General features: G+C 67.2%; 96 protein-coding genes and 1 pseudogene (2 of these 97 cut by a window edge). 59 read left to right on the top strand and 38 right to left on the bottom strand.

From position 1 onward, the window contains the following. Both ROV93_RS15320 and folE read right to left on the bottom strand, forming a co-directional pair. Window positions 1-772: the 5' portion of a DUF3375 domain-containing protein gene (locus tag ROV93_RS15320; RefSeq protein ID WP_072168749.1), read on the bottom strand. 698 nt of this gene lie to the left of the window's left edge; the window shows 772 of its 1,470 coding nt (coding positions 1-772); its start codon is at window positions 770-772; the stop codon falls past the left edge of the window. A gap of 112 nt (window positions 773-884) precedes the next feature. Then, window positions 885-1,496, bottom strand: a complete 612-nt coding sequence (gene folE, locus ROV93_RS15315) for a GTP cyclohydrolase I FolE (protein WP_004141296.1) — start codon at window positions 1,494-1,496, stop codon at window positions 885-887. A 769-nt stretch (window positions 1,497-2,265) separates the two neighbouring features. Between folE and ROV93_RS15310 the strand changes: the two genes are divergently transcribed. The 6 genes from ROV93_RS15310 to ROV93_RS15285 all read left to right on the top strand — a co-directional run bounded on the left by ROV93_RS15310 (window position 2,266) and on the right by ROV93_RS15285 (window position 7,951). After that, entirely contained in the window at window positions 2,266-2,721 is a 456-nt protein-coding gene (locus tag ROV93_RS15310; RefSeq protein WP_005421298.1) for a MarR family transcriptional regulator, read from the top strand. Between the two features lie 107 nt (window positions 2,722-2,828). Then, a complete protein-coding gene (locus ROV93_RS15305; RefSeq protein ID WP_072168750.1) occupies window positions 2,829-3,038 on the top strand; it encodes a DUF1656 domain-containing protein in 210 nt (69 codons plus the stop codon). Further along, a complete protein-coding gene (locus ROV93_RS15300; protein ID WP_072168751.1) occupies window positions 3,035-3,952 on the top strand; it encodes an HlyD family secretion protein in 918 nt (305 codons plus the stop codon). Before ROV93_RS15305 ends, ROV93_RS15300 begins: the two co-directional genes overlap by 4 nt. Then, window positions 3,949-5,418: an efflux transporter outer membrane subunit gene (locus ROV93_RS15295; protein ID WP_072168752.1), complete on the top strand. Its 1,470-nt coding sequence runs from the start codon at window positions 3,949-3,951 to the stop codon at window positions 5,416-5,418. Before ROV93_RS15300 ends, ROV93_RS15295 begins: the two co-directional genes overlap by 4 nt. Before the next feature lie 3 nt (window positions 5,419-5,421). Beyond that, window positions 5,422-7,461 (top strand): FUSC family protein, encoded by a 2,040-nt coding sequence (locus ROV93_RS15290; protein WP_072168753.1) that lies wholly within the window; start codon window positions 5,422-5,424, stop codon window positions 7,459-7,461. Between the two features lie 94 nt (window positions 7,462-7,555). Continuing rightward, the gene (locus ROV93_RS15285; RefSeq protein WP_072168754.1) at window positions 7,556-7,951 is read left to right on the top strand and encodes a hypothetical protein; all 396 of its coding nucleotides are present in this window, start codon (window positions 7,556-7,558) and stop codon (window positions 7,949-7,951) included. Window positions 7,952-8,078: 127 nt separating this feature from the next. Here ROV93_RS15285 and recD read toward each other — a convergent pair whose 3' ends face one another. Genes recD through recC form a run of 3 tightly spaced genes read right to left on the bottom strand, consistent with a single transcriptional unit; the run spans window position 8,079 to window position 16,980 of the window. Further along, a complete protein-coding gene (gene recD, locus ROV93_RS15280) occupies window positions 8,079-9,959 on the bottom strand; it encodes an exodeoxyribonuclease V subunit alpha (protein WP_072168755.1) in 1,881 nt (626 codons plus the stop codon). Then, window positions 9,956-13,636: an exodeoxyribonuclease V subunit beta gene (gene recB, locus ROV93_RS15275; RefSeq protein ID WP_088496518.1), complete on the bottom strand. Its 3,681-nt coding sequence runs from the start codon at window positions 13,634-13,636 to the stop codon at window positions 9,956-9,958. The genes recD and recB overlap by 4 nt, the downstream gene beginning before the upstream one ends. Then, window positions 13,633-16,980 carry an exodeoxyribonuclease V subunit gamma gene (gene recC / locus ROV93_RS15270; RefSeq protein ID WP_072168785.1) on the bottom strand — a complete coding sequence of 1,116 codons (3,348 nt, stop codon included), beginning with the start codon at window positions 16,978-16,980 and terminating at the stop codon, window positions 13,633-13,635. Before recC ends, recB begins: the two co-directional genes overlap by 4 nt. 194 nt (window positions 16,981-17,174) lie before the next feature. On the opposite strand from recC, the gene ROV93_RS15265 reads away from it, so the two are divergent. The 6 genes and pseudogenes from ROV93_RS15265 (at window position 17,175) to ROV93_RS15240 (ending at window position 21,271) form a co-directional block, all read left to right on the top strand. Continuing rightward, on the top strand, window positions 17,175-17,963 hold the full coding sequence (locus tag ROV93_RS15265; RefSeq protein WP_057500772.1) for an ATP-binding cassette domain-containing protein: 789 nt from the start codon (window positions 17,175-17,177) through the stop codon (window positions 17,961-17,963). Further along, a complete protein-coding gene (locus tag ROV93_RS15260; RefSeq protein ID WP_005414955.1) occupies window positions 17,963-18,712 on the top strand; it encodes an MlaE family lipid ABC transporter permease subunit in 750 nt (249 codons plus the stop codon). Before ROV93_RS15265 ends, ROV93_RS15260 begins: the two co-directional genes overlap by 1 nt. Window positions 18,713-18,771: 59 nt before the next feature. After that, window positions 18,772-19,236 (top strand): annotated as a pseudogene (mlaD, locus tag ROV93_RS15255) (outer membrane lipid asymmetry maintenance protein MlaD); the annotation flags it as partial. A 56-nt stretch (window positions 19,237-19,292) separates the two neighbouring features. Further along, window positions 19,293-19,955 (top strand): ABC transporter substrate-binding protein, encoded by a 663-nt coding sequence (locus ROV93_RS15250; protein WP_061480753.1) that lies wholly within the window; start codon window positions 19,293-19,295, stop codon window positions 19,953-19,955. Then, the gene (locus ROV93_RS15245; RefSeq protein WP_049417176.1) at window positions 19,945-20,256 is read left to right on the top strand and encodes an STAS domain-containing protein; all 312 of its coding nucleotides are present in this window, start codon (window positions 19,945-19,947) and stop codon (window positions 20,254-20,256) included. The genes ROV93_RS15250 and ROV93_RS15245 overlap by 11 nt, the downstream gene beginning before the upstream one ends. Window position 20,257: 1 nt before the next feature. Beyond that, window positions 20,258-21,271: a VacJ family lipoprotein gene (locus ROV93_RS15240; protein ID WP_312540339.1), complete on the top strand. Its 1,014-nt coding sequence runs from the start codon at window positions 20,258-20,260 to the stop codon at window positions 21,269-21,271. Window positions 21,272-21,355: 84 nt separating this feature from the next. On the opposite strand, the gene ROV93_RS15235 is transcribed toward ROV93_RS15240, so the two are convergent. The 3 genes from ROV93_RS15235 to rmuC all read right to left on the bottom strand — a co-directional run bounded on the left by ROV93_RS15235 (window position 21,356) and on the right by rmuC (window position 24,049). Beyond that, window positions 21,356-21,901, bottom strand: a complete 546-nt coding sequence (locus ROV93_RS15235) for a glutathione peroxidase (RefSeq protein ID WP_072168758.1) — start codon at window positions 21,899-21,901, stop codon at window positions 21,356-21,358. A gap of 124 nt (window positions 21,902-22,025) precedes the next feature. Then, window positions 22,026-22,421, bottom strand: coding sequence for a hypothetical protein (locus tag ROV93_RS15230; RefSeq protein WP_072168759.1), 396 nt, complete (start codon window positions 22,419-22,421; stop codon window positions 22,026-22,028). Window positions 22,422-22,492: 71 nt separating this feature from the next. After that, complete coding sequence (gene rmuC / locus ROV93_RS15225) at window positions 22,493-24,049, bottom strand: DNA recombination protein RmuC (RefSeq protein ID WP_072168760.1); 1,557 nt, start codon at window positions 24,047-24,049, stop codon at window positions 22,493-22,495. Window positions 24,050-24,094: 45 nt separating this feature from the next. Here rmuC and ROV93_RS15220 point away from each other — a divergent pair, with 45 nt between their 5' ends. Then, window positions 24,095-24,700, top strand: a complete 606-nt coding sequence (locus tag ROV93_RS15220) for a glutathione S-transferase N-terminal domain-containing protein (protein ID WP_072168761.1) — start codon at window positions 24,095-24,097, stop codon at window positions 24,698-24,700. A gap of 198 nt (window positions 24,701-24,898) precedes the next feature. On the opposite strand, the gene ROV93_RS15215 is transcribed toward ROV93_RS15220, so the two are convergent. Further along, on the bottom strand, window positions 24,899-25,906 hold the full coding sequence (locus ROV93_RS15215; RefSeq protein ID WP_065186609.1) for a zinc-binding alcohol dehydrogenase family protein: 1,008 nt from the start codon (window positions 25,904-25,906) through the stop codon (window positions 24,899-24,901). A gap of 91 nt (window positions 25,907-25,997) precedes the next feature. On the opposite strand from ROV93_RS15215, the gene ROV93_RS15210 reads away from it, so the two are divergent. From ROV93_RS15210 to ROV93_RS15195, 4 genes are all read left to right on the top strand, one after another. After that, window positions 25,998-26,969 (top strand): LysR family transcriptional regulator, encoded by a 972-nt coding sequence (locus tag ROV93_RS15210; RefSeq protein ID WP_080376955.1) that lies wholly within the window; start codon window positions 25,998-26,000, stop codon window positions 26,967-26,969. A gap of 14 nt (window positions 26,970-26,983) precedes the next feature. Next, window positions 26,984-27,613 (top strand): leucine efflux protein LeuE, encoded by a 630-nt coding sequence (leuE, locus tag ROV93_RS15205; RefSeq protein ID WP_005411716.1) that lies wholly within the window; start codon window positions 26,984-26,986, stop codon window positions 27,611-27,613. Further along, the gene (locus ROV93_RS15200) at window positions 27,610-28,029 is read left to right on the top strand and encodes a hypothetical protein (protein WP_065197166.1); all 420 of its coding nucleotides are present in this window, start codon (window positions 27,610-27,612) and stop codon (window positions 28,027-28,029) included. The genes leuE and ROV93_RS15200 overlap by 4 nt, the downstream gene beginning before the upstream one ends. A gap of 205 nt (window positions 28,030-28,234) precedes the next feature. Beyond that, complete coding sequence (locus tag ROV93_RS15195; RefSeq protein ID WP_061480423.1) at window positions 28,235-29,662, top strand: amino acid permease; 1,428 nt, start codon at window positions 28,235-28,237, stop codon at window positions 29,660-29,662. Window positions 29,663-29,755: 93 nt separating this feature from the next. Here the strand turns inward: ROV93_RS15195 and ROV93_RS15190 are convergent, their stop codons facing one another. Both ROV93_RS15190 and ROV93_RS15185 read right to left on the bottom strand, forming a co-directional pair. Beyond that, window positions 29,756-30,997, bottom strand: coding sequence for a dipeptidase (locus ROV93_RS15190; protein ID WP_088496509.1), 1,242 nt, complete (start codon window positions 30,995-30,997; stop codon window positions 29,756-29,758). Window positions 30,998-31,175: 178 nt separating this feature from the next. Next, window positions 31,176-32,345, bottom strand: a complete 1,170-nt coding sequence (locus ROV93_RS15185) for a class I SAM-dependent rRNA methyltransferase (RefSeq protein ID WP_072168763.1) — start codon at window positions 32,343-32,345, stop codon at window positions 31,176-31,178. Between the two features lie 302 nt (window positions 32,346-32,647). Between ROV93_RS15185 and ROV93_RS15180 the strand changes: the two genes are divergently transcribed. Then, on the top strand, window positions 32,648-33,610 hold the full coding sequence (locus ROV93_RS15180) for a TerC family protein (protein WP_010487446.1): 963 nt from the start codon (window positions 32,648-32,650) through the stop codon (window positions 33,608-33,610). 106 nt (window positions 33,611-33,716) lie between these two features. After that, window positions 33,717-34,487 (top strand): rhomboid family intramembrane serine protease, encoded by a 771-nt coding sequence (locus ROV93_RS15175; RefSeq protein ID WP_065179045.1) that lies wholly within the window; start codon window positions 33,717-33,719, stop codon window positions 34,485-34,487. Between the two features lie 93 nt (window positions 34,488-34,580). Here ROV93_RS15175 and ROV93_RS15170 read toward each other — a convergent pair whose 3' ends face one another. After that, window positions 34,581-35,687: a glycerophosphodiester phosphodiesterase gene (locus ROV93_RS15170; RefSeq protein WP_072168764.1), complete on the bottom strand. Its 1,107-nt coding sequence runs from the start codon at window positions 35,685-35,687 to the stop codon at window positions 34,581-34,583. A gap of 207 nt (window positions 35,688-35,894) precedes the next feature. Between ROV93_RS15170 and ROV93_RS15165 the strand changes: the two genes are divergently transcribed. Then, window positions 35,895-36,977 carry a beta family protein gene (locus ROV93_RS15165; protein ID WP_072168765.1) on the top strand — a complete coding sequence of 361 codons (1,083 nt, stop codon included), beginning with the start codon at window positions 35,895-35,897 and terminating at the stop codon, window positions 36,975-36,977. On the opposite strand, the gene ROV93_RS15160 is transcribed toward ROV93_RS15165, so the two are convergent. The 6 genes from ROV93_RS15160 to rpmH all read right to left on the bottom strand — a co-directional run bounded on the left by ROV93_RS15160 (window position 36,925) and on the right by rpmH (window position 44,110). Continuing rightward, window positions 36,925-37,512: a sce7726 family protein gene (locus ROV93_RS15160; RefSeq protein ID WP_072168766.1), complete on the bottom strand. Its 588-nt coding sequence runs from the start codon at window positions 37,510-37,512 to the stop codon at window positions 36,925-36,927. The two genes, ROV93_RS15165 and ROV93_RS15160, sit on opposite strands and share 53 nt — an antisense overlap. Window positions 37,513-37,616: 104 nt before the next feature. Continuing rightward, window positions 37,617-38,966 (bottom strand): tRNA uridine-5-carboxymethylaminomethyl(34) synthesis GTPase MnmE, encoded by a 1,350-nt coding sequence (mnmE, locus tag ROV93_RS15155; protein ID WP_072168767.1) that lies wholly within the window; start codon window positions 38,964-38,966, stop codon window positions 37,617-37,619. A gap of 3 nt (window positions 38,967-38,969) precedes the next feature. Continuing rightward, window positions 38,970-41,639 (bottom strand): polysaccharide deacetylase family protein, encoded by a 2,670-nt coding sequence (locus ROV93_RS15150; protein WP_072168768.1) that lies wholly within the window; start codon window positions 41,637-41,639, stop codon window positions 38,970-38,972. 115 nt (window positions 41,640-41,754) lie between these two features. After that, window positions 41,755-43,470, bottom strand: coding sequence for a membrane protein insertase YidC (gene yidC, locus ROV93_RS15145; protein ID WP_072168769.1), 1,716 nt, complete (start codon window positions 43,468-43,470; stop codon window positions 41,755-41,757). Continuing rightward, complete coding sequence (gene rnpA / locus ROV93_RS15140) at window positions 43,470-43,964, bottom strand: ribonuclease P protein component (protein WP_072168770.1); 495 nt, start codon at window positions 43,962-43,964, stop codon at window positions 43,470-43,472. Before rnpA ends, yidC begins: the two co-directional genes overlap by 1 nt. 5 nt (window positions 43,965-43,969) lie before the next feature. After that, complete coding sequence (gene rpmH / locus ROV93_RS15135; protein ID WP_005411729.1) at window positions 43,970-44,110, bottom strand: 50S ribosomal protein L34; 141 nt, start codon at window positions 44,108-44,110, stop codon at window positions 43,970-43,972. Between the two features lie 256 nt (window positions 44,111-44,366). Between rpmH and dnaA the strand changes: the two genes are divergently transcribed. From dnaA to ROV93_RS15060, 15 genes are all read left to right on the top strand, one after another. Then, window positions 44,367-45,698: a chromosomal replication initiator protein DnaA gene (gene dnaA / locus ROV93_RS15130; RefSeq protein WP_049417185.1), complete on the top strand. Its 1,332-nt coding sequence runs from the start codon at window positions 44,367-44,369 to the stop codon at window positions 45,696-45,698. A 275-nt stretch (window positions 45,699-45,973) separates the two neighbouring features. Then, window positions 45,974-47,074, top strand: a complete 1,101-nt coding sequence (gene dnaN / locus ROV93_RS15125; protein ID WP_005411731.1) for a DNA polymerase III subunit beta — start codon at window positions 45,974-45,976, stop codon at window positions 47,072-47,074. A gap of 990 nt (window positions 47,075-48,064) precedes the next feature. Next, window positions 48,065-49,159 (top strand): DNA replication/repair protein RecF, encoded by a 1,095-nt coding sequence (gene recF, locus ROV93_RS15120; protein WP_072168771.1) that lies wholly within the window; start codon window positions 48,065-48,067, stop codon window positions 49,157-49,159. Between the two features lie 112 nt (window positions 49,160-49,271). Next, entirely contained in the window at window positions 49,272-51,731 is a 2,460-nt protein-coding gene (gene gyrB / locus ROV93_RS15115) for a DNA topoisomerase (ATP-hydrolyzing) subunit B (RefSeq protein WP_072168772.1), read from the top strand. A 67-nt stretch (window positions 51,732-51,798) separates the two neighbouring features. Further along, window positions 51,799-52,647 (top strand): CPBP family intramembrane glutamic endopeptidase, encoded by an 849-nt coding sequence (locus ROV93_RS15110; protein ID WP_049417132.1) that lies wholly within the window; start codon window positions 51,799-51,801, stop codon window positions 52,645-52,647. Window positions 52,648-52,718: 71 nt separating this feature from the next. Further along, window positions 52,719-53,525: a M48 family metallopeptidase gene (locus ROV93_RS15105; RefSeq protein WP_061480435.1), complete on the top strand. Its 807-nt coding sequence runs from the start codon at window positions 52,719-52,721 to the stop codon at window positions 53,523-53,525. Window positions 53,526-53,657: 132 nt separating this feature from the next. Further along, window positions 53,658-54,851 carry a tetratricopeptide repeat protein gene (locus ROV93_RS15100; protein WP_061480436.1) on the top strand — a complete coding sequence of 398 codons (1,194 nt, stop codon included), beginning with the start codon at window positions 53,658-53,660 and terminating at the stop codon, window positions 54,849-54,851. Window positions 54,852-55,105: 254 nt separating this feature from the next. Then, the gene (locus tag ROV93_RS15095) at window positions 55,106-55,663 is read left to right on the top strand and encodes an energy transducer TonB (RefSeq protein ID WP_171956535.1); all 558 of its coding nucleotides are present in this window, start codon (window positions 55,106-55,108) and stop codon (window positions 55,661-55,663) included. 94 nt (window positions 55,664-55,757) lie between these two features. Then, window positions 55,758-56,519: a TonB-system energizer ExbB gene (gene exbB / locus ROV93_RS15090; protein WP_005411738.1), complete on the top strand. Its 762-nt coding sequence runs from the start codon at window positions 55,758-55,760 to the stop codon at window positions 56,517-56,519. A gap of 61 nt (window positions 56,520-56,580) precedes the next feature. Beyond that, window positions 56,581-57,006 carry a biopolymer transporter ExbD gene (locus tag ROV93_RS15085; RefSeq protein WP_005421196.1) on the top strand — a complete coding sequence of 142 codons (426 nt, stop codon included), beginning with the start codon at window positions 56,581-56,583 and terminating at the stop codon, window positions 57,004-57,006. Between the two features lie 3 nt (window positions 57,007-57,009). Next, window positions 57,010-57,423, top strand: a complete 414-nt coding sequence (locus ROV93_RS15080; RefSeq protein ID WP_005411740.1) for a biopolymer transporter ExbD — start codon at window positions 57,010-57,012, stop codon at window positions 57,421-57,423. Between the two features lie 157 nt (window positions 57,424-57,580). Then, window positions 57,581-59,041, top strand: a complete 1,461-nt coding sequence (gene cls, locus ROV93_RS15075) for a cardiolipin synthase (RefSeq protein ID WP_072168774.1) — start codon at window positions 57,581-57,583, stop codon at window positions 59,039-59,041. Window positions 59,042-59,081: 40 nt separating this feature from the next. Further along, window positions 59,082-59,351, top strand: coding sequence for a hypothetical protein (locus ROV93_RS15070; RefSeq protein WP_049438866.1), 270 nt, complete (start codon window positions 59,082-59,084; stop codon window positions 59,349-59,351). Between the two features lie 9 nt (window positions 59,352-59,360). Further along, a complete protein-coding gene (locus ROV93_RS15065) occupies window positions 59,361-60,104 on the top strand; it encodes a pyridoxine 5'-phosphate synthase (protein WP_072168775.1) in 744 nt (247 codons plus the stop codon). Between the two features lie 122 nt (window positions 60,105-60,226). Further along, complete coding sequence (locus ROV93_RS15060; protein ID WP_312540325.1) at window positions 60,227-61,297, top strand: PA0069 family radical SAM protein; 1,071 nt, start codon at window positions 60,227-60,229, stop codon at window positions 61,295-61,297. Between the two features lie 76 nt (window positions 61,298-61,373). Here ROV93_RS15060 and ROV93_RS15055 read toward each other — a convergent pair whose 3' ends face one another. The 3 genes from ROV93_RS15055 to ROV93_RS15045 all read right to left on the bottom strand — a co-directional run bounded on the left by ROV93_RS15055 (window position 61,374) and on the right by ROV93_RS15045 (window position 64,754). Beyond that, window positions 61,374-62,081, bottom strand: coding sequence for a 2OG-Fe(II) oxygenase (locus ROV93_RS15055; RefSeq protein WP_032957940.1), 708 nt, complete (start codon window positions 62,079-62,081; stop codon window positions 61,374-61,376). 108 nt (window positions 62,082-62,189) lie between these two features. Then, on the bottom strand, window positions 62,190-63,206 hold the full coding sequence (locus ROV93_RS15050; RefSeq protein ID WP_312540322.1) for a class 1 fructose-bisphosphatase: 1,017 nt from the start codon (window positions 63,204-63,206) through the stop codon (window positions 62,190-62,192). 345 nt (window positions 63,207-63,551) lie between these two features. After that, a complete protein-coding gene (locus ROV93_RS15045; RefSeq protein ID WP_053496721.1) occupies window positions 63,552-64,754 on the bottom strand; it encodes an amino acid aminotransferase in 1,203 nt (400 codons plus the stop codon). Between the two features lie 171 nt (window positions 64,755-64,925). Between ROV93_RS15045 and ROV93_RS15040 the strand changes: the two genes are divergently transcribed. Beyond that, window positions 64,926-67,019, top strand: coding sequence for a TonB-dependent receptor (locus ROV93_RS15040; protein ID WP_072168778.1), 2,094 nt, complete (start codon window positions 64,926-64,928; stop codon window positions 67,017-67,019). Between the two features lie 155 nt (window positions 67,020-67,174). On the opposite strand, the gene ROV93_RS15035 is transcribed toward ROV93_RS15040, so the two are convergent. Beyond that, the gene (locus ROV93_RS15035; RefSeq protein ID WP_053496719.1) at window positions 67,175-67,519 is read right to left on the bottom strand and encodes a hypothetical protein; all 345 of its coding nucleotides are present in this window, start codon (window positions 67,517-67,519) and stop codon (window positions 67,175-67,177) included. Between the two features lie 146 nt (window positions 67,520-67,665). On the opposite strand from ROV93_RS15035, the gene ROV93_RS15030 reads away from it, so the two are divergent. The 3 genes from ROV93_RS15030 (at window position 67,666) to ligD (ending at window position 71,638) form a co-directional block, all read left to right on the top strand. Further along, on the top strand, window positions 67,666-68,064 hold the full coding sequence (locus ROV93_RS15030; RefSeq protein WP_049413394.1) for a hypothetical protein: 399 nt from the start codon (window positions 67,666-67,668) through the stop codon (window positions 68,062-68,064). A 163-nt stretch (window positions 68,065-68,227) separates the two neighbouring features. After that, window positions 68,228-69,148, top strand: coding sequence for a Ku protein (locus ROV93_RS15025; protein ID WP_072168779.1), 921 nt, complete (start codon window positions 68,228-68,230; stop codon window positions 69,146-69,148). Between the two features lie 3 nt (window positions 69,149-69,151). Continuing rightward, the gene (ligD, locus tag ROV93_RS15020) at window positions 69,152-71,638 is read left to right on the top strand and encodes a DNA ligase D (protein WP_072168780.1); all 2,487 of its coding nucleotides are present in this window, start codon (window positions 69,152-69,154) and stop codon (window positions 71,636-71,638) included. A gap of 75 nt (window positions 71,639-71,713) precedes the next feature. Here the strand turns inward: ligD and ROV93_RS15015 are convergent, their stop codons facing one another. From ROV93_RS15015 to ROV93_RS15000, 4 genes are all read right to left on the bottom strand, one after another. Next, window positions 71,714-72,106 carry a hypothetical protein gene (locus ROV93_RS15015; protein WP_072168781.1) on the bottom strand — a complete coding sequence of 131 codons (393 nt, stop codon included), beginning with the start codon at window positions 72,104-72,106 and terminating at the stop codon, window positions 71,714-71,716. Between the two features lie 127 nt (window positions 72,107-72,233). Then, window positions 72,234-73,262, bottom strand: coding sequence for an alcohol dehydrogenase AdhP (gene adhP / locus ROV93_RS15010; RefSeq protein WP_072168782.1), 1,029 nt, complete (start codon window positions 73,260-73,262; stop codon window positions 72,234-72,236). 96 nt (window positions 73,263-73,358) lie between these two features. Beyond that, window positions 73,359-73,997 carry a bifunctional 4-hydroxy-2-oxoglutarate aldolase/2-dehydro-3-deoxy-phosphogluconate aldolase gene (gene eda / locus ROV93_RS15005; protein WP_065186797.1) on the bottom strand — a complete coding sequence of 213 codons (639 nt, stop codon included), beginning with the start codon at window positions 73,995-73,997 and terminating at the stop codon, window positions 73,359-73,361. 111 nt (window positions 73,998-74,108) lie between these two features. Further along, window positions 74,109-74,699 (bottom strand): cysteine dioxygenase family protein, encoded by a 591-nt coding sequence (locus ROV93_RS15000; RefSeq protein WP_061480460.1) that lies wholly within the window; start codon window positions 74,697-74,699, stop codon window positions 74,109-74,111. 239 nt (window positions 74,700-74,938) lie between these two features. Between ROV93_RS15000 and ROV93_RS14995 the strand changes: the two genes are divergently transcribed. Then, window positions 74,939-75,994: a LacI family DNA-binding transcriptional regulator gene (locus ROV93_RS14995; protein ID WP_072168783.1), complete on the top strand. Its 1,056-nt coding sequence runs from the start codon at window positions 74,939-74,941 to the stop codon at window positions 75,992-75,994. Window positions 75,995-76,099: 105 nt separating this feature from the next. Here the strand turns inward: ROV93_RS14995 and phhA are convergent, their stop codons facing one another. After that, window positions 76,100-76,993, bottom strand: a complete 894-nt coding sequence (phhA, locus tag ROV93_RS14990; RefSeq protein ID WP_053496712.1) for a phenylalanine 4-monooxygenase — start codon at window positions 76,991-76,993, stop codon at window positions 76,100-76,102. A gap of 125 nt (window positions 76,994-77,118) precedes the next feature. Between phhA and ROV93_RS14985 the strand changes: the two genes are divergently transcribed. Then, window positions 77,119-77,604, top strand: coding sequence for an Lrp/AsnC family transcriptional regulator (locus ROV93_RS14985; RefSeq protein ID WP_005411782.1), 486 nt, complete (start codon window positions 77,119-77,121; stop codon window positions 77,602-77,604). Window positions 77,605-77,643: 39 nt separating this feature from the next. On the opposite strand, the gene ROV93_RS14980 is transcribed toward ROV93_RS14985, so the two are convergent. Then, a complete protein-coding gene (locus ROV93_RS14980; RefSeq protein WP_111201599.1) occupies window positions 77,644-78,636 on the bottom strand; it encodes a patatin-like phospholipase family protein in 993 nt (330 codons plus the stop codon). Window positions 78,637-79,028: 392 nt separating this feature from the next. Next, entirely contained in the window at window positions 79,029-80,045 is a 1,017-nt protein-coding gene (locus ROV93_RS14975) for a TIGR00266 family protein (protein ID WP_072167426.1), read from the bottom strand. Between the two features lie 160 nt (window positions 80,046-80,205). Between ROV93_RS14975 and ROV93_RS14970 the strand changes: the two genes are divergently transcribed. Then, window positions 80,206-82,476, top strand: a complete 2,271-nt coding sequence (locus ROV93_RS14970) for a TonB-dependent receptor (RefSeq protein WP_072167425.1) — start codon at window positions 80,206-80,208, stop codon at window positions 82,474-82,476. A gap of 131 nt (window positions 82,477-82,607) precedes the next feature. On the opposite strand, the gene ROV93_RS14965 is transcribed toward ROV93_RS14970, so the two are convergent. After that, a complete protein-coding gene (locus ROV93_RS14965) occupies window positions 82,608-83,447 on the bottom strand; it encodes a phosphatase PAP2 family protein (RefSeq protein ID WP_072167424.1) in 840 nt (279 codons plus the stop codon). A gap of 261 nt (window positions 83,448-83,708) precedes the next feature. On the opposite strand from ROV93_RS14965, the gene ROV93_RS14960 reads away from it, so the two are divergent. Both ROV93_RS14960 and ROV93_RS14955 read left to right on the top strand, forming a co-directional pair. Then, the gene (locus ROV93_RS14960) at window positions 83,709-84,587 is read left to right on the top strand and encodes a hypothetical protein (RefSeq protein ID WP_072167423.1); all 879 of its coding nucleotides are present in this window, start codon (window positions 83,709-83,711) and stop codon (window positions 84,585-84,587) included. An 11-nt stretch (window positions 84,588-84,598) separates the two neighbouring features. Beyond that, window positions 84,599-85,801, top strand: coding sequence for a DUF4785 domain-containing protein (locus tag ROV93_RS14955; RefSeq protein ID WP_072167422.1), 1,203 nt, complete (start codon window positions 84,599-84,601; stop codon window positions 85,799-85,801). Window positions 85,802-85,931: 130 nt separating this feature from the next. Here the strand turns inward: ROV93_RS14955 and ROV93_RS14950 are convergent, their stop codons facing one another. After that, a complete protein-coding gene (locus ROV93_RS14950) occupies window positions 85,932-86,753 on the bottom strand; it encodes an ATP-binding cassette domain-containing protein (protein WP_053496707.1) in 822 nt (273 codons plus the stop codon). A gap of 151 nt (window positions 86,754-86,904) precedes the next feature. Between ROV93_RS14950 and ROV93_RS14945 the strand changes: the two genes are divergently transcribed. The 4 genes from ROV93_RS14945 (at window position 86,905) to ROV93_RS14930 (ending at window position 90,977) form a co-directional block, all read left to right on the top strand. Continuing rightward, window positions 86,905-88,107: a fatty acid desaturase gene (locus ROV93_RS14945; protein ID WP_072167421.1), complete on the top strand. Its 1,203-nt coding sequence runs from the start codon at window positions 86,905-86,907 to the stop codon at window positions 88,105-88,107. Then, window positions 88,104-88,436, top strand: a complete 333-nt coding sequence (locus ROV93_RS14940; protein WP_005421108.1) for a hypothetical protein — start codon at window positions 88,104-88,106, stop codon at window positions 88,434-88,436. Before ROV93_RS14945 ends, ROV93_RS14940 begins: the two co-directional genes overlap by 4 nt. Before the next feature lie 19 nt (window positions 88,437-88,455). Beyond that, on the top strand, window positions 88,456-89,268 hold the full coding sequence (mutM, locus tag ROV93_RS14935; RefSeq protein WP_072167420.1) for a bifunctional DNA-formamidopyrimidine glycosylase/DNA-(apurinic or apyrimidinic site) lyase: 813 nt from the start codon (window positions 88,456-88,458) through the stop codon (window positions 89,266-89,268). A gap of 104 nt (window positions 89,269-89,372) precedes the next feature. Next, window positions 89,373-90,977, top strand: coding sequence for a glucan biosynthesis protein D (locus tag ROV93_RS14930; protein ID WP_072167419.1), 1,605 nt, complete (start codon window positions 89,373-89,375; stop codon window positions 90,975-90,977). A gap of 513 nt (window positions 90,978-91,490) precedes the next feature. Here the strand turns inward: ROV93_RS14930 and ROV93_RS14925 are convergent. Both ROV93_RS14925 and ROV93_RS14920 read right to left on the bottom strand, forming a co-directional pair. Next, window positions 91,491-92,111: a thymidine kinase gene (locus ROV93_RS14925; protein ID WP_072167418.1), complete on the bottom strand. Its 621-nt coding sequence runs from the start codon at window positions 92,109-92,111 to the stop codon at window positions 91,491-91,493. 124 nt (window positions 92,112-92,235) lie between these two features. Further along, window positions 92,236-92,907, bottom strand: a complete 672-nt coding sequence (locus ROV93_RS14920) for an SEL1-like repeat protein (protein ID WP_072167417.1) — start codon at window positions 92,905-92,907, stop codon at window positions 92,236-92,238. 99 nt (window positions 92,908-93,006) lie between these two features. Here ROV93_RS14920 and ROV93_RS14915 point away from each other — a divergent pair, with 99 nt between their 5' ends. Continuing rightward, window positions 93,007-94,983, top strand: coding sequence for a UvrD-helicase domain-containing protein (locus tag ROV93_RS14915; RefSeq protein ID WP_072167416.1), 1,977 nt, complete (start codon window positions 93,007-93,009; stop codon window positions 94,981-94,983). Between the two features lie 200 nt (window positions 94,984-95,183). Continuing rightward, window positions 95,184-95,708 (top strand): GNAT family N-acetyltransferase, encoded by a 525-nt coding sequence (locus ROV93_RS14910; protein WP_072167415.1) that lies wholly within the window; start codon window positions 95,184-95,186, stop codon window positions 95,706-95,708. 88 nt (window positions 95,709-95,796) lie between these two features. Here the strand turns inward: ROV93_RS14910 and ROV93_RS14905 are convergent, their stop codons facing one another. Next, complete coding sequence (locus tag ROV93_RS14905; protein WP_072167414.1) at window positions 95,797-96,450, bottom strand: DUF480 domain-containing protein; 654 nt, start codon at window positions 96,448-96,450, stop codon at window positions 95,797-95,799. A gap of 101 nt (window positions 96,451-96,551) precedes the next feature. Here ROV93_RS14905 and ROV93_RS14900 point away from each other — a divergent pair, with 101 nt between their 5' ends. From ROV93_RS14900 to plsB, 5 genes are all read left to right on the top strand, one after another. After that, complete coding sequence (locus ROV93_RS14900) at window positions 96,552-97,475, top strand: 5'-nucleotidase, lipoprotein e(P4) family (protein WP_072167413.1); 924 nt, start codon at window positions 96,552-96,554, stop codon at window positions 97,473-97,475. Beyond that, on the top strand, window positions 97,472-98,197 hold the full coding sequence (gene pyrF, locus ROV93_RS14895) for an orotidine-5'-phosphate decarboxylase (protein ID WP_005421084.1): 726 nt from the start codon (window positions 97,472-97,474) through the stop codon (window positions 98,195-98,197). The genes ROV93_RS14900 and pyrF overlap by 4 nt, the downstream gene beginning before the upstream one ends. Before the next feature lie 218 nt (window positions 98,198-98,415). Then, window positions 98,416-99,237, top strand: coding sequence for a serine protease (locus ROV93_RS14890; RefSeq protein WP_072167412.1), 822 nt, complete (start codon window positions 98,416-98,418; stop codon window positions 99,235-99,237). 308 nt (window positions 99,238-99,545) lie between these two features. Continuing rightward, complete coding sequence (locus tag ROV93_RS14885; RefSeq protein ID WP_072167411.1) at window positions 99,546-100,499, top strand: hypothetical protein; 954 nt, start codon at window positions 99,546-99,548, stop codon at window positions 100,497-100,499. Then, a complete protein-coding gene (gene plsB / locus ROV93_RS14880; protein ID WP_061479924.1) occupies window positions 100,499-103,135 on the top strand; it encodes a glycerol-3-phosphate 1-O-acyltransferase PlsB in 2,637 nt (878 codons plus the stop codon). The genes ROV93_RS14885 and plsB overlap by 1 nt, the downstream gene beginning before the upstream one ends. Window positions 103,136-103,222: 87 nt before the next feature. Here plsB and ROV93_RS14875 read toward each other — a convergent pair whose 3' ends face one another. Then, entirely contained in the window at window positions 103,223-103,426 is a 204-nt protein-coding gene (locus ROV93_RS14875; protein WP_005421068.1) for a YdcH family protein, read from the bottom strand. 91 nt (window positions 103,427-103,517) lie between these two features. Between ROV93_RS14875 and ttcA the strand changes: the two genes are divergently transcribed. Genes ttcA through ROV93_RS14860 form a run of 3 tightly spaced genes read left to right on the top strand, consistent with a single transcriptional unit; the run spans window position 103,518 to window position 106,219 of the window. Continuing rightward, window positions 103,518-104,438 carry a tRNA 2-thiocytidine(32) synthetase TtcA gene (ttcA, locus tag ROV93_RS14870; protein ID WP_172412120.1) on the top strand — a complete coding sequence of 307 codons (921 nt, stop codon included), beginning with the start codon at window positions 103,518-103,520 and terminating at the stop codon, window positions 104,436-104,438. A 36-nt stretch (window positions 104,439-104,474) separates the two neighbouring features. Next, window positions 104,475-105,380, top strand: coding sequence for a recombination-associated protein RdgC (locus tag ROV93_RS14865; protein WP_005421064.1), 906 nt, complete (start codon window positions 104,475-104,477; stop codon window positions 105,378-105,380). Window positions 105,381-105,439: 59 nt separating this feature from the next. Then, window positions 105,440-106,219 carry a SprT family zinc-dependent metalloprotease gene (locus ROV93_RS14860; protein WP_061479922.1) on the top strand — a complete coding sequence of 260 codons (780 nt, stop codon included), beginning with the start codon at window positions 105,440-105,442 and terminating at the stop codon, window positions 106,217-106,219. 303 nt (window positions 106,220-106,522) lie between these two features. Here ROV93_RS14860 and ROV93_RS14855 read toward each other — a convergent pair whose 3' ends face one another. Beyond that, complete coding sequence (locus ROV93_RS14855; protein WP_072167410.1) at window positions 106,523-107,389, bottom strand: methylglyoxal synthase; 867 nt, start codon at window positions 107,387-107,389, stop codon at window positions 106,523-106,525. Window positions 107,390-107,556: 167 nt separating this feature from the next. Between ROV93_RS14855 and ROV93_RS14850 the strand changes: the two genes are divergently transcribed. Then, window positions 107,557-109,965: an ATP-binding protein gene (locus ROV93_RS14850; protein ID WP_072167409.1), complete on the top strand. Its 2,409-nt coding sequence runs from the start codon at window positions 107,557-107,559 to the stop codon at window positions 109,963-109,965. On the opposite strand, the gene ROV93_RS14845 is transcribed toward ROV93_RS14850, so the two are convergent. After that, window positions 109,951-111,396 (bottom strand): FAD-dependent oxidoreductase, encoded by a 1,446-nt coding sequence (locus ROV93_RS14845; protein WP_072167408.1) that lies wholly within the window; start codon window positions 111,394-111,396, stop codon window positions 109,951-109,953. The genes ROV93_RS14850 and ROV93_RS14845 overlap by 15 nt on opposite strands. Window positions 111,397-111,481: 85 nt before the next feature. Further along, window positions 111,482-114,102 carry the 3' portion of a glutamate synthase large subunit gene (gltB, locus tag ROV93_RS14840; protein WP_072167407.1) on the bottom strand. It continues 1,834 nt past the right edge of the window, so the window shows 2,621 of its 4,455 coding nt (coding positions 1,835-4,455); the start codon falls outside the window, past its right edge; the stop codon is at window positions 111,482-111,484.

The following is a 114,102-nucleotide window of genomic DNA, read 5'->3' as shown; positions in this document are numbered from 1 at the left end:
GCTCGGCGTCGTTGAGCAGGCGCCAGAAGGCCTGGAAGCTGCGCCCGGCGTCACTTTCGCCGATCACGTCCACGCCTTCGAACAGCTGCGACAGCACATCGCCGCGCTCGCCCTCGTCGTCGATGATGCGTTCGCGGAACTCGCGGTTGAGCTGCTCGAAGTCGTCGCGCACGCGGCGGAAGTCCTCGGTCAGCTCGTCGGCCAGGCCGATGATCTGGCGCGCACGTTCCAGCGCGCGCTTGCCGTCCAGCGCGATCACACGGCCGGCGCCGACACGGGCAATCTCGGCGTCGATCCGGTCGCGCTCGTCGCGCAGCGCCGACAGGCGGGCGTCCGGATCGGATTCGGTCTGCGCGGCCAGCTGCGAGAGCTGCTCGATGACCAGCGCCAGGCGGCTTTCGGTGGCGGCCACACGGGCCTGCTCGAGGCCGTCGGCGAATCGGATCGCCTGCAGTGCCGCGGTCGACAGCTCGTACTGCTCCTGGTCGGCACCGTCGGGCAGGCGGCGTTCCAGCCAGCCCTGGGCCAGCCAGTGTGCGATATAGGCCTGCGCGGTACGCGGCAGCTCGCGCGACAGTTCGTCGCCGTTGAGCTGATCCAGCGCACGCTGCAGGCGCTCGTTGAGCACCGACGACGGCAGCGTGCGCTCGCCGTCCATCAGCAGCCCCTGCAGCAGGCCGATGATTTCCGGGGCGTGGTCGGCGGCAAGCAGCTTCCACTGGGGCTGTTCGCGCAGATGGCGGTAACGGGAGATGCGTTCGCGGTGCTTCATGCAGCGAAAGGAGTCATGAGGGCTGGCGGGGACGAGCAGCCGCCCGCGGCGGCCGCGCGGGCAGCCGTGGGCATGCCGGCCCGCAGAGGCCGGCGGAGTGCGGTCAAGCGGCTCAGCGCTTGCCGCCCACTTCGATGAAGCGCAGGAACTCGGCGCGGGTACGCGCGTCGTCGCGGAAGCTGCCCAGCATCTTGGAGGTGACCATGCTGACGCCGCGCTTGTGGATGCCGCGGGTGGTCATGCATTCGTGGGCGCCCTCGACGACCACGCCGACGCCGATCGGCTGCAGCACATCCTGGATGCACTGGGCGATCTGCGCGGTCATCTTCTCCTGCACCTGGAAACGGCGGGCGTAGGCTTCGACGACGCGGGCCAGCTTGCTGATGCCCACCACCTTGCCGGCCGGCAGGTAGCCGACATGCACGCGGCCGATGATCGGCGCCATGTGGTGTTCGCAGTGGCTTTCGTACTCGATGTCGCGCAGGACGATGAGTTCGTCATAGCCGGCCACTTCCTCGAAGGTGCGCTCCATGTAGGCGCGCGGGTCATCGCGGTAACCGCTGAACCAGTCGCCATAGGCTTCGGCGACACGGCGGGGGGTATCCAGCAGGCCTTCGCGGGACGGGTCCTCACCGGCCCAGCGCAGCAGGGTGCGCACGGCATCCTCGGCCTGGTCCTGGGTCACGTCGCCCTGCGGGGCGGCCTTTTCGTTGTTCTTGCTCATTGCGTACAGCGTCCCGAACGGGGGGCGAGCATCGTACCCGACCGGGGGGTGGGTCGTCCTGTTGGGACGGTTCATCGGGGGGTTCTTCCGGCGCGTGCTTGCTATCGGTCTGCCGGGGAAGAGGGGGCTGCGCAGGACACGCCGTAAACCCCGCTCCGCGGTCCGGCCCAGCCGCTGGCGGCTGGGCGTTCGGGCGCTTGCGAAGCAGTGCTTCGCAAGCAAAGCGCCCTCACCCATGGGGGCTCGATGGCGCCATCCATGGCGCCAACGGTCCTGCGCAGCCCCCTCTCCCCCTCCCTGACGGTTTCCTGCGGGCGCGGCCGAACCGCCCGAAAGCGGGGTCAAAAGCTTGGGTTCATGGCTTCGGAAGAGCCGCGCGACTTCGCGACTGCTGTGGTGGGTGCGGACCGTTGGTCCGCACAGCTTTGGCTGCTGCTCCTGCCTTCAAAGAGCCAACCCACCGCGCCCGCGGGGTGATGGGGGGGAAGCGGGGGCCGGGCGGGGCAGGACCGTCCGCGGCATGGATGCCGCGGCCGAGCCCCCAAGGGTGAGGGCGCTTTGCTTGCGAGGCATGCCTCGCAAGCGCCCGAACGCACAGCCGCCAGCGGCTGGGCCGGACCGCGGAGCGGGGTTTACGGCGTGTCCTGCCCCGTCCGGCCCCCGCTGCCCCACCCGACACCAGGCAGGCGCAACGCTTTCCTCAACACATCCACCCATTCAGAAAAACCCATTGATAGGAATGAAATTAGTAGTATCCTATCTATCTCTTATGGACCGACCCCTCGACGAGCGCACCGTGCTGCAGATGCAGCTCAGCTCCGGCCTGCTTTATGCAGGGCGGCAGTGGCAGCGCCTGGCCGACAGCCGGCTCGGCAGCTATGGCATCTCCACCGCCTGCACCATGCCGTTGCTGATGATCGGCCGCTCCGGCGGCGGCATCCGCCAGGTGGCGCTGGCCCAGCAGCTGGGCATGGAGGGTCCTTCCCTGGTACGCCTGCTGGACAAGCTGTGTGCCAGTGGCCTGGTCCGCCGCGAGAGCGACGCCAGCGACCGCCGCGCCAACCTGTTGTGGCTGACCGACGAGGGCCATGCGCTGGTCAGCGAGCTGGAAGATCAGTTGATCGGCCTGCGCCAGGACGTGTTCGGCGAGCTTTCCATGGATGAACTGCACGCCGTGCTGAAGGCATGGCGCCTGCTGGCCGAGGCCGCCGACCGCATCACGTAAGAGCGCTGCCCCCGAACACCGCCGCTGCCGTGCACACGCCAGCGGCTTTTGCCCGTTGCTGTTGTTTCGTTGTCCCTCCCTCCCCCACCTCGTCCCCGCCCCTACCGATGCCCGGTGAATTCAGTCTCCACGGAGTGTTCGTCCCGACCCTGCTTGGGTTGATGGTGTTGGCCTATCTGGTCAACAGCGGCCTGCACGTGCTGCTGCAGCGTGCCGGCGCCTACCGCCATGTATGGCACCCGGCGCTGTTCAACCTGGCGCTGTACGGGATCGTGCTTGGCCTGCTGTTCCACCTCCTGCGTTGGATGCAATCGTGAACAAGATCGTGAAGAAGACCCTGCCGGTGCTGCTCACCAGCGCAGCCGTGATCGTCGCCCTGCTGGTGCTGCGCCAGCTGTGGGTCTACTACATGGATGAACCCTGGACCCGCGACGCCCACGTCGGCGCCGACGTGGTGCAGGTGGCGCCGGACGTGTCCGGGCTGGTGGAAACGGTGAACGTGGCCGACAACCAGGCGGTGAAGAAGGGCGACCTGCTGTTCGTCGTCGATCGCGCCCGCTACCGCATCGCGCTGGAGCAGGCCAAGGCCAGCCTGGCCGAGCGCCAGGCCTCGGTGGCACAGCTGCGCCGCGAGATCGGCCGCGACCGCAGCCTGCAGGACTTGGTCGCCGCCGAGGACGCCGAAGTGCGCCGCGCCAAGCTGCAGGCCGCACAGGCGGCGCTGGCCACCGCACAGGCGGCGGTCGACCTGGCCGAGCTCAACCTGGGCCGCACCGAGGTGCGCGCGCCGGCCGATGGCCGCGTCAACGACCGCACGATGCGCGTGGGCGACTACGTGGTGGCCGGCAAGCCAGTGCTGGCGCTGCTGGATACCGGCTCGTTCCGCATTGATGGCTATTTCGAGGAAACCCGACTGCGCGGCGTGGCGCCGGGGCAGCGCGTGGACATCCGCCTGATGGGCGAATCGGCACCGCTGCACGGCCATGTCGAGAGCATTGCCGCCGGTATCGAGGACCGCTACCGCAGCAACGGCAGCACCCTGCTGCCGAACGTGACCCCGGCCTTCGACTGGGTGCGGCTGGCGCAGCGCATCCCGGTGCGCATCGCCATCGACGAAGTGCCCAAGGGCGTTGAGTTGATTGCCGGCCGTACCGCCACGGTGACCGTGGACACCGGCCGCCATCCGCACAACGACAAGGCCGGCACTTCGCCGACACAGGCGGGCCTGTGAACGCCGCCCTGCCCCGTCTCGGCCTGATCGTCGCACTGGCCAGCCTGGCCGCGTGCAGAACCGTCGGCCCGGACTATGCACTGCCGGAAGGCTCGGCGTTCAAGCGCCCGGAGGCCAATGCGGCCTTCATCGATACGCAGAACCCGCAGGTGGCTGCCAACCAGGCGCTGCCCGACCGCTGGTGGTCGCTGTACAACGACCCGGTGCTGGACGGGCTGATCACCCAGGCACTGCGTGACAACGTGGAACTGAAGGCCGCCGATGCGCACCTGCGCCGCGCCGCCGCCGTGTACGAACAGGCGCTGGACGCGGGCGGATTCGAGTACGAGGCCGAGGCCGGCGTCAGCCGCGCGCAGCTGTCGGCCGAATCGTTCCTGCAGGAGCAGGAGCTGCCGGTGATCAACCTGGCCGATGGCAAGTTCGCGGTCAGCTACCAGTTCGACCTGTTCGGCAAGCTCAAGCGCGGCGCCGAGGCAGCGCGTGCCGACGAGCAGTCCGTCGCTGCGGCGCGCGACCTGGCCCAGGTCAGCGTGGTCGCACAGGTGGCCGACAGCTACCTGGAAATCTGCCACGCCAACCACGAGCTGCACGTGGCCGAGCATTCGCTGCAGCTGCAGCAGCGCAGCCGCAGCGTCATCGAGCGCCTGATCGCGGCCGGCCGCGGCACGCCGCCGGAACTGGCCCGCGCCAATGCGCAGGTGGCACTGCTGGAGGCGGCACTGCCGCCGCTGCGCGCGCAGCGTTCGGCCGCGGCCTATTCGCTGGCCGCACTGCTGGGCCAGACCCCAGGCCAGTTGCCGGCCGGCGTGATCGACTGCGCGCACGCGCCCAGCCTGGCGCAGCCGCTGCCGGTCGGTGATGGCCGTGCGCTGCTGCAGCGCCGCCCGGACGTGCGCCAGGCCGAACGCAAGCTGGCCTCGGCCACCGCGCGCATTGGCGTGGCCACCGCCGAGCTGTATCCGGACATCCGTCTGGGTGCCTCGGTGGGCGCCGCCGGCCTGCTGGAAGACTTCGGCACGCCGATGACCCAGCAGTGGTCGATCGGCCCGCTGATCTCGTGGACACTGCCCTCCTCGGGCACGCATGCCCGCATCCACGCCGCCGAAGCCGGTGCCGACGCGGCCCTGGCCGAGTTCGACCACACCGTGCTGCAGGCACTGCGCGAGACCCAGACTGCGCTGGACCGCTATGCGCAGGACCTGCGCCGACTGCAGTCGCTGCGCGTGGCGCAGGAGCAGGCCGCGCTGGCCGCCGAGCAGAACCGCCGGCTGTACCAGGGCGGCCGCACACCCTACCTGTCCAGCCTGGATGCCGACCGCAGCCTGGCCACCAGCGACGCCACCCTGGCCGCCGCCGAAGCGCAGGTCTCGCGCGACCAGATCCATCTGTTCCTGGTGCTGGGTGGCGGCTGGCAGGCGACGGTTGCCCCGACGGCGCCGGCCACCGCACAGGCCTCGGCGAAGTAAGCCATGAACGCGCTGACCGACCGCCAGGCGTGGCTGTTCTCGATCAAGACCTACCTGGCCGCGGTGGCCGCGCTGTACATCGCCATGGCCGGCAACCTGTCGCGCCCGTACTGGGCGATGGGCACGGTGTACATCGTCAGCCAGCCGCTGCTGGGCCCGACCCGCGCCAAGGGCGTGTACCGGATCGTCGGCACACTGGTGGCCGGGCTGGCCACGCTGCTGGCACTGCCGGCGCTGGTGGAAACCCCGCTGGTGCTGAGTGCGGCAATGTCGATCTGGCTGGCCGGTTGCCTGTTCATGGCCCTGCTCAACCGCGGCCCTCGCGGCTACGCGTTCCTGTTGGCCGGCTACACCACCGCCTTCATCGGCTTCCCGGCAGTCACCTCGCCGGAGACCATCTTCGACACCGTGGTGGCGCGCAGCGAGGAGATCATCCTCGGCACGGTGGTGGCCGTGCTGTTTGCCTCGCTGCTGTTCCCGGCGTCGGTACGCCCGATGCTGCGCGCCCGCATCGGCAACTGGATGGAGGACGCCGCGCAGTGGTGCCGGCAGATCCTTGAGCGTGGCCGCGCACACGCGCCGCGCAACCGGTTGGCCGCCGATCTGGTGCAGTTCGAGGCGCTGATCGAATTCCTGCGCCGCGATGATCCACGCCATGCAGGGTCGGCGGTGTCGATGGAGCGCCTGCGCGAGCGCATGCTGCTGCTGTTGCCGGTGTTGTCGTCAATCGCCGATCGCCTGAGTGCGCTGCGCAGCGATGGCCAGGCCCTGCCGGATGGGCTGCCGGCGCTGGTCGACGACATCCGCGATTGGCTGGATGGCCCGACCAACGCCAGCGAGTACGCCCGCCTGCGCGCGCGCATCAGTGCGCTGAAGCCGCAGGTGGACCGCGACCTGCAGCACCTGCAGCTGGCCAGCCTGCTGCTGCGCCTGGAGGAACTGGTGGACCTGTGGCAGGACTGCCGCACCCTGCAGCACGCGATCGACCACGGCACCGCGCCGTTGGATCGTGCGCACTACCGCATCCGCACCGAACGGGTGGCCGCCGACAAGCATGTCGACTACGGCATGGCGCTGTTCTCCGCGCTCAGTGCCGGCGTGGCGCTGATGGGTTACTGCGTGCTGTGGATCGCGCTGGGCTGGGAAGGCGGCGGCAACGGCGCGATGATGGCGGCGGTGACGGCCGCATTTTTTGCCGCACAGGACGATCCGGCTCCCAGCATGGTGCAGTTCCTGGTGTGGGCGATGGTCGCCTCGGTAGTGGCGGGCGTGTACCTGTTCGGCGTGTTCCCAGCCGTGCACGACTTCGGCCTGCTGGCACTGGTGCTGGCGGTGGCCTTCCTGCCGCTCGGACTGCTGCTGCATCATCCGAAGAGTGCGCTGTTCGCGCTGCCGCTGACAGTCAATCTGGCCGCGCTGCTGAGCCTGCAGAACACCTACAGCGCCAACATCCAGACCTTCCTCAACTCGTCGATCGCGATGTTCATCGGCATTGGCTTTGCAGTGGTGATGACCCGCCTGTTCCGTTCGGTAGGTGCCGAGTGGACCGCGCGCCGGCTGGTGCGGCAGGGCTGGACCACGCTGGCCGAAGCCGCCGAAGGACGTGGCCAGCAGGATCGGCAGCGCTTCGCCGCACGCACGCTCGACCTGCTGGGCCTGCTCGCACCGCGCCTGGCAGCGACGCCGGAGGGCAGCGACATCGCCTCGGTGGACATGCTCAACGAGGCGCGCATCGGCCTGAACATCCTGCAGCTGCGTCGTGCACGGCTGGAACTGCCCGAGCGCAGCCGCGAAGCCGTCGAGCACATCCTGGAAGAGATCGCTGGGCACTACCGGCGGCAGATCGCGGCGCGCAAGCCGATTGCTGCAGACCAGGCGCTGCGCGAGCGGCTGGATACGTCGCTGGGCCGGGTCGGCAGCGTGGCCGCCTGCAAGGCCCGCGACGAAGCGCTGATGGGCCTGATCGGCCTGCGCTTCGCGCTGTTCCCAGAGGCCAAGGCGCTGGCGCCGGGCTTGGCGATGAGTGCAGCCGAACAGCTCTAGCGGGATACCCTGTGCGTCCACAGACCCCGTTGCCAGGGTCGGATCCTTCGCCGCGGGCGAAGGCGCTGACCCCTGCTCTGCACAGGAAGATCCAATGAGTTACGACATGATGGTGTTCGAGGCCAGCACCGCGCCACGCGAGGCGGCGGCTTTCATCGCCTGGTTCGAAAAGCAGACGCAGTGGAACGAGCGCCACGAGTATGACGACCCGGCCGTCAGCAGCCCGGCGCTGCAAGCGTGGTTTGCGGAGATGGCGCAGGAATTCCCGCCGTTGAACGGACCACTGAGCAACGACGATGACGACCGCGCCGAGGTGACCGAGTACAGCATCGGCCGGCAGGTGATCTACGGCGCGTTCGCCTACTCGGTGGCCGAGCGCGCGCACGGGCGGGTGCAGGATCTGGCCGAGAAGCACGGCGTGGGCTTCTTCGACGTGAGTGCGGATGAAGCGGCGATCGTGTTTCCGGATGGGTTGGTGCTGATCGCGTAGATCCACGCCATGCGTGGATGACCACCAGAACGATCGAAGCGCGCTTTTGTAGAGTCGAGCCACGCTCGGCTTCGTGGCCCATCAGCCGAGCATGGCCCGGCTCTACAGGCAGCGCATCACGCCCGCGTCAGAACAACGTGCCCTGCACCGTGGGCTGTTCGATGCGCGCTGGTTGTTCGGCCACATCTTCGGCACCCAACCGCCAGGCCAGGCCGCCCAAGCGGCTGGCGTGCCGTTTCAGTGCGGCCTGCAGCACGTCGGCGCTGCCGGCCACATGCAGTACCTGGCGGGCGCGGGTCAGGCCGGTGTAGACCAGTTCGCGTGACAGCACGCGGCTGTCCTGGCGTGGCAGCTGCAACCACACTTCATCGAACTCCGAGCCCTGTGCCTTGTGCACGGTCATCGCAAAGGCGCTTTCGTGCGCGGGCAACGCAGCCGGGTGGAAGGCGCGCGGGTGGTCGACGCTGTCGCCGGGGAACCAGGCCACCATCGCGCCGCTGCCATCGCGCAGGCAGATGCCGATATCACCATTGAACAGGCGGTGCCGGTAGCTGTTCTCGGTGACCAGCAGCAAGCGGCCCTGGAAGTAGCCCGGGGTGTTGCCAGCCAGCAGCTGTTCGATGCGGCTGTTGAGCCCACGCGCACCTTGCGGGCCTTCGCGCAGCGCGGTCAGCACGCGCAGGCGACCGGCCTGCTGCAGGGCACGTACCGGATCCGCGGCCTCGGCCAGTGCACGCCAGTGGCCCAGCAGGTGCTCGCGCTGACCGCGCAATGGATCGGCTTCGCCTTCGTGGAAGTGCACGCCGGCCAGTTCACCACTGCGCAGCAGCTGCAGCGCGGTGCCGCTGTCGCCTTCACGCACGGCATGCGCCAGCGGTGCCAGGTCCAGCGCATCACTCTGCCGGTAGCCGCGTTGCAGCTGTACGCGACGGCCGGCGAAGGCGCGTGGTGCGGCCTGCGGCTGCAAGGTGGCCGGTGCCAGCAGGCCATGCAGCGCCAGCGCATCGTCGGCGCGGGTGCCGATGCCATCGCCGCTGGCGCGCAGGATCGCGCTGAGCACATCACCGGCTTCGACCGACGGCAACTGATCGGGATCGCCGAGCAGGATCAGGCGGGTGCCGCTGGCAATTGCATCGACCAGCTTGGCCATCATCGGCAGATCGATCATCGACGCTTCGTCGACCACCACCACGTCCACCGCCAGCGGATTGTCGGCGTGGTGGCGGAAGCGTGGTGAGTCGGGAATCACGCCGAGCAGTCGATGCAGGGTGGTGCCGCTGCTGGGCAGTGCCGCGCACAGTGTCGGATCCAGTCCCTGTTCCTGCAAGCGTTGCACGGCCATGCGCAGGCTCTCGGCCATCCGCTCGGCGGCGCGACCGGTGGGCGCGGCCAGCGCCACCTCGGGCAGCGGCTGGCCGGCGTGCCGGGCCTGCGCGGCCAGCAGCAGCAACAGGCGTGCGATGGTGGTGGTCTTGCCTGTGCCGGGGCCGCCGGTGACCAGCGCCAGCGGATGGCGCAGCGTCACGCCGGCTGCGCGTGCCTGGTGATCTTCGCCGCACGATGCGTGCGGGAACAGCTGCGCGAACAACGGCGCCAACGCTGCCATGTCCGGCGCCGGCAGCGGATGCCGGCCGATGCGCTGCAGACCGGTGGCCAACTGGCGCTCGTACTCGCGGTAGCGGCGCAGGTACAGCAGCCCGTTCTCCAGCACCAAGGGGGCATCCCCGGCGATGGCGTCAGCCTGCTCCGGTGTGGCCACCCAGGGCGATGCGCGCAGCTGCGCCAGCCAGGCCTGCGCGGCGGGCCACTCGGGCACGCCTTCCAGCAACCGCTGCGGTTGTGCCGGATCGAACGCGGCGTGGCCCTGCGACACCGCCAGCGAAGCCAGCGCCGCCGCCAGTGCCACATTGTCGGGCGTGTCGTCGCGCAACCGCTGCAGGCTGGTCGCCAATGCGTGGTCGAGGGTGCGCAGCAGGCCCTTCTGGTGCAGTTCCTTCAGCAGGCTCATGCGCTGGCTCCTCGGGCACGCGCGGCGAGCTGGGCCTGGGCCTGCTCGCCGCCGGCGAACAGCGCGTCGAGTGCATCCACCAGCGCGAACGGGAAACGATCCACGTGCACGCCATTGCCCTTGCCATCCAGGCCGCGGCAGAACAGGTAACGGATGCCGCCCATGTCGCGCTCGTAGTCGTAGGCGGCGCCCAGGCGGAAGCGCAGCCAGCGATGCAGGGCCACGGTGTAGATCAGCGCCTGCAGATCGTATTCGCTGTGGCGCATGGCAATGGCCAGCAGGTCCGGGCTGTAGCCGGGCAGGCGGTTGGACTTGTAGTCGAGCACGTACCACCGGCCATCACGCACGTAGGTCAGGTCGATCATGCCGGTCATCAGCCCCTCCAGGCGGCGGCGCTGGCCGAAGCCGCGGCGGCCACTGGAAACACCGTGCGCATGCAGCACCTGCAGCAGCGCCGGCACCGTGGTCGCCTCGATGGCGAAATGGAAGTCGATTTCGGCGCGGCGCTCGCCTTCACCGAGGCTGTACAGCGCACCGCCTTCGGGCAGCGGTTCGGTCAGCGTGTGGCCCACCAGCGGCACCAGCACCGCTACGCCATCGTCCAGATCGACGTCGGCATAGCCCTCATCGTGCAGCGCCTTGCGCAGCACCTCGACCTGGCCCTCGGGAGCTTCCCGGCCTGGTTGCCAGTCAGCCCATGCGGCGAAGTCGACGTTTTCCATTGCCTCGTGCAGCACGTTGCCGAAGCGGCTGCCCATGAAACGCGGGTCGAGCGGCGCGCTGTCCTCGGCCTCCGCGGCGGCTTCCGGCAGTGCCGGTTCCAGCGGCAGCTCCGGGCCGGTGGGTTCGTCGGCTGCCGGCGCCGGCAGCGCGGTGGCAGCGGCTTCGATGTCACTGCCCGCGCCGGCATCGGCGTGGGCCAGCTGGGTGAAGCTGTACACCCACCAGTCGTGCGGAACGCGCCGGGTCAGTGCACGCACCGCCGGAAGATCCCCTTCCACTTCGGCCGCCAGCTGCGGCAGCGCAGCCGGTACCTCACTGTCATCGATGCGCACATCGGCATGCGTGCGCAGCGCCTGCAGGTCACCCAGCAGCGGTGCCAGCCGCGTCCTGCCGAGCCCGGCCAGATCACCCACGGCGATCCACAGCGCGTGCTCGGCGCGGGTCAGGCCGACATACAGCAGGCGCGCATCCTCGGCACGCTGCTCGCGCTCGCGCTGCGCAGTGGCCGCTTCCCAGGCCTCGTCCTTGCCCAGCTTCCAGTGCAGCTGGCGCTGGCCGCCCACATGCACCGTGCAGTGCGAGGCGGTGTTGGGCGCACCGCCGTCGATGCCCACGAAGGGCAGGAACACCAGCGGGTACTCCAGGCCCTTGCTCTTGTGCAGGGTGATGATCTGCACGCGGCGCGCATCCGATTCCAGGCGCAGCAGCTGCTGCTCGTCATCCTGGTCGGCGCTGGCCATCTGGCCCTGCAGCCAGTCCAGCAGGCCGTGCATGCCCAGCGCCTGCGCCGAGGCTTCCTGCAGCAGTTCGCCCAGCTGCAGGTAGTTGGTCAGGCGGCGCTCGCCATCGATCAGCGCTAGCAGGCGTTCGCCCTGCGCGGCGCAGACGTCGGCGATCACCGCGAACGGGCCGCCGCGCTGCCAGCGCTCGCGCCAATGCAGAAGCTGCGCCTGGAACCCGCGTTGCAGGTCGCCCTCGTGCTCCATCGCCGCGATCGCACTGGCGCGCTGGCCGAGCAGCACCGTCGCCAGCGCCGCGCGCAGGCGGCCCTCGTCAGCCGGCTGCAGCAGCGCCAGCAGCAGTGCACGCAGATCACGCGCTTCGCTGGTGGCGAACAGGCTCTGCTTGCCCGCTGCCACGGCAGGAATGCCGACCACGGCCAGCGCGCGCTGCACCAGTGTGGCCTCGCGATGCGAACGCACCAGCACCGCGATGTCGCCCGGCTGTACCGGGCGCCCACGCAGCACCGCATTGCCGGCGCGCGCCGCGACCAGGATCTGGTGGATCGCCGCCACACAGGCCTGGGCGGCTGCTTCGCGCGAGGCATCGGCACTCATCGCCTTGTCACCGCCACTGCGCAGCACGCGCAGAGTGAGTGCCGGGGCGGCATGGCCGTCGCGCTGGTAGTCCGCATCGCTGCGCACGCCACCGGGCCGCACCGGCTCGAACTGGATGCCACGCTCGAGGAAGGCGTCTTCGCCACCGTTGTCGTACAGCGCCTGCAGCGCGCGCAGCACGGCCGGTCGCGAGCGGAAGTTCTGGTCAAGCACCGGCGCCTGTTGCGCCGCCCGCTTGGCCTTCAGGTAAGTGTGGATATCACCGCCGCGGAAACCGTAGATCGCCTGCTTGGGATCGCCGATCAGGAACAGCGCCGGTGCCAGGCCGAGCTCGCGCACTTCCGGTGAATCGCCGAACACGGTGTGGAAAATGCCCCACTGACGGTCGTCGGTATCCTGGAACTCATCGACCAACGCGATGCGGTACTGCGCGCGCAGCTGCTTGACCAATGCCAGCCGCTGCGGGCCTTCCAGGGCCAGTGCCACGCCATCGATCAGATCGTCGTAGGTCTGCACCCGGCGGGTGCGCTTCAGCGCCTGCAGGCGCTGTCTGGCTTCAGCGCGAAGCACGTGCAGGAAGTTCAACGCGGTGGCACGGAGCCAGGCATCGCGTTCGGCCAGAAGCGCGACATAGCGGGCCAACGGCGCCTGCAATGGCGACGATGGCGTGCGCTCGGCGAATTTCTTGTTGGTCTTGGCTGCCAGCGCCTCCGGCAGCAGTGCCGGCAGGCGCTCGCTGGTCAGCAGCTCGCGCGGGTCGGCGCGTTCGGCCCAGCCCAGCAGTTGCCGGCCCAGCGGGTGCAGCCAGCCCAGCTTGTACGACACGCCGTTGATCCATTTGTTGTCGACCGCATCGCAGAGGTCGATGAAGAACTGCTCGCCATGCTCGCGCACGCTTGCGGACAGCTCTTCGGCAACACTCTGCAGGGCGGCCTGCGGATCGGGCAGCGCCACCGCCTGTGGCAACGGGTGCAGCGGCGGCGCGGCCAGCAACGCGCGCAGATCGGCGACCAGTGCGTCCGGGGTGGACCACAGCCAGGTCAGCGGTTCCAGCGTGGCCGGGTCATTGGCATATACCCGCCACAGGTCTGCCGCGAGCGCTTCCAGCAACTCACGGTCGCTGGCCAGCAGCTCCGGCGGATCAAAGGTGTGGCCGCTCTCCAGCGCATGCTCGCGCAGCACGCGGGTGCAGAAGCCATGGATGGTGAAGACGGACGCAAGGTCGATCTCATCGGCGGCGACCTGCAGGCGGCGCTTCAGTGCAGCGGCGCGCTCGGTACCTCCCTGCAGATGGCGCTGCAGCACCTCGCGGGTCAGCCGCACGTCCGGTGCTTCGCCTTCGACCGGTTCCAGATCGACCAGTCGCGCCGCCAGCGCCAGGCGCTCGCGGATGCGCTTGCGCAGTTCCTGGGTAGCCGCATCGGTGAAGGTCACCGCCAGGATCTGTCCGATGCGCAGGCCCTGCTCTACCACCAGGCGGGTAAACAGCGTGGCCAGGGTGAAGGTCTTGCCGGTACCGGCGCTGGCTTCGATCAGGCGGATGCCATCCAGCGGCAGGGCCAGATAGGGATCGACCGCCATGCACTGGGCTCGCTCATCGATGAAGGCGGGGCTCATGCGCTGCCCTCCTGGCGCGTTTCGGCGCCGAGGGTGCGGCCTTCGCGCACCGCGCTGAAGACCACCTGGCTGTTGCGCAGCAGGTCGGCATAACTGGCATCGGAGGCGAACGGGTCGGCACCCCGCAGCAGCAGCTGCCAGGCGTCGCTGCTGGATTCACCCCAGCTGCGGTCGCTGCCGTGCCACTGCTTCCAGCCCTCGCTGCGCTGTTTTTCTGCCGGCGCGTTGTACAGCACCCAGCCGGTATACGGGGCAAAGCGCAGCGGCTCACGCAGGCCGCGCTGGCGCAACTGCAGCAGCGCGCGCAGCGCCGCGCGTGCAGCAGGCGCGCTCAGTGCCGGCAGTACATGCGGGCCGGGACCGGCGTCGCCGCCATCGTGGAACTGCACAAGGGGCAGTGCGTCGCCGGCGGCGTTGGCCAGCAGCCAGTCCAGGCCCTGGCGGATCACTGCATTGCCATTGAGCGTGCCGGCGCGCAGCCGCACCAGGCCTTCGGGATGCCGATCGGCCACGCGACCGTGCAGGCGCACGCCATCGATGTCCACTTCGTAGCGACGGCTTTCCAGCGGCTCGCCCTGCATCCAGCCCAGCAACGCACTGGCATACGGGCGGGTCTTCAACTGCTCCACCTCGAACTGGCGCTGGCCCAATGGACCGGACGGCAGCAGGCCACGCGCGCGCAGCCGCGGGTACAACGGTTCGGTATCGCCACTGAGCGTGGCGCGCACCACCGCCGCCTGCACGCTGCGCTTTTCCGGGCCGCGCGATGACAGCACCAGCGGTTCCAGGTCATCAACTTCCCCGGCATCGTCGGCCAGGCGCAGGCCCATCGACTGTGCGAGGAACTGCCCGGCCGGGTCGCACAGGAAGCGGCGCAGGGTGTCGAGCGCGAGCTCGTCTTCCACCGCATCGTCGAGCGGCGGCGGCAGCGGGGCATCGAACCACGGCTGCAGGCCCCCACGCTGGCCGGTGAGGCGGCCGGCAGCGGGATGCCATTGCCGCCGATAGCTGAAGCGGCGTGGATCGCCATCTCCGAACGCCGCCGGTGAGAACGGCTGCAGTGCATGGCGCACGGTAAAGTCGCGGACCGCCGCAGGCGGATCGAGGTGATACGCGGCGGCGGCATCGATCAGTTCACTGACCAGCACCGACGGCTCACGTACGCTGCCATCGCGTGGATCGGCGCCGAGGTAGCTGAGGTAGAACACCTCCTGCGCGGCGGCGAACAGCTGCAGGAACAGGAAGCGGTCGTCTTCGCGGGTGGAGCGATCGCCCGGGCGGCGGCGTGGCGTGTCCAGCTCGGCGGTGAGCTGGTTGAGGCCCGCGGCCGGGTCACGACGCGGGAAATCGCCATCATTGAGACCGAGCACGCAGATCACCCGGAACGGCAGCAGGCGCATCGGCACCATGCGGCCGAAACTGATGCCACCGGTCAGCAGCGGCGCGCGCGTATCGGCCTCACCCAGTACACCGGCGAAGTGCGAACGCACCACCTCAGGCGGCACGCCGTCTTCGAACCCGGCCTTGGCGGCATCGTCGGCGAACTGATTCAGCAGCTTGCGCAGGCGCTCGAGGGCACGCTGGCTGTTGGGCGAGCTGGGCGCGGTCGGCAGCAGCGCGTCCAGCAGCGACAGCAGCCGTTGCCGCCACTGCGCCGGGGTCAGCAGCTCGCCGAGGCGACGCTGGTAGACCGCCAGCACGCGCAGCAGCCGCAGCAGCCGGTCCAGTGCTTCCAGCGCGCCGCCTTCAAGCTCGATCCACGGCGCCACGCCGGCCAGGTCCGCCTCGCTGCCGGTGGCGTGACCGAGCACCAGGCGGTCCAGTGCGAACTGCCAGGTGTAGGCGTCGTCGGCCGGCGCCTGGTGCTGGTTGCGGTGCTTCGCATCCAGGCCCCAGCGTGCGCCGGCCTGCTGCAGCCAGCCATGCAGGCGATCGAAGTCCACTGCTTCCAGCCCGGCCGCTTCGGCCAGCGGCGCGCTGGCGAGCAGGTCCAGCACCTCGTTCAGGCCGAAACGCGAGACCGGCAGGCCCAGCAGGTGCACGAACACATCGGCCAGCGGCTCTCCTGCCAGTGGGCTGCTGTCGGCCAGCGCGTAGGGAATATGCTCCTCCTCGCCGCCGCGGCCGCCGAACACCGCCTCCAGGTACGGCACATAGGGATCGATGTCCGGCGCCAGCACCGCGATCTCGCGCGCCTGCAGCGGCGGGTCGAAGCGAGGGTCCTGCAACAGGCTTCTCAGCTGGTCGTGCAGCACCTGCAGCTCGCGCAGCCGGGTGTGGCAGGCATGCACCTGCAGGCTGGGGTCGTCGCTGCGCAGCCCATCGCGCAGCACGCCCGAGGGCAGTGCGCGGCGGTGGAACAGATCGCGCTGCAGGCGATGCAGCAGGCTGTCGGACAGGCCGCCTTCGTCCAGGGTCGGCCGGGTGTCTTCCTCCGGATCCGAATACGCGGCAATCTCGCCGGCCGGGTGCACCACCTCGTAGCTGCCCAGCACCGCCATGAAGTCGCGGCCGGCCGCACCCCAGGCTTCCAGCAGGCGGTTCTCACCAGCCGCTTCACCGAAGGGATCGGGTGCGCCGCTGCGCAGGCGCTCGGCCAGCGTCTGCAGGTCACCCCAGTACGACTGCACCGGAGTGGGCATATAGAAGTGCAGCTCGCCCACCCGCGCCTGGGTGGCCATCACCCGCAGCACGTCGGGCGAGATGTTGAGCGTCGCGAACGCGGACATGCGCGGCGGCAGGCCTTGCGGCAGCGGCTGGCCGGCGCCCTCGAAGCGATCCAGGTACGCTTGGATGCGGCGCGCGCGGTAGTCGCGGCCATGGGCGATGGTGCGCCAGAGGATCGCCTGCGGGTCGGCCGGGTCGGCGCCGGCCTCCCAGCGCAGCAACCAGTCGCGGCGCCAGGCCTGGTACTTCTCGAACACCGACGCCAGTTCACCGGCCAGTGCCCACGGCTTCAGGGCGTCGCCGCCGGCAAGATAGGACTGCAGCGCGCGCATCGGTGGCTGCGCCAGCAGCGCCGGGTCGCGCAATGCCTGGTACAGCTTCCAGTGCAGGCCCGCCGCGTCCAGGTCGTCGCGTTCGCCCGGCACATTGGCATTGAGTGCACGGGCAACGAACTCGCCCGGGGTCAGGAACTCGAGGTTGGCGGCCACGCCATATTCGGCAGCGAGTGTCGCTTGCAGCCAACGCCGCATCGCCACCTGCGGGATCAGCACCACCTCCGGCGCGAGCAACGGCTGGCCCGGAACCGGCTCACGCACGTTGCGCGCCAGCAGCGCAGCCAGCACGTCCAGGGAGTTGGAATGGTAGAGGCGGAAATCGCTGCCCGGGTCACTCATCATGTCATGCACAGTGTGCAGCACGGCAGGCAGTATTCAATGGCCCGCCCATCTCCGGTACGGATTGTTCCGCGCTGCCGGCCGATTGTCCCGGCCTGGCAAGGGTCATGCCGTGCCACAATACTGGACCGTCCAGTCTGCTTATGTTCAGCCGATGGGCCCGATCCTTCGATGTCTAAAAAACGTTAATGGTGCCCATGTCGGCTTCCACCTCCAGTCTGGTGCAGTTATCCAACGTCCGCATCGACCGGAGCGGGCGCACGATCCTGCGCGACGTGTCGCTGCAGGTGCCCAAGGGCAGCATCACGGCCGTGCTGGGCCCGTCCGGCAGTGGCAAGTCGACCCTGCTGGCGGCACTGACCGGCGAACTGCGTCCGGTCGCCGGCGAGGTCACCCTGTTCGGCAAGCCGATCCCGCATGACAGCGGCGCGCTGCTGGAAATGCGCAAGAGCGTGGGTGTTCTGCTGCAGGGCAACGGGCTGCTGACCGATCTGACCGTCGCCGAAAACGTCGCGCTGCCGCTGCGCACGCATACCCGCCTGCCGTCCGCCGTGCTGCGCCGGCTTGTGCAAATGAAGCTGCATGCCGTGGGCCTGCTGGCCGCTGCCGATGCCTGGCCGCGCGAACTGTCCGGCGGCATGGCGCGCCGCGTCGCGCTGGCCCGCGCGCTGGCACTGGATCCGCCACTGATGATCTACGACGAGCCGCTGACCGGGCTGGACCCGATCGCCTCCGGCGTGATCATGAGCCTGATCCAGCGCCTCAACCACAGCCTGGGCCTGACCAGCATCATTGTCAGCCACCACGTGCACGAGACCCTGCCGATCTGCGACCAGGTGATCGCCATCGCCAATGGCGGCATCGTGTTCCAGGGCACGCCCGAGGCGCTGCAGTCCAGCCAGGACCCGTTGCTGCGGCAGTTCCTGCACGGCCAGCCCGATGGCCCCATTCCGTTCGATGCCGCGCCGCGCGCGAGGGTCGCCTGATGCCGTTCGTCCAAGCCACCCGCTCGCTGGGTCGCGCCGGCCTGTTCTCGCTGACCGTGCTGCGTGGTTCGCTGCCGACCCGTGATTTCCTGGCCGAGCTGACCCGCGAGATCTACAAGATCGGCGCGCGCTCGCTGCCGATCATCGCCGTCGGTGGTGCCTTCGTCGGCCTGGTACTGACCCTGCAGGGCTACCGCACGCTGACCACCTTCGGAGCGGCCGACGCGCTGTCGACCCTGCTCGGCCTGTCGCTGTACCGCGAACTGGCGCCGGTGCTGACCGCGCTGCTGTTCATCGGCCGCGCCGGCAGCTCGATCGCCGCCGAACTGGGCCTGATGCGCGCCACCGACCAGATCAAGGCACTGGAGCTGATGGCGATCGACCCGGTGGCCAAAGCCGTCGCGCCGCGCTTCTGGGCGGCGGTGCTGACCGTGCCACTGCTGACCGGCATCTTCTGCTCGCTGGCGATCAGCGCCAGCTACTTCGAAGCGGTGCATGTGCTGGGCCTGGACAATGGCGTGTTCTGGTCGGCACTGCGCAACAGCGTCGATTTCTGGGATGACTTCGGCGTGGCGATGCTGAAGTCGGCGATCTTCGGCGGCACCGCAGCGCTGGTCGCCGCCTATGTTGGTTTCCACGCCGAGCCGACCATCGAGGGCACCTCGGTGGCGACCACCCGTGCGGTGGTCAATGCCTCGCTGCTGGTGCTGATGTTCAACTTCGTGCTGTCGGCAATGTTGTTCACCTAACCCCTCCACCGGTGGTGCGCAGGCGCGCGCGGCCACCACGACTCGATCAGGTAATCCACATGGCCATCCGCGGTCCCAGACTCGAATTCTCTGTCGGCGCATTCCTGCTGCTGGCCCTGGCCTCGCTGATGGTGCTGGCCGCGGCCTCGACCAACCAGCGCTGGAGCTGGGGCAGCCAGGGCTACGAGCTGAAGGCGCGCTTCTCCCAGGTCGGCCAGCTGCGCAAGCAGGCGCCGGTGAAGATCGGCGGCGTCACCGTCGGCCAGGTCGCCTCGATCGACCTGGATCCGGTGAAGTTCGAATCCATCGTGACCCTGCGCATGGACAGCAAGGTCAAGGACCTGCCGGCGGACACCTCGGCGGGCATCTTCACCAGTGGTTTGCTCGGCGAGAGCTATATCGGTCTGCAGCCGGGCGGCGACCCGGACGTGCTGAAGGCCGGTGACGAGATCGTCTTCACCCAGCCGGCGGTGGACCTGATCCAGCTGGTCGGCAAGTACATGTTCAGTGGCGGCGCCGGTGGCGGCGCTGCCCAGAAGCCCAACGATGGCGCGCAGGCGCCTGCAACGGAACCGCAACCATGAAAATGAAACTGATCCCCGCCCTGCTCGCCTCGGCGCTGCTGATGGCCACCCCGTTCCTTGCCCAGGCCCAGGCGGCCGCCCCCGCCGCTGCCGCAGCGCAGGGCCAGGCCGGCAAGGTGGTGATCGATGCCAGCACGCGCATCCTCACCACGCTGCAGCAGCGCCGCAGCGAGTTCAGCAGCAACCCGGCCAGCCTGCGCAGCTACATCGACAGCGAACTGAACCGCACCTTTGACCGCGACTATGCGGCACGCCTGGTGCTGGGCCCGCACGCCCGCGGCGCCTCCGACGCCGACATCAAGCTGTTCGCCGATGCGATGGCCGACAGCCTGATGCAGCGCTACGGTTCGACCCTGCTCAACATCCAGGGCAAGCCGAGCTTCCGCCTGAAGGGTGAAAGCCCGCTGCCGGGCAACCGTGGCGTGCGCGTCAGCACCGAACTGGTGCGCGCCGGCAACGAACCGACCCCGGTCGAGTACTGGATGCGCAACGTGAACGGCCAGTGGAAGATCTTCGACGTCAACATCGAAGGCATTTCCTACGTGCAGACCTTCCGCAACCAGTTCGATACGCCCTTGCGCCAGAAGGGCATCAAGCAGGTGGCCAGCGAACTGCACAGCGGCAGCATGCAGGCCGGGCCGGCGGGCAATGGCAAGTAACGCACTGGCGCTGCTGGAAGGCGACACCCTGCGCCTGCGCGGGGTGCTCGACCGTGCCGCGGTGATTGCACTGTGGCCGCAACTGCAGGCCCTGCCAGCCAAGCTGGCGCGGCTGGAGCTGGGCGAGGTCGAGCGCGTGGACAGCGCCGGCCTGGCCCTGCTGGCCGAACTGGCCTCCCGGGCACGCAAGGCGGGCCATGCGCTGGCCATTTCCGGCGCGCCGGCCGGCTTCAACGAGCTGAGCGCGGCCTACCGGCTGTCGCCCGACCTGGACTTCAACGCTACTTCTGCTGCGAGCTGACATGAACGTCGTACGCACTTTCCCCCTGATCCTCCTGGCCACCGCCCTGACCGCCTGTGCCGGCAAGCCCGCGCGCAGCGATGCACCGGTCGCCAGCACCGTGGTCGCGCCCGGCCCTGCTGCCGAAGCGCCGGCCGCAACGGCCGATACCGGCGTGGTCGGTACTGCTCCGGTCGCTGCCGTGGCCAACCCGGCGACGCCTGCCGCTGCGGCGCCGACAGCTGCGCCGCAGGGCGCAGAGGCCAGCCCACCGATGACCGCAGCATCCTCCGCCGCCAGCGACGATGATTTCGACGCCCTGTACGGTGGTACCGGCAACACCGGCAGTGCGGCCGCCTATGACCCGTGGGAACCGTTCAACCGCAAGGTGCACAAGTTCAACAACGCGGTCGACCGTGGCATCGCCCGCCCGCTGGCCACGGCCTACACCCACGTGGTGCCACGCTTCGCGCGTACCGGCGTCAGCAACTTCTTCAGCAATCTGCGCGCACCGGTGACCATCACCAACCAGCTGCTGCAGGGCCGCGGTGCCGATGCGTGGGACAGCCTCGGCCGCTTCCTGATGAACAGCACGCTGGGCATCGGTGGCCTGTTCGATCCGGCCAGCAAGGCGATGGTGCCGCGTCGCAATGAAGATTTCGGCCAGACCCTGGGTGCCTGGGGCTGGCGTCGTTCGCGCTACGTGGAACTGCCGTTCTTCGGCCCGCGTACCGTGCGCGATGTGTTCGGCCTGGCCGGTGACATCCCGTTGTCGCCGATCCGCCGCATCGAGGAAGACAAGGTCCGCATCGGCCTGCAGGGCCTGCAGCTGGTCGACACCCGCGCACAGCTGCTGGCGATCGATGATCTGCGCGACACCGTCGTGGACGAGTACTCGCTGGTGCGCGATGCGTGGATGCAGCGCCGCAACTACCAGATCGAGAACGACCTGCGCAGCAAGCGCGACCGCGGCCATGACGATGCCAATTCGCCGATCCCCGTGGATGCGATGCCGATGCCGAACTGGAGCAACTGATCGCTGCAACCCGTGCATGAAAAAACCCCGCCTCGGCGGGGTTTTCTTTTCCGGCAGGTGCCAACCCGGATTGGCACGCTTTGCTCAGGCCACCAGCGCGGCCTCGATGGCGTCGCGCAGGCGCACGTCATCGGCCGCCACGTCCGGGGCAAAGCGTGCAATCACCTTGCCATCACGGCCGACCAGGAACTTCTCGAAGTTCCACAGCACCGCCGGTGCCGGATGGATCGGGATCTCCTTGCTGGCCAGGCGCTCGCGCAGCGGGCCTTCGCCGATCGACTGCGGCTGGGCGGCGGTCAGCTGCTGGTACAGCGGGTGGGTGTCATCACCGGCGACACTGATCTTGGAGAACATCGGGAAACTGACGTCGTAGGTGAGCTGGCAGAACTGCTGGATCTCCGCCTCGCTGCCCGGCTCCTGGCCAAGGAAGTTGTTGGCGGGGAAGCCCAGCACTTCCAGGCCCTGCGCATGCTTTTCCGCATACAGCGCCTGCAGGCCTTCGTACTGCGGGGTCAGGCCGCACTTGGAGGCGACGTTGACCAGCAGCAGCACCTTGCCCTGGTAGTCGGCAAGCGAGGACGGCTGGCCGTCGATGGTGGTGAGGGGAATGTCCTGGATCGGGGTGCTCACGCGGGGCTCCGGCTACGGCGGGAATGGCCCACCAGCATAGCGCCGCGCGCGCTGTTGTAGAGCCGAACCCATGCTCGGCTGATGCCATGGCAGCCGAGCATGGGCTCGGCTCTACAGGACATCCTCAATCCACGCAGATCGTACCCTGCGCCTTGCCGTCATCGATACGCTGGCGGCAACCGAAGTTCTGGCTGGCATCACGCTGGCAGGTACCGGACGCCACATCACCGGCCAGTGCCTCGCCTGCGGCCAGGCACTGGCCCGTGCAGTCGCTTTTGCGGCTGCAGGCCTTGCCGGCGTCGGCATAGGGAATCACGCATTGCTCGCGCTGCAGCCGGCCGAGCCGCTGCAGGGTGCCACCGGCGGCCTGGCAGTCGACGTCGCGTGCTTCGCGGTAGGCCTCGACCGCTTCGGGGGTGCTGGAGGCGGCCTGCGTGGTCGTGCCCACGGTCGTTGGCGCGCTGCCGCAGGCGGCGAGCAGCGCGGTCAGGACAAGGCTGGTGAAGCGGGGCAGGCGCATGGCGGTACCTGGTCGAAGCGGACAGGCCGCCAGCATACCCATCGGCGATGCAGGCGGCGTGTCAGCGTGGCTCAGGCCTCGTCGCCCTCGCCGTCACTGCCTTCCTCCTCGGCCACCGCATCACCCTCGGCCAGGTCGCCGAGCAGCGACTGCGCCTGTTCGGACGCCAGCGACTCCACGCCACGCAGGCGGCGTTCGATGGTGCGGGTCTTGCGGCTGGCCTCGCCGATGCTGCGGCCAACGGTAGTGATCTGCTTCTCGGCCTTTTCCAGGATGCCGGCGAACTTCCCGAACTCGCTCTTGACCGCACCCAGCAGGCTCCACACTTCGCTGGATCGCTTTTCAATGGCCAGCGTGCGAAAGCCCATCTGCAGGCTGTTGAGCAACGCAGTGACCGTGGTCGGTCCGGCCACCACCACACGGTGCTCGCGCTGCAGCAGGTCAACCAGGCCCGGGCGCCGGATCACCTCGGCATACAGGCCTTCGGTGGGCAGGAACATCACCGCGAAGTCCGTGGTGTGCGGTGGCACGATGTACTTGTCGCAGATCGACTTGGCCTGCACGCGCACCGCGCGCTCCAGCTGGATGCCCTGCAGGCGCACGCCTTCGGCATCGCCCTGTTCCTGTGCGTCCAGCAGGCGCTCGTAGTCCTCGCGCGGGAACTTGGAGTCGATCGGCAGCCACACCGGCGTGTCGTCGCTACTGCGGCCCGGCAGGCGCACGGCGATATCGACCATCTCGCCACTATCCGGGCGCACCTTCACCGCACGCGCGTACTGCTCCTGGGTGAGCGTCTGCTCGAGGATGTTCTCCAGCTGTACTTCACCCCAGCTGCCACGGTTCTTGACGTTGGTCAGCACGCGCTTGAGGTCGCCCACGCCGGTGGCCAGCTGCTGCATCTCGCCGAGGCCACGCTGCACCTGTTCCAGGCGCTCGGAGACGAGCTTGAAGGAATTGCCCAATCGCGTTTCCAGCGTCGACTGCAGCTTCTCGTCCACGGTGTGGCGCATCTGCTCCAGCTTCTGCGCGTTGTCGTTCTGCAGCGCGCGCAGCTGTTCCTCCAGCGTGGCACGCATCTCGGCGATGCGCTGCTCGTTGCGCTGTGTCAGTTCCTGCAGGCGCAGGCCCAGACTGTCGGTCAGGCGCTGCTGCGACAGCGCGCCCTCCTCGCGGCCCTTGCGTGCATCGTCCACCAGGGTCTGGCGCAGCGCCCCGAGCTGGGTATCGGTGCGCGCAGTGAGCTCCTGCAGCTGCTGGCCAAACGCATGGATGCGTGCCTCCTGCTGCTGGCCGAAGGTCTCCAGTTGGCCGCGCAGTTCCTGCAGCCGCTGCCCCATCAATGCTGCGCCGCGCTGCTGGCTATCGGCCACTTCAGCGCGCGCTTTGCGGGCATCTTCGCCCAGCGCTTCGCGCAGCAGGTCCAGGCGCTGATCGGTGCGGGTGGACAGATCGGTCAACGCGCGGGCGAAGCCATCGAGCTGTTCGCGCAGTTCGCTGCGCCCGGCGCGCGCTTCCTCGCGCACGGCCTGTTCCAGGCGGTCATGCGGCGGGCGGCGCAGCAGGGCGACCAGCTGCAGGATGAGCACGGCCAATAGAAGGCCGGCAATGAGCAGGTATTCGGTTTGCATGGGGCAAGTGTAGGCTGGCCGAGTCTCAGCTGCTGCGTCAGGACCATGCTCGCTCTGTACGGAAAGCCGACCTCCATCAACGTGCGCAAGGTGCTGTGGCTGTGCGCCGGCCTCGACCTGCCACTCCAACACGAGCCAGAACCACCGGCGGACCTGCTGGCCACGTTGAATCCGAACCGGCAGGTGCCGGTCCTGCGCGATGGCGGCTTCGTGCTGTGGGAATCGAACAGCATCTGCCGCTACCTGGCCGTACGTGCTGGCCGTGATGACCTGCTGCCCGGCACGGCGCAGGGCCGCGCCCGGGTCGAGCAGTGGATGGACTGGCAGGCCAGCGACCTCAACAGCGCCTGGCGGCACGTGTTCATGGCGCGCGTGCGGCGGCACCCGGACTACCCGGACGATGCCCGCGCCGAGGCCAGCCTGGCGCAGTGGAACCACTTGATGGGCGTACTCGACACACAATTGGCCGGTGGCCACTGCCACGTGACGGGCAACGCCTTCACCCTGGCCGACATCGTGCTCGGGCTATCGGCCCAGCGCTGGCGCAGCACGCCCGGCAACAAGCCCGTGCTGCCACACCTCTCGGCGTGGTTCGAACGGCTGCGCGAGCAGCCCGGTTTCGCCACCCACGTCGACAACGGCGTGGCCTGAGGGGAAGTGCCGGCCGCTGTTAGCAGGTGTCGACCTGGGTCGACACGGTGGATCCATGCCATTCGTGGATGAATCTCTGTAGAGCCGAGCCCATGCTCGGCTGAGCGGCGTGCGCTGACGGCAGCCGAGCGTGGGCTCGGCTCTACAGGAAAAAACGGCAGCCGAGCGTGGGCTCGGCTCTACAGGAAAAACCGGGCCTTACCAGCCTTCCAGCACGATCTTGCCCTTGGCGCGCTGGCTTTCCAGCAGCGCGTGGGCGCGCCGCAGGTTGGCCGCGTCGATGCGCCCGAAGTGCTCGCCCAGGGTGGTCTGCAGCACGCCCGTGTCGATCAGCTCGGCCACACGGTTCAACAGGTCGTGCTGGCGCTGCATGTCGGCGGTGCGGTACAGCGGCCGGGTGAACATCGACTCCCAATGCAGTGACAGCGCCTTGCGCTTGAGCGCCATCACGTCCACCTGGCCCGGGTCATCGATCAGCCCCAGTTGGCCCTGCGGTGCCAGCAGTTCCACGATCTGCGCGTAGTACTGGTCGGAGTGGGTCAGGCTGGCGACATGCTGCACCTCGCTGATGCCGAGCCGCGCCAGTCCCTCGGCCAGCGGCAGGCTGTGGTCGATCACGTGGTGTGCCCCCATTGCGTACGTCCAGTCCTGGGTATCCGGGCGCGAGGCGGTGCCGATCACGGTCAGCCTGGTCAGCTTCCGTGCCAGCTGCACCAGGATCGAACCGACACCACCGGCAGCACCGATCACCAGCAGGGTCTGGCCTTCGCCACCACCCTCCGGGATGCGCAGGCGGTCGAACAGCAGCTCCCAGGCGGTGATTGCAGTCAGTGGCAACGCTGCGGCGGCGGCATCGTCGAGACTGGCCGGCTTGCGCCCGACGCTGCGCTCATCCACCAGCTGGTACTGCGCATTGCTGCCCGGGCGGTCGATGACGCCGGCGTAGTAGACCGCGTCGCCGGGCTGGAACAGGGTCACCTCGCTGCCCACCGCATCAACAATGCCGACCGCATCCCAGCCCAGCACGCGCGGGCCATCGGTGGCCACGCCGCGGCGGACCTTGGTGTCGACCGGGTTCACCGCCACCGCGCGTACCGCCACCCGCAGGTCACGCGGGCCGGGCTGCGGCAGTTCCAGTTCAATATCGATCAGGGCCTGGGCATCATCGATCGGCAGGCCGGCTTGGGTGTAGGCAATGGCGCGCATGGCAGCGGTCCAGTGGGGAAGGAGGCGACAGGTTGCGCCGCACGCGGTCCCTCGGAAAGGCGCAGAATCGGGCAGCACTTTCACTCTGGCGATGAAGATGATCCGCTTCGACGATCTGCAGCTGTTCGTCCGTACTGCCGCACTGGGCAGCTTCTCGCAGGCGGCCCGCGAAGCCGACCTGCTGCCGGGGCAGGTTGCTGCGGCGGTGGCGCGGCTGGAACGCGAGCTGGACCTGCGCCTGTTCGTGCGCACCACGCGCAGCCTGCGCCTGACCGGCGAGGGGGCGCTGTACCTGCCGTATGCGCAGGAGGTGCTGGCCACCCTGCGCGAGGGCCAGGCGCGCGTGCAGGGCGAAGACACCGAACTGCACGGCACCCTGCAGCTGTCGGCGCCGTCGGACTTCGGTCGAAATCTGCTGCTGCCCTGGCTGAGCGCCTTTCGCGCCGCGCACCCCCGGCTGCGCCTGCACCTGCGCCTGTCCGACGAAGTGGCCGACGTGTTCCGCGACCCGGTCGACGTGGCCATCCGCATCGGCCACTTCGACGACGCCAACTACGTCGCCCTGCCCCTGCTGGAAGGCAATCGGCGCGTACTCGCGGCGTCACCCGACTATCTGCAGCGGCGCGGCACGCCCACCCGCCTGGAAGATCTGCGCGAGCATGATTGCCTGGTCTACCAGCTCAGTGGCCGCGCCTATGATCGCTGGTCGTTCGAGGTCGACGGGCGCCGCAGCGTGATTCCGGTGCGCGGCCCGCTGGTCTGCGATGACGCCGATGTGGTGCGGCGCTGGGCGGTGGCCGGCGAAGGCATCACCTACAAATCCTGGCTGGACCTGCGCGAGGATGTGCTCGCAGGGCGCCTGCAGCTGCTGCTCGACGGCATCGGCAGCCACATACCGTTGCAGCTGGTCTGCCCGCACCGCAAACAGTTCTCGCCGGCGGTGCGGCAGCTGCACGCGCAGCTGCGCCAGCACCTGCAACCTCTGCTGTCTGGCATGCCCGAGGGTCCTGCCGGCCCCCTGTCGCCAGTCCCGGCGCTGGCCGACAATGGCGGCCCCCCGTAAGAGAGAACGCCGCCATGCCGTGGATGGGCATCCAGGACCTTTGGACGTTTCTGGTCGCCGTGCTGGTGTTTCTCGCCCTGCCCGGCCCCGGTACCTTCACCCTGCTGACCGCCACCGGCCGTGGTGGCGTGCGCGGCGGTTACACCGCACTGGCCGGCCTGCTGGTCGGCGACCAGATCCTGATGTGGCTCGCGCTGGCCGGCGTGGCCGCGCTGCTCAAGGCCAACCCGCTGGTGTTCCACGCCGTGCAGTACCTGGGTGCGGCCTACCTGGTGTGGGTCGGCATCAGCCTGCTGCGCACACCGAAACACGAGGGTGGTGACGCCGGCCCGATCCGCATGCAGCCGGGCCGCTACTTCCAGCAGGCGATCCTGGTCAGCCTGCTCAACCCGAAGGCGATCCTGTTTTACATGGCCTTCCTGCCGTTGTTCATCGATCCCAAGGCACACCAGGGCATCGCCACCTTCGCGGCACTGGCCGGGATCATCCTGGTGGTCAGCATCGCCTACTGCTCGATGCTGATCGGTGTGGGCAACCTGGCCCGTCGCCGGTTGATCCAGCACCCGCGGATCAGCGACGCGCTGCGCCGCGTGGCCGGCCTGTTCCTGGTGGGGTTTGGCATCCGGTTGGGGCTGAACGGATGAACGGGCGGCTGCCGCTGCTCGGCCTGGCCCTGCTGTTCGCCGGCACCGCCTCTGGCGCCACCGTACAGGACCATCGTTGCCTGACCGGCGGTCGCAACGGCAGCATCCACCTGGAATGGCGCTGGCTGGAGGACGGACAGTCCGACGTGCGCTACGCCGGCCAGCGCAAGCGCCTGCCCCTGCGCCGGATCTCGATGCAAACCACGGTGCTGGCCGAAGATCGCCCGTACCAGTTTGACAGCGTCTGGGAAGAGCGCATCGATGGCCGCCTCAACGGCCGCTACCTGTTGAGCACCCAGGGCGCGCTGGTGCTGGATCTGCGGTACGAACGCGCCCGCGACGGCCACAGCACGACCTTCCACGACGACCCCGAAGCTTGGCAGGAGGATGGCTGCCATTGGCCGCGATCACCCTGACCCTCGGTTTGCCCTGCCAGCTGGACGATCGTAGGACGAGTTCGATTTGTTGCTCAGATTGTGCTGATTTCGTCATCATTGACGGCGTTCAGCCTCCATCAGCGACGCATCCAACCCGGGTATGACCCCCGTCAGTGGTAATGCTGCGCTGCGTTCGGTCACACTCGGGAACTTGTCGTTTCCAGTCACCCCTTCCGAGGCCTGCATGTCCCTGTTCCGGCGCAAGTCCCTAGATTCCGTCACCGTCCACGAAGCCGGCAGGCGCCTGATCCCGACGCTCAGCTGGCCGCACCTGATCGCGCTGGGCATCGGCGCCATCGTCGGTACCGGCATCTACACGCTGATCGGCGTGGGTGCCAACCTGGCCGGCCCGGCCGTGCTGATCTCCTTCGCCATCGCCGGTGCGGTCTGCGCCTGCGCGGCGCTGTCCTACGCCGAGCTGTCGACGATGATGCCGGCCGCCGGCAGTGCCTACACCTACAGCTACAGCGCACTGGGCGAGGTGTTTGCCTGGGTGGTGGGCTGGAGCCTGATTCTGGAGTACTCGCTGGTGGTGAGTACGGTGGCGGTGGGCTGGTCCGGCTACTTCGTCGGCTTCCTCGAATGGGTCCACACCCAGTTCGGCTGGAACGTACACCTGCCGGCCTGGCTGGCAGCCGGCCCGCATGTGGAAGGCGGAATGATCAACCTGCCGGCGATCATCATCACCTGGCTGGTGGCCGGCATGCTGATGGCCGGCACCAAGGAGAGCGCCACCCTCAATGCCATCCTGGTGGTGTTCAAGCTGATCGCGCTGGCCATCTTCGTGGCCGTGGCCCTGCCCGCCTTCGACAGCGCCAACCTGCAGCCGTTCATGCCGTACGGCTTTGCCAAGTCGATGGGCCCCGATGGCGTCGAGCACGGCGTGATGGCGGCGGCAGCGATCATCTTCTTCGCCTTCTACGGCTTCGATGCAATCTCCACCGCCGCCGAGGAGACCAAGAACCCGGGCCGCGACCTGTCGATCGGCATCATCGGTTCGATGATCGGCTGCACCATCGTCTACGTGCTGGTGGCGCTGGCGGCAGTTGGTGCGATGAGCTACGCGGTGTTCGGCCACAGCGCCGAGCCGCTGGCGCTGATCATGCGCCAGCTGGGCCATCCGACCGCGGCAATGGTGATCGGCGTGATCGCGATCATCGCCCTGCCGACCGTGCTGCTGGCCTTCCTGTACGGCCAGAGCCGCATCTTCTTCGTGATGAGCCGCGATGGCCTGCTGCCGCGTGGCCTGTCCAAGGTCAACGCACGTACCGGCACGCCGGTGGCGACCACGTTGTTCACTGCGGTCGTGGTGTCGGCGCTGGCCGGCGTGGCGCGCCTGGACGAGATCGCGGCGCTGGCCAATGCCGGCACCCTGGCCGCGTTCACTGCAGTGGGTGTCTGCCTGGTGGTGCTGCGCCTGCGCGAGCCGAACCGCGAGCGCACCTTCCGCACGCCGGTGGCTTTCGTGGTCGGCCCGCTGGCCGCACTGGGCTGCATCTACCTGTTCATCAGCCTGCCGCACACCACTCAGCTGTACTTCCTGCTGTGGAACGTGGCCGGCCTGGTGTTGTACTTCCTGTACAGCCGCCGCCACGCACTGATCGCGAAGTAACCGGCTCGCCGGTAGTGCCGGCCGCTGGCCGGCACCTCGCATCCTGTCGATACGAGCAATGCCGGCCAGCCGCCGGCACTACCGCAGGGCGTTTCAACCGCCCTGCTTTGCGGCGTAATCCTGCGCCTGGCGCATCACCCGCAGCAGGTTGCCGCCCCAGATGCCGGCAATCTGCTTCTCGGTATAGCCCTTGCGCAGCAGCCACGCGGTGATCTTCGGCAGCTGGCTGACATCGGGCAGGTCACTCAGTCCGCCACCACCATCCCAGTCCAGGCCGATGCCCACATGTTCCGGGCCGACCACCGTGAGGATGTGCTCGAAGTGGGCGAAGAAGTCGTCCAGGCTGGCGTGGCGCACCGGGTGCTCGTGGTCCAGCGCCTGCTCGGCCTTCAGCAGCGCAACACCCTGCTCGATGCCCATGCCTTCCCAGCCGCCCAGCTGCTTGCTCAGCGCTTCCTCGGCCTGCTTGCGCTCGGGTGTCTTCGCCGTATCGATCAGGTAGCCGCCATAGGCGTTCACCTGGATCACGCCACCGGCCTTGGCCAGTTTGCGCAGGCGCGCATCGTCGAGATTGCGCGGATGGTCATAGACCGCCTTGGCCGAGCTGTGCGACAGCACGAACGGCACCGGCATCATTGCCAGCAGGTCGTCGAACACCGCGTCCGAGGCGTGTGACTGGTCGATCACGATGCCCAGCTTCACCGCCTGCCGCACCAGCTCCTTGCCGGCCGGGCTAAGCCCTTTCCATTCCGCGCCCTTGGGATCGGTGGCCGAATCGGCGAACTCGTTGTTGGCGAAGTGCACGGTGCTGAGCAGGCGCAGGCCGGCGCGGTGATAGAACGACAGCAGGCTGGGGTCGGCCACCAGCGGGCTGGCGTTTTCCATGCTGATGTAGACCACGCGCTTGCCGGCAGCCTTGATCCGCGCTGCGTCATCGGCGGTCAGCGCCAGCGCGAAGCGCTCGGGATTGGCCGCCAGCATCTCGCGGATCTGCATCAATCGCTGCAGCCCATGGTCACGCTCGGCCAGATGCGCGGCGGCGCTGCGGTCGCCCTGATCGGTGTAGATCGCCCAGAAGCCGCCGTCCAGCGCGCCTTCGACCATGCGTGGATAATCCACCTGCGAAAGGGCGTTGCGGTCGTGGCGTTGCTCGATGTCGAAACCGCTGCGACCAAAGTTGGCCGGCGTATCCAGGTGGCTGTCGAGGGTGACCAGGCGCTGCTGCAGCGCCTTGGCGCGGGCCAGCTCCTGCGCGCTGAACTCGATGGCGTGGACGGACAGCGGCGCGCACAGCGCCAGGGCGAGCACGACGGACAGGTGGCGCAACGAAGGCATGGGCTCTCACCGGCATGGGGAAGAGCCCGACCATAGCGCCGTGGCCGCGCATTGGGTAGCGCCGGGCCACGCCCCCTGAACAGCGGGGCGCCGTTTTCACGAACGCATCGCAATGCGCGGAAAGCTGACCGCCGGGCAGTGGACATGATTCATGCCCGGCGAACGCAGAAGCCGACCGTCAATCCACCACGCGGCAGAACACGGCCTTGAGGTAACGCGATTCCTGCACGTGGGCCATGAACGGATGGTCCGGACCAGCGCCGGCCACCTTCAGGATCTGGATCGTGCGGCCGGAGAAATAGGCCGCACGGCGCAGCATGTCGAGGAACTGGTCCTCGGCCACCAGGCCGGTGCAGGAGAAGGTGGCGAACAGGCCGCCCGGCTTGACCACGCCCAGCGCCAGCTTGTTCATGTCCAGGTACTTCTTCAGCGCGGTGATGACCTGGTCGCGGTCGCGGGTCATCTTCGCCGGGTCCAGGATCACCACGTCGTACTGCTCGCCACGGTTGGCGGCGTCGCGCAGCCACGGGAAGATGTCGGACTGGATGAACTTCGGACGCACGTTGTTCAGGCGCGAATTGCCCTTGGCGATCTGGATCACGTCCTCGTCGATGTCGATGCCGATCACTTCCGAAGCACCACGCGCCGCCGCGTACACGGCAAAACCGCCGGTGTTGCAGCACAGGTCGAGCACGCTCTTGCCTTCCACCTGCTGGCTCAGCCACTCGCGGTTCTCGCGCTGGTCGGCGAAGAAACCGGTCTTGTGCGCACCGGCCGGGTCGGCGCGGAACTTGATGCCGTACTCGGTGATCACCGACGCTTCGGTGGTGGTGTTGCCGTGGAAGTCGAAGCTTTCCTGCTTCTGCACGTGCTCGTCGGCGAAGCTGTGGAAGCGGCAGCCGGGGAACTGCTCGCGCAGCGCATCGTAGATCCATTCGCGGTGGCGGAACATGCCGGCGGCGAAGAACTCGACCACCACGAGGTCGCCGTAGCGGTCCACCACCAGGCCGGACAGGCCGTCGCCTTCACTGTGCACGACGCGCCAGGCATCGGACACCGTATCGAGCTTCAGCACCTCACGGCGCAGCGACACTGCCTGGGCGATCTTGCGCGAGAACCAGCCGGCATCCACCGGTACGTTCTGGTCGGTTTCAAGGATGCGCACGGCAATGCGCGAGTGCCCGTTGTAGAACCCGCGGCCAATGAACTCGCCATCGATGCCGACCACGTCGACGATGGAACCGGGCTTGGGCCGGACGGTCGGCTTCTCGACCAGTTTCTGGAAGATCCACGGGTGGCTGGAGCGCCACGCATTCTTGAGGCGGACAATCGGAAGGGGGGTATTCATCCACCCATTGTAAACCGGGCGCCGGGGTCGGATCCCCGCAGGGGCTCTGACCCCGGCAAACCGGCATTTGACGGCGGCGGGGCCAGACGGCAGAATCGGCGCCAGAAGGGGAGTAGCTCCCAGACGTTGTCGCCGTCATTTCGAGCCCGCAGGCTCCGGTGCAACGGTAGTTCCGGCCGACTGGAACTGCGAGCGAGACCTTCGCCGTACTGGCGAAGCTCTGTCCCTGGATCCCCTCCCGATCCTCCGTTGCAGATCCTCGCCGTCCGGCCTGGCATTCATCTTTCCAACGGACATTCCCAATGCAGACGATCGGTAACGTGTGGTTGTGGGGCGGCTTCGCAGCGGTGGTGGTCATCGCCCTGCTGGTCGACCTCGTGTTGATGCGCCATGGTGGACCGCACAAGGTCACCTTCAAGGAGGCCCTGTGGTGGTCCATCGGCTGGGTCGCGCTGGCCCTGCTGTTCAACGCCGGCCTCTGGTACTACCTGAATGAGACCGCCGGCCAGGTCGTGGCCAACAAGGTCGGCCTCGAGTTCCTGACCGGCTACCTGGTCGAGAAGGCGCTGGCGGTCGACAACATCTTTGTCTTCCTGATGATCATGAGCTACTTCGCGGTGCCGGAAGAGCAGCGCCAGAAGGTGCTGATCATCGGCATCCTGGGTGCGATCGTGCTGCGTACGATCATGATCTTCGCCGGTAGCGTGCTGATCAGCCAGTTCCATTGGCTGCTCTACGTGTTCGGCGCCTTCCTGCTGTTCACCGGCTGGAAGATGTGGTTCGCCGCCGGCCAGGAGCCGGACCTGGAGACCAATCCGGCCCTGCGCTGGATGCGCAAGCACCTGCGCCTGCTGCCGGACTACGCCGGCAACGCGCTGAGCGTGAAGCGTGATGGCGTGCGCTGGTTCACCCCGCTGTTCGCGGTGCTGATCCTGATTGCGGTCACCGACGTGATCTTCGCCGTGGACAGCATCCCGGCAATCTTCGCGATCACCACCGACCCGTTCATCGTGCTCACCTCCAACGTGTTCGCGGTGCTGGGCCTGCGCGCGATGTTCTTCCTGCTGGCCGGCATGGCCGACCGCTTCCACCTGCTGCCGTACGGCCTGGCGCTGGTACTGGGCTTCATCGGCATCAAGATGATGATCATCGATCTGTTCAAGATCCCGACCCCGGTCTCGCTGGGCGTGGTCGCGGTGATCATCGCCGCCACCGTGGTGCTGAGCCTGAAGTACCCGCCGAAGGAAGGCGAAGGCCAGGCCTGAGCCTGACCCGTTGAACGGTGCGGCCGGTGGGATTGTCCCGCCGGCCGCCTCCACTCTCCCGTTACGGTGGCCTTGGTTTCGCGCCAGTCACCGCCATTGCTGAGGTATGGACAACAACGCGCCCCTGCCCGCCGACGACGTGCCGGCCCCCCGCAATGATCGCTCGCGCATCCTGCGGGCGTTCAATGTCAGCCTGGCCGCCGTGCTGGTGCTGGTGGCCGTGTTCGCCCTGCAGGGCACGTTCGACTGGCGACCGTGGGCGGTCGCACCGCTGGAAGCCAAGGGCCTGCTCGGCCTGATCGGCGGCCCGATGCTGCATGCCTCGGTCGAGCACATCGCCGCCAACAGCATCGCGATCCTGATCCTCGGCACCCTCGCCGGCAGCGTGTATCCGAAGGCCACCGTACGTGCGCTGCCCCTGCTGTGGCTGGGTTCGGGCCTCGGCGCATGGATGCTGGGCAATCCGGGCAGCGTGCACCTGGGTGCCAGTGGCGTGACCCACGGCCTGATGTTCCTGCTGGCCAGCCTCGGCCTGCTGCGCCGCGACCGTGCGGCGATCGCCACCGGTCTGATCGGCATGCTGTTCTACGGCGGCATGCTGATGACCATCCTGCCGCACGCCGATGGTGTGTCCTGGCAGTCGCACATGGGCGGCGCCTTCGCCGGCATCATCGCCGCGCTGCTGTTCCGCAACGCCGACCCACTGCCGCCGCGCCAGCGCTACAGCTGGGAAGACGAAGAAGACGAGGCTGAGCCGCTGTCCGACGACGAACTGGAGCCGCCGTCACCGCAGCGCGTGCCGGTACTGTGGCAGCCGCGCGAGGGCCAGGACTACGTGGTGATCCCGTTCCGCCGCCCGGACGAACCGCGCGGTTGAGGTGAGGGTGGTACCGGCCGCTGGCCGGCAACCTCATGAACCTTCGTTGGCAGTCCTTGCGTTGCCGGCCAGCGGCCGGCACTACCAGGAGAATCAGTTCCCTGCCGCGCCCATCCCATCCACCGCCTGCCGGCCGAGCGCCGGGTCATCGGTGAAGAACGCATCGATGCCCGTCGCCAGGTAAGCCCGCATCTCGGCAATCGATCCCTCGGCATTGCGCGCGCTGTCGGCACCCTTGCGCAGGTTGCTGGGCTGGAAGTGGTTTTCCGGGCGGAAGGTGTACGGAATCACCATCAGGCCAGCGGCGTGCGCGTCACGTACCAGCGAGGTCGGCGTGCCCAGCGCCCCCTTGGCATCCAGTGGAATGATCGAACGCAGCTCGGGGCCGATACCATCGGCGTAGCCGGCAATGTCCTTCAGGCCGGCCGGGGTCATCATCTGCGCATAGGTCAGCGCGCCGCCGGCCTTGACGATGTCGGCCGGCTGGGTATCGCCCTTCCACAGCAGCTGCAGCAGCCGGATGTTGCTGCCCTGGCCGATCCTGCCGCGCAGGTAGCGCAGGTTGGCGGTCTCGAACGACTGGATGGTGACCGGCCCGACATTGGTGTACGCGTTGCCACGCAACGCAGCCAGCAACTTGTCCTCCATCGGCAGGCCGATGGACTGGAAGTAGGTCGGGTGCTTGATCTCCGGCACCAGGCCGATGCCGCGGTTGGCACGCCCGGCCTGCTGCACCAGGAAGGCCAGGATCTCGTCCAGGCTGGCGATGCGGAACTGGCCGTCGTAGGCAGTACTGCGCAGCTCCGGCAGGCGCTCACGCGCGTACAGGGTCTTCAGCTCGGCCAGGGTGAAGTCTTCGGTGAACCAGCCGTCGACCTTCTGACCGTCGATCACCTTGCTCGTGCGGCGGCTGGCGAACTCCGGATGCGAGGCGACGTCGGTGGTCCCGCCGATCTCGTTCTCGTGGCGGGCCACCATCACCCCGTCCCTGGTCATCACCAGGTCCGGTTCGATGTAGTCGGCGCCATCGGCGATCGCCTGCGCGTACGACGCCAGGGTGTGCTCGGGCAGCAGTGCGCTTGCGCCGCGATGACCATAGACCGACACCTTGGGTGCGGCCGGGGCGGAGGATTCAGCACTCATGGCCACCGATGGTGCCACGGCCAGCGACAACAGCAACGCACAACCCCACGACTTCACTGCGACTTCCCCCAAGCGGTATGTGATGGCTGTCAGTATGCGGCGGCAATATGACAGGTGGGGGAAGGGGGGGGGAGCGGATGCCGGCAGGGGCTCCGATCTGACCGCCGCCACTCTTCAAACAATTCTGATTGAAGCGCTGTAAGGCCCGCGACTAGCCTCGAATGACCAAAAGCGGGTTGTCAGGGGCAGATCATGGAACAACCGATGTACATGCCGATCCTCAAATGGCGACAGGGTGAGTATCTCGCGGTGGGTCGTACCAACGAAGGAATCAAGGATGGGATCTATCCTCTGTTCGAGATCCCTATCGAGCAGTGGGACTTCGAGAACGATGCGCCGGCCAAGTCACTCGATGACCACCTGAAGAATGTGGGCAGACGTCTGAGCAGTAACTGGAAGTCGCGCCGCTGCCTGTTTGATTCGCCCTATCTTGCTGGGGACGACACCATGGCGGACGGCCAGCATCATCTGGAGCGGATCTTCGACCTCATTCGCACCGCGGGATGCCAGGCCATTCCCGTTACCGGCATTGACCGGCACGTCGATTACCAACAGGCGGTGGCACGCATTGTCGCACGCGATGATCGTGGCTGCGGATTGCGGCTCGTACCGGATGATCTTGAAGGAGGACGCCTTGCTCGGATCTCCGGGCTGCTGAGACTGTTGGGAGTGGTATCTGGTCAGGTGGATCTGATCCTCGACAGCTCGGCCGACGTCGCCGACTCACCCACGCTGCAGGCATCGACTTGGCAGGCATGGATTGCGGCGGTTCCGGATCTGGCCGACTGGAGATCAATCACCATCGTAGGAGGCAGTTTTCCTGCCAGTCTGAGCCCCTCTTCGAGCTATCGCCCACATGGCGATGTGAATCGCCGGGAATGGCGCGCGTACACGCGGCTAGCCGGCATGCATTCTGGACGGATGCCGTGGTTTGGTGACTATGGCTGCGCTTCCCCGCAGACGGAACTGATGGATCCGCGCCTGTTCGACCCCAACGCCAAGATCAAGTACACGATCGATGATCAGTGGCGGATTGTTGTGGGTACCCAGATCAAGCGCAATGGCCGCGACCAGTACCGTGATCTGTGCAGGCACCTGGTCTCCGATCTGCCGGTGGTCTTCATGGGGCGCGGCTACAGCTGGGGCGATGCGTACATCGAAGACTGCGCAAACAGTGTCACCAGTACCGGGGGAAGCTCGACCTGGCCAACGGTGGCGACCAACCACCATATGACTAAGGTTGTTCGCGACCTCGCCAGTCTGACCGGCGCTTCAACTGTTCCCTGACCAGCGCACGGATTTCCGCAAGACTGTAGAGCTCCGACAGACGTTCACATAGCGCTGCGCGGTTGCCGCGCAGCGCTGATCTTTCCGGCGTCCGCCTGCCGATCAGAGCAGAAATTTCATCGCGCCAGAGCAGTGCTGCGACGGCCGTCGCGCTCACTGATGGATTGAGTTTTGCAGGCCGCACTAGTTCTAGCCTCACTGCGTTGCGCGCTCCACGTGATGCCAGCCTGATCCCCCACCAAGCAGGCAACGTCTCCAATGCATGGTCCAGGTGGCGCTGACCCACCACGATCGTCGCCTTGTCGAGGACATCGGAGTAGAACTGCTGCTGCAACGGGAGTCTCCGCAGCGTGTCGACATCACTCTTGATCTCGTAGCCGTGCAGGTGGCCATTGATGACACATACATCGACACGGCAGGCGCCGCGCGCAAGCCCCATTTCCTCCACCACAAGCGTGTTTGGATTTGCGACATGCTCAGCAATGACCTTGCCCAGCAGAGCTGATCGCACGTCACTGTCGGTAATCGGGTTCATGGCGGGATGATATCAAGGAGGTGTCGCGCACAGGTTTGAAACCCATTGCCGCCAGTCATGGGCAAGCTAGACGATCAGAGCGTCTTCGGGGATGTGACCCCGTGTTACTTGCCGATGCAGAAACTGGAGAAGATCCTTCCCAGCAGATCATCGGCACTCATCTGCCCGGTGATCTCGCCCAGTGCGTCATGGGCCAGCCGCAGTTCCTCGGCGGCCAGTTCCAGGTGCTCATTCGCCAGCTCGCCATCGGCGCGCTGCGCGTGTTCCTGCGCTCGCTCGATGGCATGCACATGGCGCGTGCGCGCGGAGAACTCGCCGTCCACCTGCTCCCCTGCCCCGCCCGAGGCAATCGAACGCAGGCGCGCATGCAGGTCGTCCAGCCCGGCGCCGGTGGCTGCCGAAACGAACACGCGGTCCGGGTCGTCCAGCGCCGGCAGCACACCGAGCAGGTCCGACTTGTTGTGGATGTAGATCTTGTGCGGCACCGCTGCCACGGCATCACCCAGCGCCGCCTGCCCGGCCGCCGGATCGCGCGCATCCAGCACGATCAGCGCCAGGTCGGTGCGCTCGATTTCCACGTGCGCGCGGCGCATGCCTTCGCGTTCGATGGCATCGCCGCCGTCGCGCAGGCCGGCGGTGTCGACCAGGGTCAGCTCCAGGCCATCCAGGCGGATGGTCTCGCGCAGCGTGTCGCGGGTGGTGCCGGCGATGTCGGTAACGATGGCGCGTTCGCTGCCGGCCAGGGCGTTCAGCAGTGAGCTCTTGCCGGCATTCGGCGGACCGATCAGCACGGCATGCAGGCCATCGCGCAGGCGGCGGCCACGTTCGGCGTCGCGGCGCAGCAGGGCGAGATCACTGCGCGCCTGTTCCAGGCCACGCCGCACCTGCGCGCCACCGAGGGTATCCAGCGGTTCGTCGGCGAAGTCGATGGCCGCTTCCACGTGGATGCGCAGCAGCACCAGTTGCTCGATCACGGCGTCGATGCGCCGCGAGAACACACCATCCAGCGAACGTCGCGCGGCGCGTGCGGCGCGGTTGTCGCCGGCCGCGATCAGGTCGGCGATGGCCTCGGCCTGGGCCAGGTCGAGCTTGCCGTTGAGGAACGCGCGTTCGCTGAACTCGCCCGGCCGCGCCTGGCGCGCACCGAGCGCGATGCAGCGCGCGACCAGTTGCTGCAGCAGGACCGGACTGCCGTGGCCCTGCAGTTCCACCACCTCTTCGCCGGTGAAGCTGTTCGGTGCCGGGAACCACAGCACGATGCCATCGTCGATGACCTCGCCATCGGCGTCGCGCAGGCGTGCGTAGTGCGCATGGCGCGGGCGCAGTTCAGGCGCACCCAACGCGTTGGCGATGGCCGCGGCGCGCGGACCGGACAGGCGCAGCAGGCCGACACCGCCAGCGCCCGGAGCGCTGGCAATGGCCACGATGGTGTCGGTGCGGATCGTGTCGTTCATGGTTCAGAGTTTCTCCAGCTGCGCGCGTGCCTGCGCGGCACCACTGCCCTGCGGCTGCAGCGCCAGGTAGGTCGTGTAGGCCCGCTTCGCCTTGGCCTTGTCGCCGGCGTTGAAGTAGGCATCGCCCAGGTTGAGATAGGCCACCGCACGCGACGGATCGATCTTCAGCGTGTTCTCCAGCCAGCGCGCCGCTTCGACGTAGCGCTGCTGGCGGTAGTAGACGAAGCCGAGGTTGTTGGCGGCCTGGGCGAAGTCCGGACGCAGCTTCAGTGCCTCGGTGAACTGGGCTACCGCTTCGTCGTACTGCTTCTCGCGGTACAGCTGCAGGCCGCGGTCGTTGGCCTGCTGCGCGCGCTGGCGGTCGGACGCCGGGCCGGCGGAGGGCACTACCAGCTTGGCCTTGCCGCCCTGCAGGTCAGCCACCGTCACCGGTGCCTGGCTGCCCTTGGCCTCGCTGGCGGCATCCACCTTGTTGTTCAGCGCGATCGCATCGGCGGTCAGCTGGCGCGTATCGGCATTGAGGAATTCCTGGCTGTCCGGCACCTGGAACACGAACTCGCCGCCCTGCGAACCCGGCAGGCTGCCGAAGGCCGGGGTCTGGTGCGAAACGGCTGAGACGGCCGGCGCCACGTAGGCGGCCAGCTCGGTACCGGTGATCAGGCCATCGCCGTTGAGATCGCCCTTGCCAGCCAGCGCCTGCAGCAGCACCCAGGTGAATACCGAGTGGCCATTCGGGCCGGCATCGGCCACCTGCTGGTCGGCACCACCGGCGGTCAGCATCTGCCGCGCGCTGCGACGCGCGTTCTCGCGCAGGAACGACGACGACGACGGGCCGCCACGGGTCAGGCCTAGGCCGCTGTAGCAGGCATCCATCACGAACATCACATGCTTGGCCTGCATGCTTTCTGCAATGTTCTGGATGTCGGTCATCGCAATCGCGTCGGTGGCGAATTCCTTCGGATCCGAATCGACCGGGATGATGTAGCCGAGGTCGCGCCCGGAGGCGAGCTGGCGGGTCGCGCCATGGCCAGCGAAGAATACGAACACGCGGTCGTTCTTCCCGGTGCGGTCATCGGCCAGGCGGTCGTGGAACGCGGCCAGGATGTTGTTGCGGGTGGCCTGCTCGTTCTTCAGCACGATCACCTGCGAGGACGGGAAGCCGAACTGCCCGGTGAGGGTATCGGCCACCGCCTGCGCGTCATGGCTGGCGTATTCCAGCTTCGGCCATTTGGCGTAGTTGTCGATGCCGACCACGATCGCCCACGACTTCTCGTAGCCGGTGGTGACGGTCGCGGCACCGGTATCGCCCTTGCGCACACGGGCGACAGTGAAGTCGCGGCCGTTCCAGCCGGCGAACTGGTAGCCATCGGCGATCAGCCGGTCGAGGATCTGCGGCAGTGCCTTCACTGCACGATCGTGGATATCGTGGAACAGGATGATGCCGCGCTGTTCCTTGTTCACCTGGTCCAGCACGCGCTGCACGATCGACTCTGGCACCGGGTCGGCCCAGTCCATCGAGTCGATGTTCCACATGATCGACTTCAGCCCGGCCTCGTTGAGCAGCTGCAGGCCTTCGGCATTGCGCGCACCATACGGGAAGCGGAACAGCGGCGCGCGCTTGCTGTCGACATCCTTCAGCAGCGTGTCGGTGTCCAGCACCTGCTGGCGCAGGGCGTCGCCGGTGGTGCGCGACAGCTGGGCGTGGGTCAGGCTGTGGTTGCCCACCGCATAGCCTTCTTCCATCAGGTTGCGGCTGATCTTCGCCATCGGGCCGAGGCTGACCTTGCCATCGGCCTCGACCTTGCCCAGGTTGCGGCCCACCTCGAAGAACACGCCCGGCACGTCGTAGCGCTTGAGGATGGCCACCACTTCATCGGTGTAGGCCTTGTGCGGGCCATCGTCGAAGGTCAGCACCACCGTCTTGGCCGGCAGGTCGCGGCCGAAGATCTCACGGTCGCTGTCCTTCATCGACATCGGATACGGCTCGATCACCCCGTAGTCGCGCAGGATCGCTTCACGGCTGTAGTCCTTGTGCAGGTGGGCGATGTAGTCGTCCCACTTCTCGCGCTTCAGTTCGATGGCGCGGGTGCGCTCGAAGCGGCTGAAGATTCGGGTCAGTTCCTGGTTGTAGTTGCGCTCGATCTCATCGAGCGCTTCCAGATCCTCACCGATGCGCTGGTGCAGCTTCACCGCCGGGAGCGAGGAATCGGTGCCGACCCGCTCATGCAGGTCACGCAGCACTTCACGGAAGGCCAGGCGATCGGCGTCGAACAGTTCGGGCGCAGACTCGATGTAGTCCAGCACCGTGCCGAGGGTGGCAAAGCGCTGCGGGCTGGAATCGCGCAGCAGGGTGTCGAACAGCGCGGCGATGGTCGTGCGCTGTTCCAGGCCATCATGGAACAGCTGCTGGCCCACACGCGTGGAGGTGCCGCGGTCGGCGGTCGACTGCTGCTCCTCGTCGGCCAGCAGCACGATGATCCGGCGGTAGCCATCGAGTTGCTTCTGCAGCGCGGCCATCAACGGCGCGGCGGCCGGATCGGCAGCGGCGGCGGCCTGCGCGCTGGGCTGGGTGACCGTGCTCGCCGGCACCTTCGCGTCCTTGTCGCCACAGCCCGCTACGGCCAGGGTCAACAGCAGCGAGGGCAGGAACAGGCGGAACGACGACGCACGCATGGCGGACTCGAAGATGGGAGGAACGGTATGCAGGCGATTCTAACGCCGCATGCGAAAAGCCCGCCTTGCGGCGGGCTTCTACTGGGGTCGGCCGGCCAGTGGCCGGCTCTGCCGATTACTTCTTCTTGACCGGGGCCGGAGCGGTGGTGGCCGGGACCGGCTCGCCGCCATGGCGCTTGGTCATCCACCACTGCTGCAGCAGGCCCAGGCCGCCGTTGACCACCCAGTACAGGACCAGGCCGGACGGCATGAAGGCCATCATGACGCCGAACACCAGCGGCATGAACTGCATCATCTTCTGCTGCATCGGGTCCATGCCCGGTGCCGGGGTCAGCTTCTGGGTGAACCACATCACCGCCACGTTGATCACCGGCAGGATGAAGTACGGGTCGCGTGCAGTGAGGTCCTGGATCCAGCCGAACCAGGGCGCCTGGCGCAGTTCGACCGATTCCACCAGCACCCAGTACAGAGCGAAGAAGATCGGCATCTGGATGAGGATCGGCAGGCAGCCGCCCATCGGATTGATCTTTTCCTTCTTGTACAGCTCCATCATCGCGGTCTGGAACTTCTGGCGGTCATCGCCATAGCGTTCCTTCAGCTGCGCGATGCGCGGCTGGAAGCGACGCATCTTGGCACCGCTCTTGTACTGGGTCGCCGACAGCGGGTACAGCACCAGCTTCAGCAGCACCACCAGGCCGACGATCGCCCAGCCCCAGTTGCCGACCAGCTTGTGCACCTGGTTCAGCACCCAGAACAGGCCCTGGCCGATCACCGCCATCATCGAGAAGCGGCTGTAGTCGACCACGCGGTCCAGGCCCGGCACGTCTTCCTTGGCAATCAGGTTGACCAGCTTCGGGCCGACCCACAGGCGGGCTTCGGTGCTGGTGGACTGGCCCGGGGCCACGGTGAAGGCCGGGCCACGCGCTTCGATCAGGTCACGACCGGCCACCTGCGACAGTACGTAGTGTGCGGTCTGGTCCTTCTGCGGGATCCAGGCGGTGAAGAAGTGGTGCTGCAGCATCGCCAGCCAGCCGCCGGTGATGTTCTGGTTGAGCGTGCCGTCTTCCAGGTAGTCCTTGAACGCACGACGCTGGTACTTCTTGTCGTTGTCGTACCAGGTGGCACCGTTGAAGCTGAAGGAGTCCGGGTTGGTCATGCTCCGCGACAGGATGGTCGGGGTGCGGTCCAGGGTGCGGTAGACGTAGCCGTTCCACGGCGCGGCGCCGGCATTGCTGACTTCGTCCTTGAAGCGCACGGCATACTCGTTGCGCGAGACGGTCAGGGTGCGCTTGATGGTCACGCCGTTGTCGGCGGTCCACACGAACGGGATCTGCAGCTCGTTCTGGCCCTTGGCCAGCACGAAGTCCTTGGTGTCACCGACCAGCTTGAAGCCGTCGGCGCCGGGAACCGGGGTGTTCTTGTCTTCGCTGGCCCAGCCACTGATCGCGCTGTACGGATGCGCGGGGTCTTCGGTCAGCAGGCGAACCGGCGGGCTGCCTTCGTCCTTGGTCTGCGGGAACTGCAGCAGCTCGGCGTCGAGCACGCGGCCACCATCAAGCACCAGGCGCAGCACGTCGGTGGTGACGGTCACGCGCTGGCTGGCCGGGGTGGCACTGGCCTGCGCCTGCACAGCGGCCTGGCCCGGGGCGCCCGGGACCTGTGCACTGGGAATGCTGCCCGAGGCAGCGCCCGGAACACTCTGTGCGGCAGCCGGGGCCGACGTGGTCGTCGGTGGCGGGGTCGGAGCAGCCTTTTCACGGCTCCACTCCATCCACAGCAGCACGGCCACCATCAGCCAGGCAAAAATGAGGAATACGCGGGTCTGGTTCATCAGCGGACAGGCTCGGCGGGGCCGGGACGCGATGCCGGCTCGGTCAAAGAAGGAGTTGCGATGCCATCAGGCGGCGGCATTGTGCCGTCCACGCCCGGCGCGGGCAATGCACGCAGGCGACGCAGCAGGCGCAGGAAGGCCTGGCGGATCTCGTCGTTGCTGGCGGAACGCGCAGCACTACGGGCCACGACGACGAAGTCGCCTGGCTGGATATCGGTACGTGTCTGACGCAGGATGTCGCGCAGGACGCGCTTGATCCGGTTACGCCCAACGGCGTTCGGATCGACCTTGCGGGAAACCGCCAGACCCAGCCTGGCCGGCCGGTCAGCCGGCAGCCAGTGCAGGGTCATCAGCGGATCGGACACACGGCGGGCGCCGTTGAAGACCGTTGAGTATTCGGCACGCGTGCGAACCCGCGCAGAGCGAGGGAATCGCTTGCGCGGGTCTGCAGTATTCACTGTCGAAGGGATTGCGTCTGCCGCAGGGTGCGGCATGGCAATCAGGCGCTCAGGACTTTGCGGCCCTTGGCGCGGCGACGCGACAGGATCTTGCGGCCGTCAGCGGTCTTCATACGGGCACGGAAGCCGTGGTCGCGCTTACGCTTGAGGTTGCTGGGCTGGTAGGTGCGCTTCGTGGCCATTGGGGGCCTCTCGTATGAATGGGACGGAAAGAACCGGAAATTCTAGAGAGGTCTCCCCCCTCACGTCAACCCCTGGGGACTACGCGAATTCACCGGGCTGTGCAATAGCTGTGGATGTTTTTGTGAATAAGTAGGGGACAAGCATTCCGAAGGCGGGCGCTCGGTGGTAGTCTGAGCCATCCATTTCCCCCCCTTTCCGGCCTGTGTTTGGGCGCCTTGTCGCGTCCATGCCCCGGCCACCGGACGATTATTGCTGATGGATGCCTGGTCCCGTAGTCTCGAGCGCCTCGAAGCGGAGTTCCCGCCGGAAGACGTTCATACCTGGTTGAAGCCGCTGCAGGCCGATCTGCGCGTGGACAGCCTGGTGCTGTATGCACCGAATGCCTTCATCGTCGACCAGGTCCGCGAGCTGTACCTGGCCCGGATCCGCGAACTGCTGGCTCACTTCGCCGGTTTCAGCGACGTTTTTCTTGAAATCGGCTCGCGCCCGCGCCCCGTGGAGGCGCAGAACGCGCCGGTTTCCACGTCGTCGGCGCCTGTGTCCAGCGAACCGCAGGTGCCGTTTGCCGGCAATCTGGACAATCACTACACCTTCGCCAACTTCGTCGAAGGGCGCAGCAACCAGCTGGGCCTGGCCGCTGCCTTCCAGGCAGCGCAGAAGCCGGGCGACCGGGCCCACAACCCGCTGCTGCTGTACGGAGGCACCGGCCTGGGCAAGACCCACCTGATGTTCGCCGCCGGCAACGCGATGCGCCAGGCCAATCCAGGCGCGAAGGTGCTGTACCTGCGTTCGGAACAGTTCTTCAGCGCCATGATCCGGGCCCTGCAGGAAAAGACCATGGATCAGTTCAAGCGCCAGTTCCAGCAGGTGGACGCGCTGTTGATCGATGACATCCAGTTCTTCGCCGGCAAGGACCGCACGCAGGAAGAGTTCTTCCACACCTTCAACGCGTTGTTCGATGGCAAGCAGCAGATCATCCTGACCTGCGACCGCTATCCGCGCGAGGTCGAAGGCCTGGAAGCGCGCCTGAAGTCGCGGCTTGCCTGGGGCCTGTCGGTCGCGATCGAACCGCCGGACTTTGAGACCCGCGCCGCGATCGTGCTGGCCAAGGCGCGCGAACGCGGTGCCGAGATTCCCGATGATGTTGCGTTCCTGATCGCCAAGAAGATGCGCTCCAACGTGCGCGACCTCGAGGGCGCGCTCAATACCCTGACCGCCCGCGCCAACTTCACCGGCCGCGCGATCACCACCGAATTCGCTCAGGAAACCCTGCGCGACCTGCTGCGCGCCCAGCAACAGGCGATCAGCATTCCCAACATCCAGAAAACCGTTGCCGACTACTACGGCCTGCAGATCAAGGATCTGCTGTCGAAGCGTCGGACCCGCTCGCTCGCTCGCCCCCGTCAGGTCGCCATGGCCCTGACCAAGGAACTGACCGAGCACAGCCTGCCCGAGATCGGCGACGCCTTTGCCGGTCGCGATCACACCACGGTGCTGCATGCCTGCCGCCAGATCCGGACCCTGATGGAAACCGACGGCAAGCTCCGCGAAGACTGGGACAAGCTGATCCGGAAGCTGAGCGAATGATGCACGGATGCCGATGAGGCGTCATCGCACAAAACGGTGCAGAATCCGGTAGCAAGCGCGGGACACGTTGTGGATAAAAATGGCGTCTGAAATCCCGTCGAATTTATCCACAGCTTTCCCCACCCCTTGGGGGTCGGTAATACAGAGGGTTTCGATGTCTGAAACTCCTTTATTTACAAAGACTTAGCATTGTTTTCCAGCGATTCTGTCTCTACCAGCACCACCAAGCTTTTGATTTATTCCACATTTTTTAAAGCATAGGGGCACGGAACCACATGCGTTTCACACTGCAGCGCGAAGCCTTTCTCAAGCCGTTGGCACAGGTCGTCAACGTGGTCGAACGCCGCCAGACCCTTCCGGTTCTGGCCAATTTCCTGGTCCAGGTGCAGAACGGCCAGCTGTCGCTGACCGGTACCGACCTGGAAGTGGAGATGGTGTCGCGGATCGCGGTTGAAGATGCCCAGGACGGTGAAACCACCATTCCCGCCCGCAAGCTGTTCGAGATCATCCGCGCCCTGCCCGATGGCAGCCGGATCACCGTCTCGCAGACCGGAGACAAGATCACCGTGCAGGCCGGTCGTAGCCGCTTCACCTTGGCAACCCTGCCCTCCAATGACTTCCCGTCGGTTGACGAAGTGGAAGCCACTGAGCGAGTGGCCATCGGCGAAGCGACCCTGAAGGAGCTCATCGAGCGCACCGCGTTCGCGATGGCGCAGCAGGACGTGCGCTATTACCTCAATGGCCTGCTGTTCGATCTGCGCGGTGACGCCCTACGTACCGTTGCCACCGACGGCCACCGCCTGGCGCTGTGTGAAACCGACCTGGCCAAGCCTAGCGGTTCCAAGCGCCAGATCATCGTGCCGCGCAAGGGCGTGACCGAGCTGCAGCGCCTGCTGGAAAGCGGTGATCGCGAGATCGAGCTGGAAGTCGGCCGCAGCCACGTCCGCGTCAAGCGCGACGATGTCACCTTCACCTCCAAGCTGATCGACGGCCGCTTCCCGGATTACGAAGCGGTGATTCCGATCGGTGCCGACCGTGAAGTGAAGGTTGATCGTGAAGCGCTGCGCGCCTCGCTGCAGCGCGCTGCGATCCTGTCCAACGAGAAGTACCGCGGCATCCGCGTGGAAGTGTCGCCGGGCAACCTGAAGATCAGCGCGCACAACCCGGAGCAGGAGGAAGCCCAGGAAGAGATCGAAGCCGATACCACGGTCAGCGATCTCGCCATCGGCTTCAACGTGAACTACCTGCTGGATGCCCTCTCCGCCCTGCGCGATGAGGAAGTCATCATCCAGCTGCGCGACTCCAACTCCTCGGCGCTGGTGCGTGAGTCAAGCAGCGAGAAGTCGCGCCACGTGGTCATGCCGCTGCGTCTCTGACATCAGCCCGGTTCCACGTGGAACATAACGACGCCCGGGAAGCTCCCGGGCGTTTTTTTTTGCACGTTCCACGTGGATCATCGGGCCGACCCTTTCCAGCGTGTATTTCGGACGGAACGCATCTTCCTTGATGGACCCGGTTGCGTGCGCTTTGCTGCCCAGGCCCAACTACCGACGGGACGTTGAGTCGATGCCAGGGACTGCTTCCGAATCAAGTTTGATCGGGGCCGGTACCTGGAGTCTCAACGCGGTTGCTATGGGCCTGGCCTGGTCGGATGCCGAAGCGCATCCACGCTGCGGCGACAGTGCTCGCTGTTTCTGAAATCCTCTCTGTCCACAGGACTCATTCGGGGCAGATCGAGCCAAGCCTAGCTTCTAAATCTGGGTATAAATCTAAAGCATGGTGGTGATGGTAGAGCCAGATTTCGTGGAGAAATGTGTTATCTACATGATTTAAAAGGAATTTATGCGGGTGAAACCCCCTGTATAGAGGCGCCTCAGGCTGGGGGGGAACCTGTGGATAGTTTCCAGACCCAAGCAAAAGGGCTTTTTTATCCACAGATTGCCCATACCTTGTGTATAAGTCATACCGACCCGCTGTGGACAGCGTGAAACGAATGGGCCGGATTCTTTGAAATCTGTGGAACCTCCCAGGGCATCGGATCTCAGATTTGGAGGAATCCGGGCCCCCGCCCGCTCACCCGGCCGGGCAAGCGCTCATCAAACACCTGCGGCAGTGGTCCTGAAATCGTTGAAATCTGGCGGGCCACGCCCCGCAACCCTGTGCAGAATTGAAGGAATTTCAGCTGCGTTCGGAGCTGGAAACGGGCATGCCGGTGAACCGGCGCCACGTGGAACCCGCGATCAGTTGGTGCGCGGGAGCTTCTGCTCCGCGTCGATGCGGGTGCAGCACGTCCGGCTTGACCGATGCAGTAAGCTGATGGATTCCCTGTCCCTCTACCGCCTCGAGCGGATGGTCGTTCGCGCCCCATGCTTATCCGCCGCCTCGCCTTGCACCAACTGCGTCGCTTCAGTGCGGTGGATCTCTTGCCCCAGCCGGGGCTGAACCTGCTCACTGGCGACAACGGTGCCGGCAAGACCAGCGTGCTGGAGGCCCTGCATCTGATGGCCTATGGCCGCAGCTTCCGCGGCCGGGTCCGCGATGGACTGGTACGCCAGGGCCAGGAGGCGCTGGAGATCTTCGTGGAATGGGACGAGCAGCGTGCCGATCACGCGCCGCATCGCCGAAAGGCCGGCCTGCGCCACAGTGGCCAGGACTGGAAGGGGCGATTGGACGGTGAAGACGTGGCTCAGCTCGGCAACCTCTGCGCAGCGCTGGCGGTGGTGACGTTCGAGCCCGGCAGCCATGCGCTGGTCAGCGGCGGTGGCGAGCCCCGCCGTCGCTTCCTGGATTGGGGCTTGTTCCACGTGGAACCTGATTTCCTGTCCTTGTGGCGCCGCTATTCAAGGGCGCTGAAGCAGCGCAACGCCCTGCTCAAGCAGGGCGGCCCGTCGCGGATGCTGGACACCTGGGATCACGAGTTGGCTGAGGCCGGAGAGCCCCTTACCAGTCGTCGCCAGCACTACCTTGAGCGGCTGCAGCAGCGTGCCGTGGCGCTGGCGGCCAGTTTGGCACCGCAACTCGGTATCCAGGCACTGCAACTCAGTCCGGGCTGGCGTCGGCATGAGCTTCCCCTGGCAGATGCTCTGCTTCTGGCCCGGGATCGTGACCGCCAGGCCGGCTACACCTCGGTTGGGCCGCACCGGGCGGACTGGAGCGTGGATTTCCACAGCATTCCTGGTCGCGATGCACTGTCACGCGGTCAGGCCAAGCTCACCGCATTGGCGTGCCTGATGGCGCAGGCTGAGGACTATGCAGAACAGCGCGGCGAATGGCCGGTGATCGCACTGGACGATCTGGCCTCCGAACTGGATCGTACCCACCAGGCGCGGGTATTGGAGCGTCTGCTCACCGGCCCGGCGCAGATCTTCGTCACTGCTACTGAACCTCCGGTGGCCCTGCAGGGCCTGACCCAGATCGCCCGGTTCCACGTGGAACATGCACAGATCGTGGCTGTGCCATAGTGGGCACATCAGGGCCACTCGACCCCGGCTGGTATAATTCGGGTTGGAATCCTTTCATTCTCGGCACATCGCCCCAAGCGGTGTCCGACCTGCGGAGCCTACGGCAAGCGCAATGAGCGACGAACAGAACACCCCGGCAAACAACGGCAATTACGACGCCAACAGCATTACCGCCCTGGAAGGCCTGGAGGCTGTCCGCAAGCGACCCGGCATGTACATCGGTGACGTGCATGACGGCACCGGTCTGCACCACATGGTGTTCGAGGTTGTCGACAACTCGATCGACGAAGCGCTGGCCGGCCACGCCGACCATGTCGCGGTGACGATCCACGCTGACGGCTCGGTCTCGGTGTCCGATAACGGTCGCGGCATCCCCACCGGCAAGCACGAGCAGATGAGCGCCAAGCTCGGTCGCGAGGTCTCCGCCGCCGAAGTGGTGATGACCGTCCTGCACGCAGGCGGCAAGTTCGACGACAACAGCTACAAGGTTTCCGGCGGCCTGCACGGCGTCGGCGTCAGCGTGGTCAACGCGCTGTCGCAGAAGCTGCTGGTGGACGTGTTCCAGAACGGCTCCCACTACCAGCAGGAATTCAGCAACGGCGCAGCCGTGACCCCGCTCGCCAAGCTGGAAGCCACCACCAAGCGCGGCACCACCGTGCGCTTCTGGCCGTCCACCGTCGCCTTCCACGACAACGTGGAATTCCACTACGACATCCTGGCCCGCCGTCTGCGCGAGTTGTCGTTCCTGAACTCCGGCGTCAAGATCGTCCTTGCCGACGAGCGCGGCGACGGCCGTCGCGATGACTTCCACTACGAAGGCGGCATCCGCAGCTTCGTGGAGCATCTGGCCCAGCTGAAGACCCCGCTGCACCCGAATGTCATCTCCGTCACCGGCGAGCACAACGGCATCGTCGTGGAGGTGGCGCTGCAGTGGACCGACTCCTACCAGGAGACGATGTACTGCTTCACCAACAACATCCCGCAGAAGGACGGCGGTACTCACCTCGCCGGTTTCCGCGGTGCGTTGACCCGCGTGCTCAACAACTACATCGAGCAGAACGGCATCGCCAAGCAGGCCAAGATCAACCTGACCGGCGACGACATGCGCGAAGGCATGATCGCGGTGCTGTCGGTGAAGGTGCCGGACCCGAGCTTCTCCAGCCAGACCAAGGAGAAGCTGGTCAGCTCCGACGTGCGTCCGGCGGTGGAAAACGCCTTCGGTGCGCGCCTGGAAGAGTTCCTGCAGGAAAACCCGAACGAAGCCAAGGCGATCGCCGGCAAGATCGTCGATGCCGCGCGTGCGCGTGAAGCTGCGCGCAAGGCCCGCGACCTGACCCGCCGCAAGGGCGCGCTGGACATCGCCGGCCTGCCGGGCAAGCTGGCCGACTGCCAGGAAAAGGACCCGGCGCTGTCCGAACTGTTCATCGTCGAGGGTGACTCGGCAGGTGGCTCGGCCAAGCAGGGCCGCAACCGCAAGAACCAGGCGGTGCTGCCGCTGCGCGGCAAGATTCTCAACGTGGAACGCGCGCGCTTCGACCGCATGCTGTCCTCCGACCAGGTCGGTACGCTGATCACCGCACTGGGTACCGGCATCGGCCGCGACGAGTACAACCCGGACAAGCTGCGTTACCACAAGATCATCATCATGACCGACGCCGACGTCGACGGCGCCCACATCCGCACCCTGCTGCTGACGTTCTTCTACCGTCAGATGCCGGAGCTGATCGAGCGCGGTTACGTCTACATCGGCCTGCCGCCGCTGTACAAGATCAAGCAGGGCAAGCAGGAGCTGTACCTGAAGGATGACCCGGCGCTGGACAGCTACCTGGCCAGCAGCGCAGTGGAAAACGCTTCACTGGTGCCGGCCACCGGCGAGCCCGGCATCGAAGGCCTGGCGCTGGAGAAGCTGCTGCTGGCCTACGCCGCCGCGCTCGATTCCATCGAACGCAACGCGCACCGTTATGACCGCAACCTGCTTGAAGCGCTGGTTGATTTCGTGCCGATGGACATGGACAGCCTGCGCAATGCGGGCGAAGGCGAAGGCCTGGATGCGCTGGCCAAGCGCCTCAACCAGGGCAGCCTGGGCAGCCCGCGTTTTAGCCTGGAACTGCAGGAGGCCAACGACGAGCGCCCGGCCGCCGTGCTGGTGACCCGTCGCCACATGGGCGAGGAGCACATCCAGGTGCTGCCGATGTCGGCGTTCGAGAGTGGCGAACTGCGTGCGATCCACCAGGCCTCCAAGCTGCTGCACGGCCTGGTGCGCGAAGGTGCAACGATTTCCCGCGGCACCAAGTCGATCGAAGTCGACAGCTTCGCGAAGGCGCAGAACTGGCTGCTCGAGGAGGCCAAGCGCGGCCGCCAGATCCAGCGATTCAAGGGTCTGGGTGAAATGAATCCGGAGCAGTTGTGGGATACCACGGTGAACCCGGAGACCCGTCGCCTGCTGCAGGTGCGCATCGAGGATGCGGTCGCTGCCGACCAGATCTTCAGCACCCTGATGGGCGATGTCGTCGAGCCGCGTCGCGACTTCATCGAAGACAATGCGCTGAAGGTCGCCAACCTGGATATCTGACACAATCGGGACCTGGCCGGTGCGCGGGGAGCTGCACCGGCCTTCGTCCCTTGAACACAGGTACCTGATGTCCGCATCCACCCCGGTCTCCGCCGCCCCGCCCCCGGTTCCGCCGGTGTCTGCCCCACCGCGCGCCGTGGCACCGTTGGCAGGCTTCTTCATCGACCTGGGCATCGCCGCCGTTACCCTGGTCGGCCTGAGCATGGTCACCGGCCTGTTCTGGGGCTTCTACCGTGCAATCGTGGTCAGCCGCGCCAACGCCGAGGCCAATGGCGGCGGACTGACACCTGACGCCGTCGGCGCGGCAGTGGGCCAGCCCGGTGCCCTGGCGCAGATCCTGATGGCCCTGATCGCCACCGGTGGCGCCGCGCTGCTGCTGTACTTCTGGCGACGCCCGGCAAACGCCGGCGAACGCATGGCGTCGCGACAGGCGTTGCTGCGGCCGTCCACCTGGGGCTGGACCCTGCTGGTGGCCACGCTGATCGTGCTCGGCAGCAACGGCATCGCCTTCCTTTCCAAGCAGTTCGGCATCGAGCCGGTGCCCACCAACGTGGAACTGATGCAGAGCGCAATCGCTCGCTTCCCGCTGTTCCTGGTGCTGTTTGCGGTCGTCCTCGCCCCCGCCTACGAAGAGCTGCTGTTCCGCCGCGTCCTGTTCGGGCGCCTGTGGCAGGCCGGCCGCCCCTGGCTGGGCCTGATCCTCAGCAGCCTGGCGTTCGCCCTGGTCCATGAAGTGCCCGGTGTCAGCAAGAACTCGCTGCTGGGCATGGCGCAGCTGTGGCTGGTGTACGGTGGCATGGGCGCCGCCTTCTGCTGGCTGTACCGCCGCACCGGCACCCTGTGGGCGGCGATTGCCGCGCATGCGCTGAACAACGCGGTCGCGCTCGCCGCAATGGTGTTCCTGGGGTCAACGTAACGCCGTGCCCGCTTGACGAAAGATTAAGCAGGTACGCTACACACTGCGCACATGAACACGGGGGCGGACCCATGAAACAACTGCTGCTGGCTCTAGTCATCACCACCGTGGTCAGTGCCTGTGCGACCACCACCTCGCCAACCGGACGACGGCAGATGGTGGGCGGCGTGTCGCAGGCACAGCTTGACCAGCTCGGTGCGCAGGCGTTTGCCGAGACCAAGCAGAAAGAGAAGATCAGCACCGATGGCCGCCAGAACGGCTACGTGCAGTGCGTGGTCAATGCGCTGGTCGCACAGCTGCCGCCTCAGTACCGTGGCGTACGGTGGGAGACTGCCGTATTCGTCGACAAGGAACCCAACGCCTTTGCCCTGCCCGGCGGCAAAGTGGGCGTGAACACCGGCATCTTCACCGTTGCCAGGAATCAGGACCAGTTGGCTGCCGTGATCGGTCATGAGATCGGCCACGTGATCGCGCGTCACCACGAGGAACGCATTACCCGGCAGATGGGCGCGCAGACCGGCCTGGCCGTGCTGGGCGCGCTGGCCGGTGCCGCCTATGGCGATGGTGCCGCCAGTACGGTCAACCAGTTGGGCGGCATGGGCGCGCAGGCGGCCTTCCTGTTGCCCGGCTCGCGGACCCAGGAAAGTGAGGCGGATGTGATCGGCCAGCGACTGATGGCCCAAGCCGGTTTCAACCCGGCCCAAGCGGTGGATCTGTGGCAGAACATGATGGCCGCCAGCGGCGGTCGAAGCCCGCAATGGCTGTCCACCCACCCCGATCCGGCCAACCGGATCCAGGAGCTGCGACGTGACGCACCGGGCCTGGCGCCGGTCTATCAGCAGGCGCAGGCGGCCGGGCTGCGGCCAAAGTGCGGATGAGTGCGCAGTTCTATGCTGTATTGCAGCACATAAAACGATTTCTCACGCCATCTGTTTCTGATACGTTTGGCGGCTCAGATTTTTCTGACAGTCCGACTTTGCCGCTATCCGGCGGTTCGATCGAGGTGAACGATGATTTTCCGTAACCACAAAGCTGTGCTTTCCGTCCTCGTCGCGACCGCCCTGACCGGCGCCGTGGTCACCGATGCCTTCGCGCAGTCCTCGCGTTCCTCCGACCGTGGCAGCCGCGGCGGCAGCAGCAAGCAGGCCAAGGCCGAACCGCTGTACCCGAATGCGACCCGCCAGGAGCCGACCGTCAAGGCCTCGGCCAAGATGGGCAGCAAGCTGCAGAAAATGATCGACAGCTACAACAAGGAAAAGTTCCCGGAGACGCGCACGCAGGCTGACGCGATCCTGGCTGACAGCGCCTCCAACGAGTACGACAAGTCGCTGGCCGCGCAGCTGGCCTCGCAGGCCGCCTACCAGACCGACGATACCCCGGCCGCCATCGCCTACCTGAAGCAGGTCATCCAGTTCAACGGCCTGGACAACAACGGCCACTTCCAGTCGATGCTGATGCTGGGCCAGCTGCAGCTGCAGGAAGACCAGACTGCCGAAGGCCTGGCCACCCTGGATAAGTACTTCGCCGAGAGCAAGTCGACCAAGCCGGAAGAGCTGATTGCCAAGGGCCAGGCGCTGTACCAGCTGGAGCGCTACCAGGAAGCGATCCCGGTGCTGAAGCAGGCCATCGCGGGCGCTGCCGAGCCGAAGGACAACTGGAACCAGCTGCTGATGGCGGCCCTTTCCGAAGCCGGCCAGACCGGTGAGGCCGTGCAGGCCGCAGAAGCGCTGGCGGCCAAGAACCCGTCGGACAAGAAGGCCCAGCTGAATCTGGCCAACATGTACATGCAGGCTGACCAGATGCCGAAGGCCGCCGCGGTGATGGACAAGCTGCGCAGCAGCGGCCAGCTCACCGAAGAGCGCGAGTACAAGCAGCTGTACTCGATCTATGCCAACACCGAGAACAAGGAAAAGGACGTCATCGCGGTCATCAACGAAGGGTTGCAGAAGGGCATCCTGAAGCCGGATTACCAGGTCTACCTGGCGCTGGCCCAGTCCTACTACTACTCCGACCAGGTGCCGCAGGCGATCGATGCGTGGCAGAAGGCCGCCCCGCTCTCCAAGGACGGTGAGACCTACCTGAACCTGGCACGCGTCCTGCATGCCGAAGGTCGCGTCCCCGAGGCCAAGCAGGCCGCCCAGCAGGCGCTGGCGAAGGGCGTGAAGAACCAGGCTGATGCCAAAAAAATCATCAACCTGAAGTAAGTAGGAATAACGCCTGAATGCCTGCTCAGTTGATGCGCAGGCGCTCAGGATTGGTATAAGCTTGGAGGTTCCTGCGGTGTCATGCACCGCTGATCAGGGATCCCGCCCCCGGGATTCCGGCCCCACTATTGAGCTCTTGGCGCATGACGGAACAACTAGTCGTTCACCGGTACGAACAACCCGATGACAAGGGGCTGAGCTGGCCTCGCATCGTCGGCATCGCGTTTGTAATTGCCCTGCATCTGGCCGCCTTCATGATGCTCCTGATTCCCGCCGTGGCTCCCAAGGCCGTCGCGGAGAAGGAGCGCAACGTCATGGTGACCATCGTCGACGCGCCGCCGCCGCCCCCACCGCCGCCGCCGCCGCCGCCGCCGCAGGATACTCCGCCACCGCCGGTGAAGAATCTGTCGCCGCCGAAGCCGTCGCCCGTACCGCCGCCGCCGCAGGCGCCGGTTGTCGACGTGCCGGAGCCGCGTCCGAACGATATCGTCACCCCGCCGTCGCCTCCGGCGCCGCCGGCACCGCCGACCTCGATCGAGGCCAGCGTGGACATCTCGTCGAAGGCCATGAATCCGCCGCGCTACCCGCCGGCAGCCTTCCGCGCAGGTATCCAGGGCGAAGTGATCCTGATCATTGATGTCGATGCCAGCGGCAACGTCACCAATGTCACGGTGGAAAAGTCCAGCCGTAACCGCGACCTGGACCGTGCTGCGATGGAAGCGGCTCGCAAGTGGCGCTTCAACGCCGCTGAAGCAGGCGGTAAGAAGACGGCAGGTCGCGTTCGCGTCCCGGTCAACTTTGCGCTGAACTGATGCGCCCGGGTGGCCGCCTGGCCACCCCCGCTCCCGGTTCGATTGTTTAGCTTAGCTACACCCTTTATCACCACACACAACAAAGGTAAGCGTCATGCTGCAGGAAATTTTCATCGCCGCTGCTGCCGGGGGCAATCCGTCCAACGCCCTGTCGCAGATGGGCTTCGAGCACCTGATCCACGAAATGACCACCAAGCCGGGTGATTTCGCGGTTTCCTGGGTCGTGCTGCTGACCCTGATCGCCATGTCGGCCATGTCCTGGTACTGGACCGTCATCAACATCTTCCGTGCCACCCGCCTGAAGAGCGCCGCTGATCGCGTCGTCAGCCTGTTCTGGGACACCCCGAACGCGCAGGACGCCATCCGTGCGATGGAAGAGCAGCCGGCTTCGGAGCCGTTCTCGAAGATCGCCCTGGACGCTGCCCAGGCAGCTGCCCACCACCAGCGCGCTGAAGGCGGTGCTACCGGCGGCGTCGGTGAGAACCTGAGCCGTTCGGAGTTCGTCGACCGCGCTCTGCGTCAGGCCGTCACCCGCGAAAGCAACAAGCTGCAGTCGGGCATGACCCTGCTGGCCACCGTCGGCGCGACCGCTCCGTTCGTCGGTCTGCTGGGTACCGTGTGGGGCATCTACGGCGCGCTGATCAAGATCGGTGCCACCGGCTCCGCTTCGATCGACGCCGTTGCCGGCCCGGTGGGTGAAGCGCTGATCATGACCGCGATCGGTCTGTTCGTCGCAATCCCGGCCGTGTTCGCCTTCAACTTCTTCAGCAAGATCAACAGCGCGACCATCAGCAAGTTCGATACCTTCGCGCACGACCTGCACGACTTCTTCGCCACCGGTTCGCGCGTCCGCTAATTGCGGCGCGCGTCACCCAGCGACGAAGTAAGTAGTCACCAAGATCTAGACGGAGCCCGTTATGGCTTTCAGTAGTGGTAACAGCGGCGGCCCCATGGCCGACATCAACGTTACGCCCCTCGTGGACGTGATGCTGGTGCTGCTGATCATCTTCATCATCACGGCGCCCCTGATGTCCCACAAGGTCAAGGTGGATCTGCCGGAAGCCAACCTGATCCAGAAGCCGGAAGATGCTGAAAAGCGTCCCAACCCGATCACGCTGGCAGTCAAGGAAGACGGCTCGATCTACTGGAACGACGAAGAAATCAACAAGCAGACTCTCGAGTCCCGCTTGGCGACCGCCGCACAGCAGACCCCGCAGCCGCCGCTGAACCTGCGTGGTGACCGCACCACCAAGATGCGCGTCATCAACGACCTGACCAAGGTCGCGCAGGAACAGGGCATGCTGGACGTCGGCTTCGTTGCGACCAAAGAAAAGGGGCAATAAGCCATGGCATTCAGTAGTGGTGGTGGCAAGGGCCCCATGGCAGACATCAACGTCACGCCCCTCGTGGACGTGATGCTGGTTCTGCTGATCATCTTCATCGTGACCGCGCCGATCATGACGTACCCGATCGCCGTGGACCTGCCGCAGCGCGTGCTCAACCCACCGCCGCAGCTGGTCGAACCGCCGCCGCCGATCGAACTGAAGATCGACGCCAGCAACCAGGTCTCGTGGAACAACAGCCCGATCAATACCAGCGAGCTGCAGCAGCGGATGGAGCAGGAGGTCCAGCGTGACCCGACCAACCAGCCGGAACTGCGCATCGACGCCAGCCCGGATTCCGAGTACGACGTGATGGCCAAGGTTCTGGCCGCCGCGAAGAACGCTCAGATGAAGAAGATCGGTTTTGTGCAGCAGTAAACGCGACACCGCAACACAACAGTCATGACGCGACTGCAGACGCCCCTGGAGACAGGGGCGTTTTTTTGTTTGTGGGATGCAGTCGGGGTCAGATCCCTTTTTGGCAGGAAAAGGGATCTGACCCCATCAGGGAGCACGCGCCCGCTATGATCGGCGCATGCTTGCCCTCTTCGATTCCCTGCGCCATTGGCTCGACGGTATCGCCCACCTCGGCACGATCATGGCGGTGGCTTACCTGCTGTACCTGTTCGCGCTGGCGGGCTGGATCATGCTGCAGAAGCGCGAGCCGGTGGCCACACTGAGCTGGATCCTTTCGTTGGCACTGCTCCCCTATCTCGGGCTCTTCATCTACTACCTGCTGGGCCCGCAGAAGGTGAAGCGGCAACGGCTGCGTCGTGGCCGTGCACGCTCGGGCATGGAGCACTACAGCGATGTCTGCCCGCCCGATTCGGACTGCACCGAACTGGCCAAGGTGGCCCAGGCCACGACCGGACTGGCCCCAAGCAGTGCCACCGAAGTGACCTGGCTGGTGGACGGTGCGGCGACCTACGCGGCCTTGCTGGAGGCCGTTGCACAGGCGCACGATCACATCCATCTGGAGTACTACATCTTCAATCCGGATCACGCAGGCACCGCCCTGCGCGATGCCCTGGTCGAGCGCGCACGTGCCGGTGTGCAGGTGCGCCTGCTGCTGGATGCGGTGGGCTCCTCCGCCCTGCCCCGCCGTTTCCTGCAGCCCCTGCTCGAGGCTGGCGGTGAAGCGATCTGGTTCCACCCACGTCAGCTGCTGAAACCGTTCAAGCGCCCGTGGCTGAACCTGCGCACGCACCGCAAGCTGGTTATTGTCGATGGCCGCCTGGCCTTCACTGGCGGCATCAACATCACCGACGAGGAAGACGAAAGCCGCAGGCCCGACGCCTATCGCGACCTGCACATGCGCATCCGCGGTCATGTGGTGCGCAGTCTGCAGCTGGTGTTCGCCGAGGACTGGCTCTACGCCAGTGGCCAGGAACCCTCGCGGATGGATATCGCCCGCTTGTGGCCGGCCGATATGCCGCTGCGCGGGGATGGCGCGATCAACGCGCAGGTACTGGTCTCCGGCCCGGATTCGGGCTGGGAGACGATCCACCGGCTGCACGTCGCCGCCATCCAGGAAGCGCACGAGCGGGTGTGGCTGGTGACGCCCTATTTCGTGCCGGGTGAAGCGGCGCGGATGGCGCTGACTTCGGCCGCGCTGGGCGGCCTGGACGTGCGCCTGCTGGTACCGAAAATGAGCGATTCGTGGTTCGTCACCCAGGCCGCGCGCTCGTACTTCGACGAGCTGTTGCATGCCGGCGTGAAGATCTACGAGTACGGCCCGCGCATGCTGCACACCAAGGCGTTCATCGCCGACGACGACGTCTGCATTGTCGGCAGTGCCAACTTCGACCACCGCAGCTTCCGCCTGAACTTCGAGCTGTCGATGATGATCAGCGACCGGGACCGCGTGGCAGCCCTGGCCGAGCTGCTGCAGGGTGAATTCGATCGCGCCACGCGGGTGCATGACCAGGCCGGGCGCTCGCTGTGGCTGCACCGCCTGCCCGAGGCCTTCGCCCGGCTGGCCTCGCCGCTTCTCTGACGCAGCGCTACACTGCGGCGATCATCCGGGGAGCCCGACTATGTACTGGTTGTACCTGCTGCTGGCGCTGGGCTGCTTTGCCTTCGCGCTGAAGACCCCAAGCGCAGGGTTGATGACCCTGTGCCTGCTGGCTGCGCTCGCCTTCCTGCTGGCCTGGGTACGCGGTCGTTACGTGGCCCGTTTCGGCGACCTGCAGCGCGACCCGGCCACCCTGATCGATGCCGAGGAACTGCGCCGCCTGCGCGAGCAGGCCCAGGCGCGCCGCAACGATGACGCCAACGACAACGATCCGTCCCCTCTTTCCAAGTAGTTCCGTTCCATGACCCAGCTCAGCGTCAACGTCAACAAGATCGCCGTCCTGCGCAATTCGCGCGGCGGTGCCGAACCGGACGTGGTGCGCGCCGCCCAGGCCTGCCTGGATGCCGGCGCGCATGGCATCACCGTGCATCCGCGGCCGGACCGCCGCCACATCACCGCCGAGGACGTGCTGGCCCTGTCCACGTTGACCCGCGCGCGTGGCGTGGAATTCAACATCGAGGGCAATCCATTTGCGCCGCCGCGCGAGGGGTACCCGGGGCTGCTGCCGCTGTGCGAACAGACCCGTCCGGCGCAGGCCACCCTGGTGCCCGACGGCGATGGCCAGATCACCTCCGACCACGGTTTCGACTTCGAACGCGACGCCGAGCGCTTGCGCCCGTTGATTGCGGAACTGAAGGCGATGGGCTGCCGGGTCAGCCTGTTCGTTGATGCGGGCAACCCGTTGCTGGAGCAGGCCGCCGAGGTCGGTGCCGACCGCATCGAGCTGTACACCGGCCCCTACGCAGAGGCGCATGCGGCGGGCGACGCTGCGGCAATGCTCGAACTGTTCGCCACTGCGGCGCGGCGGGCGCATGCAGTGGGGCTGGGAGTGAATGCCGGCCATGACCTGTCACAGGACAACCTCCGCGACTTCCTGGCCCAGGTGCCGGACGTGCTGGAGGTGTCGATCGGCCACGCGCTGATCGGCGAGGCACTGTATGACGGGCTGGATGCCACCGTGCGCGGGTACTTGGCGCTGCTTTGATGCATTGCAGCCGAGCGTAGGCTCGGCTCTACAGCGCCGAACCCACGCTCGGCTCAGACTTGCCCTGAACCCTTCAGACAGCCGTCGCAGCCATTGAGACGGCGGCGACGTACCCTGCCGCAATGGGTATTGCGATCAAGGGCCGAGGTTCCACGTCCCACCTTGCTGGGCGCTTCGAAAGCACCGTCAGCGAGGCGGTGGACGACGGCTGGGCGGTCGATGAGAGCGAGGAGTTCCTCGCGCCGCGCCTGCGCACCGAGGTGCGCGCCGAGACCGCGCGCAGCATCATCACCCGCAACACTTCGCCAGACGTCGGCTTCAGCCAGTCGGTGAATCCGTACCGCGGTTGTGAGCATGGGTGTTCCTACTGCTTCGCGCGCCCTTCCCATGCCTATCTGAACCTGTCACCTGGCCTGGACTTCGAGACCAAGCTGTTCGCCAAGACCAATGCGCCTCAGCTGCTGCGCAAGGAACTGTCGAAACCCGGTTACGTGCCGCAGCCGATCGCGCTGGGCATCAACACCGATGCGTATCAGCCGATCGAGCGCAAGTTCAAGCTGACCCGCCAGCTGATCGAAGTGATGCTGGAAACCAGGCATCCTTTCTCGCTGATCACCAAGAACGCACTGGTCGAGCGCGACATCGATCTGCTCGCGCCGCTGGCGGCGGAGAACCTGGTCAGTGTGCATTTCTCGGTGACCTCGCTGGACCCGCATCTTTCCGCGAAGCTGGAACCGCGCGCATCAGCACCCCATGCACGGTTGCGCGCGATGAAGCGCCTGCATGACGCGGGTATCCCGGTGGGAGTCATGCTGGCGCCGGTGATTCCGTGGATCAACGACAGCGAACTTGAAGCGGTGCTGGAGGCTGCGCACGATGCCGGCGCCAGTACCGCAGGCTACGTGCTGCTGCGCCTGCCGCTGGAAGTGGCGCCACTGTTCCGCGACTGGCTCGATACCCATCATCCCGATCGCGCCGCGCACGTGATGAGTACCATCCAGCAGCTGCGTGGTGGCAAGGACTACGACAGCCAGTTCGGCACCCGCATGCGCGGCCAGGGTGTGTATGCCGATCTGCTGAACAACCGCTTCAAGCTGGCGCGCAAGCGGTTGGGATTCAATGCGCAGAACAGCCATTGGCCGAAGCTGGATTGCAGCCGGTTCCAGAAGCCGCTGCCGCCGAAGAAGGATTAGCCGCAGGGGTCGTTGTTCTGAGGCCATCAGTCGAGCATGGCTCGACTCTACATCAAGGCCGACGAGCAGCTCGGGATCACCCGCCAAACAACTTCTGCGCACTCTGGAACAGGATCCAGCTGGTGGCGATGAACTTGTCGCCACCCTGTGGCCGATTGCCGCGATGGGTGTGGGTGAACGCCGTCGGCGCAATCAGCAGGCTACCGGTGCGCGGCGCGATCTTCCGCCCCTGGAACAGGAACTCGGTTTCGCCTTCGTCGAAGTCGTCATTGAGGTACAGCGTCCACAGCACGTGCCGGTGCAGGGTCTCGGCCTGCGCATCCTTCGGGTACAGCTCGCAGTGCCAGTACGGGTAGCCACCCTCGCCCGCGGCATACCACTGCAGGTTGATCGCGCCCGGACGCAGGCAGGTGCGGGCCAGGTCGGCCAGCTGCTGTTGCGGCATGTCGGGGAAGTCCTCGGCAGACAGGCGTCGCGGTTGGCCATTGCTGTCCTGGATCTGCAACATCAGCGGGGCAATCAACGCCTGTGGATAACGGCGTAGATAAGTCAGCAGGCCGTTGAACACCGCAATCTGCAGCTGCTGATCAACATCCTGCCAGCCGTCCAGGCCACTGATGCGCAGATCCTTGCTGTGCTTGAGTTCCGGGAACACGCCACTGCCCACCGCACCGGGCAGCAGGCCACGCGTGGCACGCATGCGCTCGACGATGGCCGCGCAGACCTCACTGGGGACGGCGTTGTGGATGACCTCGATGAAATCGACCGGGCCCTGCTCGTGCATGCGTGCATTCCTTCGGCGGCAACGGCTTGATGGTGCCGTTTGCCGCCCTCGGTGTCACCCTGCGGTCATGTCATCGAACTGCCATGACCGCCGTCAGGCGTCGAGCCGTCAGCCCTTCGCGTCGTCGTGCGCGTGGTGGTAACGCACCGCTTCGGCCACTTCCTCGCGCGAACCCAGGAACACCGGCACGCGCTGGTGCAGCTGGTCGGGCTGGATGTCGAGGATGCGCTCGCGGCCGGTCCAGGCGGCGCCGCCGGCCTGTTCGACCAGCAGGCCCATCGGGTTGGCTTCGTACATCAGGCGCAGCTTGCCGGCCTTGGACGGATCCTTCTTGTCCCACGGGTAGATGAAGATGCCGCCGCGGGTCAGGATGCGATGCACGTCGGCCACCATGCTGGCGATCCAGCGCATGTTGAAGTTCTTGCCGCGCGCGCCTTCCTTGCCGGCCAGCAGATCACTGACGTAGGCCTGCATCGGCGCTTCCCAGTGACGCTGGTTGGACATGTTGATGGCGAATTCCTGGGTGGCCGCCGGAATCTGCATGTTCTCGATGGTCAGCACGAACTCGCCCTTCTCGCGGTCCAGAGTGAAGGCGTGCGTGCCGTGGCCGACGGTCAGCACCAGCTGGGTGCTGGGCCCGTAGATGCAGTAGCCAGCGGCGATCTGCTTGCTGCCCGGCTGCAGGAAGGCGTCATCGCCCGGCAGCTCGACGTTGGTCGGGCAGCGCAGCACCGAGAAGATGGTGCCGACGGAGACGTTGACGTCGATGTTGGAGCTGCCATCGAGGGGGTCGAACAGCAGCAGGAAATCACCGCGCGGATAGATGTCCGGCACCGGCTGGCTGTGGTCCATTTCCTCCGAGGCGCAGGCGGCAAGGTGGCCACCCCAGGCATTGGCTTCGAGCAGGATCTCGTTGCTGATGACGTCCAGCTTCTTCTGCGCTTCGCCCTGCACGTTGCCGGTGCCGGCGTCGCCGAGCACGCCACCGAGGGCGCCCTTGCTGACGGCGATGGAGATGCTGGTGCAGGCGCGGGCGACGACCGCGATCAGCTGGCGCAGGTCGGCGTTGATGCGGCCGGCGTGCTGTTCCTGGATCAGGAAGCGGGTCAACGAAGTACGGGACATGGGCGGGCAGGTCTCGGCAGCGGGAAAACGCCTATTGTCGCCCGTCTGGCGGGGGCGTGCGTGAGCGCGGGAAGGCGTAATCGTTTCCAGATGCGTTGTGCTCGTGGCGCCTTCCTTCATTGAGGCACAGGGCGAGGTACACCGTGGCCAGGACACGCCGTAAACCCATCCATGGGGGCTCGGTCGGCGCATCCATGCGCCTCACGGTCCTGGCCACGGTGTACCTCGCCCTGCGCTTCAGGGTTCGCCGCGAGCGCGGAGGGTGTGGCAAAGGCAGAGGCAAAGCAGAAGCAAAAACAAAGGCGCCTTTCGGCGCCTTTGTTGTCAAACCACTGCAGCCTTGTTTCAGCCCTTGGCGACGGTGGCCACGGCCTTGGCGACGTATTCCAGGTTGTTCTGGTTCAGCGCGGCCACGCAGATGCGGCCGGTGCCGACGGCGTAGATGCCGAACTCGTCGCGCAGGCGTTCGACCTGCTCACGGCTCAGGCCCGAGTAGGAGAACATGCCGGCCTGTTCGTTGATGAAGCCGAACTGCGGCGCACCGGCAGCGGCCAGCTTTTCGACCAGGCCCTGGCGCAGGGCGTGGATGCGCTCGCGCATCTCGGTCAGCTCCTGCTCCCACATCGCGCGCAGTTCCGGATTGGTCAGCACGCCGGCCACCAGCGCAGCACCGTGGGTGGACGGGCTGGAGTAGATGGTGCGGATCACGCGCTTGACCTGCGACTGCACGGCCTTGGCGTCAGCAGCGGTCGGCGCCACCATCGACAACGCACCCACGCGCTCGCCATACAGCGAGAACGACTTGGAGTACGAGTTGGCGACGATGAAGCTGTCGATGCCGGCTTCGGCGATGATGCGCACGGCGGCGCCATCCTGCTCGATGCCCTTGTCGAAGCCCTGGTAGGCCATGTCGATGAAGGGGAACAGCTGCTTGTCCTTCAGCAGCTGCGCGACCTGCTTCCACTGGCTGACCGTGAGGTCGGCACCGGTGGGGTTGTGGCAGCAGGCGTGCAGCAGCACTACGGTGCCGGCTTCCAGCTTGCCGAGGTCGGCCAGCATGCCGTTGAAGTCGACGCCATGGCTGGCCGGGTCGAAATAGGTGTAATCCAGCACCTCGAAACCGGCCGCGCTGAATACCGCACGGTGGTTCTCCCAGCTCGGGTTGCTCAGCGCCACGGTGGCGTGCGGCAGCAGCTTCTTCAGCACGTCGGCGCCGACGCGCAGCGCACCGCTGCCACCGACGGTCTGTGCGGTGGTGACGCGGCCGGCGGCCAGCAGCGGCGAGTCTTTGCCGAACACCAGCTCTCGCGTGGCCTGCGTGTATGCCGGCAGGCCATCGATCGGCAGGTAGCCGCGCGGTTTGGCGTCAGCGGCAAGCTGCTGCTCGATCTGCTTGACGGCGCGCAGCAGCGGGATGCGGCCGCTCTCGTCGTAGTAGATGCCCACACCCAGGTTGACCTTGGTCGGGCGGCTGTCGGCGTTGTATGCCTCGGTCAGGCCCAGGATCGGGTCGCCTGGGACCAGTTCCACGTTTGCAAAGAAGGACACGGCGGTACTCGTTCGGTAGACGGAAAGGGGGAGGAAGTGCGCTACGCGGTCTGCGGCCTTGCAGCCGGAAACAGCCCATCGTAACAAAGCCTGCCGGGGCTGGCCGCCGCCGCCGTCATCCGTAGCCCCGTACCATGGCGTGCGTTGCCGCCTGATCCATCAACCTGAATCATGAATCCCGCCGCACGCCGCCATTGCCTGCCGTTGTCCATCCTGCTGCTGTCGCCCTGGGCGGCCGTGGCCGGGCCCGCACCGACCGCCCTGCCGAGCGTGCAGGTGCAGGCAGCGCGGGTGCCGGGCATCGACCCGCTCGCGTTGCCGGCCAGCCTGGACACGGTCTGGATCGACGCCGGCCGCGCCGGCGCCGGCGCACAGCTGTCCGAGGCGCTGGCCGGGGTCCCGGGCCTGGTCGCCCGTGACCGCCAGAACTTCGCGCAGGACACCCAGCTGTCGATCCGTGGCTTTGGTGCGCGCTCGACCTTCGGTGTGCGTGGGGTGCGGGTGTTGATCGACGGGGTGCCGGCGACCATGCCCGACGGACAGGGCCAGCTGTCGCATGCCAGCCTGCTCGGTGCCGAACGGATCGACGTGCTGCGCGGACCGTTCTCGGCGCTGTACGGCAATTCCTCCGGCGGCGTGCTGCAGGTCTGGAGCGCACAGGGCCAGGCCGGCGACCCGTGGCGGTTGCGCGTGAACGCGGGTGCCGACAACACGCTCAGCGTCGGCGCGCAACTGAAGGGTGCCGGCCGTGTTCTGGATTACAACATCGCCGCCAATCACTTCCGCACTGAGGGCTGGCGCGACCACAGCCGTGCCCGCCGCGAATCGCTCGCTGCGCGTATCGGTGGCGATCTCGGCGGGGGGCGGCTGGAGCTGCTGCTCAATGCCTTCGATGCCCCCGATGCGCAGGACCCGCTGGGCCTGAGCCGTACCCAGGTGGCGGCCGATCCGCGCCAGGCCACCGCCGTGGCGCACCAGTACAACACCCGCAAATCGGTGCGCCAGCAGCAGGCCGGCCTGCGCTGGACCCGTGAAACCGGGGCGCAGCGCTGGCAGCTGATGGGCTATGCCGGCCAGCGCGCGGTACGCCAGTACCTGCCGATCCCGCCGGCAGCTCAGACCAACAGCCCGTTGCATGCCGGCGGGGTGATCGACCTGGAGGGCGGCTATGGCGGGCTGGACGCGCGCTGGGGCTGGCACGGCGACCTCGCCGGCCGACCGCTGGATCTGGTGGCCGGGCTCAGCGCCGACCGCCAGCGCCAGCATCGCACCGGCTACGAGAACTTCATCGGCAGCGCTCTCGGCGTGCGTGGGCGGCTGCGCAGAGACCAGATCGACACCGTGCAGAACGTCGATCAGTTCGCCCAGGCGTGGTGGCAGTGGAGTCCACGCTGGTCATTGCTGGCTGGCGTGCGTCGCAGCGCCGTGCGCTTCGAATCCGACGATCGTTACATCACCGCCCGCAACCCGGACGACAGCGGCCACCGCCGCTACCAGGCCACCACGCCGGTGGCCGGGATCAGCTTCGAGGCCAGCCCGCAGTGGCGACTGCACGCGGCGGTGGGCCGTGGCTTCGAGACGCCCACCTTCAACGAGCTGGGGTATCGCGCCGACGGCCAGGCGGGACTGGCGCTGGATCTGGCGGCGGCGCGCAGCCGCAGCCTGGAGGTGGGCAGCAAATGGCATGCACAGGACGGAACCCAGCTCGATATCAGCCTGTTCCGCGCAGATACCGACGATGAGTTGGCAGTTGCCAGCAACATCGGCGGACGCAGCACCTATCGCAACATCGGCCGCACCCGCCGCCAGGGCGTGGAACTGCGCTACCGGCAGCCGTTGGCAGAGCAGTTGGAACTGCAGGTGGCCTGGACCTGGCTGCAGGCGCAGGTGCGTGCGCCGTACCTGACCTCGAACACCTGGGTTTCCGCCGGCAGCCGCCTGCCCGGGGTACCGCGCCAGCAGGCGTTTGCCCGGCTGCAGTGGACCCCGGCCGACTGGCAGTGGGCGCTGGAGGCCGCCGCCAGCACCGATACCCTGGTCAACGACGTGGCCACGGAGCGGGCGCCGGGCTACGCGTTGCTGAACCTGGAGGCCGGTCGTTTCTGGACACTGCCAGGTGGCGAGCTGCGCGCCTTCGCCCGGCTGGAGAACGTGCTGGACCAGGCCTACATCGGCTCGGTGATCGTCAACGACGGCAACGGGCGCTTCTACGAACCGGGACCGGGACGGCGAGCCAACGTCGGCCTGCAATGGTCGTGGCGCTGAAAGGGGTAGTGCCGGCCGCTGGCCGGCATCGCGCCGTGCACGACGTCAGGAGGTTGCCGGCCAGCGGCCGGCACTACCCGTAAATCGGGGGCCCTGGCCGGCATCGCGCCGCGCAGGGCGTCAGGGGGTTGCCGGCCAGGGGCCGGCACTACCCGTCAGTCGGGCGCCTTGGCTGGTACGAACGGCGAGGTCGGGTCGCTGGCCGGGAAGGTCTCCTCCAGCGCCTCGTCCTGGTTGTCGCTGGCGCGCTGCTTGCGTTCGCGACGCTTGAGCGGGCTTTCCTGGCCGCCGCGATGGCGGTCGCCGCCATCCTTGCGGTCCTGGGCGGCCTGTTCAGCCTCGTGCTTCACCGGCAGATGGTCGCCACCGTGCTCGGCGTCGTAGAAAGGTGCGCCGGTGCCGCGGTAGTCGGCATTGTCGGCATCGCGCTTGCCGCGCTGTTCACCGGGAATGGGCGGGTGGTTTTCCCGCAACGGGTCTCGGGAATTCTCTCGGCTCATGGTCTGGCTACCTGCGCTCGGGGCTCCCACTACACCGCGCCACAGGTAAAGCCGCCGCGAACCCGGCGTCATGAACATCTCGCTCACCCCCCGGTAACGGCACCGCGCGTATTCCTGCCCACCCGCCCCCGCTGCAGGAGCCGGTCATGCCCCGTCTTGAACGACCCGCACCGTCCGTGTTCAACGCCCTGCTCGATCCGCTCGGCCAGCGCACCGCACAACGCCGCACGCGCCGCCATGAAGATCCGCAGGCGGTGGCGCAGGACTACCTGCAGTACATGCTCAGCGACTACGAAGAGCGTCGCGGGCAGAACCACCGCAACTGGCGCGATCTATGCCCGGTCTATGCCTTCGCATTGACCACCCACGCTGCGGACTGGCCGCGCGGTGATGCCGCGGATACCTGTGAGGAACTGGCCGAACACTGGGAACAGATGCGCGGGCAGTCGCGGTTGAGCTGGTCGCAGGCACGGCCGGTGGTGGAAGACGCTTGGCGCGCGCTGGATCATATTCCTGCGGTGGCGGTGAGGCCGTTGCTGCAGTAGTGCCGGCCGCTGGCCGGCAACCCCAGGAAACTTCAGGCCGCGAGCTCTGCCGGCCCGCAGCCGGCACTGCCGTTCTCCGTAGAACCCACGTGCACGGTATCGACACGGGTGGTTTACACTGCCCATCCGAAGCTGGATGCCCTGCCCCGCCAAAGGTACGCCCATGGCCCGCCCGATCTGGACCGGCACGCTGTCGTTTGGCCTGCTCAACGTGCCGGTGTCGCTGATGTCAGGCGAACGCAAGGTCGATCTGCAGTTCCGCATGCTCGACTCCCGCGACCGCAAGCCGATCCGCTTCGAGCGGGTCAACGCCGATACCGGCGAGGAAGTGCCATGGAAGGACATCGTCAAAGCCTATGAGTACGACAAGGGCAGCTATGTCGTGCTGGAGGAAGGCGATATCCGGTCTGCGGCACCGGAAAGCCACGAAGCGGTGGAGGTGGAATCGTTCGTGGATGCCGCGCAGATCGACCCGCGCTACTACGAGAAACCCTACCTGCTGGTGCCCGGCAAGAAGGCCGAAAAGGGCTACGTACTGCTGCGCGAGACATTGCGCAGTACCGGCAAGGTGGGCATCGCCCGGGTGGTGGTGCGTACCCGCGAATACCTGTGCGCGGTGATGCCGCATGCGGACGCGCTGGTGCTGATGATCCTGCGCTATCCGCAGGAACTGGTGGATCCCGAAGATTACAAACTGCCCACCGGAAAGCTCGCCGATTACCGCATCAGCAGCAGGGAAACGGCGATGGCCGAGCAGTTGATCGAGTCGATGTCCGGTGATTGGGATCCGTCGCAGTACCACGACGAATTCCGCGAGCGCCTGCAGCAGGTGCTGAACAAGCGTATCAAGTCCAAGGGCGGTACCACACGGGTGGAGGATGAACCTGCACCGCGTGAGGACGCCAGCACCAACGTGGTCGATTTCATGGCACTGCTGCAGAAGAGCCTGGATGCGAACAAGCGGACGCCGGCAAAGAAGGCCGCGGCGCGCAAGGCAGCCGCAAAGCCGACGGTAAAGAAAGCCGCAAAGAAGACAACGAAGAAGGCTGCAAAGAAGTCCGCACCCCGGCGCAAGGCAGGCTGAGCCATGTCGCTGCACCAGTACCGGCGCAAGCGCCGGCTCGGCGGTGGCGCCGGGCAGACACCGGAACCTGACGACACGCCCGCACACGGCAACCCGAAGCGGCGGCCGATCTTTGTCATACAGCTGCACCATGCCACTTCGCGGCACTATGACTTCCGCCTTGAGATGGACGGTGTGCTGAAAAGCTGGGCGGTGCCGAAGGGTCCTTCGCTTCGCGTTGGTGACAAGCGGCTGGCCGTGGAAGTGGAAGACCATCCGCTGTCCTACGCCGGCTTCGAAGGAGATATTCCCGAAGGCCACTATGGCGCTGGCCACGTCGAGGTCTTCGATCACGGCACATGGGCCTGCGAAGGCGATCCACTGCAGGCACTGGCAGCGGGAAAGATCGACTTCGTGCTGCATGGGCAACGCCTGGCCGGCGGCTGGAAGCTGGTGCGCACAGCGATGAAGGGACGCCAGGTGCAGTGGCTGTTGATCAAACGCGACGACGAGGAAGCGCGCGATGCCGAAGCAGATGATCTGCTCCAATCCCCCATGCCGAAACGCACATCCGCAGTGAGCAAGCGCACGGTGGGCAAGTCAACGCGCGCCGCACCGGCTGCACGATCGGCGACCCGCAAGGCCGATGCGCGTTGGCATGCGCGAGCGCTGAACCTGGATGGCGCGCGTGACACGCCCTACCCGCGCGCCTTCAAGCCACAGTTGACCGATCATCGCGACAATGCACCGGACGGCGAGCGCTGGTTGCATGAGATCAAGTGGGATGGCTATCGCCTGCTGGCCGATCTGCACGAAGGCAAGGTGACGCTGCGCTCCCGCAACGGCCTGGATTGGACCGGTGATTTCCCCGAGGTGGTACAGGCCGTGCAGGCACTGCCGGTGCGGGATGCGCGCCTGGACGGCGAGCTGGTGGTGCTGGACAAGCAGGGGCGCAGCGACTTCGCCGCGCTGCAGCGTGTGATCGACGGGAGTTCGAAGCAACCGTTGCGCTACATCGTGTTCGATCTGCCGGGTGTGGCCGGCGTGGACATCAGTCGTTCACCGCTGCTGGAGCGCAAGGCGCTGCTGAAGGATCTCATCGGACCCACGCCCGGAACCCTGGCCTTCAGCGAGCACGTGATCGACCATGGCCCGCAGGTATTCGATGCCAGCGGGAAGGCGGGATTCGAAGGCATCGTCAGCAAGCAGGTGGATGCGCTCTACGTGAACACCCGTGCACGCAGCTGGGTGAAGGTGAAGCATGAAGACACCGACGAGTTCGCGATTGTCGGCTACACGGCACCGAAGGGCTCCCGGGTAGGGTTCGGCTCGCTGCTTCTCGCCACGCCGGACAACGGCGGATTGCGCTATGTGGGGCGGGTCGGCACCGGCTTCGACGACGAGAGCTTGCGCGCGCTGCACAAGGCGCTGCAGCCGTTGGCGGTGAAGACGCCTGTGCTGCAGCTGCCGGCGCATGTGCCGTTCCGCGCCGCCAGCGTTCGCTGGGTGAAGCCGGTGACGGTGGCGGAAGTGGCCTTCCGTGGCTGGGGCAAGGAAGGCCTGCTGCGCCAGGCCAGTTTCAAGCGGCTGCGCATCGACAAGCAGAAGGAGGACCTGGGAGTGGCCATATCGAGTGCTGAAGCCGGGGGCGAGGTCCAGATAACCCATCCGGAGCGGGTGGTGTTCCCAAGGCAGAAGCTCAGCAAGGGCGATGTGGCGGACTACTACCAGCGCATGGCGCGCTGGATTCTGCCCGAAATTGCCGGGCGGCCCTTGTCACTGCTGCGCTGCCCGGATGGCGTGGGCAAGGACTGCTTCTTCCAGAAGCACCATGGCCCCGGCCTGGGGGATGCCGTGCACGCGGTGCCCCTGCAGCAGAAGAGCGGCCGCGAGGACTACGTCTACATCGACGATGTGCGGGGCCTGCTGCAACTGGTGCAGATGAACACCCTGGAGCTGCATCCGTGGGGCGCGACCGTGGCCGATCCCGAGCACCCGGATCGCCTGGTGTTCGATCTCGATCCCGGTGAAGGGGTGGGCTGGGCGGAGGTGAAAGCCGCTGCGCGTGATGTCCGTGACCACCTGCAGGAAGTCGGCCTGAAGAGTTTCGTGCGGCTGTCCGGTGGCAAGGGCGTGCACGTGGTGGTGCCGCTGCGGCCCAAGGCCGACTGGGAACAGGCCAAGGCGTTCTGTGAGGCGTTCGCCCGGGCGATGGCGGAGCGGGCGCCGGACCGCTACGTGGCCACAATGAGCAAGGCCAAGCGTGGCGGCGTCATTTTCATCGACTGGCTGCGCAATACGCGGGGTGCCACCAGTGTGTGTTCGTGGTCGTTGCGTGCGCGCGATTCCGCCGGTGTGGCAGTACCGCTGCGCTGGGATGAACTGGCTCGTATCAGTGCCGCCGACGCATTTTCCATGGGCAAGGCGCTGGCGCGCGCGAAGCGCCTGAAGGCGGACCCTTGGCACGGCATCGCGCGGCTGAAGCAGACGTTGCCGCGCATGGACCTGTAGAGCCGAGCCTATGCTCGGCTGCCTGTGCCGATGTGCATGAAAGCCGAGCACGGGCTCGGCTCTACAGGGGCGGCATCACCTTGGATCGCGCGAGGGACGACGGCCGAACCACCAGCCGGCCAGCAGTTGCAACGGCAGTGACGCCAGCAGTGAAATGACGAACCAGAACGGGAAATCCGCACCCGCCGTCCACATGGCGTAGCCACAGCCCAGCGCGACCAGCGACCAGATCGAGAAGCCGTGCGATCGCGGCCAGCAGGGCGCGTAATAGGTGGCAAAGGAAACCCCGGCGATGCCACCGAGCACGCTGAAGGTGAGATCCCAGCCCAGCTGCACGCTGTTGTTGTCCGGCGACAGGCCCAGCAACGGTGGCAGCCAGCTGGCGACGCTGCTGACCAGCGCAAGCGACAGCACGCCGCCGATCAGGGCGACGATGGACAGGAACAGGGTCTTGAGCAGGGCGGGCATGCGCGCATTGTACGGCGGCCACAGAGTGCCCGCGTTGCCGGCCAGCGGCCGGCACTACCGATGAATCGGCATGGCCGCCGCGTCCGTGGGAGAGGGGGACGGAGCGACGGCGGCCATGCACAGGCGGTCAGGCAGCGAAGTCGAGCACCACGCGGCCTTCGATGGTGCCCGCATGCATGCGCGCGAACACGTCGTTGATGTTTTCCAGGCGGTCGGTGCTGACCGTGGCCGCGACCTTGCCGTCGGCGGCGAACTGCAGCGATTCCTGCAGGTCCAGGCGGGTACCGACGATCGAGCCGCGCACGGTGATGCCGTTGAGCACCATGCCGAAGATGTCCAGCGGGAAGTTGCCGGGCGGCAGGCCATTGAGCGAGACAGTGCCGCCACGGCGCACCATGCCCAGCGCCTGCTCGAACGCCTTCGGCGATACCGCGGTGACCAGTGCACCGTGGGCGCCGCCGATTTCCTTCCTGAGGAACGCGGCCGGGTCGGTGGTGCGCGCGTTGACGGTGACCTGCGCGCCCAGCTGGCGGGCCAGTGCCAGCTTGGTGTCGTCCACGTCCACCGCGGCCACGTTCAGGCCCATCGCGCGGGCGTACTGCACGGCCATGTGGCCCAGGCCACCGATGCCGGAAATCGCCACCCAGTCACCGGGCTTGGTGTCGGTGACCTTCAGTCCCTTGTAGACGGTCACGCCGGCGCACAGCACTGGCGCGATCTCGACGAAGCCCACGTCCTTCGGAAGCAGGCCGACATAGTTGGCATCGGCCAGTGCGTACTCGGCGAAGCCGCCGTTGACCGAGTAGCCGGTGTTGCGCTGCGTCTCGCACAGCGTTTCCCAGCCACCCAGGCAGTGTTCGCAATGACCACACGCCGAGTACAACCAGGGGATGCCGACCCTGTCGCCTTCCTTGACGTGCCCTACCCCGCCTCCCACGGCCACGACGTGCCCCACGCCCTCGTGGCCGGGGATGAACGGCGGGTTCGGTTTCACCGGCCAGTCGCCCTCGGCGGCGTGCAGGTCGGTGTGGCAGACGCCACAAGCCTCGATCTTGACCAGTACCTCGCCCGCCCCCGGGCGCGGTACCGAGACTTCCTCGATCACCAGTGGCTTGCCGAACTCACGCACGACAGCGGCCTTCATGGTGGAATTCATGTTCGGATCTCCGTAGTGCGCTTGCCCACAGAATGACGCCGGCGCGAGACCGGCGCTTTGATCACGATCAAACCTTTGAAGATCCGCGAAGCAGGTTCAGCTGGCCAGCACCGAGGCCTCGCGGGCCAGGCGCTCGATGGCGTCCCAGTCGCGGGTCTGCAGCAGCGCCGGGGTGGTCAGCCACGAACCGCCCACGCACAGCACGTTGGGCAGGTGCAGGAACTGCGGCGCGGTCTGCGCGCTGATACCGCCGGTCGGGCAGAAGCGCACATCGGCGAACGGGCCGTGCCAGGCGGCCAGCAGCGCGGCGCCGCCGGCCTGCACGGCCGGGAAGAACTTGAAGGTGTCCGCGCCGTGCTCCAGGCCCTGGATCAGGTCCGAAGCGGTGGCAGCACCGGGCAGGTACGGCAGGTCGGCATCACGCGCGGCCGCATACAGTGCCGGCGTGGCACCGGGGGAAACGGCAAAACGCGCACCGGCCTGCTTCGCCGCCTGCATCTGCGCGGCGTTGAGTACGGTGCCGGCACCGATCACCGCGTCCGGCACGGCCTCGACCATGGCCTTGATCGCATCCAGCGCCTGCGGCGTGCGCAGGGTCACCTCGATCACCGGCAGCCCGCCACGGAACAGCGCCTGGGCCACTTCGACCGCTTCATTCACATCTTCGGGGGTGTACACCGGGATCACCGGTGCCAGCTTCAACAGCGCGCGCAGGCGCGGATCAGCGCTGGACATCGTCTTGCTCCTTGCCCGCCAGGGCATCGCGGATGCTGCCGGTGCCGGCAGCGCAGCGGCGCATGATGCCATGCGGACCGCGACGGTGCCCTGCTCCGCACCGCGCCGGATTCAGGCCGGGTCGGCCTGCAGCGCCTGGATGCGGCGCTGGTACCAGTCGCCACCGAGCGGATCGAACACCGCCGAGCGCTCCATCTGCGCCTCGTACACGTGTACCGAGATCGCCAGTGCCTCATCGCTGGCATTGCGCAGGGTGTGGTACTCATGCGGGGGGATCAGGCTGCCGGCACTGCCGCAGCCCCCGCGCAGCGCGGCGTGGCGGCGGAAGCGCCAGCGCTCGCCGGCGCACTCCAGCAGCTCATAGCGGGTGATCTCCAGCTCGCCCAACCACACGCCCTCCACACACCACATGGCATCGTGGTCGTGCAGCGGCGTGCCCTGCCCTGGGCCCCAGCTCATGGCAATCACGCTGTAGCCGTGTTCGCGGCTGTGGTACAGCGGACGTCGCGCGTAATGATCGCTGACCGGCCGATGCACGCATTCGGGCAACTCGATGCGGCTGTCGGTTATGGCTTCCTGCAGCGCCAGCTGCAGGTCGGTCGTGATGCGCTCGGGATCACCGGAGCTCATCGCCGCGTCGACTGCGGCGATCAACCGGTCGCGGCCGCGGAATGGCGGAAACGGAGAAGTCTGCAGGTCCATGCCTCGAATGTAGCGGAGCATGGTTAAGGGAATGTTGGCGTTCGCGCGCGGCGCGTCCACATTCAAGGTGAATACGCGCGGAAGAACGATTCAGATGCAGACGCAGTAGAGCGATCACAATGGAACCTTGCGCAGCAGAACCTGTCGAACACGACACGATTCAGATCCGCTGCGACATTCCGCAACTTCGCGCCCGACGGGCGCAAGGCTAGAATTCTCCGACTTACCTGGTTCTATACATGTCAGTGCGAACTATTAGCGATGCCGCGGTGCCGGCATCGAAGGGCAAGGCTGCCACGATCAACGACATCGCACGACTGTCGGGAGTTTCCAAGAAAACGGTTTCAAGAATCATCAACAACTCGCCGCTGGTGCGCAAGGACACCCGCGACAAGGTCGAGGCGTTGATGCGCGAGGTCGGTTACGTGCCCGATCCTCTCGCGCGCGGGCTGGCATTCCGCCGCTCCTTCCTGATCGGCCTGGTGTATGACGACCCGGGTGCCCAATGCATTGTCGACCTGCAGCACGGCGCGCTGGACGCGCTGCGCGGCACTGGCTATGAGCTGGTGGTGCACCCCTGCGACAGCCAGGATCCGGAATGCCCGCAGGGCGTGCGCCGTTTCGTGCAGCAGCAGAAGCTGCACGGCGTGATCCTGGGGCCGCGTGCGTCCGAATCGGCTGCGCTGGCGCAGATGCTCGATGACATCGACTGTCGCTACGTGCGCATCAACGCGCATGCCTCGGAGGATGAGAACCATGCCGTGGTCACCCATGACCGCGATGGTGCTGCCGCTGCGGCGGGCTACCTGCTTTCGCTTGGCCACCGCGACATTGCGGTGATCGCCGGACCGGGTGACCGGCGTGCCGCGCGCGAACGGACGCATGGTTTCCTTGATCGGCTGGCGCAGGTCGGCCTGACCCTGCCCGGCGAGCGCGTGCTGGAAGCGGGCGACACCTTCGAGTCCGGCGTGCATGCCGCCGAACGGCTGCTGATGGGCGAGCAACGCCCCAGTGCGATTTTCGCCGGCAACGACGAAATCGCCGCAGGCGTGTACCAGGTGGCATTGCGTGCAGGCATCGCGGTGCCGCAGCAGTTGTCGATCGTCAGCTACGACGACAGCCCGCTGGCATCGCGGCTGTGGCCGCCGCTGACGTCGGTGCGGCGCCACGTTTCCGACATCGGCCGCACCGCCGCCGCCATGCTGGTCCAGGCCGACGTGCCCGACGCACCGACCGCGGCCAGCGTGCATCCGCAGTTGATGGTGCGCGGTTCCTGCCGGGCCGTGGATGGCTGAGTGTCCTGCCCTCGCCTGCGCCGCTGCAGTGGCGCAGGCAGGCAACAACGAAAGCGGCGCACCCAGGTGCGCCGTTTTCAGTGCAAAGCCGTGCGCGTTGTGTGCTTACACGTCGCCGCCGTCGGCCCAGCCTTCGCCGGTGCCCTTCTGGAACACGCGGTCGTCGCCCTGCACTTCACCGGCCGGCAGATGCGCCTGGTTGGCCAGTGCCGCGTAGATCGGGGTGAAGTCCGGCGAGGTCGCCTGCATGAGCTGTTCGAAGCTGTCGATGACGAAGTAGGTCTTCTGGAAGGTGTCGATGCGGTACTTCGTGCGCATGATCCGCTGCAGGTCGAAGCCGATGCGGTTGGGCGCGGCCGATTCCAGCGAGTACAGCGACTCGCCCTTCGACGACACGATGCCGGCACCGTAGATGCGCAGGCCCTCGGGCGTGTCGATCAGGCCGAACTCCACGGTGTACCAGTACAGGCGGGTCAGGTTCTGCAGCGCATCCGGACCGATCGCATGCGCTTTGACGCCGCCGCGGCCGTACGCCTCCATGTAGTCGGCGAACACCGGGTTCATCAGCAGCGGCACGTGGCCGAACAGATCGTGGAACAGGTCCGGTTCGGCGATGTAGTCGATCTGGTCCGGGCGGCGGATCCACCAGGTCACCGGAAAACGGCGGTTGGCCAGATGGTCGAAGAAATCCAGTTCCGGCAACAGGCCTTCAACCCCGACCAGGGTCCAGCCGGTGGCCGCGCCGAGCACTTCGTTGAGTTGGTCGAAGCGCGGAATCATGTGTGCGCTCATGCCCATTTCGTCCTGCGCATCCAGGAACTCCTGGCAGGCACGGCCGACCAGCAGCTCGCGCTGGCGCTGGTACAGCGTGCTCCAGGTTGCGTGGTCGTCGGCGCTGTAGGTGTCCCATGGCTGCTCGACGAGCGCGGTGGTATACACCGGCACGTAGCCCTTGTCGGTCTGCTGGTGTTCGACGCGGCGGGGCTGGGCGAGGTCCATGCGGCACTCCTGGATGGGATACCCACGATGCTAGGGCAGGGGACGCGCAACAGGGTTGCAAAAGTTGCGCCGATTGGCCTTGTTGGCGCAATATCCTTGCGTACTCACCATGTTGCGGGGCAACAATGGCCGGAGAAGTCCAGTTCGATCGCACGGATATACGCCTGCTGGCCGAAATCCAGCGGGATGGGCGCGCCACCAACGCCGAACTGGCGGCGCGGGTGAATCTCTCGCCTTCGGCCTGCCTGCGGCGGTTGCAGCGGCTGGAAAGCGAGGGCGTAATCGTCGGCTATGGCGCGCGGCTGGAGCCACGGCAGCTGCGGCTGGGCCTGCAGGCCTTCGTGCGCGTGCAGCTGGAAAAGCACGACCAGGCCGCCATCGGCCACTTCGTGGACAGCGTGCAGGCGTGGGACGAGGTGGTGGCCTGCCACGCGCTGACCGGCGACATGGACTACCTGCTGCACGTGTACGTGCGCGACCTGGAGCACTTCTCGCGCTTCCTGCTGGACCGGCTGCTCAATGCCGGTGGCGTGGCCGATGCCAATTCCAGCTTCGTGCTGCGCACGGTGAAGGGCTTCCAGGCGTTGCCGCTGTCGCAGCTGGAGTCCTGAGCGACCACCGGGCGGGCCCGGTGGCCTGGCTTCAATGGATCAGCACTTGTCCTTGCGGCCCATCAGCTTGCCCAGGCGCGAGGCTTCCTCGCACTTCGGCGCGGCCACCGGTGCCGGTGCGGCTGCTGCGGCGCGCGCGCGCTGCAGCTGCTGGATCTTCGCGCGGATCTGCGGCATCGCTGCCATCGCGGCCTTTTCGCCTTCCAGGATCGCGGTGCCACGCTGGCTGAAATCGGCGGCACCGATGTCCAGCACCTTCGGGCGGATGACGATGTCGGCGCGCGCCAGTTCCTGCTCGCCCAGGCGCTGGCCCATGATCGAGATGGACTGGTTGACGATGCCCAGCATGTCGGTCGGCGCCTTGCCGCTGGCCTTGCTGGAGATGTCGACGGCGATCACGAAGTCGGCACCGAGCTGGCGGGCAGCGTCCACCGGTACCGGGCTGACCACGCCACCGTCGATGTAGTTGCGGCCGCCGATCTTCACCGGCTCGAACACACCGGGGATGCTGCTCGACGCGCGCACGGCCTGGCCGACATTGCCGCGCACGAAGATTGCGCGCTCGCCGGTTTCCAGCTGGGTGGCGACGGCGGCGAACGGCTTTTTCAGGCGCTCGGCAGGACGGTTGGCAACCTGTTCGTTGACGTAGTCCTGCAGCTTCTGGCCCTGCACCAGGCCACCGGAGAACAGGCGCACATCGCGGATGCTGGCTTCATCAAGCGCCACGGCCCTGCTCTGCATCTGGAAGGCATCCATGCCGCTGGCATACAGGGCGCCGACCACGCTGCCGGCGCTGGTGCCGGCGACCACGGCCGGCTCGAAGCCGTTGGCCTCCAGCATCTTGATCACGCCGATATGGGCAAAGCCTTTGGCCGCGCCGCCGCCCAGGGCGATGCCGATCTTCACCGGCTTGGCCTGTGGGACCACGGTCGGCGCCGGCGGCGGCGTGGGGCGGACCGGGTCGCCACCGCAGCCGGCCAGCAGGCCGATCAGGGCGACAGACAGCAGCATGCGGGGGCGGAACAGGCTCATCGGCAGTGCGCGCACGGCGCCGGATTCAGGAAAGGGCGCCAGCATACCGAAGCTGCGGCGGGGCGGGCAGGGTGGGGAAATATCGCCCATTCATAAAGGTAGTGCCGGCCGCTGGCCGGCAACCATAGGGAAACTGGCAACGGTCCATGGGGCTGCCGGCCAGCGGCCGGCACTACCGGGATGCGCGCCAAGGTCCATGAGGCTGCCGGCCAGCGGCCGGCACTACCGGGATGCGCGCCAAGGTCCATGAGGCTGCCGGCCAGCGGCCGGCACTACCGGGATGCGCGCCAAGGTCCATGAGGCTGCCGGCCAGCGACCGGCACTACCGGGATGCGCGCCAAGGTCCATGAGGCTGCCGGCCAGCGGCCAGCGGCCGGCACGACCGGAGGCGGTCAGAAGCGGTTATCGCCATCCAGCATCCGGCCCAGGCCGCCCAGCACCGAGCCTTCGCCGCGGTTCTGGCCGCCGCCCTGCGGTGCGGCCATCCACATGCGGCCGGCCAGGCGTGAGAACGGCAGCGACTGCAGCCAGACCTTGCCGGGGCCGGTCAACGTGGCCAGGAACACCCCTTCGCCGCCGAACAGCATGCTCTTGATGCCGGCCACCCGACGCACGTCCATGTCCACCGTCGGGTGGTAGGCCACCACGCAGCCGGTATCCACGTCCAGGCGCTCGCCGGCGGCCAGCTCGCGCTCCACCACGCAGCCGCCAGCGTGGATGAACACCCAGCCGTCGCCCTCCAGTTTCTGCATGATGAAACCCTCGCCCCCGAACAGGCCGGTCATGATCTTGCGCTGGAACTGCACGCCGATCTGCACGCCGCGTGCACCGGCCAGGAAACTGTCCTTCTGGCAGATCAGGCGGCCGCCGTGCTGGTCCAGTTTCATCGCCAGCACCGTGCCGGGGTAGGGCGCAGCGAAGGCGACCTTGCCCTTGCCATGGCCGCTCTGGGTGTAGACGGTGGCGAACAGGCTTTCGCCGGTCAGTACGCGCTTGCCGGCAGCCATCACCTTGCCCATGAAGCCGCCGCCCTGGTCGCCATTGGCGGCGCCGAACACGGTATCCATCTGCACCGTGGCGTCCTTGAACATCAACGCGCCGGCCTCGGCAATGGCGCTCTCACCGGGATCAAGCTCGATTTCCACGAACTGCATCTCATGGCCGACGATGCGGAATTCGATGTCGTCGGCGCGGCCGCTGGCGGTGGCGGGGACCGGGGGTGGGGTGTGGGGCATGCCCGGGGCTGCGGATTGCAGTTCGGGCACTTCGGCAATCGAGGTCCATCCGCTCATGCCCTGGCACCAGGCCAGCGCGCGCGGGTTGGCCTGCGCGTAGCGGCGCGCGGCCGGGTCATCGAGCGGTCCGATTCGGTCGGCCTGGGCCGAGGCATGGAAGTACCACTGGGTCATTGCGGCGGCTCCGCGGCGCTGGAAAACCCCGAGTCTAGCGAGCGCCCCGGGGGGCATGGCGACGGGGCCATGAACGGCCGGCATTTGCGGGGCAGGTGCTGTATTGCAACAATTATCTGGTAGCGCCGTTTTACCACCCCTCCAAACACAGCCTACCGCCATGTCCCCGACCCGCACTTCCCGTGGCCGCCTTCCGGTCGCGCGCCCTCTCGTTGCCGCTCTTTCCGCCCTGCTGCCGTTGGTAGCAGCCGCCCAGGAAACCCCTGCCGCCAAGGATCCGGTTGCCCTCGACACCCTGCAGGTCACCGCGCAGCGCCGTGTCGAGAACGCCAAGGACGTACCGGTTGCAGTCAGCGCGATCCAGGGCGAGAAGCTGGATGTGCTCGGTTCGGCCGGCGATGACATCCGTTTCCTGGCCGCACGCGTGCCCAGCCTCAACATCGAGTCGTCCTACGGCCGTGCCTTCCCGCGCTTCTACATCCGCGGCCTGGGCAACACCGATTTCGATCTCAATGCCTCGCAGCCGGTGTCGCTGGTATACGACGACGTCGTGCAGGAAAGCCCGCTGCTGAAGGGCTTCCCGCTGTTCGACCTGGCCAACGTGGAAGTGCTGCGTGGCCCGCAGGGCACCCTGTTCGGCCGCAACACGCCGGCCGGCGTGGTCAAGTTCGACTCGGCGCGCCCGTCGCAGGATGCCGATGGCTACCTTCGCGTCGGCTATGGCAGCTACAACAGCTGGAACGTGCAGGGCGCCTACGGCGGCCCGCTGACTGACCGCTGGTCGGCACGCGTCTCGGCGATCTACCAGCGCCGCGACGACTGGGTCGACAACACCCGTGTCGGCGCGCCCAACAGCGGCTTCGAAGGCTACGACGAAGCGGCCGGCCGCGTGCAGTTCCTGTACGAAGGCGATGACTTCGAAGCGCTGTTCAACCTGCACAAGCGCAAGCTCAACGGCACCGCCCGCCTGTTCCGCGCCAACATCATCCAGAAGGGTGGCAATTCGCTGGTCGAGAACTTCGACCGCGACAAGGTGGCCAACGACGGCGTCAACTTCTCCGACCTGGAGACCTGGGGGGGCAGCGCGCGCCTGCAGTGGAACCTCGGCTCGGTGACCCTGCACTCGATCACCGGCTACGAGACCGCCGAATCGCTCAACCGCGGTGACATCGACGGTGGCTACGGTGCGGCCTTCCTCGGTGCCGGCAACTACGGCCCGGGCCTGATTCCGTTCTCCTCGGAGTCGGCTGATGGCCTGCCGCATCACCGCCAGTGGACGCAGGAATTCCGCGTCGAGTCCAACGAGTGGGGCCGCTTCGACTGGCAGGCCGGCGTCTTCTACTTCGATGAAGACGTGACCATCAACAACTTCAACTACGACTCGCTGGCCCCGGGCAATCCGCAGACCGGCCACGTGGTGCAGAACCAGCGCAACAAGGCCTGGGCGGTGTTCGCCTCGGGTGACTTCGATGTCACCGACCGCTTCAAGCTGCGTGCCGGCGTGCGCTACACCCAGGACAAGAAGGACTTCAGCGCCAGCGTGCTGCAGGCGGTTCCGTTCGGCACCCCGGTCAGTGGCCCGTACCTGGCCAACACCGACGTCAACGACGTCAGCTGGGACCTGAGCGGCGTCTACAAGCTGACCGACGACATCAACGCCTACGCCCGCGTGGCCAAGGGCTTCCGCGCGCCGTCGATCCAGGGCCGCCTGGCCTTTGCGCCGGGTCTGTCGCAGGCCGATTCGGAGAAGGTCATCTCGTACGAGGCCGGCGTCAAGGCCGATCTGTTCGAGCGCCGCGCGCGCCTGGGCCTGAGCGTGTTCCGCTACGACGTCGATGGCCAGCAGCTGATCGCCGTGGGCGGTGCCAACAACACCGCCACCCTGCTCAACGCCGACAAGACCATCGGTCAGGGCGTCGAGCTGGACCTGGAGGCCTACCTGGCCGACAACGTCCTGCTGACCTTTGGCAGCAGCTACAACGACACCGAGATCAAGGACAAGAACCTGGCGGTGGCGATCTGTGGCGGCGGCTGCACCATCACCGACCCGACCACGGTGATCAACGGCCAGACCTACGCGCTGGTGAACGGCAACCCGCTGCCGCAGGCGCCGAAGTGGATCCACAACGCGACCCTGCGCGTGGGCTTCCCGCTCAGCGATGGCAGCGAGCTGTACGCCTACACCGACTGGGCCTACCGCAGTGCGGTGAACTTCTTCATCTACGAGTCGCCGGAATTCCGCGGCCGTAGTTCGCTGGAAGGCGGCCTGCGCCTGGGCTACAACTGGGGTTATGGCCAGTACGACGTGGCGGTGTTCGGCCGCAACCTGACCAACCAGACCCGCGTGGTCGGTGCGATCGACTTCAACAACCTGACCGGCTTCCTCAACGAGCCGCGCACCTGGGGCGTGGAGTTCACCGCGAAGTTCTGATGCGGTGGCTGCGGTAGTGCAATGAAGAAGGGCCGGCGCAATGCCGGCCCTTCTGTTTCCTGCTTTCTGTAGGGTCGAGCCATGCTCGACTGCCATGAGCCGAGCATGGCTCGGCTCTACAGAGGCATGGCTTACAGCGCGCTCTGCGGGCGCACCTTCAGCACCGCATTCTCGGTGGCGCAGTCGCGGCTGGAGTGCCGACCGGCCTTCCGCGCCGCCTCGATCTCCTTGCGTGCGGCCAGCAGGTCCTTGTTGAACGCCGCGTTGTCGTGCAGGCGGGCCACGGCGGCGGCGCCCATGAAGCGGCCTTCGAGGATGTCGCTCTGCCAGTGCACGTTGCACACCAGGCGGCTCTCGCCGTAGTTGCGGCCGCGGGCCTGGATGGCATCGGCGCGGTCCGGCGCGATCTCCGACAGGATCAGTGCCCAGGCCCAGCCGATTGAGGTGTGGCCTGATGGATAGGAACCATTCTTGCGCAGGCCATCCTCGTCCTTCGGCGAGCAGGTCGGCTCACCGTTGACCATGAACGGGCGCGGGCGCTGGTAGTGGTTCTTGGCCGCCTTGGTGGCGGCGCTGGCGTCGATCCGGCTGCGCTCCAGCAGTCGATACAGCGCCGGAGTCTTCACCGCATCGACGTCGATGTCGGCGGCGCAGGAGAAGTGGTTTGCACCCTCGGGGAAGCCGAGTTCCGCATCGACGCCGGCCTGGGCGAAGCGCGGGCTGCCTCGCAGCGCGCGGGCTTCACGGCTGACCTGTTCGTCCAGGGCGAGGGCGGCCGAACCGGCCACCGGCGGTGCCGGCACCAGATCGAGGCTGGCCGGAACAGCGCTCTTGTCCAGATAGCCCACGGCCTTGGTGGTGATGTTGGCTTCGACGGCGGTCGGCTTGGTGGCCGTGGCAGCACAGCCGGCCAGGGCCACGGCAACGGCGAGGCCGAGCAGCGGGCGGGCAGGGTGGGAAATCATCGACATGGACGGGCTCCGGAGGAAAAACATCGCGTCATGATCGCAGCCCGTGCGCGGCACCGCAGTGGCCATCGGTCATACGGCCAGACCCGGCATGGTCATCACAGGAGATGAAGAACGTCATCGAAGGGTGCCAGTCTGCTGAATCCGGGCGCAGCGCACGGACTTTCACGCGGCCGCACCGTGAGCATCGGCACATCGGCAGGCACCAGGGGCCGTCCAGTTCCAGCCGGGTCGGGGGGATCCGAAGACAGAGGGAGAGAAGCGATGCGCAGCACCGCAACAGGAAGTACCGTCCTGGCCCTGCTTCTGGGGCTGGCAGCAGCACCGACGCAGGCCGCCGACGTGGTCGGCGTGGCCTTCGTGCATGGCACCGGCGCGCAGACCAATGCCACCCAGGACTACTGGCAGCCGGCGATCATCGACACCGTGCGCCAGGGCCTGCCGAACAGCAGCAACTATGTGGTCATCAACTGTGACTTCACCCAGTACATGTGGAAACCGGAGGCCGCCGGCTGCCTGGCCAACCAGCTGACCGGCTTTATCGACAGCCGTGGCATCACCCAGCTGGTGGTGATCACCCATTCCAACGGCGGCAACGTGATGCGCTGGATCCTGTCCAACCCGACCTACGACAGCCGCTATCCGAAGATCATCCGCACGGTGCGCAAGGTCACCGCACTGGCGCCGTCCTCGGCGGGCACGCCGCTGGCCGATGCGGTGCTCAACGGCAATACCTTCGAAACGTCACTGGGCTGGCTGCTGGGCTACAAGAACGACGCGGTACGCCAGCAGCAGGTGGCCAGCATGGCCACCTACAACGCGCAGAACCTGTACGGCACGGCCGGTCGCCCGGCGCTGCCCAAGCCGTTCCGCGCGGTGGTCGGCAGTGACGTGGAATCGGCGGTGTGGGACAGCAACAGCTACTGCGGTGGCTATGCCGCCAACGTTGGCCTGGAATTCACCCAGAACTGGTTGTCGTCCTGCTCCGATGGCTTTCTGGAGTGCAGCAGCCAGAAGGCGGCCGGCACCACCTGGTTCACCGACAAAGCGCGCACCCAGGGCGCAGAACCGCTCAGCCACAACCAGAGCCGGCGCGAGTGCTTCGGCCTCGGCACCCTGCTGCGCAACGACCTGACCCAGTGAGAGAGATAACCATGACGACCCATTCCACCCTGCTGGCCAGTGCGGTGCTGGCAGTACTGTCCCTTTCCGCCGCGCAGGCCGCGCAGCCTCTGCAGGCGGCCCGCGCGGGCGATCAGGTGCCTGCCGCATTGGTGGCCGCGCCGCTGCCTGCCGATGAAAGCGAACACGCGCCGTTGTCGTTTGCCTGGGCGCTGGACCCGGCACAGCCGCTGCAGGCGGCCACGCCATATGCCTCGGTCAGCCGCAGTTACTGGCAGCAGGTCGATGGCACGCAGCTGCAGCGCGGCCTGGACCTGCCGCTGACGGCGCCGGATGCGGTGATCCAGCTGAGTCCGGCCGCAGGAGCCCGCGCGCTGCCGGCCAACACCCTGCAGGTGCGCGACCCGGCTGGCCGCAGCAGCGTGGCCCGCAGTGTCGATGCGCGCGCGCTGCAGGATGCCGGCATGCCGGTGAGTGATGGCAGCAGCATGCTGCGCACCGGCGCGACCAGTGCCGCCGGTGCGTACACCCTGCAGAGCACGCAGGCGCAGGGCCGCTATGTGGTGCAGGTGCTGGAGCCGAACAGCCCGCTGCGGTTGGAAGTGCAGGCCAAGCAGGCGCAGGTGCTGGCCGGTGGCAACGTGCAGCTGCAGGCACGCCTGCTGGAAGACGGCGCCACCACCGCGCAGCTGGCATCGCGTCGTGGCGGCCTGGGTGGTGAAGCCCTGCTGGTCGCACCGGATGGCCGCAGTTGGCCGCAGCGTCTGCTGCGCACCACCGATGGCAGCCTGCGCGCGCAGGTGCGGATCCCGACCGACGTCGGCACCGTGCAGGGGCTGTGGGAGCTGCAGGTGTTCGCCCAGGCCGATGGCGTGCTGCGCGATGGCAAGGTGGCCTTCGCGGTGGCACGGCCGACCGCGCGTTTCAGTGGCCATGCAGCACCGGACCCGTCCAGCCGCCAGGTGGCGCTGCCGCTGCAGGTGGCTGCGGCAGGCCGCTACGAGGCACGCGGCACGCTGTATGCCACGGCCCGCGATGGCCGGATGAAGCCGGTCGCGCAGGCACATGCAGCCGGGTGGTTCGATGGCCCAGGCGCCGGCCAGCTGGTGCTGCCGTTCGGCGAGGCCGCGTTGCCGGCCGGTTTTGGCGCACCGTACGAGCTGCGCGACCTGCAGCTGCAGGATCAGAGCCGGATGGCACCGATCGAGTCGCGCGCGCTGGCGTTGCGGTTCTGAGTACGACGGTGGCGGGCCGGGATATCCGGCCCGCTGCATTGCATCCTGTAGAGCCGAGCCGATGCTCGGCTGCTGTTTGTCGTGATCAGGAGCAGCCGAGCATCGGCTCGGCTCTACAACGGCATGCCGATCACCCCGCGTATGCGGTCAGCCGGCCTTCCTGCTCGCAGACGGTGATCGCGCCGCCGAACACCGCCGACAGCGGTTCGTTGCGCAGCAGCTCGGCGCGGGTGCCGTCGGCCAGCACGCGGCCATCGCGCAGCAGTACCACGCGCTCGATCTCGGGAATGATCTCTTCGATGTGGTGGGTCACCAGCACCAGGGTGATGCCCTGCTGCGCCAGCACCCGCATGGTCGCCACCAGCTGCTCGCGGGCGACCAGGTCCAGCCCGGTGGAGGGTTCATCCAGCAGCAGTGCCTGCGGCCGGTTGACCAGCGCGCGGGCGATCAGCACGCGGCGGGTCTCGCCAGCGGACAACTCGGCGTAGGCGCGGTCGCGCAGGGACAGGGCGCCGGTCATCGCCAGTGTCTCGCCCACGCGTGCGCGCATATCGGCGGTCACTTCGCGGAAGGCCGGCACCACGTAGCTGGCGAAGAAGCCGGACAGCACTGCCTGTTCCACGGTCAGGCCCGGCATGTCGGCCAGATTGCTGCTGAGATCGCCGGTGACGATGCCGAGCTGCGATCGCAGCCGGTCCACCTGCCAGCGGTTCTGCCCCAGCACCCTTACCGCCACGGAACCGTCGACCTGCGCCAGCGGGTACAGCTCGCGGGTGATCAGCTTGATGAAGGTCGACTTGCCGCAGCCGTTGGGGCCGAGCAGGGCGGTGTGCTGGCCCTGTGCGATGCGCAGGCTGAGCCCGTGCAGCACCTTCACCTGGCCGCGCACCACGGTGGCGCGGTCCAGTTCGATCAAGGGGGGCAGCTCCGCAACGGGCGGGGCGGCAGTCATGGTGCTGGCGCGTGGATCAAGGCTCGACAACTCAGGTCCCCAACTGTGAACGGTGCCACGAATGGCGATGCGATACATCGCCGCAGGGATGCAGTTTGCAACGCAAGCGCCCATCATGTCTGCCATCCCCGCGTCGATCCGGAGAGCTGCCATGTCTGATGCCCTGATGTCCCTGTTGACCGGTGGTGTGCTCGGCTTGGGAGGGTGGGCCATGCTGGCGGTGTTGCTGGTCTTCACCCAGATCACCATCTTCTCGGTAACCCTGTACCTGCACCGCAGCCAGGCCCATCGCGGGGTCGATTTCCATCCGGCGCTGGCGCACGTGTTCCGCTTCTGGCTGTGGCTGACCACGTCGATGATCACCCGCGAGTGGGTGGCCATCCATCGCAAGCACCACGCCAAGGTGGAGACCGAGGACGACCCGCACAGCCCGGTCACCCGCGGCATCGGCAAGGTGTTCTGGCATGGCGTGGAGCTGTACCGCGAAGCGCGCGGCATGCGCGCGGACATCGAGCAGTACGGGCGCGGCACGCCGGACGACGCGATCGAGCGCCACCTGTATACCCCGCACGCCACGCTGGGGCCGGTAGTGCTGCTGGCGATCAACAGTGTGCTGTTCGGCCTGCCCGGCGTGGCGCTGTGGGCGATCCAGATGGCGTGGATCCCGTTCTGGGCGGCGGGCGTAGTCAATGGCCTGGGCCACTGGTGGGGGTACCGCAACTACGAGTCGGCCGATACCTCCACCAATCTCACGCCGTGGGGGTTCTGGATCGGTGGCGAGGAGCTGCACAACAACCACCATGCCTTCCCCAGTTCGGCGCGCTTCGCGATGCGGCGCTGGGAGTTCGATATCGGCTGGAGTGCGATCCGCCTGCTGCAGGCGCTGCGCCTGGCCAGGGTGCTGCGGGTGGCGCCGGCCATGGACGTGCGCCCGAACATCGCCGTGCCCGATGCCGAAACGCTGAAGGCGCTGCTGTCGCACCGCTTCCAGGCGATGACCGATTACCAGCGCAACGTGTTCATGCCGGCCCTGCGCGAGGAGGCCGCGCAGGCCGGGGCCAAGCTGCGCCGCCTGCTGCCACGCCGGTTGCGCCGTGGCCTGGTCAACGATGGCCGCTGGCTGAAGCCGGACAGCCGCGCCCAGCTCAGCGCATGGGTGGCGCAGCGGCCGCGCATCCGCACCCTGGTCGAGTACCGCGGGCGATTGGCTGCGCTGCTGGAAGCCCGTGGCCACGACGCCGCCGAGCGCCTGCATCAGCTGCAGGCGTGGTGCCGCGAGGCCGAGGAAAGCGGTATCGCGGCGTTGCAGGCCTACGCCGCACGCTTGAAGGGCTACAGTCTGGTGGGCGCGTGAGGGCAGGGTACGGGCTTCTGCTGGCGGCGCTGCTGCCGGGTGCGGCGCTGGCCCAGGTCACCGACACCGCCAGCTATCTGCAGCGGATGGACAGCGATGGCGACGGCAGGGTCAGCGAGGCCGAGTACGTGCAGTGGATGCTGTATGCCTTCGATCGCATGGACCGCAACGGTGATGGCGTACTGAGCGCCGACGAGCTGCCCGGCGGCAAGGGCAGGGCAATCCGCCGCGAGCAGCAGCGGCAGGTGATCGTGCAGCGCTTCCACAAGCAGGATGCCAACGGTGATGGCTTCCTGGATGCCCGCGAGCTGTCCGCGCCGCCGCGTTGAGCGGGCGTAGAATCGCACCATGCCTGAACTGCCCGAAGTCGAAACCACCCGCCGCGGCCTGGCGCCGCACCTGCAGGGCCGGCGCGTGCATGGCGTGATCCTGCGCCGCGCCGACCTGCGCTGGCCGATTCCACCGGAAGTGGCCGAGCTGCTGCCGGGGCAGCGCATCGAGGACATCCGCCGGCGCGCCAAGTACCTCCTGCTGGATACCGCCATCGGCAGCGCCGTGCTGCACCTGGGCATGTCCGGCAGCCTGCGCGTGCTGCCCGGTGATACCCCGCTGCGGGCGCATGACCACGTTGACATCAGCCTGGACAACGGCCGCCTGCTGCGCTTCAACGACCCGCGCCGCTTCGGCAGCCTGCTCTGGCAGCCGGCTGGGGAGATCCACCCGCTGCTGCAGGGGCTGGGCCCGGAGCCACTGGACGACGCGTTCGACGGCGACTACCTGTTCAACCGCAGCCGGGGCCGCAGCGCGCCGGTGAAGACCTTCCTGATGGACCAGGCGGTGGTGGTGGGCGTGGGCAACATCTACGCCGCCGAGAGCCTGTTCAAGGCCGGCATCAGCCCGTTGCGCGAGGCAGGAAAGATCTCGCGAGAACGCTACCAGCGGCTGGCCGACGCGGTGAAGGAAATCCTGGGCTACGCCATCACCCGCGGCGGCACCACCCTGCGCGATTTCATCAGCCCCGATGGTGCGCCGGGCTACTTCGAGCAGGAGCTGCTGGTGTACGGCCGCGACGGGCTGCCGTGCCCGAACTGCGGGCGCGCGCTGAAGCACGCCACCATCGGCCAGCGCGCCAGCGTCTGGTGCAGCCACTGCCAGCGCTGAGCCGGCGACCAGCGGCAGCTGAACGGGCAGGGCGCGTCTCCGCTGCCCGTTAACGTTTGTCTGCCTATCATGGCCGACCTTCCCTCTGTGCCTGACGCGCCTGCATGCAACGACGCGACTTCATCCGCAATGCCTCCCTCGCCCTGGCTGCATTCGGCCTGCCGTCCCTGCCCGCGTGCGCGGCCAGCAGGAGCGGCCAGATGGGCCTGCGCCGCCTCGGCCAACCGCAGCCGTTCGACTTCGCCACCCTGAAGGGCCAGGCGCGCGCGCTGGCACAGGCACCCTACAAGAGCCACAAGCGGGTGTTGCCGGGCCGCCTGGAAGGCCTCGACTGGGACCAGTACCAGTCGATTGGCTACCGCCAGGACCATGCGCTGTGGGCCGACCAGCCCGGCAAGTTCCAGGCCAAGTTCTTCCACCTGGGCCTGTACTTCCATTCGCCGGTGCGCATGTTCGACGTGGTCGACGGCAAGGCGCAGGAACTGGCGTATGACGGCGCGGCGTTCAACTACGGCAAGAGCGGCATCAAGGATGGCGAGCTGCCGGCCGATCTGGGCTTCGCCGGGTTCCGCCTGAACACCCGCAAGGACACCGACCGCGACTTCGCCGCCTTCCTTGGCGCCAGCTACTTCCGCGCGGTCGGCAAGGAGGGCCAGTACGGGCAGTCCGCGCGTGGCCTGGCGATCGACACCGGCATGGGCAAGCCGGAGGAATTCCCGGATTTCATCGCCTACTACCTGGAACAGCCGTCGGCTGATTCGGACACGATCGTGGTCTACGGCCTGCTGGATTCGCCCAGCGTGGCCGGAGCCTATCGCTTCGCGATCACCAACGGTGACGTGCTGCTGATGGACATCGACAGCGCGCTGTACCCGCGCAAGACGATCGAGCGGTTGGGCATCGCCCCGTGCACCAGCATGTACCAGGTGGGCGAGAACGACCGCCGGATGGGCTGGGACTGGCGCCCGGAGATCCACGATACCGATGGCCTGTCGCTGTGGACCGGTGCCGGCGAGTGGATCTGGCGGCCGCTGCTGAACCCGCGCAACCTGCGTTTCAACATGTTCGTGGACCGCAACCCGCGCGGCTTCGGCCTGCTGCAGCGCGACCGCAATTTCGACCATTACCAGGACGACGGCGTGTTCTACGAGAAGCGCCCGTGCCTGTGGGTGGAGCCGAAGGGCGAATGGGGCGAAGGCTCGGTGCAGCTGGTGGAGATTCCCACCGTGGACGAGACCTTCGACAACATCGTGGCGTTCTGGAACCCGAAGGAAAAGCCACAGCCGGGCCAGGAGCTGCTGGTCGGTTACCGCTTGTACTGGGGCGCCGAACCGCCGGCGCGCCCGCCGCTGGCGCACTGCGTGGCCAGCCGCACCGGCCTGGGCGGTGTGGTCGGCAAGAAGCGCGAGTACTTCAGCTGGCGCTTCGCGGTGGACTTCGAAGGTGGCGAACTGGCCAGGCTGATCGACAAGGCCGAGGTCGAAGCGGTGGTGGAAGCCAGCCGTGGCCGGGTCGAGATCGTTTCGGCGCGCCCGCTGCGCGAGATCAACGGCTATCGCGCGATGTTCGACCTGGTGCCGCCGGAAGGCAGTACCGAGCAGATCGACATCCGCCTGTTCCTGCGCAGTGGTGGCAAGACCCTCACCGAGACCTGGCTGTACCAGTACACCCCGCCGCCGGCCGGAGCGCCGGAGCGCACGCTGTACTGAGTGGTTTGGGATTGCAGGGCTTGCAGCCCTGCACCCGCTTCAAGCCAAGGCAACGTCAAATGCGTGCATTCCGTGGGATGGCGGGGTGGGTCCGGTTGCGGGGGACGCTGCAAGTACGTCCCTGTAAGCTCGGTCGCCGCATCCATGCGGCTCACGCCCCCGCAACCGGACCCACCCCGCCTTCGACAGACCTCCGCGATCTGTCGGAACAGCTCATGGGGTCAGATCCGTTTTCCGAAGGAAAGCGGATCTGACCCCGGAATTTCATTCGATATCTGACAGATTTCATCCACTCATGGCGTGGATCTACTGGCCGCCGGCCAATTGTCGAAGGCGGGGCACTGTGGGTTTGCGGGGTGTGAGCCGCATGGATGCGGCGACCAAGGCTACATGGACGTACTTGCGCCGTCCCCGCACACCCACAGTGCCCCGCCTTCCCACGGAATGCCAGCTTTCGCTGTTGACGTTGCTGTTGCCTCTGCAGGTGCAGGGCGCAGCCCTGCCGAACACCCTTTACAACGGCAGCGGGGCCTGCGCCGGATCGATACGCCCTTCACCGCGGGTGATCTTCTTGAACTCCGCACGGCTGACCGACACGTAGCGCTCGTTGCCACCGATCTCCACCTGCGGGCCGTCCTGCACGGCGTGGCCATGCTCGTCCACGCGCACGGTCATCGTCGCCTTCTTGCCGCTGTGGCAGATGGTCTTGATTTCCTGCATCTCGTCGGCCCAGGCCAGCAGGTACTGGCTGCCTTCGAACAGCTCGCCGCGGAAGTCGGTACGCAGGCCGTAGCACAGCACCGGAATGCGCAGCTGGTCGACGACCTCGCTGAGCTGCCAGACCTGGGCGCGGGTCAGGAACTGCGCCTCGTCCACCAGCACGCAGCCCATCGGGCCGTTGGCTGCCAGATCCTGCTCCACCCAGCGCTGCAGGTCGGTATCGCGGTCGAAGGCCATGCCGTCAGCGCGCAGGCCGATCCGCGAGGCGACCACGCCGGCGCCGGCACGGTCGTCCAGGCGTGGGGTCAGGATCGCCACCCGCATGCCACGCTCGCGGTAGTTGTGCGCGCTCTGCAGCAGGGTGGTGGTCTTGCCGGCGTTCATCGCCGAGTAGTACAAGTAGAGCTTGGCCATCGGCCAATTCTAGTCGCCACCCGGCCCGCCGTCGCGGATCGGCCGTGGCCGGGCGATCACGTGCCGGCTGTCGCGTACCCCGGTGCCGGCAGCGCCGAGGCAACGATGGCCTGGCAGGCGTGGCTCATCGCCCCGATCTGGCCAGCTCCTCGTCCTGCCATTGCCGGTAGGCCACCGGGTCCCAGTAGCGCGCCAACTGGTGCTTTTCCGGTTGCAGCACACGGGCCCCCGCATCGCCACGGCCCTGGCTGCGCATGGCGCCGTTCCAGCCGGCGCGGCTGCCGGTCTGCCGCATGCTGCCGGCCCGCAGTTCACGTTCCAGCCGCGGCGTCGCGGCCGGATCGCCGAACTCGGCATACAGCGCGCGGCCCTCGCGCACCGCGCGCTCGCGCTCGTCGGCGGACAGCGCCTCCCAGAAGCGTTCGCGCTGTACCACCAGCCACTCGGTGCCGCGCTCGGCCGCCAGGTCCATCCATGCATAGCCCAGGGCGCGGTCGACCGGACCGCCCTGCCCGTTCCAGAGCATGTCGGCCAGCGCTGCCTGTGACAGCTTGTCGCCGTAGCGCGCGGCATTGCGGAAGTCGTTGCGGGCCTCTTCGTGGCGGCCCCGCTCGCGGGCCTGCATGCCGAGCCCACGGAAGCGCAGGTCCGGATGGTAGACGAGGAACTCGTGCGACTGCAGCACGATGGTTTCATAGGCGTCGGCAGGCGGTGCCGGGCCGGACCCGGCCGCAGGCACGGCCAGCAGGCCCAGCAGGGTAGCCACCAGCGGGCGGGCGATGATGTTCAAGGACATGGACCACGCTCCTGTGTTCCGGTGTCGACTCAATACCTTACGGCCAGGTGTCATGCAAGTCAGGTCGGCCCGCCGGCACCCCGCTACAATCCTGTCCCCATGCACGGTCTCAATCCCCCCCAAGCCGCCGCCGTCCTGCACATCGAAGGCCCCTTGCTGGTGCTCGCCGGCGCCGGCAGCGGCAAGACGCGGGTGATCGTGGAGAAGATCGCCCACCTGATCGGCAGTGGCCGCTATCCGGCGCGCCGCATCGCGGCGATCACCTTCACCAACAAATCGGCCAAGGAAATGCGCGAGCGCGTGGCCAAGCGCCTGCGCGAGCAGGACGCTGACGAGGTGACCATCTGCACCTTCCATGCGCTGGGCCTGAAGTTCCTGCAGATCGAACATGCCGCCGTGGGCCTGAAGCGCGGCTTCTCCATCTTCGATGCCGATGATGCCGCCGCGCAGATCAAGGACCTGATGCACGGCGCCAAGCCCGATGACATCGAGGACATGAAGAACCTGGTGTCGCGCGCGAAGAACGCAGGGCTGTCGCCCGAGCAGGCGATGGCCGCCGCACGCAGCAACCGCGAGAAGGAAGCGGCCAGCGTCTACGAGCGCTACCAGCTGCGGCTGACCGCGTTCAATGCGGTCGATTTCGATGACCTGATCCGCCTGCCGGTGCAGATCCTGGAAGAGAACCCCGAGATCGCCCTGGCCTGGCGCGAGCGCATCGGCTACCTGCTGGTGGACGAATGCCAGGACACCAACGACGCGCAGTACCGCCTGCTCAAGCAGCTGGCTGGTGAGAAGGGCAATTTCACCTGCGTGGGTGACGATGACCAGTCGATCTACGCCTGGCGTGGCGCCAACCCGGAGAACCTGCAGCAGATGGGGCGTGACTACCCCACGCTGGAAATCATCAAGCTGGAGCAGAACTACCGCTGCTCCAACCGCGTGCTGCGTGCAGCCAATGCGCTGATCGCCAACAACCCGCACGAACACCTGAAGAAGCTGTGGAGCGACCAGGCCGACGGTGAGCGCATCCGGGTGTGGGAATGCCGCAACAGCGAGCATGAAGCGGAAAAGGTCGCCGCCGAAATCGCCTTCGTGGCGCAGTCGCGCAACGTGCCGTGGAGTGATTTCTGCATCCTGTTCCGTGGCAACTTCCAGTCGCGGCCGCTGGAAAAGGCGATGCAGCTGCTGCGCATCCCCTACCACCTGACCGGCGGCACGATGTTCCTGGAACGCCAGGAAGTGAAGGACACGCTGGCCTGGCTGCGGCTGCTGGTGAACCCGGACGATGACACCGCGTTCATGCGCGCGGTGCAGTCGCCCAAGCGCGACGTGGGTGCCGGTACACTGGCCAGGCTGGCCGAGCTGGCGCAGGAAAAGGACATCCCGATGGCGCATGCCGCCGAGTCGATCGGTGCGCTGCAGCAGCTGCCACCGCGCGCGGCCAACAGCCTGGCGCGCTTCACCGACATCCTGCGCGACCTGCGCGCGCAGATGCGCCAGGTCAGCTCCGGCGACATGATCCGCAAGGTCGCCAAGGAATCGGGCCTGCTCAGCGAACTGCGCCAGCAGGCCAAGGAAGAGGCCAGTTACCAGCGCCGCGCCAACAACATCGAGGAACTGGCGCAGTGGTTCGAGGGCGGCCCGCGCGGCGCCACAGCGGCCGACCTGGCCGGACAGCTGGCGCTGCTGTCGCGCAGCGACAAGGACGAGGGCGGCAACCAGGTGCGCATGATGACCATGCACGCCTCCAAGGGCCTGGAATTCCCGTACGTGTTCATCGTTGGCTGCGAGGACGGCGTGTTGCCGCACCAGGTCAGCCTGGACGAGGGCAACCTGCAGGAAGAGCGGCGCCTGCTGTACGTGGGCATCACCCGCGCCAAGATCCAGCTGTGGATGAGTTACAGCAAGCTCACGCGCAAGTTCGGCGAGCATGTGCGGCTGAAGCCGAGCCGGTTCTTCGATGAGATCCCGGCCGAGGAGATCCAGCGCGACGGTGCTGACCCGGTGGCCGATGCGGCGCGCAAGAAGGAACGGGCGAGCGCGGGGTTGGCGGCGATCGAGGCGTTGTTCGACTAAGGCGCTCCAACGGCGCCGCCCCTCCGTGGTGGAGCACGCGTTGGTTCGGTGGCTGGCCGGTCGGGGTGGGTTCGCGGGGGACGCCGTGAACCCGTCCCTGAAGTGACCCCCGGGCGTGTCCTTCCACGGCAATGCAAAGAAAATAAAATTCAACAGCCGGGGGTTGAGGCAGAATCGGGGTTTCGGCTGGAGGTCTGCGCGTGCATCCGATTGAAAGTGAACGCCTGCGTCTGCGTGCGATCGAGCCCGACCGCGATGCGGTGCCGATGTTGGCACTGTTGAACGATCCGGGCTTCGTGCGCTTCATTGGTGACCGCAACGTACGCAGCGAGGAACAGGCGCGGGAGTACATCGCGCTGCGGGTGCTGCACAGCTATGCCTTGAACGGGTTCGGCATGTACGCCATCGAGCGGCTGTCCGATGGCGCGTGGCTGGGCAATGCCGGGCTGGTGCGGCGTGATGGCCTGCCGGGGCCGGACATCGGCTATGCGGTGCTCTCGGAATTTGCCGGGCAAGGCTACGCCGGTGAGGCGGCGCGTGCGGTGTTCGCGCATGCACGCGGAGCGCTGGGCCTGCGGGATCTGTATGGCATTACCGATCTGGACAACGTGGTGTCCGGGAAGATCCTGCTGGGCCTGGGCATGCAGGAGCGCGGAGTGATCCAGCTGCCGGGCGTGGACAGCCCGAGCCGGCTGTATGCCACGCCGGGAGCGGCGGAGGTCTGATCCCTGATGATCGTAGGTGCCGGCCGCTGGCCGGCATCCAGGCATCACCGGGTTGCCGGCCAGCGGCCGGCACTACCGGATGTGGACCTCAACCGCGCAGTTCTGCCAGCTGCGCCTGCAGCTCGGCCACGGCCGTTTCCAGCTGGGCCACGCGCTCGGCCAGGCCCGGATCGGCCGCATCGCTGCTGCCACCGCCACTGCTGGCGTACTTGGCCGCCAGCGCGGCACCATCCACTTCACCGCACAGCAGGTGCATGTAGCGGTCTTCGCGCTGGCCGCTGGCGCGCGGCAGCACCACCAGCAGCGCGCGCTGCTGCAGGCGCTCGATGGCGTGGCGGGCTTCGTCGATATCCGCGAACCGGTACAGACGCTCGCTGCGCGACACCAGCTCGCCCAGGGTCTGTGGACCGCGCAGCAACAGCAGCGCCAGCAGCACGGTCTGCTGCCGGGTCAGGTCCAGCGCGGCCTGCAGGCGGTGCTCGTAGCGGTCGGCGCGCGAGGAGAAGTGCTGGCGGGCCAGGCCCAGTGCTTCCAGCTGGCGCAGCGCGTGCTGCACGCTGCCGGCGTCGACGTTCATCACCGGCTCGCGGGCTGTCTTCTGGTTGGCGGCCGACTGGGCCGCATTGACCGTCAGCGGGTAGGTGTCCGGTGTGGTTGCCTCCTTCTCCACCAGGCAGCCCAGCAGGCGGGCCTGCACGGCGTCGAGCAGGGGGACGTCGGGGGTCTGGACGGAATCGGTCATGGCGGCCTCCGGAAGGGCAACGGGTCAACCGCCAAGCATAGCCGTCCCGAGGCCGCCTTTGCCGGTAAAATGCGCCGGTATATCTGATTGCCGGTGAATCCATGCGTCGTCCCGTTTCCCTGTCCCTGACCCTGCTCGCCACCGCGGCGCTGGGCCTGTCCGCCTGCAAGCGCGTGGATGCGCCTGCTGCCGAAGCCGCCGCGCCGGAGGCCCCGGCGGCCGCTGCCGAGGCCGATGGCGCGCGTGATGCCACCGCCAACGACAACCTCAACGCCGTGCTGTGGATGCAGCGTGCGCAGGAGTACAGGGCGATCACCGAGCAGACCTACCGGGCCGCCGCCGATCGCCTGGATGCGGCGCTGAAGGAGGCCCACTGGGACGCACTGGTGCCGGAAGAACGCGGCAACGAGGCCAAGGGCCTGAAGCCGGCCGTGGTGCTGGACGTGGACGAGACCGTGCTGGACAACTCGCCCTACCAGGCGCGCCTGGTGCGCGACGGCAAGGAATACGACGAGCTGAGCTGGGACCAGTGGGTGGCCGAAAAGAAGGCCAAGGCGATTCCGGGCGTGGTTGATTTCGCCAAGGCCGCCAACGCCAAGGGCGTGACCCTGCTGTACATCTCCAACCGTGCCGTGCACCTGAAGGACGCGACCCTGGCCAACCTGCGCGAGCAGGGCCTGCCGGTGGCCGATGACAGCGTGTTCCTGGGCCTGGGCACCGTTGTCGAGGGCTGCGAGCAGGGCGGCAGCGAGAAGAACTGCCGCCGCCGCCTGGCCGGGCAGAAGTACCGCGTGCTGATGCAGTTCGGCGACCAGCTGGGTGACTTCGTGGAAGTGAGCACCAACACCAACGAAGGCCGTGACGCCCTGCTGCAGCAGTACCACGACTGGTTCGGCGAGCGCTGGTGGATGCTGCCGAACCCGACCTACGGTGGCTTCGAGCCGGCGCAGTTCAACAACGATTACAGCCAGTCGCGCCAGGCCCGTCACGACGCCAAGCGCGCCGCCCTGGACTACGCCCCATGAGCCGCGCGCCACTGCCGCTGCGCGACGACGAGCGCCTGATCTTCGCGCTGGACGTGCCTGACCGCGCGCAGGCGCTGGCGTGGGTCGACCGCCTTGGCGACAGCGTGGCCTTCTACAAGATCGGCATGGAACTGCTCGCCTCCGGCGAGTACTTCCAGGTGCTCGATGAGCTGGCCCGCCGCGACAAGCGCGTGTTCGTCGACCTGAAGTTCTTCGACATTCCGGCCACCGCTGCGGCGGTGATCAAGCGCCTGTCGCAGTGGCCGGTCAGCTACGCCACCATCCATGGTTGGCACCCGGCCATGATGGAGGCGTGCGCGGCCGCCAACAGCGGCGACATGCGCCTGCTGGCAGTGACCGTGCTGACCTCGATGGGGCGCCCCGACCTCGCACAGATGGGCATCGACCGCGAACCGGTGGACGTGGTGGTCGAGCGCGCGCTGGCTGCCCAGGCCGCCGGCATCGATGGCGTGATCGCTTCGGGCCAGGAAGCCGGCCCGATCCGCGCTGCCACCGGCAGCGGATTCTCGATCGTCTGCCCTGGCATCCGCCCCGGTGGCCCGGTCGGCGATGACCAGAAGCGTACCGTTGGCGTAGCGCAGGCCTTTGCCGATGGCGCCGATGCCATCGTGGTCGGTCGCCCGATCCGCCTGGCCGCCGATCCGCAGGCCGCAGCGCGGGCGATCCAGCAGGAAATCGCGTCGGCTCTGGCTGCACGCTGAGCCCACCACCGACGCCGGTCACGCTGGCACCACGAACGCCATCCCGATCCATGCGGGATGGCGTTCGCATTTGTGGGGCTGCATCTGTCGCACGCAGCGCCAGCCACGAGAACTGTGCGCACGTTCGCGCTGCGGGCCTCTCCACTGCTCCCCAATCGATGCACCGGTACGGACCGCGGCCGCACCGGTTCCAACCATCGACAGAGGAGTACAGGGAAATGTATCGCAGCACCTCTTTGTTCATCGGCCTGCTGTTGGCCGCGTCTGCCGTACCCGCCATCGCTGCGCCGCAGCTGCGCGATGCGCCGCGCATCATCGGCGGCGAAGCGGCGCCGGCCGACGAGTACCCGTTCATGGTCAGCATCCAGGGCATCTTCGACGGCGATTCGGACCACGACCGCCACTTCTGCGGGGGCACCCTCATCTCGCCCTCGTGGGTGCTGACGGCCGCGCACTGCATGCAGGGCGAAGCGCCTGGTGGCATCGCCGTTGTCGGCAAGGTCACGACCCTGTCCACCGACGCCGCGCCACGACCGTCCAACGTCAAGGCGATCCACGTCCATCCGGCATTCAACAGCGGCAATTCGCTGGAGCACGACGTCGCCCTGATCCAGCTCAGCGCACCGCTGGACGGCGCACAGCCGGTGGCACTGCGGCTGCGGCCCGACGCCAGCTATCTCAAGCCGGGCCGTGAATTCACGGTGATCGGCTGGGGAGACACCGACATCGGCGATGGCCGGGTCTATCCGACTCAGCTGCAGACCGCGCAGGTGCCGTTCGTTTCCTTCACCGAATGCCAGCAGGCCTACGGCGGTGAACTGTCACGTGGAAAGGTCATCTGCGCCGGCCGCGAGGGCATCGACAGCTGCCAGGGGGATTCCGGAGGCCCCCTGCTGCTGCGCCTGCGTGAAGGCTGGACCCAGTTCGGTGTCGTCAGCTGGGGCGAGGGCTGTGCGCTGGCCGGCTATCCGGGGATTTATGCCCGAATCGCCGAAAAACACGCCGTAGATTTCATCGAAGCGGTTTGGCAACGCGATTGATACAATAAAATCAAATACATACGTGGCATTACGTGAAGTGTTGCCTTAACTTGAACGGCAGCGTAGGATCGCCGCCATCCGGTCCTCGGGCCGGACATGTGCCACAACACTGTCCTCCGGCCCCGCGCCGGCTTGAAGAGCCTGTGATCCCCGTGATCCGGGCTCTTTTTTTATCCCGGTGGCGGGGCGATCCCTTCTGCCCGCAGCAGAGGAGATCTGCCCCCCTTGGCTGGAAACCGTGACGTCCCGGCTTGCCGCTGTCACGTCGCAGGCCGCAAGATGCGGGCCGGTCCGGGGAGTCCGAGTGCATGAGCGTGGCGGTGCGAGGAAAGTCTGCGCGTGGATGGGGGCTGGCGGCCATGCTGCTGCTGGCCGTGGCGGGGTGCCGCGAGTCTGCCAACGATCCGGCCAGGCCGGCGGCCGAGCCGGTGGCTGCAGTACAGGCGATGGCGTTGCGCCTGGCCGAAGATGATCTGGTCGGCTACGCAAAGCTGTCGGTGCCGCCGGGCCAGTACCAGCGCCTGCAGCAGGCGTGGGTGGAAGGCCACAGCCAGTGGCCGCTGACCGAGCTGCCACTGGGCGACCAGCTGCTGCCGATGCTGGCCGCACTGCGCAAGCCCGGTGCCAGCGCCGAACTGCAGCGCAGCTTCGATCGTCAGCTGGCTGGCCAGGCCGGCGCCGTGCGCCAGGCCGCACAGTCGATGGGCAACTTCGGCGTGCAGTACCTGCGCCACCAGAAGGGCTACACGCCCAGCCAGCAGGCCCACTACATCGCCCTGGTCGAGACCCTGGCGGGGTGGGCGCAGGCTGCCCCGATCAGCGACCGCGCACGTGCCCGCAGCACCATCGCCGCGCTGGTCGGCGCCGCCAGCAAGGTCGGCTTCGATGATGAAGCCGGCCTGCAGGCGGCCGGCATGGAAGGCAGCCTGCAGCAGCTGGCACCGTTCATCCACACCCTCAAGGCGGTGCTGGGCAGCTACGGACTCGGCGTGGACGACGCGCTGCGCAGCGTGCGCGGCGAACTGCTGTCGGTGGAAGGTGACAATGCGCTGGTGCGCCTGCACTACGACCTGGCCGGTCGCGAGATGACCCTGCAGCTGCCACTGAGCCGGCGCGAGGGCCACTGGTACCTGACCCGCACCCTGGCCGACGCCGACGCGCTGCTGCGCAAGGCCGATGCGGCCCGCGCGGCTGCGTCGCCAGCACCGGCTGAAGCCCCCGCCGAGGGTGGGGAAGCGGCAACACCGCCGGCTAAGCCATAATGGCGCCGATGTCGAAACAGAACCCGCTGCCGTTCCCCGGCGAAGAATCCCAGTCGACGCCCGCCGATACGGTGCCGGCGTCCCCCTCGACCGGTACCGGCCCGAACCCGGTACCGCCGCCCGCGCACGCGCGTCCGGCCGGCCGCCGTCCACTGTGGGCCCGACTGCTCGGTCGCCTGGTCGAGCCGTGGCTGTCGCTGAAGATCGAACCGGAAGACCCGGGCCAGTACAACGATGGCCGCCCGGTCATGTACGTGCTGGAAGACTACGGCCTGTCCAACGCGCTGATCCTGGACAAGGCCTGCCGCCAGGCCGGCCTGCCGTCGCCGCTGGTGCCGCTGGCCGGTGATCCGACCGGCCGCAAGCGCGCCTATCTGGCGCTGTCGCGGCGCAGCTCCAGCAACTCGCTGATTCCCGAGCAGCGCGGCGCCAAGACCCACTCTGATTCGCTGGCCAAGGTCCTGCAGGCGCACCGCGTGCGCGATGACCTGGATGTGCACCTGGTGCCGGTGTCGATCTTCGTCGGCCGCGCGCCGGACAAGCAGAGCGGCTGGTTCGCGGTGCTGTTCTCGGAAAACTGGGCGCTGGTGGGCCGCTTCCGCCGCCTGCTGGGGTTGCTGCTGAACGGGCGCAATACCATCGTGCGCTTCGCCCCGCCGATCTCGCTGCGCAGCACCGTCGACGAAGGCCTGGAGCCGGAGCGCACGGTCCGCAAGCTGCAGCGCGTGCTGCGCACCCATTTCCGCCGCATCCGTGAATCGGTCATCGGCCCGGACCTGTCGACCCGGCGCCTGCTGGTGGACCAGGTGCTGGCCGCCGAGCCGGTCCGCGAAGCGATCGCCGCACAGGCCAAGCGCGACAACTCGAAGCCGGCCGATGCCTGGAAGAAGGCACACGCCTACGCCTGGGAAATCGCTGCGGACTATTCCAGCCCGGTGGTGCGCTCGGCCAGCTTCATGCTCAGCCACGTGTGGAACCGCATCTACGCGGGCGTGCTGGTGCACCACCTGGACAAGTTCAAGGCCGCCGCGCCGGGCCACGAAGTGGTCTACGTGCCCAGCCACCGCAGCCACATGGACTACCTGCTGCTGTCCTACCTGCTGTACGACCGTGGCATCGTGCCGCCGCACATCGTGGCCGGCATCAACCTGAACCTGCCGGTGGTCGGCACCCTGCTGCGCAAGGGCGGTGCGTTCTTCATCCGCCGTTCGATCCGTGGCAATGCGCTGTACTCTGCAGTGCTCAGTGAGTACGTCGCGCAGCTGGTGGCCGGTGGCTATTCGCTGGAGTACTTCGTCGAAGGCGGCCGCTCGCGTACCGGGCGCCTGCTGCAGCCCAAGGGCGGCATGATCTCGATGACGCTGCGTGCATTCCTGCGCCAGCCGCGCAAGCCGGTCCTGTTCCAGCCCATCTACATCGGCTACGAGAAGCTGATGGAGGGCGGCAGCTACCTGGACGAACTGTCCGGCCGGCCGAAGGAAAAGGAGTCGATCTGGTCGCTGCTGTGGGGCATCCCCAAGGTGCTCAAGCAGAACTACGGCCAGGTGGTGGTGAACTTCGGCGAGCCGATCGCGCTGAACGACGTGCTGGCCGAGAAGGCCCCGGAGTGGAAGGGCGAGGCGGTGTCCGAGGACGAGAAGCCAGCCTGGCTGTCGACCACGGTGGATACGCTGGCCGAACGCATCCAGGTGCGCATCAACGGCGCTGCCGACGTCAACCCCATCAATCTGCTGGCGCTGGCCCTGCTGTCCACGCCGAAGCACGCGATGGGCGAGGCCGACCTGATCGCGCAGATCGAGCTGTGCAAGACGCTGCTGGTCGAGATGCCGTACTCGGACCGGGTGACGGTGACCCCGCACTCGCCGGAGCGGATCATCGCCCATGCCGAGGAAATCAACGTCCTCACCCGCATCAAGCACCCGCTCGGCGATGTGCTCAGCGTCAGCGGCGACACCGCGGTGCTGCTCAGCTACTTCCGCAACAACGTGGTGCACCTGTTCACCGCCTCGTCGTGGGTGGCCTGCTGCTTCCAGAACAACCGCCGCATGAGCCGTACCGGCCTGGTCCAGCTGGGCCGCACGGTGTACCCGTTCCTGCAGGCCGAGCTGTTCCTGCCGTGGAGCGAGGACGAGTTCGCGCAGCGCATTGACCGCACCATTGATGTGTTCGTGCGCGAAGGCCTGCTGCAGAACGTCAACGATGACGACGGCGGCATCCTGGCACGCAACACCGGGCAGACCGACGAGGTGTTCCGCCTGCGGGCGATCGGCCATTCGCTGCAGCAGGCGTTCGAGCGCTACTACATCGCCATCTCGGTGCTGGTGAAGAACGGCCCGGGCGTGCTCGGTGCGGCCGAGCTGGAAAGCCTGTGCCAGCAGGCCGCGCAGCGCCTGAGCCTGCTCTATGCGCCGGCCGCTCCCGAGTTCTTCGACAAGGCCCTGTTCCGCGGCTTCATCCAGAAGCTGCGCGAACTGCGCCTGGTGTGGCCGGACGAGAACAGCAAGCTGCTGTTCGATGAACGCCTGGATGCCTGGGCCAAGGACGCCAAGTTCATCCTGGGGCGCGAGCTGCGCCACACCATCGAGCGGGTCAGCCCGGAAGCAGCTCGCCCGGACGAGCCTGCGCCGCAGGATTGAAGGCAGCGCCGGCTCCTGCGGTGGGTGTGGACCTGGTCCACACCTTCCAGCAGTGCCAACCAAGGTTGGCATCCACCAGGACGGTCTTTAGGCCGGCTCGTCAGGAATCTGCAGGCTTTCCAGCCTGGCGATGCAGTCCTTCAACTGCAGCTTGCGCCGCTTCAGGCGCTTGGCTTCCAGTTCGTCCTCGCCGTTGGCCGCCATGCGGGTGATCTGTTCATCCAGCAGGCGGTGCTCGGCGCGCAGGGCGGCGAGGTGCTCGACGATCTCGGCGGGGCTGTAGGTATCCACAGCCTCCGAGCATACACAGCGTTGATGACTGCCGGGAGAGGGGAAACCCGACCCCCGGCCGGGGCGGCTCCGAGCCGTTAGAATGGAACCCATGAGTGCCGTGATTTCCCTTCCCGATCCCCAGCCGCGCGCCGCCCGCGATCCACGCGTGGCCGAGCGCGAGCAGCACAAGCTGGCCAAGCGCCTGCGCCGCCAGGTCGGCGAGGCGATTGCCGACTTCGGCATGATCGAGGCCGGCGACAAGGTCATGGTCTGCCTGTCCGGCGGCAAGGACAGTTACACCCTGCTGGACGTGCTGCTGCAGCTGCAGAAGAAGGCGCCGGTGCCGTTCGAGCTGGTGGCGGTGAACCTGGACCAGAAGCAGCCGGGCTTCCCCGAGCACATCCTGCCGGAGTACCTGGCCGGGCTGGGCGTGCCGTACCACATCATCGAGCAGGACACCTATTCGGTGGTCAGCCGGGTCATCCCGGAGGGCAAGACGATGTGTTCGCTGTGCTCGCGCCTGCGTCGTGGCGCGCTGTACAACTACGCCGAGACCCACGGTTTCACCAAGATCGCGTTGGGCCACCACCGCGACGACATGGTGGCCACGTTCTTCATGAACCTGTTCCACCACGCCAAGCTGGCGGGCATGCCGCCGAAGCTGCGCAGCGACGACGGCAGGCACGTGGTGATCCGGCCGCTGGCCTACGTGCGCGAGCGCGACATCGTCGACTACGCGCAGGCACGCCAGTTCCCGATCATTCCCTGCAACCTGTGCGGCAGCCAGGAGAACCTGCAGCGCCGCCAGGTCGGCCTGATGCTCAAGCAGTGGGAAAAGGACCATCCGGGCCGCATCGAGCAGATCGCGCGCGCCATGGGTGAAGTCCGGCCCTCGCAGCTGGCCGACACCACCCTGTTCGACTTCATGGCGCTGGGCCGTCGCGACGACACGCCGCTGCCCGACGCCCATGCCTGGCTGGCCGGCTCCCCGGCCGACGCCGACGCAGATCCCGAGACGCCCACCGTTTAAGGTCGGTCGCCCTTCCTCTTCGCCATCCGGAATTCCATGTTCTTTCGCAACCTGACGTTCTTCCGTTTCCCGACCACCACCGATTTTTCCGAAGTCGATACCCTGCTGCCGCACGCCGTGCTCAAGCCTGTCGGCGCGCTGGAAATGAATTCGCGCGGCTTCATTTCGCCGTTCGGCCGCGAGGAGAAGGAACTGCTGTCCCACCGCATCGCCGAACACCTGTGGCTGACCGTGGGTGGCGAGGACAAGATCCTGCCGGCGGCGGTGGTCAACGACCTGCTCGAGCGCAAGCTGGAGGAGATCGAGGAGAAGGAAGGGCGGCGCCCGGGTGGCCGCGAGCGCAAGCGCATGAAGGACGACCTGCTGCATGAACTTCTGCCGCGCGCCTTCGTGAAGTCCTCGCGCAACGACGCCTTCATCGACCTGCAGCACGGCTACGTGGCGGTGGATACCTCCAGCCGCAAGACCGGCGAGTACTTCATGTCCGACATCCGCGGGCTGCTCGGCAGCTTCCCGGCGATGCCGCTGAACGCCGAAGTCGCGCCGCGCTCGATCCTGACCGGCTGGATCGCCGGCGAGCCGCTGCCGACCGGGCTGAGCCTGGGCGAAGAGTGCGAGATGAAGGATCCGGTCGAAGGCGGCGCGGTGGTCAAGTGCCAGCACCAGGAACTGCGCTGCGACGAGATCGACAAGCACCTGGACGCCGGCAAGCAGGTGACCAAGCTGGCGCTGATCTTCGAGGACAACCTGTCGTTCGTGATCGGCGACGACCTGATCGTGCGCAAGCTGAAGTTCCTCGACGGCGCCCTGGACCAGCTGGAGCATGCCGACGAAGACGGCCGCCGTGCCGAGTTCGATGCCCGCTTCGCCCTGCAGAGCGCCGAGATCCGCCGCCTGTTCCTGTTGCTGGAAGAAGCGTTCAAGCTCAGCAAGGCTGACTGAACAGGCAGCCCGACGGTCGCCGGTCATCCGGCGGCCCGAACCAGCGCTATGCTGGGCGCATGAGCCGTCTGCTGCGCCGCCTGATCACTCCGACCCCGCCCGCCACCGTACAGCGCGACACCGTTCGCCTGCGCCTGGAGGATGCCGAGATCGAGGTGCTGCGCGTGCGCGATCCGCGCGCGCGCCGCATCAAGCTGAGCGTGGACGAGCGTGGCGCGCGGTTGACGTTACCCCCGCGCGCAAGCCTGGTGATGGGCGAGCGCTTCCTGGAACAGCACCGCGACTGGCTGGCGCTGCAGCTGCGCCAGTACCAGGGGCAGGGCCTGCCGGCACCGCTGCAGCCCGGCGAAGACGGCGTGCTGCCATTGCGCGGTGAACTGTTGCCGCTGCGCTGGCAGGAAGGCCGCTACGCGCGGCTGGAGATCGACGCGCACGGTGCCTGCGTGCAGTGGCCGACCCGTGGTGGTGACGCCACGCTGCGTCGCCTGCTGCGCGAGTTCTATGAAGCGCAGACCCGCGCCGACGTCGGCCGCTGGCTGCCGAAGTACCTGCCCACCCTGCCGCGTGCCCCCAGCCGCCTGCGCCTGAAGGTGATGTCCTCGCAGTGGGGCTCGCTGGCCCCCGATGGCAGCATGGCCCTGGACCTGGCCTTGGTGCTCGGTCGTCCGGAAGCGTTCGAGTACGTGCTGGTGCACGAACTCTGCCACCTGATCCAGCCGAATCATTCGCCCGCGTTCTGGCATGAAGTCGAACAACGTTTCCCTGCCTGGCGCGAACAGCGCGACTACTTCCAGCTGGAAGGTCGGCGCCTGAAAGCCATGCTACGCCAGCTGCTGTAACTGTAGAGCCGAGCCCACGCTCGGCTGCCGTTGAATGCAGCCGAGCATGGGCTCGGCTCTACACAAGCGCGCGCAGCACGCGACCCGATCCTGCTCTTCTTTCTTTCTTCCGTGGTGGGCACACCGGAATCTGTCCGTGGCCGGGCGGGGTGGGTTGCGCAGGGGCGTGAGCCGCATGGATGCGGCGACCGAGCTTACAGGGACGTACTTGCAGCGACCCCTGCGCAATCCACCCCGCCTGGCCGAGCACGGCTTCTGGTTTGAACGACCGACCACGAGGGGCGCAGCCGTTGGCCGAAACCCTCACCCCGCCCGCAATGCCGCCGCGGTCGCCCACCGCGCCGCCACCCGCGGCGCGGTGATGCACACCGCCTGGTCGGTCACCGTTGTCACCGCGCGTTCCAACAGCTGGATATCGGCCTCATGCTGGCGTGCCACATGCGGGTCCTCGAAGAAGATCGCGCGCTGGCAGCGCCCCTCCAGCACACGGTCGGCAATCTGCGCATCGCCGCCCATCGGGCCACTCTGGTAGCGCGTCACCCACGGCGTATCGCTGGGCCAGCCGCGGCTCCAGGCCAGTTCGTTCAAGCGCTGGCCGGTGGTGCCGGTCGCCACGCGCTCGCCGAACCGTGCCAGCACATCGAAGTGCTCGTCAGCGAAGGCCAGCATCGCCGGCTTCATCGCGTCGTGCGCGATCAGCGCCAGCGTCTGGTGCTGGAAGGCATGCAGATCATCGGCACCGGCATCGGCAGCCAGCCCGGCGTGGATGCGTTCCACCTCGATCCAGTCACGCGCAGTGGCCACGGTTGAAATGAACGGCTTGCCGTGGATCACGCACTGCCGCTTGAGCGCGGTTGCCTCCGGAAACACCGAGGAAGGATCGACCGGGTCGATCAGGTAGATCGCACCGTCCAGGGTGCGGTCCGGCCCCATGCCAACCACTTCGGCCACCAGCTTCATCAGGCCACCCTCGCGGCCGTAGGGGTAGCGGTGCAGGCCGCCGTAGCCGGCCAGGAAGCCCTGCCGTTCGATCGCATCGTGGGTGCGCCCGACCGCGTGCAGCGATACCCCCAGTTCACGCAGCCCGGCCTCGCTGGCACGCAGCCAGCGGAACAGCGCGGCGCGCGCATCGTGGTGATGGAGACGGTTGGCGGCCAGGCCGATACGCATCGAGCGCTCCGTAGGGACGGGTAGAAGCGGCAGTGTATGTCGGCATTCGCCGATAGGGATGTTTTTCGAATTTTTCTCATTGTCGCGGAAGCGCGCCTCGCTAGCGTGGCTGGCAGCGGTACCGCTGCGCGGCCGTGGTTCCTGCCCGCGAAATGAGGATGTCTACCGTGAATGTCGCCGGCCGCCGCGCCGTCGCCGCTGTCATGGCATCGCTGTTGCTGCCCGGCATCGCTGCTGCGTCCGGCTGTTCGAGTCCACTGCAGCTGGCATGGCGTTCCGATCGGCCGCCGCTGTCATACAACGCGCAGGGCGACCTTGCGGGGTTGGCTGCAGATTACCTGCCGCTGCTGGGCCCGCAGGCAGTGCAGCATGCGCAGCCGTTGCCCGCAGCGGTGCTCACCGATGACCCGCTGCCGGCTGGCACCCAGGTGCTGCTGGGCTGGCCGCGCGCACAGCTGCCGACCGGCTGGGTGGCCAGCAGCCCCTACCTGGAAGTGCCACAGGTGATCGTGCGGCGCGAGGGTGCAGCGCCAGTGCTGGGGTTGGAGGGACTGCGTGGCCGCAGCGTGGCCAGCCCGGACCGGCTGCCGCTGGACGCATTGCTGGCCGAACAGGCCCCGGGTGCGCAGCTGCTGGCACCGGCGCCGCTGGACCACGCGCTGTCACTGCTGCGCGCCGGGCTGGTCGATGCCGTGGTGGCCAATCTCGCTGAAGTCGAAGCCGCGCTTCGCGCCGTGCCGGGTGACCCTCTGGTGATCGCAGCACCCGCGGGCTTCGGCGATGCACTGGTGCTGGCCGCCGTACCGGCCTGTGCCGCGGTGGTCGCTGCCTTCGACCGGGAGCTGCAGCGGGAGGGCGATGCGCGTCGGGCGTCGGTTCGCAGTGCCTGGCTGCCGGAACTGCCACGTGCGCGGCCCGCCGGTTCGGCACTGCGCTGGCTGGTGCCGGTGTCGCTGATCCTGCTCGCGCTCATACTGCTGCATGCCTTCGGCTACTGGCGCGTGCATCGCGAGAGCGTGCGTCGCCGGGTGCTGGAGCAGCGCTTGCATGAAGTCACCGCGAACCTGCCGGCGGTGGTCTACCAGGCGCGCCGTTCGGCAACCGGCCACTACAGCCTGGCGCAGATCGCCGGCGACGTGCAGGCGCTGTTCGGCGTAGCCGTGGAGACTGAGCAGATCGACCATCTGCAGCTGCTGGCGGCCGTGCATGCCGGTGACCGCAGCCGGGTGATGGCGAGCATCGAAGCGGCCGCGCTCGTGCGCGGTCCGATCGACGTTACCTTCCGCACCCGGTCGGCGCAGGGCTGGCGCTGGGTCCGATCACAGGGACGACCGTTGCCGTGCGATGACAGCAGCGTGGAGTGGAGCGGCTACTGGATGGACGTCAGCGAAGCCCAGGCGCGCGCAACGGCGTTGGCCGAGGCGCGCCGCGCGGCCGAGCAGGCGGCGCTGGCCAAGGGCCATTTCCTGGCGACCATGAGCCACGAGATCCGCACGCCGATGAGCACCCTGCTGGGCATGCTGGAGCGGCTGGCTGGCACGGACCTGGATGCGGGCCAGCGGCAGGTGCTGACCACCGTCGGTGACGCTGCGCAGATGCTGCGGCAGATCCTCGACGATGTGCTGCACAGCCAGCGCCTGCAGCCGGCGCCCCTGCAGCTGCGTCCGACCGATCTGGCGGCGCTGGTGCGCGCGGTGCAGCAGCTGTTGATGCCCGTCGCGGCCAGCCGCGGGCTGCACCTGTGCAGCGAGATCGACCCGACGTTGCAGCCCTGGTCGCTGGCTGACGGGCTGCGCCTGCGGCAGGTCCTGTTCAACCTGGCCGGCAATGCGCTCAAGTTCACCCTGCAGGGAAGCGTGGTGTTGCAGGTCCGCGTGCTGCAGCAGCGCGACGGCGGCCAGCGACTGCGCCTGCAGGTGACCGACACCGGCGTGGGCATCAGCGTGGAGCGGCAACAGGCGGTGTTTGCCGCCTACGAGCAGGCCGAGGCGTCGACCACGCGCCGTTTCGGCGGCAGTGGCCTGGGGCTGTCGATCTGCCGCGAGCTGGCGACGTCGATGGGCGGGCGTCTGCACCTGCGCAGCGTGCCCGGCAAGGGCACCACTGTGTGGCTGGAGCTGGACCTGGCGGCCTGTGCGGCCCCCGCTGCGGGACCGGCGACGGCACGGCCCGCGCAACGACCGTTGCCGCCGGCGCGGGTGCTGGTGGCCGAGGATCATCCGACCAACCTGCAGTTGCTGGCACAACGCCTGTGCGAGCTGGGACTGCAGGTGCACGCCTGTAGCGACGGCCTGCAGGCATGGGAGGCCTGGCAGGCGCAACCGTTCGACCTGGTCATCACCGACTGCCACATGCCGCACATGGATGGCTTCGCGCTGGCCCGGGCGATCCGGAGCGACGCCTGCGCCACCCGTGCGCGGGTCCCGATCATTGCGCTGACTGCCAGCGTGCTGGAGCGCACCCGTGAGGCCTGCCGTGATGCGGGCATCGACCATTTCCTGGCCAAGCCGCTGGAGGTGCACGAACTGCGCGCGCTGCTGGAAGTGCTGCTGCTGCCGGACTCAGTGCGCCAGTAGGCGGACGATGCTGGCAGCAGCGTCGCGGCCTTCGGCCACCGCGGTTACCACGAGATCGGCACCACGCACCGCGTCACCACCGGCGAACAGGCGTGGATGCGCGGTCTGGAACGGCAGGCGGTCCTTGCCACCGGCGAGGATGCGGCCATTGGGCTGGCCTTCCACCCCCAGTTCCGCCAGCCACGCCGGCACGCTCGGCGAGAAGCCGAAGGCGATGATCACCACGTCTGCCTCCAGCAGCGACTCACTGCCTTCGATCGGCACCGCGTTCTGGCGGCCATTGGCATCGGGCTCGCCCAGCCGGGTCTCGACCACGGTCACGCCGATCACCTCGTCGTCGGCGCCGGCTTCGATCGACAGCGGCTGCCGGTTGAACAGGAAGCGCACCCCTTCCTCGCGTGCATTGGCGACTTCGCGCGCGCTGCCGGGCATGTTGGCTTCGTCGCGGCGATAGGCGCAGGTGACCTTGGCCGCGCCCAGCCGCACCGCACTGCGCACGCAGTCCATGCCGGTATCGCCACCGCCCAGAACCACCACGCGCTTGCCGTTGAGGTCGGGCAGGGCGATGGTGTCTTCCCAGCCGGCGATCGGCCGGCCCTTCGGATCATCGCCGCCGACGATGCGGCTGTTCTGCACCAGGAACGGCAGCGCCGGCAGCACGCCCTTCAGGTCCTGGCCGACCAGGCCACCCTCGGTATAGCGGTAGGCGCCGGTGCCGATGAACACCGCATCGTGGCTGTCCAGCAACTGCTGCACGCTGACATCACGGCCGATCTCCACACCGAGGCGGAACTGCACGCCCATGCCTTCCAGTACTTCACGGCGGCGATGGATCACGTCCTTGTCCAGCTTGAAGCTGGGAATGCCGAACTGCAGCAGGCCACCGATCTGCTCGTAGCGGTCGTAGACCACGGCGGCAATGCCGGCGCGTGCCAGGCGGTCGGCACAGGCCAGCCCGGCCGGGCCGGCACCAATCACCGCCACACTGTGGCCGGTCGGCTGCACCGCGCCAAGGTCCGGGCGCCAGCCACTGGCCAGTGCGGTATCGACGATGTACTTCTCCACCGCGCCGATGGTGACCGCGCCGAATTCCTCCAGCGTGCAGCTGCCTTCGCACAGCCGATCCTGCGGGCAGACCCGGCCGCACACTTCCGGCAGCGGATTGGTGCTGTGGCACAGCGTGGCGGCCTCGTGGATGCGGTTTTCCTGCACCAGCTGCAGCCACTGCGGAATGGCGTTGTGCACCGGGCACTTCCAGCTGCAGTACGGGTTGCCGCAGTCCAGGCAGCGGCCCGCCTGGTACTGGGCGTCTTCCTTGCCGAACTTGCCGTACAGCTCGCCCCAGTCGCCGGACGTGCGCAGTTCCACCGGGATGCGCTGCGGCATGGTGCGGGGCAGGTCGAGGAACTGGAAGGCGTGCTTGCGGCTCATGGCGGACTCTGTGGTGTTTTACGGATGCCGGCCAGCGGCCGGCACTACGTGATCCTGGGTTGCCGGCCAGCGGCCGGCACTACCGTCAGGCGGCGCGTCGCAGGGTTTCGGTCAGCGACTCGATGCTGGCGGCCTTCGGTTTGACCAGCCAGAACTTGCCGATGTAATCGCGGAACTCGTCCAGGATCTGCTGTGCCCAGATGCTGCCGGTCAGCTCGCGGTGGCGGCCGATCAGGCGGTGCAGGTGCTGGCGGTAGTTCTCGAAGCCTTCGGCGGAGACGCGATGGATGTCGATCAGCTCGTGGTTGTAGCGGTCGACAAAATCGCGGTCCACGTCCAGCACGTAAGCCAGGCCACCGGTGAAGCCGGCGCCGAAGTTCAGCCCGACCTTGCCCAGCACCAGCACCACGCCGTCGGTCATGTACTCGCAGCAGTGGTCACCGGCACCTTCCACCACCGCCAGCGCGCCCGAATTGCGCACCGCGAAGCGTTCGCCGGCACGACCGGCGGCGAACAGCTCGCCACCGGTAGCGCCATACAGGCAGGTGTTGCCAATGATGGCGGTGCTGCGTGCCTCGAAGCGGGCGCCACGCGGCGGACGCACCACCAGCCGGCCGCCGGCCATGCCCTTGCCGACGTAGTCGTTGGCTTCGCCTTCCACTTCCAGGTGCAGGCCACCGACGTTGAAGGCACCGAAGCTCTGCCCGGCGCTGCCACGGAAGCGCAGTTCCAGCGGTGCCTCGGCCATGCCCTGGTTGCCGTGCGCGCGCGCAACCGCGCCGGCCAGGCGGGTGCCGATGCTGCGGTCGGTGTTGTGGATCAGGAAGCGGTGCTCGCCACCGCGCTTGTGCTCGATGGCCGGGGCCAGCAGCCCATCCATCTGCGTGGCCAGGCTGTCCGGCGATTCGTACAGGCGCTGGGCGGCGCAGTGGCTGCCTTCGTAGCGGGCATCGGCCAGCAGGCGCGACAGGTCCACGCGCACGCCCTCGCGCGGTGCCGCGTCGATCTGCCGCAGCAGGTCGGTGCGGCCGACGATCTCTTCCAGCGAACGCACGCCCAGGTACGACAGCCAGCCGCGCACTTCCTCGGCCAGCAGGCGGAAGAAGTTCTCCACGCGTTCGGGCTGGCCGGTGAAGTGGTTCTCGCGCAGGCGCTCGTCCTGGGTGGCGACGCCGGTGGCGCAGTTGTTGAGGTGGCAGATGCGCAGGTACTTGCAGCCCAGCACGATCATCGGCGCGGTGCCGAAGCCGAAGCTGTCCGCTCCCAGCAGCGCGGCCTTGACCACATCCAGGCCGGTCTTCAGGCCGCCATCGGTCTGCAGCAGGGTGCGCCCGCGCAGGTCGTTGGCCAGCAGCGCCTGGTGCGCTTCGGCCACGCCCAGTTCCCATGGCACGCCGGCATAGCGGATCGAGCTGACCGGCGACGCACCGGTGCCGCCGTCATGGCCGGAGATGGTGATCAGGTCCGCACCGGCCTTGACCACGCCTGCGGCAATCGTGCCGACGCCGGCATGGCTGACCAGCTTCACCGACACCAGCGCGGTCGGGTTGACCTGCTTGAGGTCGTAGATCAGCTGCGCCAGGTCTTCGATCGAATAGATGTCGTGGTGCGGTGGCGGCGAGATCAGGCCGATGCCCGGGCGCGCATAGCGCAGGCGTGCGATCAGTTCGTTGACCTTGTGCCCCGGCAGCTGGCCGCCCTCGCCGGGCTTGGCGCCCTGCGCGACCTTGATCTGCAGCACCTCGGCATTGACCAGGTATTCGGCGGTGACGCCGAAGCGGCCCGAGGCCACCTGCTTGATCTTGCTGCGCTTCGCGGTGCCATAGCGTGCGGGATCCTCGCCGCCTTCGCCGGAATTGCTGCGGCCGCCGAGGCGGTTCATGGCGATGGCCAGTGCCTCGTGCGCTTCCGGCGACAGGGCGCCGAGGCTGATCGCTGCAGTATCGAAGCGCGGGAACAGGGCGCTGGCCGGGGCGACCTCGTCCAGCGGCACCGGCATTGCGGCCGGCACCAGTTCCAGCAGGTCGCGCAGCGCCGATGGCGGGCGCGCGTGCACCGCATCGCAGTACTGCTGCCACGCACGCGGGTCACCGCTGCGCGCGGCGCGCTGCAGGGTGGTGACCACGTCGGGGTTGTACATGTGGTACTCGCCGCCGTGCACGTACTTCAGCAGGCCGCCCACGTCCACGCCCTGCTGCGCATCCCAGGCCTGCGCGCACAGCTCGCGCGCGTCGGCATCCAGGCGTGCGAAGCCGGCGCCGCCGATGCGCGAGGCGGTGTCCGGGAAGCACATGTCCACAACCTCGGGTTCCAGGCCGATGATCTCGAACAGCTGTGCGCCGCGATAGCTGGCCACCGTACAGATGCCCATCTTCGAGATGATCTTCGACAGGCCCTTGTAGATGCCCTTGCGGTAGCGGCGGCCGATCTGCGACTGCTCGCCGCCCTTGCTGAGCTTGAGGATGCCGCGTCGGCCCAGGTCGAACAGGGTCTGGTAGGCCAGGTACGGATACACCGCGGTGGCACCGAAGCCGAGCAGGCAGGCCATGTGGTGCGGGTCGCGCGCGGTGCCGGTTTCGACGATCAGATTGACGTCGCAGCGCAGCCCCAGCCGCGAGAGGTGGTGGTGGATGGCGCTGGTGGCCAGCAGCGCATGCACCATCGGCCGACCGGCCACCGGGTAGCGGTCGGACAGCAGCAGCATCA

It is taken from the genome of Stenotrophomonas maltophilia group sp. msm4 (genome assembly GCF_032025605.1).
Classification (GTDB): domain Bacteria; phylum Pseudomonadota; class Gammaproteobacteria; order Xanthomonadales; family Xanthomonadaceae; genus Stenotrophomonas; species Stenotrophomonas sepilia.
This window is presented reverse-complemented; position numbering and strand designations above follow the sequence as displayed.

Excerpts from the sequence above, each read along its gene's own strand:
- dnaN (WP_005411731.1), top strand. The coding sequence starts at position 45,974 with ATGCGTTTCACACTGCAGCGCGAAGCCTTTCTCAAGCCGTTGGCACAG.
- pyrF (WP_005421084.1), top strand. The coding sequence starts at position 97,472 with ATGAGCCGCGCGCCACTGCCGCTGCGCGACGACGAGCGCCTGATCTTC.
- ttcA (WP_172412120.1), top strand. The coding sequence starts at position 103,518 with ATGAGTGCCGTGATTTCCCTTCCCGATCCCCAGCCGCGCGCCGCCCGC.
- ROV93_RS15085 (WP_005421196.1), top strand. The coding sequence starts at position 56,581 with ATGGCTTTCAGTAGTGGTAACAGCGGCGGCCCCATGGCCGACATCAAC.
- ROV93_RS15240 (WP_312540339.1), top strand. The coding sequence starts at position 20,258 with ATGAACGTCGTACGCACTTTCCCCCTGATCCTCCTGGCCACCGCCCTG.
- ROV93_RS14980 (WP_111201599.1), bottom strand. The coding sequence starts at position 78,636 with ATGAGCCTGTTCCGCCCCCGCATGCTGCTGTCTGTCGCCCTGATCGGC.
- recF (WP_072168771.1), top strand. The coding sequence starts at position 48,065 with ATGCTTATCCGCCGCCTCGCCTTGCACCAACTGCGTCGCTTCAGTGCG.
- ROV93_RS15220 (WP_072168761.1), top strand. The coding sequence starts at position 24,095 with ATGCTCGCTCTGTACGGAAAGCCGACCTCCATCAACGTGCGCAAGGTG.
- rnpA (WP_072168770.1), bottom strand. The coding sequence starts at position 43,964 with ATGCCGCACCCTGCGGCAGACGCAATCCCTTCGACAGTGAATACTGCA.
- ROV93_RS15105 (WP_061480435.1), top strand. The coding sequence starts at position 52,719 with ATGAAACAACTGCTGCTGGCTCTAGTCATCACCACCGTGGTCAGTGCC.
- ROV93_RS15070 (WP_049438866.1), top strand. The coding sequence starts at position 59,082 with ATGTACTGGTTGTACCTGCTGCTGGCGCTGGGCTGCTTTGCCTTCGCG.
- ROV93_RS15305 (WP_072168750.1), top strand. The coding sequence starts at position 2,829 with ATGCCCGGTGAATTCAGTCTCCACGGAGTGTTCGTCCCGACCCTGCTT.
- ROV93_RS15000 (WP_061480460.1), bottom strand. The coding sequence starts at position 74,699 with ATGGACCTGCAGACTTCTCCGTTTCCGCCATTCCGCGGCCGCGACCGG.
- exbB (WP_005411738.1), top strand. The coding sequence starts at position 55,758 with ATGCTGCAGGAAATTTTCATCGCCGCTGCTGCCGGGGGCAATCCGTCC.
- mnmE (WP_072168767.1), bottom strand. The coding sequence starts at position 38,966 with ATGAACGACACGATCCGCACCGACACCATCGTGGCCATTGCCAGCGCT.
- ROV93_RS15175 (WP_065179045.1), top strand. The coding sequence starts at position 33,717 with ATGGACAACAACGCGCCCCTGCCCGCCGACGACGTGCCGGCCCCCCGC.
- ROV93_RS15285 (WP_072168754.1), top strand. The coding sequence starts at position 7,556 with ATGAGTTACGACATGATGGTGTTCGAGGCCAGCACCGCGCCACGCGAG.
- ROV93_RS14860 (WP_061479922.1), top strand. The coding sequence starts at position 105,440 with ATGAGCCGTCTGCTGCGCCGCCTGATCACTCCGACCCCGCCCGCCACC.
- ROV93_RS15095 (WP_171956535.1), top strand. The coding sequence starts at position 55,106 with ATGATGCTCCTGATTCCCGCCGTGGCTCCCAAGGCCGTCGCGGAGAAG.
- ROV93_RS15215 (WP_065186609.1), bottom strand. The coding sequence starts at position 25,906 with ATGCGCGCCATTGCCTACACCCAAGCCGGCCTGCCGATCGATGATGCC.
- ROV93_RS15160 (WP_072168766.1), bottom strand. The coding sequence starts at position 37,512 with ATGAACCCGATTACCGACAGTGACGTGCGATCAGCTCTGCTGGGCAAG.
- ROV93_RS15185 (WP_072168763.1), bottom strand. The coding sequence starts at position 32,345 with ATGAATACCCCCCTTCCGATTGTCCGCCTCAAGAATGCGTGGCGCTCC.
- ROV93_RS15050 (WP_312540322.1), bottom strand. The coding sequence starts at position 63,206 with ATGTCCCGTACTTCGTTGACCCGCTTCCTGATCCAGGAACAGCACGCC.
- plsB (WP_061479924.1), top strand. The coding sequence starts at position 100,499 with ATGGCGCCGATGTCGAAACAGAACCCGCTGCCGTTCCCCGGCGAAGAA.
- ROV93_RS15180 (WP_010487446.1), top strand. The coding sequence starts at position 32,648 with ATGCAGACGATCGGTAACGTGTGGTTGTGGGGCGGCTTCGCAGCGGTG.
- ROV93_RS15245 (WP_049417176.1), top strand. The coding sequence starts at position 19,945 with ATGGCAAGTAACGCACTGGCGCTGCTGGAAGGCGACACCCTGCGCCTG.
- ROV93_RS15080 (WP_005411740.1), top strand. The coding sequence starts at position 57,010 with ATGGCATTCAGTAGTGGTGGTGGCAAGGGCCCCATGGCAGACATCAAC.
- leuE (WP_005411716.1), top strand. The coding sequence starts at position 26,984 with ATGCCGTGGATGGGCATCCAGGACCTTTGGACGTTTCTGGTCGCCGTG.
- ROV93_RS15150 (WP_072168768.1), bottom strand. The coding sequence starts at position 41,639 with ATGCGTGCGTCGTCGTTCCGCCTGTTCCTGCCCTCGCTGCTGTTGACC.
- ROV93_RS15260 (WP_005414955.1), top strand. The coding sequence starts at position 17,963 with ATGCCGTTCGTCCAAGCCACCCGCTCGCTGGGTCGCGCCGGCCTGTTC.
- ROV93_RS15025 (WP_072168779.1), top strand. The coding sequence starts at position 68,228 with ATGGCCCGCCCGATCTGGACCGGCACGCTGTCGTTTGGCCTGCTCAAC.
- ligD (WP_072168780.1), top strand. The coding sequence starts at position 69,152 with ATGTCGCTGCACCAGTACCGGCGCAAGCGCCGGCTCGGCGGTGGCGCC.
- ROV93_RS15290 (WP_072168753.1), top strand. The coding sequence starts at position 5,422 with ATGAACGCGCTGACCGACCGCCAGGCGTGGCTGTTCTCGATCAAGACC.
- ROV93_RS14845 (WP_072167408.1), bottom strand. The coding sequence starts at position 111,396 with ATGAGCCGCAAGCACGCCTTCCAGTTCCTCGACCTGCCCCGCACCATG.
- ROV93_RS14905 (WP_072167414.1), bottom strand. The coding sequence starts at position 96,450 with ATGACCGATTCCGTCCAGACCCCCGACGTCCCCCTGCTCGACGCCGTG.
- ROV93_RS15110 (WP_049417132.1), top strand. The coding sequence starts at position 51,799 with ATGTCCGCATCCACCCCGGTCTCCGCCGCCCCGCCCCCGGTTCCGCCG.
- rmuC (WP_072168760.1), bottom strand. The coding sequence starts at position 24,049 with ATGCAAACCGAATACCTGCTCATTGCCGGCCTTCTATTGGCCGTGCTC.
- ROV93_RS14960 (WP_072167423.1), top strand. The coding sequence starts at position 83,709 with ATGCGCAGCACCGCAACAGGAAGTACCGTCCTGGCCCTGCTTCTGGGG.
- ROV93_RS14945 (WP_072167421.1), top strand. The coding sequence starts at position 86,905 with ATGTCTGATGCCCTGATGTCCCTGTTGACCGGTGGTGTGCTCGGCTTG.
- ROV93_RS14915 (WP_072167416.1), top strand. The coding sequence starts at position 93,007 with ATGCACGGTCTCAATCCCCCCCAAGCCGCCGCCGTCCTGCACATCGAA.
- ROV93_RS14855 (WP_072167410.1), bottom strand. The coding sequence starts at position 107,389 with ATGCGTATCGGCCTGGCCGCCAACCGTCTCCATCACCACGATGCGCGC.
- ROV93_RS14865 (WP_005421064.1), top strand. The coding sequence starts at position 104,475 with ATGTTCTTTCGCAACCTGACGTTCTTCCGTTTCCCGACCACCACCGAT.
- ROV93_RS14900 (WP_072167413.1), top strand. The coding sequence starts at position 96,552 with ATGCGTCGTCCCGTTTCCCTGTCCCTGACCCTGCTCGCCACCGCGGCG.
- yidC (WP_072168769.1), bottom strand. The coding sequence starts at position 43,470 with ATGAACCAGACCCGCGTATTCCTCATTTTTGCCTGGCTGATGGTGGCC.
- ROV93_RS14885 (WP_072167411.1), top strand. The coding sequence starts at position 99,546 with ATGAGCGTGGCGGTGCGAGGAAAGTCTGCGCGTGGATGGGGGCTGGCG.
- ROV93_RS15060 (WP_312540325.1), top strand. The coding sequence starts at position 60,227 with ATGGGTATTGCGATCAAGGGCCGAGGTTCCACGTCCCACCTTGCTGGG.
- recD (WP_072168755.1), bottom strand. The coding sequence starts at position 9,959 with ATGAGCCTGCTGAAGGAACTGCACCAGAAGGGCCTGCTGCGCACCCTC.
- ROV93_RS15200 (WP_065197166.1), top strand. The coding sequence starts at position 27,610 with ATGAACGGGCGGCTGCCGCTGCTCGGCCTGGCCCTGCTGTTCGCCGGC.
- ROV93_RS14995 (WP_072168783.1), top strand. The coding sequence starts at position 74,939 with ATGTCAGTGCGAACTATTAGCGATGCCGCGGTGCCGGCATCGAAGGGC.
- ROV93_RS15190 (WP_088496509.1), bottom strand. The coding sequence starts at position 30,997 with ATGCCTTCGTTGCGCCACCTGTCCGTCGTGCTCGCCCTGGCGCTGTGC.
- ROV93_RS14955 (WP_072167422.1), top strand. The coding sequence starts at position 84,599 with ATGACGACCCATTCCACCCTGCTGGCCAGTGCGGTGCTGGCAGTACTG.
- ROV93_RS15035 (WP_053496719.1), bottom strand. The coding sequence starts at position 67,519 with ATGAGCCGAGAGAATTCCCGAGACCCGTTGCGGGAAAACCACCCGCCC.
- recB (WP_088496518.1), bottom strand. The coding sequence starts at position 13,636 with ATGAGCCCCGCCTTCATCGATGAGCGAGCCCAGTGCATGGCGGTCGAT.
- ROV93_RS15230 (WP_072168759.1), bottom strand. The coding sequence starts at position 22,421 with ATGCGCCTGCCCCGCTTCACCAGCCTTGTCCTGACCGCGCTGCTCGCC.
- ROV93_RS15055 (WP_032957940.1), bottom strand. The coding sequence starts at position 62,081 with ATGCACGAGCAGGGCCCGGTCGATTTCATCGAGGTCATCCACAACGCC.
- ROV93_RS14920 (WP_072167417.1), bottom strand. The coding sequence starts at position 92,907 with ATGTCCTTGAACATCATCGCCCGCCCGCTGGTGGCTACCCTGCTGGGC.
- eda (WP_065186797.1), bottom strand. The coding sequence starts at position 73,997 with ATGTCCAGCGCTGATCCGCGCCTGCGCGCGCTGTTGAAGCTGGCACCG.
- ROV93_RS15165 (WP_072168765.1), top strand. The coding sequence starts at position 35,895 with ATGTACATGCCGATCCTCAAATGGCGACAGGGTGAGTATCTCGCGGTG.
- rpmH (WP_005411729.1), bottom strand. The coding sequence starts at position 44,110 with ATGGCCACGAAGCGCACCTACCAGCCCAGCAACCTCAAGCGTAAGCGC.
- ROV93_RS15015 (WP_072168781.1), bottom strand. The coding sequence starts at position 72,106 with ATGCCCGCCCTGCTCAAGACCCTGTTCCTGTCCATCGTCGCCCTGATC.
- phhA (WP_053496712.1), bottom strand. The coding sequence starts at position 76,993 with ATGGACCTCGCCCAGCCCCGCCGCGTCGAACACCAGCAGACCGACAAG.
- ROV93_RS15040 (WP_072168778.1), top strand. The coding sequence starts at position 64,926 with ATGAATCCCGCCGCACGCCGCCATTGCCTGCCGTTGTCCATCCTGCTG.
- ROV93_RS14890 (WP_072167412.1), top strand. The coding sequence starts at position 98,416 with ATGTATCGCAGCACCTCTTTGTTCATCGGCCTGCTGTTGGCCGCGTCT.
- dnaA (WP_049417185.1), top strand. The coding sequence starts at position 44,367 with ATGGATGCCTGGTCCCGTAGTCTCGAGCGCCTCGAAGCGGAGTTCCCG.
- ROV93_RS15100 (WP_061480436.1), top strand. The coding sequence starts at position 53,658 with ATGATTTTCCGTAACCACAAAGCTGTGCTTTCCGTCCTCGTCGCGACC.
- mutM (WP_072167420.1), top strand. The coding sequence starts at position 88,456 with ATGCCTGAACTGCCCGAAGTCGAAACCACCCGCCGCGGCCTGGCGCCG.
- ROV93_RS14950 (WP_053496707.1), bottom strand. The coding sequence starts at position 86,753 with ATGACTGCCGCCCCGCCCGTTGCGGAGCTGCCCCCCTTGATCGAACTG.
- ROV93_RS15030 (WP_049413394.1), top strand. The coding sequence starts at position 67,666 with ATGCCCCGTCTTGAACGACCCGCACCGTCCGTGTTCAACGCCCTGCTC.
- ROV93_RS15195 (WP_061480423.1), top strand. The coding sequence starts at position 28,235 with ATGTCCCTGTTCCGGCGCAAGTCCCTAGATTCCGTCACCGTCCACGAA.
- folE (WP_004141296.1), bottom strand. The coding sequence starts at position 1,496 with ATGAGCAAGAACAACGAAAAGGCCGCCCCGCAGGGCGACGTGACCCAG.
- ROV93_RS15265 (WP_057500772.1), top strand. The coding sequence starts at position 17,175 with ATGTCGGCTTCCACCTCCAGTCTGGTGCAGTTATCCAACGTCCGCATC.
- ROV93_RS15310 (WP_005421298.1), top strand. The coding sequence starts at position 2,266 with ATGGACCGACCCCTCGACGAGCGCACCGTGCTGCAGATGCAGCTCAGC.
- ROV93_RS14965 (WP_072167424.1), bottom strand. The coding sequence starts at position 83,447 with ATGTCGATGATTTCCCACCCTGCCCGCCCGCTGCTCGGCCTCGCCGTT.
- ROV93_RS14925 (WP_072167418.1), bottom strand. The coding sequence starts at position 92,111 with ATGGCCAAGCTCTACTTGTACTACTCGGCGATGAACGCCGGCAAGACC.
- ROV93_RS14985 (WP_005411782.1), top strand. The coding sequence starts at position 77,119 with ATGGCCGGAGAAGTCCAGTTCGATCGCACGGATATACGCCTGCTGGCC.
- adhP (WP_072168782.1), bottom strand. The coding sequence starts at position 73,262 with ATGAATTCCACCATGAAGGCCGCTGTCGTGCGTGAGTTCGGCAAGCCA.
- ROV93_RS14975 (WP_072167426.1), bottom strand. The coding sequence starts at position 80,045 with ATGACCCAGTGGTACTTCCATGCCTCGGCCCAGGCCGACCGAATCGGA.
- ROV93_RS15065 (WP_072168775.1), top strand. The coding sequence starts at position 59,361 with ATGACCCAGCTCAGCGTCAACGTCAACAAGATCGCCGTCCTGCGCAAT.
- ROV93_RS15250 (WP_061480753.1), top strand. The coding sequence starts at position 19,293 with ATGAAAATGAAACTGATCCCCGCCCTGCTCGCCTCGGCGCTGCTGATG.
- ROV93_RS15210 (WP_080376955.1), top strand. The coding sequence starts at position 25,998 with ATGAAGATGATCCGCTTCGACGATCTGCAGCTGTTCGTCCGTACTGCC.
- recC (WP_072168785.1), bottom strand. The coding sequence starts at position 16,980 with ATGATGAGTGACCCGGGCAGCGATTTCCGCCTCTACCATTCCAACTCC.
- cls (WP_072168774.1), top strand. The coding sequence starts at position 57,581 with ATGCTTGCCCTCTTCGATTCCCTGCGCCATTGGCTCGACGGTATCGCC.
- gyrB (WP_072168772.1), top strand. The coding sequence starts at position 49,272 with ATGAGCGACGAACAGAACACCCCGGCAAACAACGGCAATTACGACGCC.
- ROV93_RS14970 (WP_072167425.1), top strand. The coding sequence starts at position 80,206 with ATGTCCCCGACCCGCACTTCCCGTGGCCGCCTTCCGGTCGCGCGCCCT.
- ROV93_RS14930 (WP_072167419.1), top strand. The coding sequence starts at position 89,373 with ATGCAACGACGCGACTTCATCCGCAATGCCTCCCTCGCCCTGGCTGCA.